Here is a 113,581-nt window from a genome sequence, read left to right as displayed (position 1 = left end):
TGGTTGGTCGCCACAACCAGACGATCAATGGGCAGCCCCATGCGTTTGGCCAGATAGCCCGCGAAGATATCGCCAAAATTGCCGGTGGGCACGGTAAAGCTGACCTTGCGATGCGGTGCCCCCACACTGACAGCCGCCGAGAAGTAATACACGATCTGCGCCAGCACCCGCGCAAAGTTGATCGAGTTCACCCCGGCCAGCTTCACCCCGTCGCGGAAATCGAAATCGTTGAACATATCTTTCAGCGCGGCCTGACAATCGTCAAAATCGCCATCCACGGCCAGCGCATGCACGTTGCTGTCGGCGGGCGTCGTCATCTGACGGCGCTGCACCTCAGAGACACGACCATGGGGGAACAGAATGAACACATCCACCGCGTCCAGCCCCCGGAACGCCTCAATCGCGGCCGAGCCTGTATCGCCACTGGTCGCCCCCACGATGGTCACACGATCATTGCGCCGCTTCAGCGCAACCTGGAACAGCTGGCCGATCAGCTGCATGGCAAAGTCCTTGAAGGCCAGCGTAGGGCCATGGAACAGTTCCAGCAGGAAGTGGTTCTCGTTCAGCTGCTTCAAGGGCGCGCGGGCGTCATGGCCGAAGCCTTCGTAAGCACGGGTGATGATGTCCTTGAACTCTTGCTCGGTGAACGAGCCGCTGACATAGGGCCACATCACACGGAACGCGATCTCTTCATAGGGCAGACCGGCCAGAGCGGCGATCTCATTATGGCTCATCACCGGAATCTCAGCGGGCAGGTACAAACCGCCATCGCGGGCAAGGCCGGTCAGCATCGCCTCTTCAAAGGTCAGTTCCGGCGCTTGGCCACGGGTCGAGATATATTTCATTGCTCTTCACTCTGTGCAGGGGCGCGGTTGCGCCACAGGAAATAACCGGTCATTGCGGCCCAGACCAGAGCCAGACCAAACCATGTGATTGCATATTGTAGGTGATCGTTTGGAATTCCCGCTGTATCGACCGGCAGAGGCGTGATGCCGGGGTCGGTTTCCGACCGCGCGATCAGCAGGATCGGTTCGGCTCCAAGCACGGCGGCCAGATTGGGCACATCGCGGGCAAACCAGATGTTGTCGTCAATATCGGGTTCGGGCGTGTAGCTGTCGATCTCATCCGGCCAATGCAGGTTGCCGGTTACGGTCATTGGCCCGGTCAGTCGCTCGACCAGTTTCGCCGTGGTGGGCACAAAGCCGCGATCCACCAAAATAGTCCGATCCTCGGTGCTGAACGACTGGATGATCCGATAGCCCGCCCCGACCTGCTTGACCGAGACCAGAACGTGGATCTCCCACGGCTCCATATCGCCCGAGATTGTCACCGGCAGGTATTTGTCGGTGTCTTCGGAAACGCTCGGCGGCAGGTCCACAGGATCTGCTGCTATGCGCGAGTCGATCTCGGCCAGAACGCCTTCTTTCCAGGCCAAACGCTGCACCTGCCAGACGCCCAGCGACAGCAGCACGCCCAGACCGGCAAGCCCGAAGATCAGCAGGAACAAAATGCGGCGCATAGTCAGGTGAAACCTTGTTACAGAAACCGGCGTCTTGTTAAGGGCAGCGTAATCCCGATTGCAACCACGCAATTGTATGGGGCGCAATCTTGCGCCCCCGATCGAGAAAAAGCCGCCCCTCGGGGCGGCTTTTGCAATTTACCTATCTGAGCGGATCAGAACAGCGGAGCCTGACCCCAGATATAAACGGCAAAGAAAAGGAACAGCCAGACGACGTCCACAAAGTGCCAGTACCAAGCGGCGGCCTCAAATCCCACGTGTTTTTCAGGTGTGAAATCGCCCTTCAGTGCTCGGATCAGGCAGACACTCAAGAAGATCGTCCCGATGATCACATGCGCGCCGTGGAAACCGGTTGCCATGAAGAAGTTCGAATAGAACTGGTCGCCACCGAATTCCCAGCCTTCATGCGCCAGCAGCTCATAATACTCGAACGCCTGCAAGCCGGTGAACGCAATACCCAGCACAATACCGATAGCCAGACCCTGCACCAACGCCTTGCGGTCGTTGTTGTGAACCAGAGCGTGGTGCGCCCATGTGATCGCACAACCCGACAGCAACAGGACCAAGGTGTTGATCAGCGGCAGGTGGAACGGGTCAACCGCATGGATATCGGGCTGGATGTACTCGGTTCCGGCATAGTCGTACATCGGATACATGCGATGTTTGAAGAACGACCAGAACCAGGCAAAAAAGAACATCACTTCGGACATCACGAACAGGATGAAGCCATAGCGCAGGCCGATGCGCACCACCGGCGTGTGGTCGCCCGCGCGGCTTTCGGCCACCACTTCGGACCACCAAGCGAACATGGTGTATAGAACGGCAACCAGACCCATCCAGAACATGAACGACGTGACGCCGTGCATCCACAGGACGGCTCCGAACAGCATCACAAAGCCGCCAACGGCGCCGATCAGCGGCCAGATCGACGGGGCCAGAATGTGATAATCGTGGTTTTTAGCGTGTGCCATCAGCGTCCCTCACCTAAAGGCATTAGTTCGTGTTTGTATCAGCCTGCGCATCAAGGGCGGCATAGCCCTCGGGCAGGTCAATTTCGTAGAATGTATACGACAGCGTGATCGTATGCACATATTTCGCTTCCAGATCCTCGACCATCTCAGGATCGACGAAAAAGCTTACCGGCATCTGAACCCGCTCGCCGGGCTGCAGGACCTGTTCTTCAAAGCAGAAACAGGCGATTTTCTGGAAATAGCCGCCGGCCGAATAGGGCGCGACATTGTAGGATGCCTGCCCCGCAATTGGTCGGTCCGTCGGGTTATAAGCCTCGTAAAAGGCCAACCCGTTCTCACCGATGCGTACTTCCATCTCACGTTCGACCGGTTTGAACTCCCACGCCATGTCCTTGGCCTTTGACGCGTCGAAGCGGACGGTGACGGTGCGGTCGAGAATATCCTCGGGCGCGGCTTCAGCCACACCTGTGGTGCCGCCAAACCCGGTGACGCGGCAGAACCAGTCATAAAACGGCACCGCAGCCCAGGCGAGGCTGCCCATCAGCACCACGACGCCCACAGTTTGAACAACCGTCTTTTGAGGACCAGACAGCGCCATCAGTTCTGTACCTCTTGCTTCGCCATGTTGAAATCGGTGCCCGAGACTTTGACGATCGTCAGACCGAAAATTATCACGATGAACGCCGCCAGCGTCAGGCCTACGCCCAGATTGCGACTAAAACGACGTTCGTGCAGTTCGTGGCTTTTGCGCAGGCTCATGACCAGCCTCCCAGCCCATAGGGTTTCAGCAACGCTTCGACCAGAATCGCGCCGAAGTGCAGGAAAAGGTACAGCAGGGACAGTTTGAAGAACGACCGCTCGACCTTGAAATTATCTGCTTCCGAGTCGTCCTCGGTCCGGCGCGCAATTGCCCATGCACCGCGCAGGAACAAGGCGTTCATCACTATAGCGACGGTCAGATAGACCGGACCACCAATGCCCGAGAATGCCGTTCCAACAGCCAGCAGCGCCAGAAGGCCCGTGTAAACCAGGATATGCCTGCGCGTCGCGCGGCGGCCATGAGTCACGGTCAGCATCGGCACGCCTGCGTCGTCATAGTCCGAGCGCATGAACAGCGCCAACGCCCAGAAATGCGGCGGGGTCCACATGAAGGTCAGGGTGAACATCAGCCAAGGCTCAATCGACATCGTGCCCGTGGCCGCGACCCACCCGATTACCGGCGGGAAGGCCCCTGCCGCGCCACCGATCACAATGTTCTGAGGCGTCGAGCGTTTCAGCCACATCGTGTAGACGACGACGTAGAAGAAGATGGTGAACGCCAGAAACGCACCAGCAAACCAGTTGGTCGCCAGCCCCAGCATGATCACCGACAGGCCCGACAGCGCCAATCCCAACGACAGCGCTTCGCCTTCCTGCACTTTACCCGCCGGAATCGGTCGACCCTTGGTGCGTTTCATCACCCGATCAATATCCGCATCCCACCACATGTTCAGCGCGCCAGACGCGCCGCCGCCGATGGCGATGAAAAGAATGGCACAGAACCCGACAAAAGGATGCACCGGCACCGGTGCTGCCAGCAGACCCACCAAGGCCGTGAACACGACTAGTGTCATCACGCGCGGCTTCAGCAGGGCGAAATAATCGCCAAAGCTGGCCTCATCCGCGTGCGCCGAGGCGGTCACTTGGCTGGCATTGATGCTTGCGTCGCTCATGTCCGGTCCTTTGGGGGCAAAAGCTGCGCGATCCCCGCGCAGCCCACTTGTTAAAACCTAGGCCGCAAAGGGCTTAGTTCGAGGCAACCTGATAGGAGTCAGGCTGACCTGCATACTCTTCCAGAGCACCCTGCAGCCATTCCTCATAAGCTTCTTCGCTGACCACTTTGACGGTGATCGGCATATAGGCATGGTCCTTGCCACACAGTTCCGAACACTGTCCGAAGTACACACCTTCCTTGTCGGCCTGGAACCACAGCTCGGCCAGACGACCGGGCACACCGTCCTGCTTCACGCCAAAGGACGGGATGGTCCACGAATGAATCACGTCGGACGCGGTGACCTGCATAACGATGACCTTGCCCACGGGCACGACAACAGCGGTGTCGGTGGCCAGCAGCCACTCATCATCGCTGTAACCGGCATCTGCCAGCTTGGCGCGCATTGCATCATCCAGAACAAACGGGGTCACATCGGCATCCGCCGGGCGTGCACCTTCGTCCAGCGTGGCCGGATGGCCCAGCAGGTAGCTGTCGAATGCAAAGTCGTGGTCGACGTATTCATAGGTCCAGTACCATTGGTTGCCGACAACCTTGATCACCACGTCGCCTTCGGGAATTTCCTGCTGTTTGAACAGAACCGGCAGCGAGAATGCACCGATAAAGACCAGAATCAGGATCGGGCCCAGCGTCCACGCGATCTCAACCGGGGTATAGTGCGAGAACCGCGCAGGTTCAGGGTTCGAGCGTTCATTGTAGCGCACGATGCAATAGATCAGCAGACCAGCCACGAACAGACAGATCGCGGTGATGATCACCAGAATCATCCCGTCCAGCCGCTGAATTCCGGTGGCCAGCTCGGTCACGGCGGGCTGGAAGCCCATACCACCATCAACCGGTTTGCCAATAATCTCAAGCTCCTGAGCCATGGCCGGAAGGCTGGAGAGGGCTGTCATAAAGCCCGAAAGCATCAAAGCATTCTTCATGTTCTGTCCTGATCGTTTGATCTTTGCGTCCCTGGCGAAAAGGTGTGAATCGGTCGCACCTCTCCCGTTGTCTTTAGCCGCGTTAAAAACCATATTCCTGCGGGTAGATAAAGCAAAATGCTTGCGTCAAACAGACGCTATTTTTGATCTGGATCAAACCCGAAAGGTCCCAAGTGATGCCCAACGACCCGTTTCGCCCGTTTGAAAGCGTTCTTCCACAGGACGAAGCCCTTGCGGTCCTTCAATCTGCCACCGCCGGGGCCGAGGACGGAGAGCTGTTTGTCGAGCGTCGCAAATCCGAAGCGTTGGTCTTTGATGACGGTCGGCTAAAGACTGCGTCTTATGACGCGTCCGAAGGGTTCGGCCTGCGGGCGGTGCAAGGCGAAGTGGCTGGGTACGCGCATTCCACCGATGTTTCGATCGGCGCTTTGAAACGAGCCGCCGAAACCGCGCGTTTGGCGGTTGGGGATGGCGGAGGAACGCTGGCGGACGCTCCGCGCGCTACGAACAAGCGGCTTTATACGGATGAGGACCCAATAGAATCCGCCAGTTTTCCGGTCAAAATCGAAACCCTGCGCGAGATCGATGCCTTTGCCCGCGATCTGGACCCTCGGGTCGTACAAGTCAGCGCAACCATCGCTGCCGCTGTGCAGGAGGTTGAGATTCTCCGCCCCGATGGCGTGCTGGTACGCGATGTGCGACCGATGACGCGGCTGAACATCTCGGTGATTGTCGAGCAGAACGGTCGCCGCGAAAGCGGCTCGGCCGGAGGGGGCGGTCGTGTTGGGTTGGACGGGCTGATCGACCCGGCAGACTGGCAGGACAAGGCGCGAGAGGCATTGAGGATCGCGCTGGTCAACCTCGACGCCATCGCCGCCCCGGCCGGTGTGATGGAGGTCGCGCTTGGCCCTGGCTGGCCCGGCATTCTGCTGCACGAGGCCATCGGTCATGGGTTGGAGGGTGACTTCAACCGCAAGGGCAGTTCCGCCTTTGCCGGGCTCATGGGGCAGCGAATCGCATCCAAAGGCGTGACCGTGGTAGATGATGGCACGATCCCGGATCGGCGCGGCTCGATCTCGGTCGATGATGAGGGCACGCCCAGTTCGCGCACGGTTTTGATCGAGGATGGCATCCTGACCGGCTACATGCAGGATCGCCAGAACGCGCGTCTAATGGGGGTTGCCCCAACCGGGAATGGCCGTCGTCAAAGCTATGCTCACAAGCCAATGCCCCGCATGACCAACACTGTCATGCTGGGCGGGGACGCCGATCCTGCGTCTTTGGTCGCCGACATCAAGGACGGTATCTGGGCGGTCGGGTTTGGCGGTGGTCAGGTGGACATCACCAATGGCAAATTCGTCTTCTCGTGCACCGAGGCTTACCGTGTCGAAAACGGCAAAATCGGCGCACCGGTGAAAGGGGCCACGTTGATTGGCGATGGCCCGTCCGCGCTGAACCGTATTCGTGGCGTTGGCAATGACATGGCGCTGGATCCCGGCATGGGCACCTGCGGCAAGGACGGTCAATGGGTGCCCGTTGGCGTTGGCCAACCTACCGTTCTGATGGACGGCCTGACCGTGGGCGGATCGGCGGCCTAAGTTAGAATCGTGGCTCATCTGTTGGGGCGCAGGGTTAACACTGCGCCTCAAATCCTACGCATAGATTTGGGCAATACCTGGTTGACCCTATTGTTGCGAAAAAATATTTTCGATATTTTTCAATACACTAGCCATTGTCACGAGATCAAATCGCAAAAATACCGGAAAAATTTGAGAGGATTCAGAAGCTGTTAACCCCTACAGTCGTAAACCAGTTCTGCAATCAGGCGGAGCAACGGATGACCGAAGAGCAGCTTTCTTCCTATCACCCCACACTCCCACCCACCACGGAAGAGGATCGGTTTTCCTGGCTTCGTCTGTTGCGCTCTCGCAAGGTTGGTCCGGCAACGTTTCGTCGGCTGCTGCGGGAACATGGCTCAGCGCAGAATGCGCTGGCCGCGCTGCCCGAAATGGCACGCGCAGCCGGTATTGAAGGGTATGAAACGTGCCCGCCCGGCGTGATTGAGGCGGAACTCAAGGCCGCAAAAGCTGCCAAAGCGCAGCTTTTGTGCCTTGGGTCCGCCGATTTTCCTGACGCTTTGAACGATCTTAACGATGCCCCGCCGATGCTGTGGGCCATCGGCGACGTGTCGATCATTCACCACCCTAGGGTGGCGATGGTTGGCGCGCGCAATTGCTCGTCACTCGGCGCGCGGATGGCGCGGGGGCTGGCGACGGATCTTGGCAAACAGGGACATGTCATCGTCTCGGGCCTGGCACGCGGGATCGACACCGCAGCGCATATGGCCGCGTTGGACACAGGTACTGTTGCTGTGATGGCCGGTGGCGTAGATGTGATCTATCCCGCCGAGAATACTGATCTCGCTCATAAAATCGCCGAATCCGGGTTGCGTGTATCGGAACAGCCCATGGGCGTGACACCGCAAGCCCGGCATTTTCCGCGCCGCAACCGGATCATATCGGGGCTGGCGCAGGCGGTTGTCGTGGTCGAGGCCGCCGCCAAATCCGGCAGCCTGATCACTGCGCGGGATGCACTGGATCAGGGACGTGAAGTTCTGGCCGTTCCCGGCCATCCCTTTGATGCCCGCGCCGCAGGATGCAACCTGTTGATCCGCGACGGGGCGACTTTGGTGCGTTCGGCAGAAGACGTGATCGAAGCCCTGCCCCAGCACGACCTGTTCACAGCTACTCGATCGCAGGAAACCTCAACAATCACAAAGCCCACCCCGCCTGCCACGTTGCACCAGGCGATTCTGACCCGCCTCGGTCCCTCACCAATTGCCGAGGATCAGTTGATCCGTGACATCGCCGCCTCCGCTGGCGAAATCGGCCCTGCACTTGTGGATCTTGAGCTGGAAGGGCGTATCCAACGTCAACCGGGCGGGTTGCTGTCTCTTTCGGCTTAAAGGCCTGATTTTCGCCTGTATCGCTTTGAAATCACCTCTAAATTCCAATGAGCAAAGGAACGCATTGACAATTCGCTCTTGCCCTACACATTTTGCACCATCATAGAAGGCGCCAAATTCGTCGAGCGAGGTTTTCCCCTAAATGCCTGTAGTTGTTGTAGAATCCCCTGCCAAGGCCAAAACGATCAACAAATACCTTGGCCCCGACTACACGGTTCTGGCGTCTTATGGCCATGTGCGCGACCTGCCACCCAAGGACGGATCGGTCGATCCCGAACATGAATTCGAGATGAAATGGGAAGTCGGCACCGACAGCCGCAAGCATGTCAAAGCCATCGCCGACGCCTTGAAAGAAGACAACGCCCTCATCCTCGCCACTGACCCCGACCGCGAGGGCGAGGCGATCAGCTGGCACCTGCAAGAGGCGCTGACCAAGCGCCGCTCGATCAAGAAGGACACGCCCGTCAGCCGCGTGACCTTCAACGCCATCACCAAGGACGCCGTGACCGAGGCGATGCAGAACCCACGTCAGGTCGATATGCCTCTCGTAGAAGCCTATCTGGCCCGCCGCGCGCTGGACTATCTGGTGGGGTTCAACTTGTCCCCAGTCCTGTGGCGCAAGCTGCCCGGGGCGAAGTCGGCAGGCCGCGTGCAATCGGTCTGTCTGCGCCTGATCGTCGAGCGCGAGATGGAGATAGAGGCATTCAAGCCGGTCGAATACTGGTCGGTCAAAGCGCTGTTCGAGACCCCGCGCGGCCAAACTTATGAGGCGCGTCTGGTCACTCTGGCTGGAAACAAGCTGGATAAGCACGACCTGAAAAACGCCACGCAGGCAGAACTGGCTGTGCAGGCGATCACCAGCCGCGCACTCAGCGTTACCTCCGTCGAGGCGAAGCCTGCGGCGCGCAACCCGTCGGCCCCGTTCATGACCTCGACCCTGCAGCAGGAGGCCAGCCGCAAGTTCGGCATGGGCGCGCGCCATGCAATGCAGGTGGCGCAGCGACTGTATGAGGCGGGCTACATCACCTATATGCGGACCGACGGTATCGACATGGCCCCCGAGGCCGTGGCCGCCACTCGCGATGCCATCTCTGACCGCTATGGCAAGGAATACGTGCCGGACAGCCCGCGCATCTACAAGAACAAGGCCAAAAACGCGCAGGAGGCCCACGAGTGTATCCGTCCCACGGATATGTCGCGCGATGCCAGCGACCTGAAGGTCACGGATGAGGATCAGCGCAAGCTGTATGACCTGATCTGGAAGCGCACGATTGCCTGTCAGATGGCCGCGGCACGGCTGGAACGCACCACGGTCGAGATCGGCAGCGATGACGGCCAAGTCGGTTTGCGTGCCACCGGTCAGGTGGTCATGTTCGACGGCTTCATGCGCGTCTATGAAGAAGGCCGCGACGACGTTGCCGATGACGACGATAAACGCCTGCCGCAGATCATGCAGGGCGATCCGGCGCGGTTCGCCAAGACCTCGCTTAAGGATCAGTTCTCGAAAGCCGAGGACAAGGCCGCAGTTCTGTCCGACAATGAGGCCGTTCTGGCCCTGCAACACCATACCCAACCACCCCCACGCTATACCGAGGCCACGCTGGTCAAACGCATGGAAGAGCTAGGGATCGGGCGTCCATCAACCTATGCCTCGATCGTGACCACGATTCAGGACCGCGAATATGTGCGCAAGGATAAGAACCGGCTGATCCCCGAAGAAAAAGGCCGGATTGTCACGATCTTTTTGCTGAATTTCTTCCGGCAGTACGTGGGCTATGAATTCACCGCCAATCTGGAAGGCGAGTTGGACGATGTCAGCGCGGGCGACCGCGACTACAAAGACCTGTTGGGTAAATTCTGGCGCGATTTCTCGGCCGCGATTGGGGAGACGTCCGAGCTGCGGATTTCCGAAGTACTGGACAAGTTGGATGAAGCGCTGGCACCCCAGCTGTATCCGCCGCGCGAAGACGGCTCCGACCCCCGCGTTTGCCCGAAATGCGGCTTGGGGCAACTGCACTTGAAAACCTCGCGCACCGGCGGGTTTGTCGGCTGCGGCAACTACCCCGAATGCACCTATACCCGCCCCATCGCGGGCGAAGGGGCTGAGGGCGATGAACGTCTGCTGGGCGAAGATGCGGGCGATGAGATTTGGCTGAAATCCGGCCGGTTCGGGCCTTACGTCCAGCGCGGCGAGCCAACGCCCGAGAACAAGAAACCCCCGCGTGCATCCCTCCCCCGTGGATGGAGCAAGGATGACATGGATCTGGACAGGGCGCTGACGCTGCTGTCCTTGCCCCGCCAGATCGGCGAACACCCCGAGGGCGGCATGATCAGCACGAATTTCGGACGGTTCGGGCCCTATATCATGCACCAGATGCCGGAAGAGGCGAAGCCCGTCTATGCCAACCTCAAAGACCCCAATGACGTCTTTGAAATCGGCATGAACCGCGCGGTCGAGATGTTGGCCGAAAAGCGCGCCAATCCGGGCCGTGGACGCCGGGCGGCGGCAAAACCGCTTAAGGAGTTGGGCGATCACCCCGATGGCGGCGCGATGCAGGTGTTGGACGGACGCTATGGGCCATATGTGAAGTGGGAAAAGGTCAACGCGACCATCCCCAAGGATATCAAGCCCGAGGACGTGACGCAGGAAATGGCCATCGAACTGGTCAACGAACGCGCTGCCAAGAAAGGCACCAAAAAGAAAGCTGCCCCCAAGAAGAAAGCCGCAGCGAAGAAGACGGCCAAAAAGGCGGCCTCATAGGTAGAAATACCACCACCCTGTTGGATTCGTTGACTTCCCCGTGACGTGGCGGCACAACCTGCCCATCACCATGTCATTGGGGGAGTTTTTTCATGAAAAAAGTCTATGCAAACGCGGCCGAGGCGCTGGACGGGCTGCTGCATGACGACATGTTCATCGCTGCAGGCGGATTTGGCCTCTGCGGTATTCCGGAACTGTTGCTTGAGGCCATCAAGGAGGCACGTACGCAGAACCTGACCTTTGCGTCGAACAACGCAGGCGTCGACGATTTCGGCATCGGCATTCTGTTGCAGACCAAGCAGGTCAAGAAGATGATCAGCTCGTATGTTGGCGAAAACGCCGAATTCATGCGTCAGTACCTGGCCGGCGAACTCGAGCTAGAGTTCAACCCGCAAGGTACTCTTGCCGAACGTATGCGCGCCGGTGGCGCAGGTATCCCCGGTTTCTATACCAAGACCGGAGTTGGCACCGTGATCGCCGAAGGTAAAGAGCACAAGGACTTCAACGGCGAGACTTACATAATGGAGGAAGGCATTTTTGCCGACCTCGCGATCGTCAAAGCGTGGAAGGCCGACGACACCGGCAATCTGGTGTTCCGTAAGACTGCCCGGAACTTCAACGTGCCCGCTGCGACCTGCGGCAAGGTCTGCGTGGCCGAGGTTGAGGAAATCGTGCCTCGTGGCTCGCTGGACCCCGACGCGATCCACCTGCCCGGCATCTATGTGCATCGCATTATTCAAGGCAGCCACGAAAAGCGCATCGAACAGCGCACCACCCGCAAGAAGGAGGACGCATAATGCCCTGGGACCGCAATCAAATGGCCGCCCGCGCAGCGCAAGAGTTGGAAGACGGCATGTATGTGAACCTCGGCATCGGTATTCCGACGCTGGTGGCGAATTATGTGGGCGACAAGGACATCACTCTGCAATCCGAGAACGGAATGCTGGGCATGGGCCCCTTCCCTTTCGAGGGCGAGGAAGACCCCGACCTGATCAACGCGGGCAAGCAAACGATTACCGAGCTATCTCGTACGTCCTATTTCGACAGTGCCACGTCCTTTGGCATGATCCGGGGCGGCAAGATCGCCGCCGCTGTTCTGGGCGCGATGGAAGTCGATGAAGAAGGCGATCTGGCCAACTGGATGATCCCCGGCGTGCTGGTCAAAGGCATGGGCGGTGCGATGGATCTGGTGGCCGGTGTGGGCCGCGTGATCGTAGTGATGGATCACACCAACAAGCACGGCAAATCAAAGTTGCTGAAGAAATGCACCCTGCCTTTAACAGGCAAAAAAGTGGTGAACCGCATCATCACCAATCTGGGTGTGTTGGACGTGGTCGACGGCGGCCTCAAGATCGTCGAGATCGCCGAGGGCGTGACCGAGGACGAGATTCGTGCCGCCACCGAGTCCAATATCGTCAACTGAGTATCCAATGAAAAGGCCCGCTGGTTCAAGCGGGCCTATTTCAATTCAGCGTCTGAAACACGCAGCCGTCGGAAATGAATTGGGGTGGCGTGGAACAAAGCGCGCGGGCCACCTGAAACGCCGCTAGCACCTTGGGCACATAGTCCCGAGTCTCGGAAAACGGTGGCACCCCGGCATGTTTGCGCACCGACCCCTCGCCTGCGTTGTAGCCCGCCAGCACCAGAATCGGGTCGTTGTCGAACTCGTTCATCAGCCAGTCCAGATATTTCACACCACCCGAGATGTTCTGGCCGGGGTGAAAACTGTCCTCGACGCCAAAGCGCCTGGCCGTGGCAGGCATAAGCTGCATCAACCCCTGTGCACCTGCTGAACTGACCGCGTCAGACCGGCCAGCCGATTCCACCGAGATCACAGCCAAAACCAATGCTGGGGACACATTAGTGCCCACGGTCTGCCGCAGGATCTCAATCCCTTGCTGCTGTGCAATGGTCTGAAGGGTCTGCAGCCGAGGGGAGGCCACGTTGATTGCGATCAGCGCATTCATCGCATCTTCCAACCGGCCAGCCCGGGCCTGCGCCAATTCAGGAGATATCTTGTCCCAGAAGGCTTTGTAGGACCCAACCGGTTTGTCCGACCCGCCCGGCAAGGCCGGAGGTGCGACGCGGGTACGAGCGATTACCTCCGGCACCTCAATCTCTGCCCCGGTACTGGGCGCGGACGGAGCCGCCGCATGTTCCTGAGGTGTTATCTGCACGGTCACGCGTGGGCGCGTCCCCGGCTTTGGCGCTTTGACACGTTTATAGACACCTCTTGGCTCTTGCGTCTGCGCAAGCGCTTGAACAGGAGCCAATATCGTCGCAACCGCCAAGCTGACGCTCAGCATTACATTCCGGAGATTCATTTTGCCCGCCTCACGGATTTCTTTTGGCTGATATGAACCCGGAATCGACGGCTAAGGCCATAAAAACAACGTGAATTGGGGCAGATTCGCCTCATTTGCCGCAATTTTGCATCGCAGATTTCACATCCTCGAGCAAAAGAGAATATTTTAATTGTTTATTCTCAGTGACTTACCGTGAAAGCTATCAAAAAGTTAAACTTAAGCGAAAAAATTTGGGGTTTGGCCCAATTCCTGCCACGCCTGCCCGTCAAACATAATGCCATACCGAGACGGTCGGGAGCGGACTGAGAGAGAAAGCTCTGGAAGACGCCGAGGTTTACTTAACTATTTTGATCCTTAGGAGGGACGTAACATGATCAAGTTCATCAAGAACTTCTGCAAAGACGAAGACGGCGCCGTAACAGTTGACTGGGTCGTTCTGACCGCAGCTATCGTTGGCCTGGCCGCAGTTGCTTACACTCAGATCGGCGACGGCACCGCGACTGTTTCGCGCAACGTCGGTACCGCACTTGGCACGGTTGATACTCCGTCCGACATCAACACTTCGTTTGGTACTACTCCGTAATACCACTCCTGTTGAAAACAAATTCGGTGGGGTCATGCTTAGTTAGGCTTGGCCCCATTTTTTTTAAGCGTCCTTGCCATGGTGCCACATGCTAAAAAGACTTAAACAGTTTTTGGATTGCGAAAATGGAGCAGTCACGGTCGACTGGGTTGTTTTGACCGCCGCGATTGTTGGATTCGCTTCTTTCATCGGCCTTTACATAGCGGAACCAGTAAAAGACTTGGACGCCAGAAACGGCGCCGCGGTCTCGTCTGTAGTTGTGCATGAAATAGACCTGGATTTTTCGGACAGCCCAGATTCTTAAGTTCAGTGTAGGCTTGAGTAAGCTCTGCACAAAAAAACGCAAAAACTATCGGGATTGTCCCTCTTTTCGACACAATTGACCGATACCCAAGGTCGAGCATGGCCGAAATCCAATCGGCGATTAAACGACAACAAAATGATACGAGGGGACACGAATGCGTGCAGTATTTGGACTAGTCCTGATTATAGGGGTGGCTTTGGCCGGTGGCGCTGTTTACTTGGCGCGGGACTATATCGCCCAGACTCAGGCAGAAGTGGAGCGACAGAAACGAGCGGCGGAAGAGGCTTTGGCGAATGTCAAATCCGTGCCGACTGTTGACGTTTTGGTATCAACACGCGCCCTGAAATATGGTGAGCGCATCGCCCAGGAAGATGTGCGCGTCGTGAAATGGCCCGAAGATGCGATTCCCGAAGGCACTTTTTCCGAAATGGCAGCATTTTTTCCAGAAGCAGCAAAGGGCGACCGTTTTGTCCTGAGGACAATGGAAAAAGATGAAGCTTTGATGGCCGTCAAAGTGACTGAGCCGGGCGAAGCAGCAGGTCTGACCTCGCGCCTTGCCAAAGGGATGCGTGCGTTCGCAATCCGTGTCGACGTGGCCTCGGGGGTTTCGGGCTTCCTACGCCCCAGCGACAAGGTCGACGTGTATTGGACCGGCTCTCTTAGCGGTGCGATTGCCGGCAACAACGGCGAAATCACTCGTCTGATCCAGACAAATATCGAGTTGATTGCAGTCGACCAAACCGCCGGATCAGATCTGGCTGGCGCAACGATCGCGCGTACTGTTACTGTTGCGGCTACACCTGAACAGATTGCCGCCCTAGCGCAAGCGCAGAACACAGGCCGTTTGTCATTGGCTCTGGTTGGCGTACAAGATGAGACGGTCGCAAGCGCCGTCGAGGTTGACCAACGCAAGTTGTTGGGAATCAAAGAGACCGCTCCTGCGGCACCTGCAGCCGTCGAAGAAGTCTGCACGATTAAGACCCGTCGCGGCGCCGAAATCTTTGATACCGGAATCGTGACACCCTGCACAAACTAGCGCCAAATCAGCGCTTTAGGATGACAGGCCGCGCCTCTGCGCGGCTTGTTTCATTTTGGATGTTGCGAATTGTCCACATAAGGAAAATTCCAGAAACCCTTGATTATTGCAATAAATTCGTAATTCGCGCAGGGTTAACAGGCATAAGGTGCTAAACCTAAAACGAGGCGTGATCGGAGAGGCAGGTCACATGAAAATATATTCTTGGATCAGCGCAACCCTGCTGGGGTTGACGCTTGTTATCAGTTCAATCGGTGAGACCGCCTGGGCTGAAAGTCTTCGCGTGGTAAAGAAGGGAACAGCGGAAACGCTGGATGTCCCGATGAACCGCGCCATTGTTGTTGAGAGTGAGCAGCCGTTCGCCGAGCTCAGCATTGCCAACGCTGGCATCGCTGATATTTCGTCGCTTTCGGATCGCACGATCTATGTATTGGGTAAAGCCCCCGGTCTGACCACTCTGACATTGTTCGACGGTGCAGGTAACTTGCTTGCGAATGTTCGGGTCCGGGTTTCGCCGGATGTATCGGAGTTCAAAGAGCGTCTGCGTCAGATTCTTCCCAATGAGCGGATTGAAGTACGAACTGCCAATGACGGGATCGTATTGTCCGGGACAGTATCCAGTTCTGGCAAACTGGCCCGCGCATTGGAGTTGGCCGAGCGCTACGCGCCCGAACGTGTGTCCAACCTGATGTCGGTCGGTGGTGTTCAACAGGTAATGCTGAAAGTTCGCTTTGCCGAGATGAACCGGTCGGTTGCCAAAAGCCTGACCGCTTCGCTGGGCTTTGCCGGGACTGACACATCAGGTGGTTTCAACACGTTGAACAACCTTCCGGCTCTGACGAATGCGTTGAACAATAACATTCCAGTCGTTCAGACCAATACCGGCGCAATCCTCTTTGGATTTGGCGCAGGGTCTACTCAGGTTCGCCTGCTGCTTGAAGCGTTGGAATCCAAAGGCCTGGCCCGCAGCCTGGCAGAACCGAATCTCTCGGCCCTGTCCGGTCAGGAAGCCACCTTCCTTGCCGGTGGTGAGGTCCCGATTCCTGTGCCACAGGACGATGGCGTCATCGCGATCGAATATCGCGCCTTCGGCGTAGAGATGGACTTTATCCCCCGCGTTCTGGATGACGGCATTATTAATCTTGAAATGGCGGCCTCTGTGTCGGCCATTGACGGAAACTCGGACTTCACAATCCAGGGTGACAATGTTCCCACCTTCATCGTTCGCCAAACCAGCACAACTGTTGAACTGCGCGATGGTGAGAGCTTCGCAATCGCTGGGCTGATTCAGGATGACTTTACCGACATCAACAGCCAGGTTCCCTGGATCGGCGATGTGCCGGTTTTGGGTGCCCTGTTCCGCAGCGCGGAATACCAGCGTGCGCAAAGTGAGTTGGTCATCATTGTGACGGCACACCTGGTGTCGCCCACACGTGGCGAAGCTTTGGCATTGCCGACAGATCGGGTCAAACCGCCCAGCGAATTTGATCTGTTTATCAATGGCCGTGTCGCACGAACCGAACCCGCCGGAGCCGGCGCGGCTTCTGAGGTCGCCAAGCAGGACTTCGGTAGCTCTTACGGCTACGTCCTGGATTGATAGGAGGATAGGACCAATGCAAAAGTGGATAATCGCACTGGGTCTTTCGGTCTCTGTCACCGCGTGTACGCGAGAGGCCGGATATGAAATCGACCAAGGCGCATTCGGAAATGCGACACTGCACAACACGCGTGTCCTGAACGGCGACCTGAGCTACGCTCAAATTCTGGGTCAGAGATTCGCCGCCGAGGTGCCGACGCAGATCAACTTTGCCTTCGACAGCGCACAGCTGGATGAATCGGCACGGCGGATTCTGTTGCGGCAAGCGGCTTGGATCAAACAATTCCCAGAAGCGCGCTTCCGGGTTTACGGTCACACCGACGCGGTCGGCTCTCAGGCTTACAACCAAGCCTTGGGTCAACGCCGGGCAAACGCAGCAGTGGCATTCCTGACTCAACAGGGCATTTCACGCTCCCGTCTTGAGGCTGTTGTATCCTTCGGCAAAACGCGTCCGTTAATCGACACGCCGAACAGGGACCGCCGCAACCGCCGGACCGTGACAGAGGTTTCCGGCTTTGTGGACGGTAACCCGCTGATTCTGGACGGTAAATACGCCGAAGTGATCTACCGCGAATATGTCGGAAGCGCGACGTATGAAAGCCAGTTGCGCGCTGAAACTAACCTCGGTGACACCTCCGACGGCGGCGAATAAAACAATAAACTTGAATTGGGCGACATCGTCGCCCAATTCCCTACAATTGGTTCTTTTGCGCCTAAATCTTGCCTAAGTTCCAAGCCACATTTTCAACAATTGGGTGAAGTCGGCCGTAAAAGGTCGCAGCAGGGCAACAGCCAGCCTGATCGAACGATTGCGTTCGCCGGGATGGCTGCCCTCATGATGAGGATTGGGTTAATGACAAGCGCAACGACGCAAGATGACAACACCGCCATTCTGGCCTGCACGATCAGCAGAGATGTCCAGAATTTCGACTTACTCATCGAAGATATGGAAGCCGCTCTGGGTGAGCGCTGGGGCGATCTGGGATTTGCGGAAGCACTTGCTTTCTTTGGACAGCCCGAGGCGGACAACCTGGAATTCGTCGCTCTTGCCATCGACGGCGAAGACGAGGACAACCTGACCCAGATGGGCGAGATCATCTCGCGCGCTAAAGAAAAGAAAATCAAAGTCGTCCTTATTGCCGAAGATGTGACTCCGGCATCGCTGCATCAGTTGCTGCGCAAGGGCGCGGACGAATTTGTTCCCTACCCTCTTCCCGAAGGCGAACTGCAAGAAGCAATCGCGCGCATGAATCAGCCTGACCCCGTCGTTGTCGCACAACAAGCTGCGGTTCAGCTGACGCAGGGCGAGTCGAAAGAAGGTGCTTTGTTCGTTGTGCATGGGCTGGCTGGCGGCGTCGGATCGACGACAATGGCCGTCAACCTTGCCTGGGAATTGGCAACCGCATCGGACAAGGAAACCCCGAAGGTCTGCCTGTTGGATCTGGATTTGCAGTTTGGCACCGTGTCGACCTATCTGGACCTGCCGCGTCGCGAAACGGTGTTCGAGATGCTGTCAGACACGGATTCGATGGATGACGATGTCTTCTCGCAAGCGCTGCAAAGCTACGAAGACAAGATGCAGGTTCTAACGGCCCCTTCGGACATGGTTCCGCTGGATCTGATCACTCCCGAAGACATCCAGCGCGTGATTGATACCGCGCGCAAGCACTTTGACTATGTGATCGTCGATATGCCGAGCACGCTGGTGCAGTGGTCGGAAACCGTTCTTCAGGCCGCGCATGTATATTTCGCCCTGATCGAGCTGGATATGCGCTCGGCCCAAAACGCTCTGCGCCTCAAGCGCGCGTTGCAGGCCGAGGAACTGCCCTTCAACAAGCTACGGTTTGCCCTGAACCGGGCCCCGAAATTCACTGATCTAAACGGTAAAAGCCGCGTGAAACGTATGGGCGAAAGCCTGGGTATTTCGATTGATCTGCAACTGCCCGACGGCGGCAAGCCGGTGATGCAAAGCGGCGATCACGGTCTACCGCTGGCCAATTCGGCAGCAAAGAACCCATTGCGCAAGGAAATCGCAAAACTGGCAAAGTCACTTCACACCCTTGGCAGCAGCAGCGCCGAGGCCGCGTAACATCATCCCAAAGGGGGATCCGACGTGTTTTCAAGATACAAGAAACAGCCCGCCGGACAGCCGGTCGAAGCAATCAAGGCGCAAGCCGCGACACCTGCCCCGGCGCCGGAAAAAGCAGCTTCAGCGACTGCGGTCGCGCGGCGTCCGCTCAAGAAAAAAACCGCCGAGCCGGTCGCAAGTGACAAGGAACGCAAGCGTAAGGAGCGGTTGGGCGAGATCAAGATCGAGTTGCATCGTGAACTGCTTGAGAACCTGAACCTGGCGGCCCTTGAGAATGCGGGCGAAGCCGAACTGCGGGCCGAGATCAGCTCGATCGCCAGCGAGGTTCTGGAAGACAAGAACATCGTGCTCAACCGCGATGACCGTTCGCAACTGAACAAAGAACTATATGACGAAGTCACCGGGCTTGGGCCACTGGAAACGTTGCTTCAGGACGATACCGTAAACGATATTCTGGTAAACGGCCCGCAACAGATTTTCGTGGAACGTCATGGTAAGCTGGAAATCAGCGACATCACGTTCAAAGATGAAAAGCACCTGATGCGGATCATCGACAAGATCGTGTCCGCCGTGGGTCGTCGTGTGGATGAATCCAACCCGTATGTTGACGCCCGTCTGGCCGATGGTTCGCGTTTCAACGCCATGGTGCCGCCAATTGCAGTGGATGGCTCGCTTGTGTCCATTCGTAAGTTCAAAAAGGATAAGCTGGGCATTGACGACCTGGTCAATTTCGGCGCGTTCACCGAAGAAATGGCGGCCTATTTGCAAGCCGCCGTGTCGACCCGGCTGAACGTGATCGTCTCGGGAGGTACCGGTTCGGGTAAAACGACCACGCTGAACGCCCTGTCCAGCTTTATCGATGACGCCGAGCGTATCCTGACTATCGAGGATACGGCGGAACTTCAGCTGCAACAGACCCATGTGGGCCGGATGGAAAGCCGCCCGCCCAACGTGGAAGGCAAAGGCGAAGTCAGCCCGCGCGACTGTTTGAAAAACGCCCTGCGTATGCGCCCTGACCGCATCATCGTGGGCGAGACGCGTGGCGCCGAGGTGATCGACATGTTGCAGGCCATGAACACAGGCCACGATGGGTCCATGACTACGATCCACGCCAACTCGGCCCGTGACGGGATTTCGCGTCTGGAAAACATGATTGCGATGGCCGGGATCGAAATGCCGATCAAGGCGGTCCGCAGCCAGATCTCAAGCGCTGTGAACCTGATCGTGCAAGCCAGCCGCTTGCAGGATGGCTCGCGCCGAATGACCTCGATCACCGAGATCACAGGCATGGAAGGTGACGTCATATCGATGCAAGAAATTTTTAGATTTCAACGTGTTGGATTGACGCCCGAGAACAAAATCATCGGCCATTTCACCGCCACCGGTGTACGTAGCCACTATTCCGAGCGGTTCCGTCTGTGGGGCTTTGACCTGCCCCCGGCGATCTATGAACCGACGACAATGTAAGGAGTTCCCATCATGCAACTGCCGGTCGAGGCCCTTATTTACGTCGTCATTTTCGTCGCCGTATTGGCACTGGTCGAAGGGATCTATCTGGTCGCCTTCGGCAAATCCATCAGCTTAAACAGCCGCGTCAATCGACGTCTGGACATGCTCGATAAAGGTGTCGGGCGCGAACAGGTTCTGGAACAGCTGCGCAAGGAAATGCAGCAGCACATGAAATCCCAGAGCATCCCGCTCTATTCGCTTCTGGCCGACAAGGCGCAGAAGGCGGCGATTGCGTTTTCGCCGCGGCAACTGATCATGATCATGGTCCTGGTGTCGGGCTTTGCCTTCATGGGGTTGAGCATCGGAACCGCGACAGATGTGGTCCTGCGTATTGCGCTCTCAATCGCTATCGGCGTTGGAGGCGTGTATGCGTGGGTGAATCACAAGGCCGGCAAGCGCATGGCCATGCTGGAAGAACAATTGCCAGATGCTGTGGAACTGATGGTGCGTTCGCTTCGGGTCGGTAACCCGTTCGTATCCACCATCCAGATTGTGGCGAACGAGGTTCAGGATCCACTTGCAACCGAGTTTGGCGTGATTGCGGACGAATGTGCCTATGGCCGCGACGTGGGCGAGGCCCTGAAGGATCTGGCCGAGCGGCTCGACATGCAGGATCTGCGCTTTCTGTCCGTTGCCGTCGGCATTCAGCAACAATCCGGGGGTAACCTGGCCGAGGTTCTTGCTGGTTTGGCGCTTGTCATTCGATCGCGGTTCCGTCTGTTCCGTCGTGTAAAAGCCATCACGGCCGAGGCGAAATGGTCCGGTAAGTTCCTGTCCGGCTTCCCCGTCTTTTGCCTGGTCTTCATTCTGGTGAAAGACCCTGGATACTATGACGAGGTTCTGGACCATCCTTGGTTTATCCCGGCATGCTTCTTTGTTGGCATCATGCTCACGGTGAACCTAATCGTCATGCGCATTCTCACAAACATTAAGGTCTGAGGAGGACCCCATGGAATTCCTGACCCATATCAATAACTTGATCACAGAACATCTCGGCGAATTCGGCCCGTTGATCATCGTGGGCGCGCTGGGGGTACTAATGATCCTTGTCGCCATTCCGTTGATGATGAATCAGCGTGAAGATCCGCTGAAAAAGTTGCAGCGTTCGCAAGCGGCACCGAAGAAGAGCAAGAAGGACAAGCGCGACAAACTGCGCACCGCAGGCCGCAACGAACAGCTTGAAAAGTTTTCGAGCTTTCTGGAGCCGAAAAATGAAGAAGAACTCTCTGCAATGCAGCTCAAACTGCGTCAGGCGGGGTATCAGTCCAAGGACGCCGTTCGCTTCTTCCACTTTGCGCAATTCGCTCTGGGCATCGTCGGCCTACTGATCGGTATGTCTTTGGTAACCGTTTTTGCCGGAGACCAGGAGTTCACCTCGCAACAGATGATCATTCGCGTTTTGATCCCTGCGGCCGCTCTCTACTTCCTGCCCCGCTATTGGATCACCAGACGCGTCGCCGAGCGGCAGGGTGCCATTGAAGCCGGCTTCCCTGACACGTTAGACTTGATGCTGGTTTGTGTTGAGGCCGGCCAATCATTGGACCAGGCCATCGTCCGGGTCGCGTCCGAAATGAAAGCCTCCTACCCTGACATCGCGCAGGAGTTCGAGGTCGTCGCCTACGAGCTGAAGGCTGGTAAGGACAAAGACACTGTTCTGCGTGACTTTGGGACGCGATGCGGGGTGCAGGACGTCAACTCGTTCGTGACAGTGATGATCCAGTCGGCCACTTTCGGGACGTCGATCGCAGACGCTCTGCGGGTTTATGCCAGCGAAATGCGTGACAAACGTGTTATGCGGGCCGAAGAGGCCGCTAACAAGTTGCCAACCAAAATGACACTTGCCACAATGATTTTGACGGTGCCGCCGTTGCTGGTCATTTTGGTCGGTCCTTCGGCAAAAGCTATCTCGGATTTCGCAAACACTGGCAGTGGTTAAAAAAACCGATGAAAAACATAAACAGGGGCGTCTCAAACAGGGTGCGCCGCATGCTGCAGGCCATCATGGTTTTTACCATGGTGGCCTCTTGCACGGAAACGACACAGAGTGACAACCTCACCCCGCCTAGTTTTGATCCAGATGGCGAGGCCGAGGATCCGTTGGTGGTCGCCAATCGCCTGCTGGTATCGGGTGAATATGATCTTGCCTTGGATTCCTTTGCCCGTGCCGCTCTGGATCAGGGTATGACCTCCGAAATCCTGACCGGTATGGGCACTGCAAATCTGGGTCTGAAGCAGTTGAAGCCGGCTGAAACCCTGTTGCGCCGCGCGGTCGAGGAGGACCCTGAATGGTCCGTTGCCTGGAACAATCTGGGCGTTTTGCTGATCGAAAAAGGCGAATATCCTGAGGCCGCTCAGGTCTTTCGGCGCGCCTTCGCGTTGGACAATGGCGAAAGTGACGCAATTCTAGACAATCTGCGCTTAGCTCTCGCAAAAATGGAAAATCCTGTTAATACTACTCCAGAAGAACAAGAATACACACTGGAGCAGCAAGGCGACGGGCAATTCACGCTTCGCAAGCTCCCGGAACCAGAGCCTGAGCAGTAAGGGACGCAAAAATGCGCCAACAATTCTTGATTCCGTCGATGGTTTTGTGTGGGTTGATCCTGTCGGCCTGCGAAAAAGAAACCGAAGAGGAAAAGGTCGAAAAGACGTTTCAGGAAGTAAACGTCATCGACGAGACCAATTTGAACGATGTCCTGCTGACCGCCGCAGACCCGAACGAGGCCGTGACCTATTTCCAGGGCGCAGCCGCAAAGAACCCCGGTCGGATTGATTTGCAGCGCGGTCTGGCCATTTCACTGTCTCGCGCGAAACGCACCACCGAGGCGACGGCCGCCTGGAAAAAGGTCACCACCATGAAAGGGTCCGGCAACGTGGACCGTGTGGAGTATGCGGACGCGTTGGTCCGGTCGGGTGATTGGAAGCAGGCCAAGACGGTGCTGGACGGTATTTCGCCAACCTATGAGACATTCAAACGGTATCGCCTCGAGGCGGTTGTCGCGGATTCTCAAAAAGATTGGAACCGCGCGGACCATTTTTATGAAACCGCTGTCGGTTTGACGACCCGTCCCGGAAGCGTGATGAACAATTGGGGCTATTCCAAACTGTCGCGCGGCGATTACGAAGACGCCGAGCGTCTGTTCGCTGAAGCAATTCGTCAGGACCGGACCCTCTTTACCGCCAAGAACAATCTGGTTCTGGCGCGTGCGGCTCAGGGAAACTATGCGATGCCGGTTGTCCCGATGACGCAGGTTGAACGCGCTATGTTGCTGAACACAATGGGGATTTCCGCAGTCAAACAAGGCGATGTTGCCACTGCGAAGAACCTGTTCCGGGAAGCGATTTCCACGCACCCGCAGCACTACGAGGAAGCGGTTCGTTCGCTCCGTGCGCTCGAGGAAGCCTGATTGATGCACATCCCAGCAGAGGCCGCGGCCTGGTTTTTGCCGTTCGTCCTGCCGATCTGTTTTTATGTTGCTTTCACCGACATGCGCGAGATGCTGATCAAGAACCACGCTGTGGTAGCGTTGTTTGGCGTCTTTGTGGTGATCGGTCTGTTTCTACTGCCTCCTTGGTCAATGGAGTGGACGCAGGGGCGGCTGGGGCCAATTGCGATTTCCCTTCCACCTTATATCTGGCAACTTCTGCACGCGCTCGTCTTTCTGGTTTTGGGCATCCTGTTTAATGTCGCCGGGGTCATGGGCGCGGGGGACGCCAAGTTCATCGCGGCGGCTTCTCCGTTTGTGTGGACCGCCGATTTTCGCGCGGTGATCCTGATTTTGATGGCAACTACATTGGCGGCATTTGCCACGCATCGGTTGGCCAAGGCGACCCCCTTAAGGGCCATCGCGCCCGAATGGGAAAGCTGGAACAGGGGCAAGCAATTTCCCATGGGATTTGCGCTTGGCGGTAGCCTCGCCCTTTATCTGATACTGGGAACTGTTTACGGCTCGTAAACTATCATTAACCCGCCTTGTCGATGCCTTGGTACTGCCACAAAGCAAGGCCAGTTTTTCTACCAAGCGGCCCCGTGGGGGCTTTTGGCGTGAATACTGGATAGACGGGCGACGCTCATGAATATGCAGACAACCTCGGTCATGGCCCCTCCTGCCCCCAAAGGGCTGGGTGAAATGCGGCTTCCGATCGTGATGATGCGGGACATTCTGTTGAAAACGATGTTCCGCAAGAACGTAGACACCGTTTCGGAAGTGGCCGAAGCGATTTGCCTGCCCGGTGCGGTAACACAGGAATTGATCGATATCTCACGCGAACAAAAATTACTTGAGGCGACAGGTACGCTGAACGCCAATAGCGGCAATGAGATGGGTTACCAGTTGACCGATGCCGGTAAGGCGCGGGCGCTGGATGCGCTTAGCCAGTCGGAATACTTTGGCGCGATGCCGGTTCCGCTGGACGTGTACCGCGAACAGGTCAAGCGCCAGTCGATCCGCAATATTCAGGTGACACGCGATCAGCTAACCGGTGCTATGGGCCATCTGGTTCTGCCCGACAGCCTGTTGGATCACCTTGGACCTGCGGTCAGCGCGGGTCGCTCGATCCTGATGTATGGACCGCCGGGCAATGGTAAATCCTCGATTTCGAACGGGATTCGCGATGCGTTGGGGGACAGTGTCTATGTTCCGCGCGCAATCGAATATGCCGGTCAGGTGATCACCGTTTATGACCCGATCGTACACACGGCGATCGAACAAGAGGCTGACGACCCCAACAGCCTTCGCCGCCGCAAACGGTTCGACACCCGCTACGTGCAGTGCGAGCGCCCGACCGTTGTGACCGGTGGTGAACTGTCGCTGAGCATGCTGGACTTGGTCTACAACCCCACCGCACGGACCTATCAGGCCCCGCTGCAGCTGAAATCGACCGGCGGCATCTTTATCGTGGACGACCTTGGCCGTCAGGCCGAGCCACCCCAGGCACTGATCAACCGCTGGATTGTTCCGCTGGAAGAAAGCAAGGATATCCTAGGTCTGCAATCGGGCGAGAAGTTTGAGGTGCCTTTTGACACGCTGGTGATCTTTTCGACCAACTTCCACCCGAATGAGATTTTCGACCAAGCGGCTCTGCGCCGGATCTTCTTTAAGATCAAGATCGACGGCCCGAACCAGGAAAACTTCCTGAAAATCTTCGCCATGGTCGCCCGCAAACGCGGCATGCCGCTGGATGAAGCTGCTTTGGTACATTTGTTGAAGGTCAAATACCCAACCATCAACAATATCTACGCCAATTATCAACCGATCTTCCTGATCGATCAGATGATCTCGATCTGCGAATTCGAAGGCATCCCCTATCAGATGAGCCCCGACCTGATCGACCGCGCCTGGGCCAACATGTTCGTCAAAGAAGAAAAGATCGTTCACTAACCCCTGCCATTCTGACGCCGGGCGGGCCATCATACGGCCATGACGCCGATTCCCGCCCGGATCACCGACTGGTTCACGACCAAAGGCTGGTCGATCCATCCCCACCAACAAGATATGTTCGACCGGGCCATGGACCCGGCAACGTTGCTGATCGCGCCCACGGGTGGCGGCAAGACGATGGCCGGGTTTCTGCCGACATTGGCCGAACTGTCCGAAAGTGCTCCAGAGGGTCTGCATACGATCTATGTCTCGCCGCTCAAGGCGCTGGCGGCGGATATCCGGCGCAACCTGCGGGGCCCAGCGGATGAGATCGGCCTGCCCATCCGCATCGAGGACCGCACAGGTGACACTTCGGCCACGCAGAAGAAACGCCAACGGGTGGACCCTCCGCATATCCTACTAACCACGCCGGAAAGCCTGGCTCTGTTGACCTCATACGAAGACGCGCAACGCATGTTTCACGGGGTACAGCGTGTGATCGTTGATGAGATTCACGCGCTGGCCGAAAGCAAGCGGGGAGATCAGTTGATGCTGGCGCTGGCGCGGCTGCAAACACTCGGCCCGACTATGCGGCGTGTGGGGCTATCTGCTACGGTCGAGGACCCGGACGCCATCGCCCGGTTTCTGGCCCGGCACCCCGACCCCTGCCAAATCGTACAGGCCGACCCCGGACCAGACCCCGACATTCAGATGCTTGAAACCCAGGAGCTGCCGCCGTGGTCCGGCGGCGGGGCCGCCTATGCCATTCCTGCGGTTCTGAAACAGATCAAAGAGCACAAAACAACGCTGATCTTTCACAATACCCGCGCGCAGGCCGAGGTTTTCTTTCATAACCTGTGGCTCGCCAATGAAGACGCCCTGCCCATTGGCATCCACCACGGCAGTCTGGATCGGCAACAGCGTGAACGGGTCGAGGCCGCGATGGTGCGAGGAGACTTGCGCGCGATTGTGTGTACCGGTTCTTTGGATCTGGGCATCGACTGGGGCGACGTGGACCTTGTGATCCAGATCGGTGCGCCCAAGAATGTCAAACGTCTGGTTCAGCGGATCGGGCGCGCCAATCACCGCTACAACGCGCCCTCGAAGGCTCTGCTGGTGCCCGCAAACCGGTTCGAGGTGGTGGAATGCGTCGCAGCACTCGAAGCTGCACGAGCCCATGATTTGGACGGGGAACCGCGCGGCGCAGGACCTCGCGATGTGCTGTGTCAGCATATCCTGATCGCGGCGGCGGCAGGCCCGTTTGATGCGGATGCGCTTTATTCGGAAATGGTGGCCGCCGGACCGTTCGCCGATCTGTCCCGCCCGCAATTCAATGATTGTCTGGAGTTCTGCGCCACCGGAGGATACGCCCTGCGCGCTTACGACCGTTGGCAGCGGCTGCAACGACGCCCCGATGGCATGTGGCAGTTGCGCGATCCACGCGCGGCGCAGCGCATCCGCATGAATCTGGGAACGATTCAGGACACCGACACGCTGAAGGTTCGGCTGAAACGCAATCGCGGCGGCAAACCGCTGGGCGAGGTTGAAGAGGCCTTTGCCGCCACGCTCACCCCCGGTGACACGTTTCTGATCGGCGGTCAGATCGTGCGTTACGAAGGCCTGCGCGACATGACGGTTGAGGTCAGCCGACGCGCGGATCGCAAGCCAAAAGTCGCTGTGTTCTCGGGCACGAAGTTTGCCACCTCGACGCAGCTTAGCGACCGTATTCTGCGTATGTTTGCCCAACCGGACTGGCCACAACTGCCCTCGCACACGGCGGACTGGCTAGCCCTGCAACGGCAGGTTTCACGCCTTCCCAGCCGTGAGCGGCTACTGATCGAAAGCTTCCCCTCGGACGGGCGCGAACATCTGTGTGTTTACGGGTTTGCCGGGCGCAATGCGCAGCAAACGCTGGGTTTGTTGCTGACCAAACGGATGGAGGAAACCGGCCTTGCGCCGCTGGGGTTTGTCGCCACCGACTATGCCACCCTGATCTGGGGGTTGGACGCCGTCACCGACCCGCGCCCCCTGTTTCAGGCCGAGACGCTGCGCGATGGAGTGGACACGTGGCTGGCGGGCAATGCCGTGATGAAACGCACCTTCCGCAGCTCGGCGACCATTGCGGGACTGATCGAGCGCAACACCGGCGGGCAGCGCAAAAGCGGGCGGCAGGCGACGTTTTCCTCAGACATTCTGTATGACACGTTGCTAAAATACGACCCCGACCACCTGCTGATGCAGATCACCCGCGAAGAGGCGATGCGCGGTCTGGTCGACTTTGGCCGGATCGAGGACATGATTGCACGGATTGGCAACCGCATCGACCTGTTGCGGTTGGATAGCGTCTCACCGCTGGCCGCGCCCCTGTTTCTCGAGGTCGGCAAAGTCCCCGTCAAGGGCGCTGCCGAGGAGCGGCTTTTAGCCGAAGAAAGCGCGCGGCTGTTGCAAGAAGCAGGGTTGGCACCATAGCGAATCCGCTTGCAGCGCCGCAGAAAACCCGCAAAGAACGTATCATGAACGATCTGACATTCACCTTTGCGGGGCATACGCTGCGCGCTTTGGGGAGCGGGGCGCTTTGGTGGCCCGAACAAAGCCTGCTTTGCGTGTCTGACCTGCATCTGGGCAAGTCAGAGCGTCTGGCGCGCCGATCTGGCCTGACCTTACCGCCCTATGAAAACCGGGACACCTTGGCGCGGCTTTCCTCGGACATCGCCCACACGCAGGCCGAGACGGTAATTTGCTTAGGAGACAGCTTTGACGACCTGGGCTCGACGCAGGGTCTGAACGAAGCCGAAAGGTTGCAGATCGCAGCCTTGCAAGCCGGTCGCCGCTGGATTTGGATCGAAGGCAATCACGACCCCGGACCGGTCGATCTGGGCGGCGCGCATCTGGCCGAGCATTCAGTTTCGGGCCTGACCTTCCGCCATATCGCGCACCCTGACGGAAAGACCGAAATCTCGGGCCACTACCATCCCAAGGTGCGGCTAAAACTACGAGGACGGTCAATCTCGCGCCCCGCATTTCTGCTGGACAAACGCCGCCTGATCCTGCCCGCCTATGGCACCTATACCGGCGGTCTTCGCAGCACACAGGCTGCTGTGTCCGAACTAATGGGGGTTGACGCAATGGCCATTTTGATCGGGACACACCCCCAAATGGTCCCTATGCCGAGATAGCGAATTCAGACAACCCCTTGCTCTTCCAGCATGGGCTTGTACTTGCGGCTGATCGGAACCAGGTCGCCATTTTCAAGGCGCAGAAACGTCTTGCCACCATGTTTTTCGACACCAGCAATGGCGCTGCCAACTACCCAATGCGACCGATGGGTACAATACCCAAGGACAGGCTCCATCTCGTCAATCGCATCTGAAAGCCGTGACCGGATGGTAAATGTACCCTCTGATGTCACGACATCCACGGAATGGTCCCGCACCGCCAATCGGTGGATCTGTCCAGAAAACCCCTTGGGCAAGCGTCGTGTCAGACGGGGTTGAACAGCAATCTTTTCCGGCGCTTCGGGCATGGGGCTGCGCGTCATCAAAAGCCCGGTCGCGAACAAAGCCCCATAAGAGGCAACCGGCAAAAATCCGGGCGACTGAGCTCCCTGCGCGGCGAAGAGCAGCCAGACCATCACCCAAAAGCAGGGAAGGAACAGCACCAATATTACCGGAATTACCGCCAGATCACGCCGCGACAATTCTAACTTTCTGAACCAGTTGCAGCTGATCCTCCGCGCAGCCCATGTTGCCGCGATGGCCAAAGCCGTGACACCGGACCAGAACACCAGACGCGACAGGAATGGCAGGCTTAGTTCAGGGAAAGGTTGGAGCGCAAAAGCCAACAAAGGCAGAAAAACGAAACCCGCGATCACTCGGCGCAAAGTAAACTCGGCCAGAATTGAGTTCAGTATGGTCTTCATATTGGCTCTGCAAATCCCCCCGGCCCCGGCCAATCCATCGACCTAGGTCGTAACCAGCTGGGATTACTGATTTATCACCGTTTCCTTCCACGAAAAAGCCTGACCGTGCAAATTTAATATTTCCACAATGAATCGCGAAAGAGGCCGAAGAGTCGATGAACTCCACGGCCTTTTCTATTCGCCCTAAGTAAAAATTCAGGTCAAGCCGTCAGCCCCTCGGGCTCGGGCAGGCCATTCGCGCGGCAGCACGCTGTCAGAGTGTTGGCCAGCAGGCAGGCGATGGTCATCGGACCTACGCCACCCGGAACCGGCGTGATCGCGCCTGCGCGCTCAGCGGCGCTGGCGTAGTCGACGTCTCCGACCAGCTTGTTCTTGCCGTCACGCTCAATGCGGTTGATGCCCACGTCGATGACAGTCGCACCTTCCTTGATCCAGTCGCCCGGCACCATTTCGGGGCGGCCCACAGCGGCGACAACGATGTCGGCGCGGCGCACGACGTCCGGCAGGTCTTTGGTGCGGCTATGCGCGATGGTCACGGTGCAGCTATCGCCCAGCAGCAGTTGCGCCATCGGCTTACCCACGATGTTCGAACGACCGATTACAACAGCGTCCATACCCGACAGAGAGCCGTGGTGGTCGCGCAGCATCATCAGACAGCCCAGCGGCGTGCAAGGCACCATCGACTTCTGGCCGGTGCCCAACAGACCCACGTTCGAGATGTGGAAGCCATCCACATCCTTGGCCGGGTCGATCGAGTTGATCACCAGATCTTCGTTCAGGTGCTTGGGCAGCGGCAGCTGCACCAGAATGCCGTGCACGGCCGGATCGTTGTTTAGCTTGTCGATCAGTGCCAGCAGGTCTTCTTCCGAGGTCTCGGCGTCCAGCTTGTGCTCGTACGAGTTCATGCCGACCTCGACGGTCTGCTTGCCCTTTGAGCGGACATAAACCTGGCTGGCCGGATCCTCGCCCACCAGAACCACGGCCAGACCGGGCGTGATACCGTTTTCCTCTTTCAACTTTGCAACCTGATCAGCCACTTGTGCACGCACATTCGCTGCAAAGGCCTTACCGTCGATAACCTGGGCTACCATCCTGTGATCCCTTCTTTCCAAAAACGGATCGGGCGCAAAGCGCCCGGTCATTCATTCCGGCCCAAGAACGCGCTCCTCACGCGCAATCGACCAGTCAATCAAAATGCGCCACAACTGCTCGGCCAGATCAGGATCCATACCCAACGCATCCGAGCTGTCGCGTACCCGCTGCACCACTTCTTCAACACGATCCGGGATACGGGCTGGCAGCCCTTCGGCCGGTTTAAGCTGCGTGGCGCGGTCGATGTAACCTGCGCGCGTCACCAACATCTCGATCAGTTGGCGGTCCAGCTTATCGATCTGAACCCGCAATTCCTGCATAGAATGACAGTCTTGCGGAGGTGTCAGAGTGGGCATAGCGATCTCCTCATGGACCGGGGATATCCCCGGACCATGAGATGGTTCAAAAACCGGCTTAGAACAAGCCTTCGATCTCACCTGCGTCGTTAAGGCAGATGGTTTCCGCAGCAGGTTTACGCGGCAGGCCAGGCATGGTCATGATCTCTCCACAGACAACCACGATGAAGCCGGCACCAGCGGACAGGCGGACTTCACGCACCGGGACCGAGTGGCCGGTGGGCGCACCGCGCAGGGTCGGATCGGTCGAGAACGAGTACTGGGTTTTCGCCATGCAGACCGGCAGGTTGCCATAGCCCGCGTCTTCCCACTCGCGCAGTTGGTTACGGATTTTGTTGTCGGCCAGAACCTCATCGGCGCGGTAGATGCGCTTGGCGATGGTTTCAACCTTCTCGAACAACGGCATGTCATCGGGGTAGATCGGCGCGAAGTTAGCAGTGCCACCTTCGACGATTTCCACGACTTTTTCGGCCAGCGGCGCCGAGCCTTCCGAGCCCAGTTCCCAGTGACGTGACAGAACCGCTTCGACTCCGTGATCGGCGCAATATTTCTTGACCGCATCAACTTCGGCATCGGTGTCGGTGACGAAGTGGTTGATAGCGACAACGACCGGAACACCGAAGGACTTCACGTTCTCGATGTGACGGCCCAGGTTGGCGCAGCCGGACTGAACCGCGTCGACGTTTTCGGCACCCAGATCGGCCTTGGCAACGCCGCCGTTCATCTTCATTGCGCGCACGGTGGCAACCAGCACCACTGCCGACGGAGCAATGCCCGCCTTGCGGCACTTGATGTTCATGAACTTCTCGGCACCCAGGTCGGCTCCAAAGCCTGCTTCGGTCACGACATAGTCAGCAACTTTCAGCGCGGTCTTGGTCGCGATGACCGAGTTACAGCCGTGCGCGATGTTTGCGAACGGGCCGCCATGGACGAAGGCCGGGTTGTTTTCCAGCGTCTGTACCAGGTTCGGCTGCATTGCGTCTTTCAGCAGAACGGTCATTGCGCCTTCGGCTTTGATGTCGCGGCAATAGACCGGGGTCTTGTCGCGGCGGTAAGCAACGATGATGTCGCCCAGGCGCTTTTCCAGGTCTTTCAGGTCGTTGGCCAGGCACAGGATCGCCATAACTTCCGACGCCACGGTGATGTCAAAGCCAGCTTCACGCGGGAAACCGTTCGACACGCCGCCCAGCGAGGCGGTGATCTGACGCAGAGCGCGGTCGTTCATGTCGACCACACGACGCCATGCAACGCGACGGATGTCGATGTCACACTCGTTGCCCCAATAGATGTGGTTGTCGATCATCGCCGACAGCAGCGAGTGGGCCGAGGTGATGGCATGGAAGTCACCGGTGAAGTGCAGGTTCATTTCCTCCATCGGAACAACCTGCGCGTAACCGCCACCTGCAGCGCCGCCCTTCATGCCGAAGTTCGGGCCAAGCGAGGCTTCGCGGATACAGATCATCGCGTTTTTGCCGATGCGGTTCAGGCCGTCGCCCAGACCCACGGTGGTGGTGGTCTTGCCTTCACCCGCAGGGGTCGGGTTGATCGCGGTGACAAGGATCAGCTTGCCGTCTTCACGGTCCTGAACCGAGTTGATGAAGTCCTGGCTGACCTTTGCCTTGTCGTGGCCATAAGGCAGCAGATCGGCGGATTCGATGCCGATCTTGGCACCGATTTCCTGAATCGGTTTCTTATTCGCTTCGCGGGCGATTTCGATGTCGGATTTGTAGCTCATTGGGCAAGATCCCTGATTGAATGCCTTGCAAACCGGCGCAAATAGCCCGGTGCTGATCAATCCATACAATTGTGTACCAAAGCGATGGATATGGATTCCGACATAATCACGCCGTGAAACGGCGTAGCGTCACTTAGGGGGTCGCGTAACGTAAGCTTGATCGTTTCCCATCGGAAATCCTGTGTCTTAAGGTGCCCAAGCGCGCTGATCGGGGACGAACAGCTTTAGCTGGTCACCCAGATGTAGCGCTCCGGGCCTTTCAACCCATGCAGTCACCCCACGCCGCCCCTTGGCTGCGGGCTTGAACGCGGCACCATGGCCGGGCAAATCGGCCTCGACCTCGCGGCCGGGAATCACGCAAGGGCGGTTTTCCATATCCACCGTGATCGTTACTCCATCCGGCCCCTGCAGACGCGACGAAGGCGGGATATGGGTAAAGTCAGGAATACCGCGCAAAAGGATGCTGACCCCCAGGTAGGACGCGTCCAGCGTTTCAAGCCCCATCTCGGTAGCGGTTGCCTGCATCTCCTCTTCAGACAGCACCGAGAGTTGCCGCACATTTCGGATTTCTGTGCCTTTGGGATAAAGGTTCGTCATCCGCACACATGAAGCGCGGTTTTCGCCCTCATGCCGCTCTCCGGCGACACCTGCAAAACCCAGCGACAAAGCGGGTACGGAGTCGGCACGGATGGACTGACCAGCCGGTACATGGCCCAACCAGACCACTTCGCCCATGAATTCCGTTTCGCGCATGACCGGCATAATCATCCCCTTTACAGCTTTTCACGGGCACTAGACGGCAGGCATGTCGGAAAGAAAAGAAAACCCGAGCCTTAGCTCGGGTTTTTGCTGTTACGCAGTCGGTTCTGGCTCCATCCCGCCATCGGGCGGAGTTTTCTTGACCTTGGTCTTCGGAATGGCCGTAACGCTGGGCGCGTTGCCCTCGTCAGGGCTATCGCCTTCGTCGTCACCTTCGGTCGGAGAGTCGCCGTTCATCACGCGCTTGATCTCGTCACCGGTCAGGGTCTCGTATTCCAGCAGGCCTTGCGCCAAGCGTTCCCATTCTTCGTTTTTGTCGGTCAGAATCTTGTGGGCACGCTCATATCCTTGCTGGATCAGGCGCTTCACCTCTTCCTCGATCAGCTCTTTGGTATGGGCAGAAACCGAGAAACCAGCAGTGTTGCCCTGATAGCCTTCATGCGCCTCGGCATAGTCGATATTGCCGACTTTGTCCGACATGCCCCAGCGCATCACCATCGCACGCGCCAATTGGCTGGCCTGCATGATATCGCCAGCGGGACCGTTCGACACATGATCCTCACCGTATTTGATGACTTCGGCGGCCTTACCGGCCATGGTCATGGCCAGCTTTTGTTCGCACTCATCTCGGTGATAGTTCAAGCGGTCCATTTCGGGCAGTGAGACCACCATACCCAATGCACCACCGCGCGGGATGATCGTGGCCTTGTAAACCGGATCGCACAGCGGCAATTCCAGACCGACCACAGCGTGACCAGCCTCGTGATACGCTGTCTTTTCCTTCTGGTCTTGCGTCAGCACCATACTGCGGCGCTCAGCCCCCATCATCACCTTGTCTTTGGCGTTCTCGAAATCTTCCATGGTGACGAAGCGGCGACCAACACGCGCGGCCATCAGTGCGGCCTCATTCACGAGGTTCGCCAGATCGGCACCCGAGAAGCCCGGCGTCCCCCGCGCAATGATGCGCAGGTCAACATCGGGGCCCAGAGGCGTCTTGCGCGCATGCACGCCCAAAATCTTCTCACGACCTTTGATGTCAGGGTTGCCGACGGTCACGTTGCGGTCAAACCGGCCCGGACGCAGCAGCGCGGGGTCCAGAACGTCCTTACGGTTAGTGGCCGCCAAAATGATCACGCCTTCATTGGCCTCGAACCCGTCCATCTCGACCAGCAACTGGTTGAGCGTTTGTTCGCGTTCATCGTTGCCACCGCCATAACCCGCACCACGATGGCGGCCCACGGCGTCGATTTCGTCGATGAACACGATACACGGCGCGTTTTTCTTTGCCTGTTCGAACATGTCGCGCACACGCGATGCACCGACACCCACGAACATCTCGACAAAGTCCGATCCTGAGATCGTGAAGAAGGGCACGCCTGCCTCACCTGCAATCGCACGGGCCAGAAGTGTCTTACCAGTACCCGGAGGGCCGACCAGCAAAGCGCCTTTCGGGATCTTGCCGCCCAGACGGCTGAATTTCTGCGGGTTGCGCAGGAATTCGACGATCTCCTCCAGCTCTTCCTTGGCCTCGTCGATACCGGCGACGTCGTCAAAGGTCACTCGGCCATGCTTTTCGGTCAGCATCTTGGCCTTGGACTTGCCAAAACCCATCGCGCCACCTTTACCGCCGCCTTGCATCCGGTTCATGAAATAGACCCAGACACCGATCAGCAGCAGGAAGGGCAGCAATGTGATCAGGAACGACTGAAAGCCCGACTGCTGCTGTTTTTCCGCCCGCACCGGGATGTTCTCGTCGATCAACAGCTTGGTGACTTCGGCATCCCCGGGTTTGATGGTGACATAGCTGGCACCACTTTGCGTGGTGTAGCGAATCTGTTCGCCATCCAGCGTCACATTCTTAACTTCACCGCTTTCAACGGCTGTGACGAAATCGGAATAAGTTCTTTCATTGCTCTGAAGCGTTCCACCCGGTCCGCTGAACAGATTGAACAGTGCTAGGATCAGTAAAAACAGAACGACCCAGAAGGCGATGTTACGAGCGTTGCCCAAGGAAAATCTCCCAAAAGATTTCGGCAGATGGGGGTCTGCCGGGTTGCCCTATAAAATAGAGATGATTCAAGCAGGTTCAATGCGATAAAAAAGAAGAGTGCAACTCGGGCACTTCTGACGCCAATTCCGCCCGCCAACCATTGGAAAAACCCGCCAAAGGCGCCGACAGCAGCGTGTCTTCTGCCCAAATCGCGGGCGATGCCACAAGCGCCGCGCGCGGTTTTCCCAAAGCACGCCAGTCGGGCAACTGCCGCAGCCCGGCCTCTGCCAATGGGCGGACTTGCGCGTCTGATCTTTGCGGACCGGTCAAGATCCAGCGGCTATCCCACAAATCGCCCGGCTTGGAAGGTTGTACGGAAATCGCCCCTAGTTCCCTGCAAATCCACGTGTTCTCGTCCTTGGCAACCACCATACATCCCCCGATTGTGGTTGTTTCTGCTTGGCGCAAAGCCGACAGAGCCTGTTCGACCGCCATCTGCCGCGGCGGATAGCCTGCACCCGCGATCCATTGGATACTGCCCACCAACAGACGCCGTTGGATTTCGTTGGGCAGCGCCACAAAGCCAGCGTGATCAACGCAAATGTCGCCCGTCTCAGCCCGCAGAACCTGACGCGCGGTTTCCTGCGTAAACACGTCCAAAGCCTCGCGCGCTTGTGCAAGGTTGTCAGCCACCCGGCTGAGGGAACGGGCGGTTATGCCGATCTCTTCCAACCCTGCCAGAGCCTCACGTGCCTTGATCCGATCAAATCGCAGGTCGTGATTCGAAGGGTCTTCTATCCAGTTCAACCCGTGTGCATTCAGGTAGTCGCGCAACTCCTGTCGGGTGACATCCAAAAGCGGTCTGAGCAGTTGAACCCCGTTCAGCTCGCGCGCAGCAGGCATCCCAGACAGGCCTGTGACGCCGGACGCGCGACCAAGCCGCAGCAGGACGGTTTCGGCCTGATCGTCGGCAGTGTGACCAAGTGCGATAGCGGGTACATCATTGCGCCGGGCCCAGTCGGTCAGCAACCTGTACCGGGCCTGCCGCGCTTGATCCTGCAAGTTGCCGCTGCCATCCCATCCGGTCCACCGCAACACTTCATGGGCCAATCCCATGTCTCGGGCCATTTCGGCAACCCGATCGGCTTCAGTGCGAGATTCAGGGCGCAATCCATGATCCACCGTTGCAACGTACAGCGAAACGCCCTGCGCGTTCTCCGCAAGAAGGTGCAGCAAAGCGACCGAGTCGCCGCCGCCTGAAACTGCAACCCCCAAGCGGGCAGGAAGTTGCGCGGGCAGTCGCCTGCGCAACGCATCCTTCAACTTGTCGGGGAATGTGGTCAAGAACAGCCCAGCGACGCCATTTCCTGTGTCGCGCTAGAGGCCGCTGGAGAAGCCGGGAACCGCACTCCGACCTCGCTGAGTGTTATACAAGCCTGATCGGTCTGTCCCAGTCGACCCAAGGCCGAGCCGAGCTCAAACAAAGCCTCGGGCGCAAAGGTCCCTTCGGAATCACCGGTGAAACTGGCCAGAAAGGCACGCGCCGCTTCGCGTGTGTCGCCCAACCCTTGCAGCGCTTGCCCGCGCTTCAGGTTAGCTTCGGGCGCAAGAGGGCTGCCGGGATATGAGGTATCAAAGCTTGCAAACTGGTCGGCTGCGGCCTGAAAATTGCCCTCGGTCAGCGCTTGCGCGGCAGCGTCGAAATCCGCGCGTTCACCTATCGCCAATTCACCCTGATCAATCGCAGTGGGCGCAGCGGGTGTTGTCGGAGCAGCCGCTGTAATCTGCGTCTCCCCCCCAAGGGTCGAGGTTTCGCCCAGCGTGCTCAGATCGCCACCTTCCAATTCAACCAGACGGAACTCCAGATCGCCGATGCGGTTGGTGCCGTCGGTGACGATATTCTGCACCCGCTGGTTCAACTGCTCGGTTTGACGGGTCAGGCGCTGCAATTCAGCTTCAATCGCGTCCACGCGTTCAAGCACCGAACTGCCGGACAGGTTGGGTGACGGAGACCCCGTCGTCGAAAACTCACGTTTCAGACGCTGGATTTCCACATGCAACACGGTCAACTCCTGCCGGATATCGGCTAGGGTCTGCTGATCCTGTGCTTGTGCCACCCCGGCGGTCGCCAAAACCGCGGCCAGAACCCATCCTGCAACTTTCATCATCTTACCCCAGTGTTGAGCCGGTCAGCACCGTAACCGCACGGCGGTTCTTGGAATAGCAATCCTCGGTACTGCAAATCTCGATCGGGCGTTCCTTGCCAAAGCTGACCGTGGTCAGACGGTTGCCCGCCACCCCGCGCGAGATCAGGTATTCGCGGGCCGCATTCGCCCGACGTGCGCCCAGTGCAAGGTTGTATTCGCGAGTGCCCTGTTCATCTGCGTGGCCCTCGATGGTTGCCACGAAATCGGGGTTCGCCAACAGCCAGTCCGCCTGACCCTGCAGAACGGTCTGCGCTTGCGGTGTAAGGGTCGACTGATCGATCGCAAACAGAACCCGGTCGCCGACGGTCTGCTGGAAATAAGCAGGTGAGCGCGGATCGCTGGGCGATCCTGCGGCCAGACCACCACCATTTGCGCCGCCGCCAAGGCCGCCTCCTAATGTCGAGGGATCGTTGCTGGTGCAGGCGGCCAGAATGCCTAGCACGCCCAAAGCTACCACTTTGCCCAATACGTTCATTTCAAGTGCCTCGTTGTGTTTTCTGTTTATTGCCGCCTGTGTATCACAGCGCGGGTTTCTTGTGAACTTTTCCGACCGCCCCCGCGATCAATTCTGCAAAGGCCCCCAGGACGGATCGCTGCCGCCATCTGGCGTTCGCACCGGGCGCAGGTTGCGCCCCGAGATATCCACCGAATAAAGCGTCGCCCGACCGCTTGCGCCTTGGGTTTCACGGGTGAACATAATCACCCGACCATTGGGCGACCATGTCGGCCCCTCGTCCAGAAAGGACGAAGTCAGCAACCGTTCCTCGCTGCCATCGGTGCGCATCACGCCGATATGGAACCGACCTTTGTTTTGCTTGGTGAAAGCGACCAGATCGCCCCGCGGGGACCAGACCGGCGTACCATAACGCCCCTGACCGAAACTGATCCGCGTCGCCTCACCCCCATTTGCAGGCATGATATACAGTTGCGGCGTGCCCGAGCGGTCGCTTTCGAACACGATTTGCGACCCATCTGGCGAATAGCTGGGCGCGGTCTCAATCGCCGGCGTGTTAGTCAAACGCACGCTCTGCCCCGAGGCTAGATCCATTTTCCAAAGATCCGTATTCCCCCCTTGAATCAGCGAATAGACAATCGAGCGTCCATCCGGCGAGAAACGAGGTGAAAAGCTCATCGTGCCGCCGGGCGTGTTCAGCTCGGTGCGGCGGACGCGGTCCACATCCAACACATAGATGCGTGGCTGGCCGGTTTCATAGCTGGTATAAAGCAGCCGGTCACCCGTCGGCGAAAAGCGCGGGGCTAGAACGATGGCGGCGCTGTCGGTCAAGTACTGCACGTTGGCACCATCGTAATCCATGATCGCCAGACGTTTCAGGCGCTGATCCTTGGGGCCACTTTCCGACACGAAGGCCACGCGACTATCGAAATAACCGCCCTCACCCGTCACGCGGCTATAGACCTGATCGGCCACCTTATGCGCCATGCGCCGCCAGCCATCCGTAGTACCTGCGAACTGCAGCCCGTTGCCAAGCTCTTGCCCGGAGAATACATCCCATACCCGGAAGCGGACCGTTAGCCGGTTGCCCGAGACATTTACCGCCCCAGTAACAAGCGCCTCGGCATTGATCGCCTTCCAGTCGGCAAATTGCAGTGGCGCCTCAAAGCTGCTGACCCGGCTGATAAATGCATCAGACGAGATTTCGCGGAACAGCCCTGTGCCGGTGAGGTCCGCTGCAACAACCCGTGTGATATCTTGCGCGTACTGAGCCGCAGCGGGACCGTCGGGCACGAAACTGGGCACCGCGAAGGGCAAGGGTTCGATGATCCCCTGATCCAGTTCCAAGCGCAGCGGTCCGTTCTGGGCATGAACCGGTGCTGTCAGAAGCGTCAGGCCGAGCAACAGGCTGGTCAGAAATCTCATCATTTGATCCGCATCCTCTCGGGATTGAATGTAATCTCAATATCCTGCCATTGCGCGTATTTGTCAGCAGGCAGGTCATATCCTTTTGCCCCGCAACGCAGAATTGCGCGTCTGGCGGCCTCATAGGCTTGTCTTGCTGCGCCGTCGGAACCGCCTGAACTTTCAATCAAACGCAAGCTGCCGCCCACCACATTGCCATCCGGCGTGAGCGAAAACCCTACAACGACCACAGTCTGCAAGGCGTCGGTCGACAACGACCCTACATTCCAGCACTTGGACACTGCCAAACGCATTGCATCTTTCTCACCACTGGTCAGCGGCGGGCCAGAGGGTTCTGTGCCCTGCCCCAGCGCCTCGGCCAACGCATCTTCGATGGCGCTTTCATCCGCAGGCTGCGGCGCAGGTGTCTCGGGCTCGACTTCGGGTGTTTCTGCCACCTCAGACTGCACCGGAGGGGGCGGTCGGTTTGGCCGAACCTGTGGCCGCGGAGAACTGCGGGGCGCGTATTCCCTGGCTTCCTCGGCCTCGGTCACGATCTCATCCGTGGCCTCTTCGGGAGCGGTCTGATCCTGTTGCTCTTGCTGGATCTCGGCGCCTTCTTCCAAGGACACAGCGGGCGTTTCAATGTCATCGGGTGCAGCCTCGGGCGGAGGCGGTGCAACGGGTTCTGGCGCAACCTTGTCTGCCGGGCGCGGCTGCGCCTCGGGGCCGGGGGGCACGGGCAAGGCGGCCACCTCTGGCGCGGGCGGCTCAAGCGCTGGGGGTTGTTCGATTACCACCGGCTCGGGCGGCGGTTCCACCGCCTCGGGCACCGGGTCAGGCTCGGGCTCGGATGGCTCCGACACCTCGGGCACCGTCTGTTCTTCTTCGACCGGCTCGGGCGGCGTCACCTCTTCAACCGGCGTGTCAGGCTGCTGCAAGGCCGCAGGCGTTGTCACCTCGGGCGCATCCCGCTGAGCGGTCATTGCCGCAAATTGCTCAGCCGAGATCACCGAGACATCCTGCACGGCCATCGGCAAAGGTTCGGACCGGAACGTGCCGCCGAACAAGGCCCATCCGATCAAACTGACATGGGCAATCGCCGAGATCTTGGTGCCGGTATCCACCGTGCCGCCTCACTCTCCACCTTCGTCAAGCGTCGGACCGCCCGTGTCGGTGACGAGACCGACATTGGAAAACCCACCCGCATTCAACGCACCCATTACCTGCATTACCTGCGCATAAGGGATCGAGCCATCCGCCCGCAGGAACACACGGTCACTGCTGCGCTCGGACGCGATGGCGCGCAATCTGCCAATCAATTCATCACGCTGAACATCTGTCGTCTGAATCTGAACCTGACCATCTGCGGTCAGCGTCACGGTCAAAGGTTCCTCATTATCACCGGGCAATGCACTGGCCGCCGTCTTGGGCAGGTCCACCGGCACCCCGACAGTCAACAATGGTGCGGCGACCATGAAGATGATCAGCAACACCAACATAACATCCACAAAGGGCGTGACGTTGATCTCAGCCATTGGCTGGGCACGACCGCGACGACGTCCGCGTCTGCGTCCATTGCTGCCCGAGCTTTGCTGAACCGCAGCGCCCATCCTAGCTGTCCAACTGACGCGACAGGATGGTGGCGAATTCGTCTGCAAAGGCCTCATAGCCGCCCACGATCCGGTCACTATCCGCGCTGAGTTTATTGTAGAAAATCACCGCCGGGATCGCGGCCAACAGGCCCAGACCGGTCGCCAGCAAAGCCTCGGCAATACCGGGGGCTACAACCGCCAGATTGGTGTTTTGTTGTTCGGCAATCTCGATAAAGGCGTTCATGATGCCCCAAACCGTGCCGAACAGCCCGATAAAGGGCGCGGTCGAGCCAACCGTCGCCAAGACCGGCAGACCCTTTTGCAGCGTCTCGGACTCTTTGGCGATGGCCACATCCATTGACCGGTCAATCCGCGCCGTGGCCCCCGCGATCAGCCCGCCATCGGTGCGGTGTGAACGACGCCATTCGATCATGCCCGCAGCGAAAATCTTTTCGGAACTGCCATCGGGCTGCGTGCCGATCTGCTCAAACAACTCATCCAAGGGGTTGCCGGACCAGAACGCCTCATCAAACACCTGCGCCTCGCGCCGCGCGGCCCGGTAGTTGATGATCTTCTGGATGATAATCCCCCAGGACCAAATCGACGCACCGATCAGCATCAGCATCACCAGTTTGACGATAAAGGTCGCGCGGGCATACAGCCCCCACATGGAGAAGTCGATCTCCTGCGCCAGCGCCAGCGTTTCAGCTTCCATGAACCTGCTCTTTAGTTTTTGCCTGATGGCCGTTCGTTTGGCCTTGTTTTGATAAACGCTAACGCAGTTGGATATGAAAAGCCAACAGAACCACCCTGGTCCCGCAAAATGTTACATCAATGCGCGAATCTCTGCCGGAAGACGCACCGGTTTGCCCTGCGCATTCATGCAGACCGCCGTGACCGAGGCGGTGAAAACTTCGGTCTCGCCCCGTGTCACCCGCTGCGCCATCGTCAGCCGCGCGCCAGACAGCGACGTGATCCAGGTTTCAATCGTCAACTCATCATCGAATTTCGCAGGGGCCAGATATTCGGCCTCGATCTTACGCACGACCCAGACAATACCCGCATCGCGCATCGCATTCTGGTCGTTACCGATATTGCGCACATAGTCCGAGCGCGCCCTCTCGATGAATTTCAGATAGTTCGCGTGATAGACCACACCCCCCATATCGGTGTCTTCATAGAAAACCCGGACGGCATAGGTATGGGTCATTGCGGTTGCTCCAATCTGGCAAACAGGCGCAACGCATGAGAGGCATCCTGCGCCGCACCCGGCAATACCGGATCGTAGGCCGCGCGGATCAGCCCTGCAATATCAGGTCTCAAAATCGTAGCCTCACCCGCCACCGCCAAAGGTGATTGCGTGCGAAATGCCGTGTCGGACCATAGCAAAACGGTTTGCACCACCTGGCTGAGCGCCAGGGTTTCGGCAGGCACCTTCGACAGCTCTTTGTCCATTCGCAAAAACACGAACGCGGCACGGATTGCGCCGTCTTCCTCGAACCGGAAGATACGATATTGGTTGGCATCTACCGCAACCAGTCGTTCGACCAAAGGTGCTAGGTCCGGGACAAGACGATCGAGGTCCGGCACTTCCAACAGCTCATTCCAGTCCCGGAAGAAGAACACCATGCAGTTGGCCCCCAGTTCAGGGTCCGTTTCCGCCATTTTGTGACCGGCCAGCGTGACGACCGCTTCGAACGCCCCTTTGACCGTGGCCAAGGTGTCATCTTCCACCCCGAAAACGATGGGCACAATCGGACGCCCCCAACGTGCGAACAAAAACTCGCCGCTTTCGCGGGTGAACAGCGCTTCGATTTGATCAGGTGTCACGCGGAGACCCTTCTTCTCGTTTCAAATATGGCCGCCGGAGGCTTAAAATCCCTAGCGCTATAATTCAACCAAACAGATCGCTTTGCCCCCGAGGCGCTGCCATACCCAAATGCGTCCACGCCTTTTGTGCCATCATCCGCCCGCGCGGTGTGCGCTGGATCAAACCCTGCTGCAACAAATAGGGCTCAATCACTTCCTCAAGCGAATCCCGGCTTTCCGACAACGCTGCTGAAAGGGTTTCGATCCCAACTGGTCCACCGGCGTAGTTCTCGGCGATCAGCTTAAGATACCGACGATCCGCGCCGTCCAATCCCAGATTGTCCACGCCCAAACGTGTCAAAGCACCATCGGCCAGATCCCGCGTGATCCGCCCGTCGCCTTCGACGATAGCGAAATCCACCACGCGACGCAGCAGCCGCCCCGCGATCCGAGGGGTCCCGCGCGACCTCCGCGCGACCTCGCGCGCGCCTGCGTCGTCAGCAGGAGCCCCCAGTTTACGGGCGTTTCGCGTGACGATCTCGTGCAGTTCATCGACCGTGTAGAATTGCAGCCGGGTCGGAATGCCAAAGCGATCCCGCAGAGGCGTGGTCAGCAGACCCATCCGGGTCGTCGCCCCGACCAGAGTAAAGGGCTGCAACTCGATCCGCACGGTCCGCGCGGCGGGGCCCTCGCCGATCACCAGATCAAGCTCAAAATCCTCCATCGCCGGGTACAGAACCTCTTCGACCACCGGGTTCAGACGGTGGATTTCGTCGATGAACAGCACATCGCGCGATTCCAGATTGGTCAGAATCGCCGCCAAATCCCCGGCCTTGGCCAGCACCGGGCCAGAGGTCATGCGGAAATTCACCCCCAACTCGCGCGCCATGATCTGCGCCAGCGTCGTCTTGCCAAGGCCCGGAGGGCCATGAAACAGCGTATGGTCCATCGCCTCGCCCCGCTGACGAGCCGACTGGATGAAAATGCGCAGGTTCGCGCGCGCCTCGGCCTGACCGATGAACTCGTCCAACCCCTGAGGGCGTAGGGCGCGGTCGTTATCCTCGGGCAAAGGGTCCGGGCGCAGAGTGGGATCGGCGTCAGTCATCCATTCAGCCTTTCGGAGCCAGCAGTTTCAACGCCGCCCGGATCAGATCAGCCTCACCGGCGTCCGGCAGGCTGGCGGCCGCTTCGGCCACGGCCGAGGCCGCCTCGGACGGGCCATAGCCGAGGTTCGACAGGGCCGACAACGCACCAGCCGAGGCCGCCGCATTGCCCGAGGCCGGTTTCGCAGCGCGTTTGGGCGCAGGCGCTGGCTCAATCAGTTCGACCGGCTCAGGCACAGGGCCGTCCATCGCCTCGGTCACGGTGCCGCCCATGGCCATCACGCCCGGCGCTTTGTCCTTCAGGTCCAATACGATGCGCTGCGCGGTTTTCGGCCCCACGCCTTTGGCCGCCTTGACCGCGCCCCAATCACCCAAGGCAATCGCACGGCTGACCCCATCCGGGCCCAGCGCAGACAGGATCGCCAAAGACACTTTGGCCCCCACCCCCTGCACCGAACACAGCAGGCGGTGCCATTCCTTCTCGACCAAAGACAGAAACCCATAAAGCTGCATCAGGTCTTCGCGCACCACCATGTCCGTGTAGATCGAGACCGCCTCCCCCACGCCCGGCAGAGCCGCCATGGTCCGGTCCGAGCAATAGACGATATAACCAACCCCGCGCACGTCGATCAGCACGTGGTCTGCTGCGCGGTAATCCAGGCATCCAGTGAGTTTTCCGATCATGCCCGCACCTCTTTCATCCGCGCCTGCGGCGCTGCGCCATAGTAGGAATGGCAGATCGCAATCGCCAGCGCATCTGCCGCATCTGCGCCCTTGGGCTGACACCCCGGCAGTTGCAGCTTGACCATGTGCAAGACTTGCTCTTTCTCGGCATGCCCCACGCCCACAACTGTTTTCTTGACCCGGTTGGGCGCATATTCCCCTACCGGCAACCCGGCTTGCGCGAGCGTCAGAAGCGCAACCCCGCGCGCCTGGCCCAGTTTCAACGTGCCCGCACCGTCCTTGTTCACGAAAGTCTGTTCGATCGCGGCCTGATCGGGCGTGTGTTCGGCGATCACCTCGACAATCTGGTTGTGCAGAGACAACAACCGCTCGCCCAAATCATCACCGTCGGATTTGCATAGCCCGTTGGCCACGTGGCTCAGGCGGCTGCCATGCGATTCGATGACGCCCCATCCCAGGGTTCTCAGCCCCGGATCAATGCCCAAAATCCGCATGTTGTGCCCCAGCCTGCTCGGGTTTTTGTGATCTTTCTTACGGGTTAGCACGAAGCGTGAACATTTTCCAAGCGAATTGACGGAAAGTCCAAAAACGACAGACCTGCTCGAGGGGCGACACAATGGCCTGTTTGCGACCGCGAAATGCCTGAATTCGACGTGTTTGATTAAGCAAAAATGACCAGTAAATTAAGGGGCTTTCACGTTTTCAGAGCATTGCAGAAAACGCATAGGACACATGCAATTTCGTCGCTTGTGGTGTCAGATCGACATCCCTAAATGCCGCTCAAACGAAGGATTGAAACTGAACTCTAACCAGAAGGAAACAGGATATGGCCGTACTGGATACCACCCGCGCCACCACTGGCTCGTTCGGCCTTGCTGGCCGTATCGGCGGATTTTTTGCAGCGGTTGTGAACGCCGTTGTGGAATGGAACGACGCCCGCGTGACCCGCAACGCGCTGAGCGGTCTGAGTGACCGTGAACTGGACGATATTGGCATGTGCCGCGGCGATATTGACGTCGTAGCGGATAGCCGCCGGTAAGATCTAGACCACCACTCACACGCCCCTATCTCCTCCCTCGGGGGCAAAGCAGAACGCCGCGCATTGATTTATGCGCGGCGTTTCTGATTCAGATTTGCAAAAATCAGGGCAGATAGCTTGAGACCTGCGCGGCCAGAAAGGCAGAAATCGGGTCAATCTGCATGATCCAGGCCCCAGCCTGTTCGACCGACGTCCCTTGGCTCAGACTGTCAACGCGGTATTCATAGGCGGACGGCCCAAGGCTCGCTAAAAGAAAGGTCTTGAATGCAAAAAAGCCCACAAGGCACATCAGCAACACTTTGGCAGGCACCGCAGACTGAACGCGCTGCGGCCTCATCACCACCAGGCCATCTTTGCGCATCGTCGCACGATAACCACGGCTGAGTTTCGCGTGTTTTTTGTTCAGACGATGAACGCGCTGATCAAATTCCAGTTGTTTTCCAGTCATGGCAGCCTCCAATAACCGCCCCCGATATGCATCTTTGAACGGTAGACAGAGATTGCGCCAAAAAAGTGGCAGGAATCCATAAAACTCCTGTAAATGGCCCGATTTTAGCCCTGTTTGCTTAAGATTAGCGTCGTCCATTCGCCAATCTCGTCCCGACGGGCCAGATTGAACCCGTTTTGTGAATAAACGGAAACCACATCATCGGCCTGTTCATTGAGGATTCCCGACAAGATCGCGTACCCCCCTACCCGCAGATTCGCCCCAATTTCCGGCGACAACGCGACCAGCGGCCCCTTGAGGATATTGGAAAAGATCAGGTCATAGGGCGCGTGGGCCTTCAGGTCGGGGTGATCGAACCCGGCAGCCTCGACGCACTGCACCTGACCGGCCATGCCATTGGCTTTCAGGTTCGCCTCGGCCACATCCACGGCCACCTGATCAATATCGCTGGCGATGATATCTCCATCCCAGACTCGCGCGGCGGCCATGGCAAGAACGGCAGTGCCACAGCCGATATCGGCCACTTTTGTCGCCTCGAACCCCTCATTCAGTAGATAATCCAGCGCCTTGAGGCAACCAAGTGTGGTGCCGTGATGCCCGGTGCCAAAGGCCATCGCGGCCTCGATCAGCAGGGGAATGCGGCCTTCGGGCAGTTGGTCGGCGTCGTGACTGCCGTAAACAAAGAAGCGCCCGGCCTCGACCGGAGCCAGTTCGCGACGCACATGGGCGACCCAATCGGTTTCGGGCAGCTCCGAGACGACAAAGGGCTTGGCTTGGAACGCGGCGGCCAGAACGGCCAGCGCGGTTTCATCTGGGGTTTCGGTGAAATAGCCGCCAACCTCCCATAGGCCCGAGCCGTCCTCGACCTCGAACACACCAACGCCGGTAGGTTCCGGCTCCAGACGCTCCATTGCTTCGCCCAAGCCTTCGGCGGCTTTCTTGCCCATCAGAGTGGTCAGCGCAGTGAATGTGGGCATGGGGGCCTCCTGTTTGGGTTTCCTCTGCGCCTAGGCCGCCGGGCAGGCAAGGTCAAGCGCTGGCTTATTCCGCAGGGGCCGGGGCGTATTTTGACAGGATGGTTTCATTGCCCGGCTCGGGGTGGCGCGGGATCAGCAACGACAAGGCCAGCGAGATCATCGCCATCGCTGCCGCCAGCGTAAACACCGCGCCGGGCGAGACCACCCACAGCAAACCCAGCAACGCCGGCAGGAACACGGCGGCGATGTGGTTGATCGTAAAGGCCACGGCTGCGGTTGGTGCGATATCGGCAGGGTCGGCGATTTTCTGGAAATAGGTTTTCAGCGCCAATGCCAGCGCGAACAGCACGTGGTCGATCACGTAAAGGATCGCGGCCAGCACCACGCCCCAGCCAAACCAATAGATGCCGCCATAGGCCGCGAACACGATGGCCAGACCGGCATATTCAAAGATCAGCGTGCGGCGCTCGCCGAACACGGACACGGCTTTGCCCAGCATCGGAGCGGCGGCCATGTTGATCACCAGATTGATCAGATAGAGGCTGGTTAGCTCATGCACCTCGAACCCAAATTTCTCGACCATCATGAAGCCTGCGAAGACGACAAAGATCTGCCGCCGGGCACCGGCCATGAATTGCAGGGCGTAATACAGCCAATAGCGTTTGCGCAGGATCAGTTTCTTGGTCTGCGGCGTCGGCGCATCGAATTGCGGGTAAGCCAGCAGGCAGAACAGCGCCAACAGGGCCGTCACGCCGCCCGCTGCCATGAAGACGAAGTTATAGGACAGATCGAACCGGTCCCATGTCAGCACGATCAAACCGTACACCACTGCTGTCGCCGCTGAGCCCATCGCGACCAGCCAGCCCAACACTTGCGGCGCACGATCCTTGGGCAACCATTGCAGTTGCAGCGACTGGTTTACCGTCTCGTAATAGTGAAACCCGATCGAGCTGAACAAGGTCACAAACAGCAGCCCGCCAAGGCTGGGGAACCACGCCGTGATCGCAGTCGCAACGCCCAGCATCATCAGCGAGATCATCGCCAGCACTTGCTCGCGGATAAAGATGATCACCGCGATCACGCCTACGGCCAGAAATCCGGGAATTTCACGCACCGTATGCAGCAGGCCTATGTCTGCGCCGTCGAAATTCGCGACCTCGATGACGAAATTGTTCAGCAGCGCGCTCCATGCGTTAAACGCAATGGGCATCATCAACGCCATCATGAACAAGAGCGTTATGGGACGGCGCCAGAACTGAAGGCTCTGCGCATCAGAGAGCGGCATGGGTTTCAGCATGACACCGCTCTACGCTCATTTTTTCGGTTTGGCGAGGGGGCAGACGCACAGGCGGTCTGCACCGGTGCAGAGGTCAGTAAAAACTCTGCGGGTCGATATCGACGGTCAGGCGGATATCGCCCTTCAGACGCAGGGGCGCAATCCAGCGGGCGATAGCATCCTGAATCGGCGCGCCTTTGGGGGCTTTGACCAGCAGGCGTACACGGTGCCGCCCGCGTATTCGTGCTATTGGCGCGGGCGCAGGTCCGAAGACTTGGGCATCTATAGCACGTAGCGGCGCATCGTTGCGTGCCATCGCGTTGCCGATGTCGAAAACCGGACCGACCTCGGGCCCGGACAGCACGATCCCGGCCATGCGCCCATAGGGCGGGACGCCTGCGGCCTGACGCCCGGCGGCCTCGGCCTTCCAGAACCCTTCTTCATCGCCTGACAGAATGGCGCGGATCACCGGGTGTTCAGGCTGAAACGTCTGCAACAGTGCCTGCCCCGGCTTATCCGCCCGCCCGGCCCGGCCCGCAACTTGCCGCATAAGCTGGAACGTGCGTTCCGCCGCTCGCAGGTCCGCCCCGTGCAGAGAAAGGTCGGCATCAATCACCCCCACCAGTGTCAGCTTGGGAAAGTTGTGCCCCTTGGCCACCAGCTGCGTACCGATGACGATATCCGCATCGCCCTCGGCAATCTCTTCGATCTTGGCCTTTAACGCGCGGGCCGAGCCGAACAGATCAGAACTCAGCATCGCGATCTTGGCCTCAGGGAACGTCGCCTCGGCTTCTTCTGCCAGCCGTTCGATCCCCGGCCCGACCGGGGCCAGCTTGCCCTCAACCTGACAGGATGGGCAGGTGTCGGGCATCGGCTTCGTCTCACCGCATTGATGGCACATCAGTCGTTTGAGAAACCGGTGTTCAACCATCCGCGCATCGCAATGATCACAGGCGATCTGCTCCCCGCACGCCCGGCACAGCGTCACCGGCGCATAGCCACGGCGGTTGATGAACAGCAGCGACTGTTCCCCGCGTTCGATCCGCTGCCGTACCGCCTGCCGCAGCGACGGGGAAATCCATGTCCCCGGCTGCATCTGCTCGGCCCGCATATCGATGGGTTTCATCTCTGGCAGCACCGCCGCCCCAAAGCGCGAGGTCAGGTCCAGCCGCTCATACTTGCCGGCCTCGGCATTCGCCCAGCTTTCCAGCGACGGCGTCGCACTGGCCAGAATCACGCGCGCCCCGCAGACCGAGGACCGCAGCACCGCCATATCCCGCGCGCTGTAATGCACGCCGTCTTCCTGTTTGTAAGAGGTGTCGTGTTCTTCATCGACCACCACCAGCCCCAGATCGCGGAACGGAAGAAACAGCGCCGAACGCGCGCCGACGACCAGTTGCGCTTCCCCCTGCCCAACCATGCGCCAGACCCGCCGGCGTTCGGTCATGGTCGCACCCGAGTGCCATTCGGCAGGCCGCGCGCCGAACCGAGCCTCGACCCGCGTCAGGAATTCGGCGGTCAGGGCGATCTCGGGCAGCAGAACCAGCGCTTGCCGCCCCATGCGCAGGGCTTCGGCGACGGCCTCTAGGTAAACCTCGGTCTTGCCCGAGCCAGTGACACCCTTCAGCAACGTTGTCCCATAATCCCCGGAACGTTGCCCAGCCTGCAGGCGCGCGACCGCGGAGGCCTGATCGTCAGTCAACGCCTTGCCCGGCAAGTCCGGGTCCAGCCGGGGATAGGGCAAATCACGTGGGCTGTCTTCCTCGCGCACTGCGCCTTGCTTGACCAACCCCTTGACGACCGAGGACGTCACCCCCGCCTGCTCGGCCAACTCCTTTAACGTGAACGCCAAGCCGCCGTAGTCGCGCAGCACCTCAAGCACGCGGGTCCGCGCATCGGTCATGCGGTCTGGCTCGGCACCGCCCAAACGATAGATTTTCCGCATCGACGGCGGATCGCCCAGCCCAGGCGCACGGGTCGCCAAGCGCAGCATCGCAGGCATCGGTGTCAGCGTGTAATCGGCCACCTTGCCCAGAAACAACCGCATCTCTTCGCGCATCGGCGCGACCTCTAGCACACGGATCACGGATCGCGCCTTGGCCAGATCAAAACCGCCCTGCCCCGGCCCCCAAACCACACCCAGAACCTTGCGCGGGCCCAGGGGCACCTCGACAAACGCGCCCAGAAAACACCCGCCCTCGGGCGCTTTGTAATCCAGCGTCCGGTCCAAGGGCTGTGTGGTCAGCACAGCCACCAGCTCACCCTGATCGAAATACTCCTGCGCGCTCACCGCATCTCCTCGGGTCGGGGGTTTCAGCATCGGTGTTATTGGGGTAAAGCCATCCGCAACCAAGGCCAACCCATCAAAGGACTGCCCGCATGAAATTCTTCGTAGATACCGCCGAGATCGACGCCATCGCCGAACTGAACGATCTGGGAATGGTAGACGGTGTGACCACCAACCCCTCGCTGATCCTGAAATCGGGCCGCGACATTCTAGAAGTCACCAAAGAGATCTGTGATCTGGTCGACGGCCCCGTATCCGCCGAAGTCGTCGCGACCGAGGCCGACGACATGATCGCCGAAGGCCGTAAGCTGGCCCAGATCGCGCCGAACATCGCCGTGAAGGTTCCGCTGACATGGGCGGGGCTGAAAACCTGTAAAACCCTGTCCGACGAAGGCCAGATGGTCAACGTCACGCTCTGCTTCTCGGCCAATCAGGCACTGCTCGCCGCCAAGGCGGGCGCGACCTTTATCTCGCCCTTCATCGGCCGTCTGGACGATATCAACCTCGACGGCATGGATCTGATCGCTGATATCCGCCAGATCTATGACAATTACGGATTCGAGACCGAAATTCTGGCCGCATCCATCCGCACCGTGAACCACGTAACAGACAGCGCCCGCATCGGCGCCGACGTGATCACCGCTCCGCCTGCCGTAATCAAGAAACTGGCCGATCACCCGCTGACCGACAAGGGGCTTGAAACCTTCCTGGCCGACTGGGCCAAGACCGGTCAGAAAATCCTCTGATCCCTGACACTGCCGCGCGGTGCTGCCAGGCACCGCGCCCGGCCCAACTGCCAGCCCTGATCGCAGATCAGGGTCTTGCAGGCGGGAGAGGCCCCGTCGCGCAAATGACGGGAAATCCAACCAAAGGCTCACTTTTCCCAAGGCAAATCGGTCCAGCCGTGTTATAAGGCCGCAAAACATAAAAAAGACCGGACGGGACATGAGCAGCAATACCAAACTCAAGGACACTCTCCGCGAGGCGATTCTGGCCGAGCCTGACGCCGTGCTGGACGACAAGGACCTGATGCAGGCCCTCGTCGCCGCCAATGAACAAGCGCGCGGAGATAACATCGTCGACCTGCGCGGCATCGCCATGCAGCGGCTCGAAGCGCGGCTGGATCGGCTTGAAGACACCCACCGCTCGGTCATCGCGGCCGCTTATGAAAACCTTGCGGGTACCAATCAGGTGCACCGCGCAATCCTGCGCCTGCTGGAGCCCACAGGGTTCGAGGACTTCCTGACCACCCTTGGCTCAGACGTCGCCGAAATTCTGCACGTGGATCGGATCACGCTGGTCCTGGAAACCACCGTCCTGCAGGAAGACCCCGCGATCGAAAAACTGGGCGGAGCGCTGGCCGTAGTCGAGCCCGGCTTTGTCGACAACTACCTGACTTTCGATCGCAGCGGCCCTGCCCGCGAAGTCGTGCTGCGCGAGGTCATCCACCCCACACACCGCATCTTCGGCGATCAGGCCAATCACCTGCGGTCCGAAGCCTGCATGCGGCTGGACTTGGGCGAAGGCCGCCTGCCCGGCATGATCATCATGAGCGCGAAAGACCCCAACCACTTTTCACCGCAACTTGGCACCGACCTGCTGACCTTCTTTGCCGGTGTTTTTGAACGGTCCATGCGCAACTGGCTGTCATGAGCCTGATCTCTCCAGCCTGCCGCGACGCGTTGCAGCACTGGCTGGAGGGTCTCGTCGCGCTTTCGGGCCGATCAACCAATACTCAGGCCGCCTACCGCAGCGACGTGAATGATTTCCTATCCTTTATGACCCTGCACCATAGCGAGCGTCAGGGTTTGGCAGCACTGGCTCGGATCACCGTATCCGATATGCGGGCTTGGATGGCGGATCAGCGCGGCTCGGGCGTCGGCGCGCGTTCGCTGGCGCGCAAGTTGTCGGCTGTCAAAAGCTTCTACCGCTGGCTGGCAGAACGTGAAGGGTTCGAGCCGACCGCGGTCTTGTCGACCCGCGCGCCCAAATTCACCAAGAAACTGCCCCGCCCCGTCGACGAAGATGCTGCCCGCGCCCTGATCGAAACGGTCGAACTGCAATCGACCAATGATTGGGTCTCTGCGCGCGACGTGGCCGTGGTCACATTGCTCTATGGTTGCGGGTTGCGGATTTCCGAGGCGCTGTCGCTGACCGGCGCTGACGCCCCCCTGCCACAATCGCTGCGAATTGTTGGCAAAGGCAACAAGGAGCGCATCGTCCCGGTCCTGCCCGCCGCACAAGCAGCTCTGGACCGGTATCTGGCGCTCTGCCCTCATCCGCTGGACAAGACCAAGCCACTGTTTCGTGGTGTCCGCGGCGGGGCGCTGAACCCACGTGCCATTCAGGGCGTCATGGCCAAGGCGCGTCAGCAGTTGGGCCTGCCCGCGACGGCCACCCCACATGCGTTGCGCCACAGCTTTGCCACGCACCTGCTGTCTGCGGGCGGCGATCTTCGCGCCATACAGGAATTGCTGGGGCATGCCTCTCTGTCGACCACGCAAACCTACACCGCCGTGGACACCGCCCGGTTGATGGAAGTCTACGACCGCACTCACCCGAAAGCCTGACACAATTGCAATTTCACCAAACAGGGCATTTTGCTTTGCATCTTGGACACGCATCGTACATGACACGCGCATGACACTCAGATTCAAAGCTCTCTCCGTCCATCTCTTTACTGCAACCGGCGCCGTTTTCGCGATGCTGGCCATGCTGGCCGCTGTCGAAGAAAAATGGAGCCTGATGTATCTGTGGCTGGTCGTGTCCTTTATTGTCGATGGCATCGACGGCCCACTGGCGCGGCACTATCACGTCAAGAAAAACGCCCCCGAGTTTGACGGCGTATTGCTGGATCTGATTATCGATTACCTGACTTATGTATTCATTCCCGCCTTCGCCCTGTTTAAATCCGGGCTGATGGATGGCTGGACCGGCTGGTTTGCGATCATCGTCATCACCTTCGCCAGCGCGATGTATTTCGCGGACACTCGGATGAAGACCAAGGACAACTCGTTCTCGGGCTTTCCCGGCTGCTGGAACATGTTTGTCATTGTGATCTTCGCGCTCGAACCCAATTTCTGGGTCATCCTGCTCATGGTCTCCCTACTGGCTCTGGCCATGTTCCTGCCGTTAAAATTCGTGCATCCCGTCCGGACCGAGCGTTGGCGCAGCGTCACCCTCCCCATGGCCCTCGCCTGGACCTTTTTCGCCGGATGGGCGGCCTGGGTGGATTTTCATCCCGAAAGCTGGGCGCATTGGGGGCTGGTGATCACCAGCCTGTACCTAGTCTTTGCAGGGATCGCCCAACAGGTGATCCCACAGCAAAAAGCCTAAAGGATTTCCTCGACCTCAAACTCGGTCCCGTTATGGGTGAACACGTCGCCCTCCTGCAGGCCGGTCATCGCCAGATAGATCGGGCTTTGGGTCGAAATCCCCATATAGGTCGTCCCGTCCACATCGAACCGCGTTGTCGACACGCAGACCACAAAACTCCGGTTGTTAAACTTTACCACGGCACCGGGTTGGACTGTATCGGTCAGCCCAAAATCGGTGTTCTCGATCACGTCGATCTTGGCATGATGCGCTTGCAAGGGCGCGTCGAAAGCCGCCGCCAGATCCGCATTCTCACGCGAAGCCGCGATATCATCCTTGTCGTGCCCTTCCCGGTCGTCCAACTGAGAATCCTTCAAAAACGCATCGTAATGCGCCTGCGCGGTCGCCAGCTCCTGTTCTTCCAGTGACATCAAACGGTCAATAATGGCTTTCTTGCGCGCGGCGGGGTCGGCTTGAACGGTCATGCCAAAAACATCCTTCGAATTCTCTATGTGATACAAGTTGGGACGCAAGCGGATGGATTGCAATAGCTTTCCACTCTCAGATCAGCAACCCTGCCGCGCCCTCGTGCCGCAACAAGGCCACCTTGGTCTCCACGCCGCCGTCACCGGAAAACCCACCCAATCCACTTGCCCCCAACACCCGATGGCACGGAATAATGACCGGGATCGGGTTCGCCCCACAGGCCTGCCCCACAGGTTGCGCCGGGCGACCAAGCTGTTTGGCAATATCCCCATAGGTCACAGTCTCGCCCAGTGGAATCGCATACATCAGATCACATACCTGCCGCTGAAAGTCAGAACCGGCCACACGATAAGGCAGATCAAACCGCTCCAACCGCGCCTGATCATAGGCCGCCATCTGCGCTGCCGCCTCACGCAACAAGGCTGACGCCTCACCTTCATTGCGTCCATCCCAGACCAAACGGGTAATCGCACCACCCGTCTCTTCAATCCCCAGACGTCCAAATCGCGTATCGACAGCAATCATCGGCATAGCCAGAACCTGACCGCGAATTGAGAAAAGGCGCAACCCCCAACAGGCTGCGCCCCAATCTTCTTCTGTTCAAAAATACCTCGGAGCGCGAGGCAGAGCCTCGCAGAACTCCAAATCCAGAGACGTTACGCCAACGCCTCGTCACAGCGCCCGCAGACACCCGTATGAGCATGACGCCCGACATCCGGCAGGATTTTCCAGCACCGCTGACACTTCTCGCCCTCGGCCTTTTCGAACACCACCGCAACGCCCTCAATCTCGGGCACGCGGAAAGCCTCGGCCGGGGCCGGATCACCCGTAACAGTCAACCCCGAGGTGATGCACATATCGTCCACATCGAAAGTAGCCAGCAGATCACGGGTTTCCTGGTCCTCAACATAGACGATCGGCGCGGCCTCAAGGCTGGACCCGATGACTTTGTCCTGACGTTGAACCTCCAGCGCAGCCGTCACCGAACGACGCACGCGGCGCACCTTGGCCATGCTTGCTTCCAGTTCCGCATCGCGCCAATTGGCCGGCGTGTCCGGGAAATCCACCAGATGGACCGAGCTGTCATCACCGCCAAACCGCTCCAGCCAGACCTCTTCCATGGTGAAGACCAGAACCGGGGCCAGCCATGTGGTCAGGCGGTGGAAGAGGATATCCAGCACAGTTCGGGCCGAACGGCGACGCAGGTTGTCGCCATCGCAATAGAGCGCATCCTTGCGGACGTCGAAATAGAACGAGGACAGATCTACCGTGGCAAAAGTGAACACAGCGCTGAACACACCCTGGAAATCGAACGCGGCATAGCCCTTGCGCACCTGTTCATCCAGATCGGCCAGACGGCTCAGAACCCAGCGTTCCAGACGCGGCATATCTTCGGGCGCGACGCGATCAGCCTCGGTGAAATCAGCCAATGATCCCAGCATAAACCGCATGGTATTCCGCAGACGACGATAACTGTCAGCGGTGCCCTTCAAGATCTCCGGCCCGATCCGCTGGTCGGCGGTGTAATCGGTCTGGGCCACCCAAAGACGCAGGATATCGGCACCGTATTGCTTGATGACCTCTTCCGGCACGATGGTATTGCCCAGCGATTTGGACATCTTGTTGCCCTTGGCGTCCAGCGTAAAGCCGTGCGTCACCACGTTGCGATAGGGCGCACGGCCCTTGGTGCCGCAGGCCTGCAGCATGGACGAATGGAACCAACCGCGGTGCTGGTCGGTGCCCTCCATATAGACATCGGCGATGCCGTCCTCGGTCCCGTCCTCACGGTCGCGCAGAACGAAGGCGTGGGTCGAACCCGAGTCAAACCATACGTCCAGCACATCGAACACCTGATCATAGTCGTCCGGGTTGGCGATGCCGTCCAGCACCTGTTCCTTGAACCCGTCCGTGTACCAGATATCCGCGCCGTTTTCCTCGAACGCGGCTTTGATACGTGCGTTCAGATCGGCGTTGCGCAGCAGGTAATCGGCATCGGTGGGCAGAGCGCCCTTCTTGGTGAAACAGGTCAGCGGCACACCCCACGCACGCTGGCGGGACAGCACCCAATCCGGGCGGGCCTCAATCATCGAATACAGGCGGTTACGACCCGTCTGCGGGGTCCATTTCACCAGTTCATCAATCGAGCGCAGGGCGCGTTCGCGGATGGTGTCGCCCATCTCGCCCATGCCGTCGTCCAGCTTGCGGTCGACGGAGGCAAACCACTGCGGCGTGTTGCGATAGATGATCGGAGCCTTTGAGCGCCACGAATGCGGATAGCTGTGCTTGATCTTGCCACGCGCCAGCAGCCCGCCAACCTCGGCCAGTTTGTCGATGATAGTCTTGTTCGCATCACCCTCACCGCCCTTGCGGGACAGGATGTATTTGCCACCAAAGAACGGCAGATCGGCACGGAACGAGCCGTCATCCATCACGTTATAGGTGATGACCTGTTCCAACATACCCAGATCGCGATAAAGCTCGAATTCCTCCATCCCGTGCGACGGCGCACAGTGAACGAAACCGGTGCCTTCGGTATCGGTCACAAATTCAGCGGCGCGGAAATCGCGGATGCCATCCCATTCGCCATTGCCGCCCTCGGCCCCGGCCAGCGGGTGGGTCAGTTGCACGCCTGCCAGCTCATCCGTGGTTACGTCGCGGACGCGGGTCCACTGATCGTCGTTCAAACGGGCACGGCCCAGAACATCCGCCGCCAGATTGTCGGCCAGCAGGAATTTGTCACCTACTTTGGCCCAGCATTCATCCGGCGCGCCGGTGACTTCGTAAAGGCCATACGCGATGTCCTTGCCGTAAACGACCGCCTTGTTCGACGGCATCGTCCAAGGGGTCGTCGTCCAGATCACCACAAACGCATCATCCAGATCGCCTGCATTCACGACCTTGAACTTCACCCAGATGGTGAAGCTTTCCTTGTCGTGATACTCGACCTCAGCCTCGGCCAGAGCGGTCTTTTCGACCGGCGACCACATCACGGGTTTGGACCCCTGATAGAGCGTGCCGTTCATCAGGAACTTCATGAACTCATCGGCGATCACGGCCTCGGCGTGATAATCCATGGTGATATAAGGGTCAGGCCAATTGCCGGTGATCCCCAGACGCTTGAATTCTTCGCGCTGGATGTCGATCCAGCCTTCGGCGAACTTGCGGCATTCCTGACGGAAATCGACGATGTTCACCTCGTCCTTGTTCTTGCCTTTTTTGCGATACTGCTCTTCGATCTTCCATTCGATGGGCAGGCCGTGGCAGTCCCAGCCGGGCACGTAACGCGCGTCGTGGCCCATCATCTGATGGCTCCGCACGATCATGTCCTTGATGGTCTTGTTCAGCGCGTGGCCGATATGCAGGTGGCCGTTGGCATAGGGGGGACCATCGTGCAGGGTAAAGGGCGTGCGGCCTTCCTTCTCGCGCAGGCGGTCATAGACGCCGATTTTCTCCCAACGCTCCAGCCATGCAGGTTCGCGCTTGGGCAGGCCAGCGCGCATGGGGAAATCGGTTTTGGGCAGGTTCAGCGTGTCTCTGTAATCAGGTGTATCGGCGCACATTGGGGGCGTCCTTTGGATGATCTGGTCGTATGGATCGAAGCGGTCGGTGCGAGGTCTCAAACACCTTTGCCCGGCGTCTCAGGATGTCAGAGCGCCGGGGATATAATTCGAATAATGATGGCCATCCGGTCATACATGGCCGCGCTTATAAGACGCCCTTGGCAGATGGTCCAGAGCTTCCGCCCCCTGCGGCGAATGGCGCGGTTCAAAACAGCTCGATCGCGGGGCGCGCAATCATCAGCCACAGGATGCTCAGCACCGAAAGAAAGGCCGGGATGCCGCATAAGAACCAGATGCGGAACAATCGGTGATAGCTGTCAGGCAACGGTGCACCCTGTGCAGCAGCCGTCTGTGCCAGATCCCGCAGGCGGACCTGTATCCACACCACAGGCAGCCAGAACACGCCCGTCACGCCGTAAAGCATCAGCGACAGCACGATCCACCCTTCGGCAAGGGACCAACCCAGTCGCCAGGCCAACAAAGCTCCGGTCACGGGTTGGACGACTACGGCGGTCGTCGTGAACAGAAGGTCAGCCAGAATGACCACACGGGCAGTTTGCGCAATAAACCGCGCGTCGCCGGACCGATGCGCCAACAGCATGAAAAACGCGATCCCGGCTCCCGTGCCCAGCAGAACGCTTGCACCGATGACGTGCAGCCATCGCAGGATCAGGTCTGGATCCATCATCGGCTTTGCACCATAGGCCAGGCAACCAGCGACAGCAGCAGTGCAGGCAGCACTTTGACGAGTGGGCCCAACGTGTCCAGCCACAGGCCTGGTGTCACGACCGTTGCCGCCAGCACATAGAACGCTGCCACCCCAACTTGCGCCAGGCACACGCGTGGGGTCCAAGGACGATATAGAACGGCCAGTCCCAAAGCGATATCGACGAAAGACCAGAACACGACAGAACTGACGGCAGCGGCATCGGCCCATCCGGCCTCGGTCAGAACACCGGCGGCCTCGGGCAATCCGACCAATCCGAAAATGCCGGACAGGACCCAGAAGAGACTCAGTACGGCTATGACAAGCGGGGCCAGCAGGGACATGCGCGCGGTCAGCCTGTGTTCACGCGCGCTGGTCATTGACCCATAAATTTCGGGCAGCGGCCTGAGCGACCGACCCGTTGCTGCGCGATAGGGCGCGGGATCACCCATAACACCCGAAGCCATGACCGTCATCGCCGTGCTGCGCAGGGGCGAGCGCCACCCAAGATAGCCCAGCGCGTCAGCACACCGTGCAACTGCCTTGGTCAAGACCGGAGGCATGACAAGCCGAAAGCGGGCCGCCGGGAAACCCAGCCAACGGCGCGTGGTGGCCAGGACATCCCCCAACGATTGGGCTTGATCCTCAACAAGATCGTAGGCGCCTTGCGGTATTTCGTCGGCGCAGCAGGTAACCACGGCATGGCACAAATCCTCCATCCCGACGCACTGGACCGGTGTCGCTGGATAGGCAATCGGCTGTACCAGCGGAACCGCTGCCAGCATCCGCAGTAGGGCCGTTCCACCGTAATCTGATTGCCCGATAACCAGCCCGGGGCGCAAAATCCACAGGTCCGCACCGCTGCTTTCAAGGGCCGCATCACCAGCGGCCTTCGTGCGCATGAACTCGGTGTCCGCATTGGGCGTCGCCCCGATGGCTGATATTTGTACGACCGAAACACCTCGTTTTGCACAGGCCTGACCCAGCGCTGCAATGGCGTGATGATGCACCGCCGCAAGATCATCCGAGGGGCCGTCCTGCAACGCGCCTGCGCAGTTCACAACGCAGTCGATACCAGTGAGTGCGGCCTCCCAATCCTGCGGGTGCGTAAAACGGCGCAAATCGCCCTGAACCAACTTAATTCCGTCCAGTAGCAACGCGCCTTGCACAGGCTCACGAACAAGCCCCGTGACCTGCGCGCCCCGGCCTCGCAAGGCGCGGACCACCGCCGCGCCGATGAAGCCGTAAGCGCCTAGAACAAGGATATTTTTCCCAGTGAGTGTCAGAGCACACCTCGCCACCACGTTGATGCCTTCACCCTAGCCATCTGAGGTATATCCGCCATGGGGACTGTGCCGCCTGCGACAATTCTAGCCGTCAGGGATGAAACAGCGATCCAACCAGATAGGCGATTGATGCCGCAGCGCCCCCAATCAACAAGGTCTCACCACCCGACCGCCACCACGGGGCCAGCGACCAGCGGCTTTTGAGCGCGCCGATGGCAAAAAAGACTCCCATCGTCATCCAAGCTGAGAGCGCAAAGGCGCGCTCGACCCCGGCCAGAAACGGCAAGAGCGGGATCATGCCCGCAACCAGAAAGGCCAGAAACGTCGCCATCGCGGCCTTCATCGGGTGCGGGTCCACACTGCCCAGACCATATTCACCCTCGATCATCAGGTTGATCCAGTTGTCGTGATTGGCGGTGATGGCATCGGTTGCCTCATCCAGAACGCGCCCCGACAGGCCCTTCTGCGACAGGATTTCCCGGACTTCATCGCGCTCACCATCCGGGTAAAGGTGGATGTGGCGCTCTTCGATGGCACGGATGCGGCGGATATTGTCCAACTCAGCTTTGGTGCCCGAGTAATTGCCTGCCGCCATGGAAAACCCATCAGCCAGCACATTGGCCAGCCCCAAGGCTACGATGATGAACGGCGACAACCCGGCCCCCGCGACGCCAGCTACGATCGCAAAAGTCGTCACCGATCCGTCGATGCCGCCGTAAACTACATCGCGCAACACGCCCCGACCGGGGGGCGCGTTGATCCGGGCTGCAATTTCCTGCTGGCTGTGTCCGTGCTCGGTCATGGCTGGCTCCACCTTTGGTATGGCAACCAGCAGGGCAGAGGTCTTTGCGTCAGGTCAAGTCTTGGAAAACAATCCCGCCAACGCCCCTTTGATGATCCGCCGGGTCGAGGGCTTGTGACGGTCCGAGAAAGGCAGCGGGCGGCAGACCTCCATCGCGGCCACCCCGACGCGCGCGCTGAGCGCGCCGTTGACCAGACCTTCGCCGAACCGGCGGGACAGTTTGCTTAGGACCGAGCCGCCCAGAACCGGTTCCAGCAGGTCATCGCCCACAGCCACCGCGCCCGTGGCCACCAGATGCACGAACACAGCGCGAGTCAAACGCCAGCTGCCCAGAAACCCGGCGCGGCCACCGTAGATTTCAGCAATTCGCCGGATCATCCTCAGGGAAGCCGCCAGTGCCGTCACCACATCTGCCAGCGCCAGCGGAACCAGCGCCGTCACCGTGGCCACCTGACGGGCGGCGGCCTCAACCTCGCGGCTGGCGGCTTCGTCCAGCGGGGCCAGAAGTTCGTCTTCTGTCAGGGTAAGCAGGCCGGAGGCATCAAACTGCTCGCCCATGCGTTCGGATAGGCGATCGCGGCCCCATTTGGTGTCGTCGCGCCCCTTGTAGAAGGCCATCAGCCGGTTCGTGACTGCCCGTGCCTGCCCCAGATCACCCTCGGCCAGCGCGGCATCGGCGGCGCGGCGCATCCCGTCCACCCGCGACAGACGCCCAATCGCAGCCAGCTCGCGCAGGGCGATGATCAGCCCGACCACCAGCAACGCGCCGATCAGGCCCGTTACGACCCAGCCCAGAACCGGCGCGCGCAGCAACAGAGACGCCACGAAATCCCAAGCCGCGACCGAGACCACAGCCCCTATCACGGCCGCCGCCAGCCCCCAGAACCAACGCGACAAGGCCGAAGGTTTTCGCGCTGCCAACCGCGCAGCGGTCTGCATCGCCTGCCCCTGCGGAGCGGCGACATCCGGAACCGGCGGTGCCTGCGCCACGTCCGCACCGGGGGCCTCGGCCTCCAGATCAATCAGGACCGGACCTTTAGCCATCTGCGTGTTCCTCTTGATGCCAGACATATTTGATGTCGGGCAGGTTTTCGTCGTTGTCAGAACCATCGCTGCGGGCAACCTCGGCAAACCCGTTGCGCTCGTAGAACCGGCGCGCGCCGCGATTGGCCTGAAAGGCAAACAGCGACAGGTGTGAGCGTTCGGATTTGGCGTGATCCAGCAATCGCTGTCCGATCCCCTGCCCGCGTGCCGGGGCACTTAGATACAACGAGTGTACCTCGACCCCGTTCAGGGCCAGAAATCCAACAACGCCATCATCGGATTCCGCAACAGTGACCCAATCCTGATCAATCATGCGGCCGCAAAAGGCGATGGTTTGCGCACAGGAATGCAGCTCGGGCATCCAGTCATGTTCGCGGGCGAATCCGTGCAGGATTTCTCCGGTGGCTCCGGCATCGGTGCTTCGGGCAGGTCGCAGGATTACCGTCATAGCCGATCTCCGATCAGGAACTGGGCCGCGCGGTCCAGCCGGATATGCGGAGGGCCGTCACTGGGGCGCAGGGTCAACTGCGCGGGCGCAAAGGCCATGAACCCATAGTCTTCGCCCAGCCAGCTTTCAGCGCCGTTGCGCGCAGGCCCCAACAGATGCGTGGGGTCTTCGGGCAACTCGCCGGGATAGAAAGCGGCTTGCTTCCCGTCCAGTAAAGTGCCGCGCACGCAGGGCAAGCCCACCCCATCATGTGTGCGAATTTCTTCGGTCGTGGCGCGGAGCGCGGCCAGCGACAATGCCGCCGTTTCCGCCCCGGCAAAGCTGGCGCGATCGCGGGCGTCGCGGGTCAGCGCCTCCATGATGTGGGTTAGACGGGCGTGTTGGTGGTGGTGCAGATGATCCGCCTTGGTGGCGGCAAACAGGATGCGTTCAACACGCTTTCCCAGCAGCAACCGGCTGAGCCACGCGTTCCGCCCCGGCCGGAACGCCGACAGGATATCGCCCATCGCGCGGCGCATATCCTCAACTGCCTGCGGCCCTTTGTGAATCGCGCCCAGCGCATCAACCAGTACCACTTGCCGGTCAATGCGCGAAAAGTGATCACGGAAGAAGGGTTTGACCACTTGCGATTTATACGCCTCGAACCGACGGGCCATTTCGCGGTGCAGGCTGCGTCTTGCACCACTACCTTCGACAGGCAGCGGCGCGAAGGTCAAAACCGGAGAGCCCGCCAAATCCCCCGGCAGCAAAAACCGCCCAGGCGTGCAATCATAGTAGCCGGCATCGCGCGCGGTGTTGAGGTAATCGGAAAACGCCTTCGCCAGGGCCTGCGCCTGCGGCTCATCATGCTCGGCCTCTGGGTCGGAGGCTTTGGCCTGCGCAAGGTAGCCTGCTGCCTCGGCGCGGTTGGTGATACGATCCAACGTCTCAGACGACCACGACCCATAGGACTTGTCCAGCAAAGCCAGATCCAAAAGCCATTCGCCGGGGTAATCCACGATGTCCAGATGAACCTTACGCGGACCCTGCAGGCCGGACAGCAATCCGGCAGGCCGGGCCTTGAAGGACAGGCGCAGTTCAGAAACCGCCCGCGTGCTGTCCGGCCAATGCGGCTTTGGGCCGGTCAGGGCTGCCAAATGGTTTTCATAATCGAACCGCGGCACCGTGTCGTCGGGCTGGGGTTGCAGATAGGCTGCGTTGATCCGCCCCTCTTGCTGCGCCACTAAGCCGGGCATCCGGCCCCTGTCCAGCAGGTTGGCGACCAGCGACGTGATGAACACCGTCTTGCCCGACCGTGCCAAGCCGGTCACACCCAGACGGATCACCGGTTCGAACAATGCCTCGGACACGCTGTCGCCCACGGTTTCAAATCCGCGCACAAGACTGTCTGCCAGCGATGAAATGACCAAATTGTCGTCCCGCTTTTATCGTTTTTCCCAAGATAGGTAGCCGGTGCGCGACATACCAGCGCTTTCCTGCCCTTGCCCGTCTCGTCACCGCGCGCTACCAGCAGCACATGCCCAGATACGCGCTGAAAGTCGAATACCTTGGAGAACCGTTTGCCGGATGGCAGCGGCAAAAGGATCAACCCTCGGTTCAGGGGGCGATCGAGCAGGCCTTGTCGCGCATTCAACCCGGCGCGCATACCATTGCCGCCGCTGGTCGTACTGATGCGGGCGTTCACGCGCTGGGACAGGTCGCCCATTGCGATCTGGTCAAGGATTGGGACCCGTTTCGCCTGTCCGAGGCGCTGAACTATCACCTCAAGCCCGACCCTGTTGCGATTGTGCAAGCCGCGCGGGTCGAGGACGATTGGCATGCCCGGTTCTCAGCGGTCGAGCGGCAGTATCTGTTCCGTATCCTGATGCGCCGCGCGCCCGCGACCCATGACGCGGGGCAAGTTTGGCAGATCAATCACCAACTGGACGTGGCGGCGATGCAGGCCGGGGCAGATATGCTGATCGGGCGGCATGATTTCACCACCTTCCGGTCGTCCATTTGTCAGGCCGCCAGCCCGGTGAAAACGCTGGATGAGCTGCGGGTTGAACAGGTGCAGGGTTTCTCTGGTCCCGAGATTCACTTTCACGTCCGCGCGCGGTCTTTCCTGCACAATCAGGTCCGCAGTTTCGTCGGCACGCTGGAACGGGTGGGCGCCGGTGCTTGGTCACCCGAAGATGTGCGGGACGCGTTAGAGGCACAAGACCGCGCCGCCTGCGGGCCCGTATGCCCGCCGCAGGGGCTGTATCTGGCGCGGGTCGGCTATCCCGAACCCATCTTAAACTAGATCGCACGCAGCAGCAGCCCGCTAGCAATAACGGCAATCAACAACCCTGCCACCAGTTCAATCGTGGGGGCCAGCACCTGCGCGAAACGGGTGGCAGAGGCTGAGGCCAACAACCCGCCACGCAAGCCAAACGAAGTCCAACCGACCAGAGTTGTCACTGTCGCCGTGCCCAGTGCCATGGCGAACGCACCGGCAATACCCACCATGGCGATACCCATCTGCCACGTCAGGATCAGCACGAACAAAGCGCCGGTACAGGGGCGCGCCGCGATGCCTGCGATTAGCAATGCCGCCTCTTTCCAATTGCCGATCTGCGCCACTTCTTCAGCGGTGGGGCCGTGGCGGTGGCCGCAATCGGAACAGACCTCATGATCATGGTGATGATGATCGTGGTGATGATGCGCGTGAGATTTCTCGGCCCGGTTTCGGCGGGCGAAACTACGCAGGCCCCGGAACACCAGCCACAGACCGATTGCAGCGATGGCGCCGTAGCTGACCGGGGCCATGACCTGCTCGGTCGTGCCAACCAGACTGTCCCGCGACATCTGGAACACCAGAACACCCGCATAAACCAGCACAACAGCCGTGACGGCCTGGCCCAGACTGGACAGCACGCTGATCGCAGACAAACGCCAAAAGGCGACGTTGCGGCCCAGTCCATAGCCTCCGATCAGTACCTTGCCGTGACCGGGACCGATGGCGTGAAAAAACCCATAGGCGAAACATACGGTCAACAGAGTGGCTACGGCCTGAGGCTGTTCTGCCCGCGCAGCACGCAGGGATCGGGCGATCTGGTTCTGAAATTCCCGCTGTTCCCCGGCGGCCCAAGCGGCGAGGTTGTCAAACCCTCCGCTGCCCCAGAACCACAACAGCAGGCCCAAAGCCAAGGCGACAGGGACAATCAGGTACTTGGACATGAAACGCGGATCTCAGTCGCAAAGTCTTCGCCCACCAGCGGGATATCGTTTTCCTCAAGATCATAATCGGCATCCAATGTCAGAAGGAACGCCCGCATCTGCGCAAGCTGGCCGTCAATATCCGGCACGATCTTTTCGATATTGCACGATATATTTCCCGTGACCGTCACAGGGCGTGTCACTTCGTAGGCGGTGTAGTAGGTCTCGTCGAACGCTTTGGCTGAAAGCGCCGATGCCGCCACTGGTGCGCCCTCAACCGCCCTCAGGTGGGTCGAGACGATGCGGCCATTTTCGGTGGAGGCCGTGGGCTCTGCCGGACCCGACAAAGGTACGATGCGCCCCTCGGACCAAAGAACCAGATCACCGTTGTAGCCTTCCAGCCATTGGGCGTCGAACCCGGCCAAAAACGCCTGCTCGCTTTCGCTCAGCTGACCATCACCATCTTGATCCAGCTTTCTGTCTTCAAGCTCGAACAGGGAATACAGCTCATCATAGGCCCAAGTGACGCGCACATGGGTCAGGTTGCCCGCGTCATCCACGATAAACTCCAGCCCCGTGTCGATGAAAACATGAGGGTGGGCCAATGCCGGGATCGGCAGGCAACAGGTCAACAAGGAGATCAACAAACGCATGATCGGAAGATAGGGCCTTGTACCCGCCGCGACAATGCACATTCAAGCCAACGCGCAGAAACCGGCCCACCTTCAGGCCCGAGGAAACAGAACCAGTGTTTGCAGGGCCGTGCCCACGGGGCCTTGGGTGTCGAACAAAACCGACTGCGACATGCCGATACCCGATGGCTGCCAATGGCAGACCGACTCTGACGCCAGCCAGTCCGAGACCGGTTCGCGGTGGATTTGAACCGTCAGGTCAGTGTTCATGAAGCCCATCTCGGTTGTCGGCGCGTTCCACGAAATACCGTTGCCGCAATCGGCCAGCGGACAGAGCGCCTGGATAGGAGATTGCACTTCGTCCGCCAACAGCGGCGGCGTCCGCATCCAGATGGTTTTGGGCCCCGGGCCCTGATTGCCGCCTTTGGGGTAGAGGATATCGGAGTGATTGGCGAAACCGGGCAGGTTGTGGCGGGTCTCTCCAATCGGAAACGGCCCGGTCACTGCGTCATCCAACTGCGGCGGGGGCATGGTCACATTCGCAACGGGGCCAAGATCACGGCGCACCAAATGCATGGTAGTGGCCGTCGCGCAGAGCGTGTCGTCAAGATCATGCACCGTGACCCGCGTGGTCGCCAGTGTCTTGGTGTGGCGGGTCGTCTCGGCGGCGACACGCAGTCCGGCCAGCGGTAGCGGGCGCAACAAGTCTACTGACAGCCGGGTCAGCATCTTCTCGGGCCCGACCTCGGTTTCGGCTGCACGCACGATCAGTCCACTGACGGGACCTGCATGGCAATGATCGGCGGACCAAGGTCCCCGAGCCGCGTCATTGCCCACAAATGCGCCATCCGGGCTGATGTGGAAATAGGCGGGTTGGCTCCCGTCGAGCTCTGCCTGCATACCGATGCTCACACCTTTTCCTGCGTGTGTTTCTTCAACTCGGCCCGCGCGACCTGACGGCGGTGCACTGCATCCGGCCCATCGGCCAGACGCAGCGTGCGCACGTGGGTCCAGGCCGTGGCCAACGGCGTATCCTGACTGATCCCTTGCGCACCAAACATCTGGACCGCCTCGTCAATCACCTTCAACGCGACCCGAGGGGCCACGACCTTGATCTGGCTAATCCAAGGCGCCGCCGCCCGCGCATCGCCCTGATCCATGTACCACGCGGCCTTAAGGCACAGCAGGCGGGCCATCTCGATCTCCATCCGGCATTCGGCGATGATGTCGAAATTGGCCCCAAGCTGCGCCAGTTTCTTGCCAAACGCCTCGCGCTGAAGCGACCTTTTGCACATCTGTTCCAGCGCGCTTTCTGCCTGACCGATGGCGCGCATGCAGTGGTGGATACGTCCCGGCCCCAGACGGCCCTGCGCGATTTCGAATCCCCGCCCTTCGCCCAGCAGGATGTTTTCTGCAGGAACGCGCACATTGGTGAACCGGATATGCATATGCCCATGGGGCGCATCGTCATGGCCATAAACTTCCATCGGGCGCAGAACCTCGATCCCCGGCGTGTCGGCAGGCACGACGATCATCGATTGACGCTGGTGCTTTGGCTGTTCCTCGCCTGCGGTCTTAACCATCACGATATAGACCTTGCAGCGCGGATCGCCCGCCCCTGACGACCACCACTTTTCGCCGTTCAGAACATAGTCGTCCCCGTCCCGCACACAGGACATCGACACATTCGTGGCATCCGACGAGGCCACATCTGGTTCCGTCATCAGATAAGCCGAGCGAATCTGGCCGTCCAGCAGAGGCTTCAGCCACTGCTCTTTCATCTTTTCCGAGCCGTAGCGTTCGAACACCTCCATGTTGCCGGTATCAGGCGCAGAGCAGTTGAACACCTCGGCCCCCAACGGGGTCTTGCCCATCTCTTCAGCGAAAAAGGCATATTCGACCGTGGTCAGCCCAATCCCCTTCTCGCTATCCGTCAGCCAGAAGTTCCACAACCCCGCCGCCTTGGCCTTGGCTTTCAGACCTTCCAAAATCTCGGCCTGTCTTTCGGTATATTGCCAGCGGTCGCCCTTGGCGATTTCGCCCTGATATTCTGCCTCCAGCGGCATCACCTCGTCACGGATCATCTCGACCACCCGTTGCAGCAGAGCGCGGTTTTCCTCGCGCAGGGTGAATGACATGTTCATGGGCTTCCTCCTTGCACCCGGCAGACGGGCTTTACCTTCGGCCTGAGAATGACTTAGCTGCCGACATGATGTCCAGTTGGGTGACGAAACGTCAACTCAATCAAATTAGTAGGTGGAGACAAATATGGCGCTGTTGATCGAAACCGGGTTAACCGGCTGGATGAGTGATGCGGATATCGCCCGTGACATTCGAGCTGTGGACCCTGATCTGGATGTGCGGACGCCCGATACGATCGGCGATGCGGATCAGATTACCATGGTGGCTGTGGCTGGACTGCGAGACGCGCGCTTAAAAGAATTGCCCAACCTTAAACTGGTGCAAAAGCTTGGTGCAGGGGTTGAAACGATTGTGGGCAACCCAAATCTGCCAGACCACGTCCGCGTCGCAAGGTTGAAACCGGATGCGCCCGCGCAAGGCATTGCCGAGTGGTTCGTGGCCTATGTTCTGCGACACCAGCGCCACATGCCCTTTTACGAAGCCGCCCAGACCCGCGCTGAATGGCTGCCAAAAGAGCCCGGCTATTCGCCCGATACCACGGTCGGCGTACTGGGGCTGGGGCATATCGGGTCACGCAGCGCCCTGATGCTGCGCGCAATCGGCTTTCAAGTTTTGGGGTGGAGCCGCTCGCCCAAAGAAATTGGCGGCGTAACCTGCCTTCACGGCGATGATGCTCTTCCCGAACTGCTGGGGCAATGTGATCATGTCTGCGCGATCTTGCCCTCGACCCCTGAAACCAAGGGCCTGTTTGATGCCGACATGCTGGGGACTATGAAACCGGGTAGCCAGCTGTTGAATGCTGGACGCGGGGACTTGATCGACGAGGCGGCCCTGATTGACGCGCTGGATGTGGGCCGCCCGGCTCACGCGGTTCTGGACGTGACAAGCACCGAGCCGCTTCCGTCGAACAGCCCGCTCTGGTCCCATTCCGGTGTCACGATCACCCCGCATGTTTCGGGTTGGCATTTGGGCGACGCATTGGCTGATGTGGCCGAGAATTACCGGCGGCTGAACGCAGGATCGCCCCTGCTTCATGAGGTAGACCGCACACGCGGCTATTGATGGCGTTTCAAGGGGTCAAAATCCACTTGCCGTCCGCGCTGCGGCAACGCTGTGTGCCCACCTCACGCGTTTGATCGGTGCCGTCGGGCTGGATAAAGTGTTGCAGTTGCACGCAATTGTCGCGCACGCCTTGCACCCGAATTGTGCCTTTGGACCCACTTTCGGGATTGCTCCAGCTTTGTTCTGCCCCTACTTGCGGCCTGCCGGATTCAAGCATCGCGTCTGCCGTCGCATTGACGACTTTGAAATCGTCAGGGCTCAGCCCCATTTCTGCGATGATCCGCGACAATGGTTTCGCATAGCTCAACGTGCCGGCGGTCAACGCCACCGCCAAAACCGTAGCTGAAATAATCCGGGCCATCATAGCTGCCTCTTCTTTTTCGAAATGAATTTGCAATCAACACTATACAGGCTCTGACCATGCGTCCAAGCCCCCGCCGCGCCCATCAGTCAAACACAGCCGTCCCCGCCCCAAGGCATCGGAACCCTTCGCAATAGGTACGACCCAAATTCCAAAGCCGCTGCTTGGCTCTGGTCCAGATTTGCGCGCTCATCACCCTCACATTCCCTGCCCGCAAGCCGCACATTCCAGCTTTTCAGGACGTTTTTGATACCCGACCTTCTGGGACAAGTAGCGTCGCATGCCCATAACCCTGTAAAAACAGTGTGTTTCCGAGCGGTTTCTTTGGCGCAGGGCTTCACAGGATGAGTTGAATCTGATGAAATACGCGTAGTTTTTTAGCACTGGAGATTGTTCAATGGTACTGCGTGGATCCCTGTTGGCGCTGGCCGCTGTCATCGGCTTGACGGCTTTTAACGCAACCCCTGTTGTCGCCAAGGAAGAGACCAAGTCCGTCTCGGTCTTCAGCCGTACCTGGGCGATCACGCAAGTCTCGGATGGTCCGATCGTATATCGTGCGACGCGGGACAACAATAACCTCAATCCATTTGGCCCGCCGCCGCGACTGCGCACGCTACAGGCCATTGCGGCGATCCAGCAGGCCACCGGGTGCAAACCCATCGTATCCAGCATGTATCAGAACATCTCGGGCCAGTTCTTTTCCCAAGTTAGCTGTAACTGAACCCGGCACAAAACGGGCATTGAGGTCAACGCAACGCGCTGCCATAGCTTGCGCATGAAACTTGCGATCAACGGATTCGGCCGCATTGGCCGCACGATCCTGCGGCAGCTGCTGGCCATGCCGCAGGACAATGGTATCGACCTGGTGCTGATCAACGATATCGCACCGCTGGAGACCTGTGCCTATCTGTTCAAATATGACAGCACCTTTGGCCCCTATGCGGGACAGGTAGATCAGGACGACGCCCATTTGGTCGTGGACGGGCGCAGGATTCCCGTGACGCACAGCCCCGACCTGTCACGCGTTGATCTGACAGGCGTGGATGTGCTGATGGATTGCACAGGCGTTGCCCGAACTTCGGATGTGGCTGGTCAAGGGTTGGTGGCAGGTGCAGGCAAGGTCTTGATCTCGGGCCCATCACCTGCGACCGAAGTTACGATTGTTCTTGGAGCAAACGAAGATCAGCTTGGGTCTGCGCGCATCGTTTCGAATGCCTCGTGCACGACCAACGGTTTGGCGCCTCTGGTCAAGGTGCTGGACGGGATCGGCGGCGTCGTTTCCGGGCACATGACCACCATTCACTGTTATACCAACAGCCAGCCCATGGTGGACGCGCCCCGCGGTGATCTGACCCGGTCGCGGGCGGGGGCGCTGTCGATGGTTCCGACAACCACCAGCGCCATGCATCTGATCGACGAGGTTTTGCCCCATCTTGCGGGCCGTATCTCGGGCGCGGCGGTACGGGTTCCCACGGCCAGCGTGTCAGCAGTCGATCTGATCGTGACGCTGGAACGCGGTATGCCGGCCGAAATTTTCGAAACAGCGCTGCGAGAGGTCGTGACACAATCGCCGGTTCTGGGCTGGACGGATGAACCTCTGGTCTCATCGGATTTGCGCACGCGCCCCGAGTCTCTGGTGATCGCTGGCCCCGAAACGCGTCAAATCGGAGAACACCAGATCCGCGTATTCGGCTGGTACGACAATGAATGGGGCTTTTCCGCCCGGATGCTGGATGTCGCGCAGCTAATGGCTGCAAGCTAAAAATCGCGGACCAGCTACAGCACCCTCCGGGTCGCAGACCAACGTGACGCTGACGAGCACCCGCGCATTGAATTCATATGGCGCTTTTGCGCGACCTGCCGCGATGCGGCCCAATATCACCAATTTAACGCGCCACTACCATTCAATACGATCCTCCTGCACCAATGCGTAGGGTCTTGGCCACCACACCTGGCTGCAATTCCCAGTACATATTCGATAATTTCTTTCCCAACGCAGCGACTGATGATCTAACTGTTCAGAAAGAGCTGTCACCCTTCATAAGGCAGCAATATTGCGTTCGATTTTGGGCAGTTGGAGCCAACAGATGCAGGGAAGCAGGCTGCGCTTTTCTAAAAACTTGGTACTGGGCATCGTGGCTGCCGCATTGCCGACCGGACTGTCCGCTCTGGAAACCTCGCTGGTCGCGCCAGGCGCTCCGCAAGAGTTGGTGGACCGGATCGAGGAGACATCTTCGGTTACCACCGCAGAATCCCGCGGGTTGGATACTCCGCTGGAAATCCTGTCCGCCGCACTGTCGGATTATCGGACTATCGTCCAGATCATGTATGATGAGGGATATTTCAGCCCGGAAGTCAGCATCAAGCTAGATGGTCAGGAAGCAGCAGAGCTCAGCTCGCTCAGCGTCCCGGCCAAGATCGACCGCGCGGTGATTACCGTGGCAACGGGCCCTTCCTACCGTTTTGGCGAGGCGACCTTGCGACCGATTGCGCCGGAAACCGTCTTGCCCGAGGATTTTGCGATTGGCAAACCCGCCTCAACTGGGGCCATCCAGCGCGCGGCCTCGGCCGGTGTTCAGGGCTGGCGCAACGTAGGTCATGCCAAGGCCGGTGTCGCCGGACAAAAGGTGATCGCTCGCCACCCACAGGCCCGGCTGGACGCAGAGATCGACGTCGATCCCGGTCCGCGCCTGAGATTTGGCGAAATGTTCATTCTGGGTGATTCTGACGTCAAACACTCTTCGATCGAAAAGATCGCGGGTTTCCCCTCGGGTCAGGTCTATTCACCCGAAGAAATCCAGAAGGTCGGCACCCGATTGCGCAGGACCGGAACTTTCAATGTGGTCGCCATCGAAGAGCGTGAAACCCCGAACGCCGACGGCACGTTGGATTTCGACGTCTATTTCGAAGACCTGCCCAAGCGCCGCCTGACGCTGGGTTTCGAAATAGCCTCGCGCGATGGGATCGACCTGACCGCCACCTGGACACACCGCAACGTGTTCAAACGCGCCGAGCGTCTGCGTTTTGAAGCTGCATTGCGCAACATCGGCGGGTCCGAGGACTTGGATGGCCGGATCGGCTTGCGACTGGACCAGCCAGACCGGCTTGGCCCCGATGACAGCACCTTCTGGAATGCCCTGATCGACCGCCGCAATACGGACAACTACAGTGTGTCAATCACCTCGCTGGCATATGGTGCGCGCCGGACCTTCTCGGACCGGCTTTATGCCGAGGCTTCGGCAGGGTTTCAGTTGTCAAACGCGGACGATGCCTTCGGCGACGGACGCAAATTCAGGTATTTCATCCTTCCGTTCCGCGCCGAGTGGGATGAACGCGACAGCAAGGTCAGCGCCTCGCGCGGGTTCTATCTGGATGCGCAGGCTATGCCATTTGTTGGACTGTCAGGCACGGAAACAGGTGCCCGCTTCTTCGCGGATGCGCGCAGCTATACCAGCCTTGGAACCGACGGGCGCATCGTTCTGGCGGGTCGGGTGCAAATCGGCTCAGTCATCGGCCCCTCGCTGGACGGTGTGACCCCGGACTTCCTGTTCTATTCTGGCGGTGCAGGCACTGTTCGCGGGCAGCCCTTTGAAAGCCTTGGTATCCCCGTCGGAGATGAGGTCGCAGGCGGCAAGTCGTTTTTGGGGCTTTCGGGCGAAGTTCGTGGTAAAATCACTGATACTATCTCGTTGGTTGGGTTTTATGACTACGGGGCGGTCGATACGACGGCTTTTGTGACCAGCACGGCGAATTCCCATTCGGGGGCTGGTCTGGGGGTCAGGTACGATTTGGGCGGCTTTGGCCCGTTGCGGCTTGATCTGGCTGTGCCGGTTCAGGGTGACACGGGCAATGGTCTGCAATTTTATATCGGGATCGGACAGGCATTTTGATACGACACACTTCATATACGATTGTCAGTGCCACTCTGATCGCAATCGCACCGCCGGTATTCGCGCAGGAAGACGGCGGCGGCAGTATGCTCGAGACCTTCTTGCAGGACACATTGTCGGGCGACAATCAGAACGTAACGGTCAAGGGCCTGCAAGGCGCGCTCAGCGCCCGTGCCACGATCGAGGAAATCACTGTCGCCGATGATGAAGGTGTCTGGCTGACCATCAAGGACGCCCAGCTTGATTGGAACCGACTGGCCCTGATCCGGGGACGGTTCTCGGTCAATGCGCTGACGGCGCAGGAAATCGACATCGCCCGCGCGCCGGGGGCGACGACAACGGAAGAGCCCGCCGCTTCGGCTGAGACACAGCCCTTTCAACTTCCTGAATTGCCGGTTTCCATTGAGATCGGCGAGATTCGGGTGGATGAGCTGGCCTTGGGCGAGCCTCTAATCGGTGTGGCGGCCGATCTGTCTGTCACTGGAAATCTGTCTCTGGCCGACGGAACGATGGACACCAATCTGGACATCACCCGGCTGGATCGCGCTGGGGATGAGATCAAGCTGACCGCTGGATTCCAGAACGACTCGAGCCAGATCACACTGGATTTGCAGGTGATCGAGGCGTCGGGCGGGCTCATATCGACCGCGCTGAAAATCCCTGACAGCCCGCCGATTGGGTTGACGGCCAAGGGATCAGGCCCGCTGACGGATTTTACTGCCGATATCGGGCTGAGCAGCGATAACAAGCAGCGCGTTTCGGGCCAAGTGCGCCTGCGCGCGGCTGAGGCCGATCAGGGTATCGCCTTCACCACCAACCTCAGCGGCGACCTGACCTCGTTTCTGACCGCCGAGATTGACCCGTTCTTTGGCCCCGAGACCCGCCTGTTCGTCGACGGGCAGACCAAACCCGACGGCGCTCTGGAGGTCTCGGACCTTGAACTGACGACGCAGGCTCTGAGCCTGAAAGGGGAATTGCAACTGGGCGAAGGCAGCGCTTTGCAACTGGCGGCCCTGCAAGGGCGGATCACCCCGCCCGACGGGCAATCCGTGACCCTACCCGTCGCAGGTGGGGATACGTCGATCAAAGCGGCACAGATTTCGGCGCTGTTTGACCGGAAAAACGGCAATCTGTGGGATCTCAGCCTGACGGCCAACGGGCTGAACGCACCGCAAGCCAATCTGCAAAACGCGCGCATTACCGCTCAGGGCGTTCTGGATCAGGACGAGGGCTTTGCGGTCAGCGGCGATCTTCAGGCCAGTGTTTCCGGCATTGACCTGAACGATCCCGCCCTGAACGCCGCTTTGGGGCAGCGGATCATATTGGACGGACAGTTCGACTATGGCAGCGATCAGTCCTTGAACCTGTCCGGGTTCGAGCTGATCGGCTCGGACTATGATCTGGCGCTGGATGCGCTGGTCAACGGCCTGAACAGCGGACTCAGCATCGATGGCTCGGCCGAGTTGAACGCAACCGACCTGTCGCGCTTTTCCGATCTGGCGCAGATGGAACTGGGCGGTCAGATCACGGCGCGGGTCGAGGGCAAAGGATCCCCGCTTGATGGCAGCTTTGACGGCAAACTGACCGTTGAGGGGGCCGACCTGTCGACTGGGCGCGAGGATATCGACCCGATTATCACCGGCAACACCACCGTCACGCTGGACGGTCAGCGGGGGGCGGACGGCATCACAGTGCGTACCTTCGCTCTGGACAGTTCCGCCGCGCAGGTCGAGGCCAGTGGCAACGTCACGACACCAGATGGAAACCTGACAATTGACGGGCAGGCAAAAGTCAACGCCCCGGATCTGTCGGTCTTTTCCAGGTTGGCCCAACATGATCTGGGCGGCTCTGTCCGGGCCGAGTTCGCGGGCCAGGGCACCGCGCAAACACAAGAATTCGACGGTACGCTCAACATCGTCGCGCGCGATCTACAGACCGGCTTGGCCGATTACGATCCATTGCTGACCGGGCAAACCACGATTCTGTGGGATGGCGCGCGTTCGCTCGACAAGATTGAAATTCGCAAAGCAACCGTGAACGGCACAGCGCTGCGTGCGCAGGTACAGGCGACGGTCAACAACCCAACGGACGCGCCTTCGGGTGAAGGGACGGTGCAGTTGGTCGTGCCCGACCTGTCGCTTTTCTCGGGCATTGCGGATCGGGAACTGACCGGTGTGGTCAACGCCAATTTGACGGGCAGCGGCGACCTATCGAGCCGCGCTTTTGATGTGCAAGGTGATGTGGATGCCGACAATATACAGATTGGAATGGACCTTGTGGACCGCCTAATTCAGGGCCGCACGACCCTGTCTGTGGACGCCCAAAACAGCGACGAAGGCTTGGATGTCAGAAACTTTCGCCTGAAGGGCACCGCAATCTCGGCCGATGCGTCGGGCAAGGTGGCGCGTCAGTCGGGCGGGCTGAATTATTCGGTTCAGCTGGATGACCTAGCGCGGATCACGGACATCCTGTCAGGGCCGCTAACATTGACCGGCAATGTCGCACCCACCGCGGATGGCGTCGAGGGCACGACAACCCTGAGTGGTCCCGACAGCTCCTACGCGTCATTGATCGGGTCGGTAGACGCGGACGGTTCGGCGGATTTTGACTTTGACGCCAAGTTCAACCGGATCGAGCGGTTCCTGCCAGAGTTCCCTGGCTCAGTCGCCACAAGCGGCACGGCAAAGCGGCAGAACGGGGTCTGGACCATCGATTCCAACACCGAAGGTCCGGCACAAATTAACAGCACTTTGTCGGGTACGTTCGATGAAACCTCGGGCGAAGCCGATTTGAAGGCCGTGGGCGGTGTCAATATCGGCATCGCGAACCTGTTCATCTCGCCCAACAAGATCGACGGCACGGCCCAGTTTGACGTGGCGCTCAAGGGCAAGCCCGCGCTGGATGCGCTGAGCGGGACAATCACCACCAACGGCACCTCGCTGGCGCTGCCAACCGCAGGACAGACCTTCACCGGGATCGACGGAACGGTAACATTAGCGCAAAGCCGGGCAACCATTGCGATAACCGGCGGCCCGCGCTCGGGTGGCAGTTTCAACGTGTCCGGACCGATTGACCTGACCCCGCCCTTCAACGCCAATGTGACGACGACGCTGAACAATCTGGTGCTGACAGATCAGCTCTTATTCGAAACATCGCTGAACGGTCAGATCGCGCTGACCGGCGCTCTGGCTGCCAACAGTGCCGTTTCAGGCCAGATCAATTTCGGCGAAACCAATATCAATCTTGCTGCGGCGTCCGGCGCCGTAGGTGCCGCGCCGATCCCGAATATCGAACATGTCGGGGAAAGCCCGGCCAGCTACCTGACGCGGGAACGCGCTGGTTTGATCGTGGACGAGGAGGCCACCCAAAGCGACTCGCGCATCGCGCTTGATGTTTCACTGCTGGCTCCGAAGGCGGTGTTCGTGCGCGGTCGCGGCGTAAATGCAGAGCTGGGTGGGCGTTTGTTCATTGGCGGGACAACCAGTTCCGTGGTCCCATCCGGTCAGATCGAGCTGATCCGAGGTAACTTGGACATCCTTGGCCGCCGTCTGGCCCTGACCAAGGGGGTCGTAACCCTGCAAGGCGACCTGACGCCCTATATCGAGTTCGCATCCTCGACCAGCACATCAGAGGGCACCGCGACAATCGAGATCGCAGGCCCGCTGGATGCGCCCGAGGTCAATGTATTCTCAGACCCCGAGCGCCCTGCAGAAGAGGCGTTGGCGATCCTGCTGTTCGGCAACCGGTTCTCGGAATTGTCGCCCTTTGTCATCGCCCAGATGGCCGCGTCATTGGCGCAGCTCAGCGGGGCGGGCGGGGACGCGACCAAAGGCCTGCGCGACAGCACCGGAGTTGATACAGTTGATATCGGCGCCACCGAGGGCGGCGCTGGACGCCTGGGCGCAGGCGCGTATCTGAGCGACAACCTCTATACCGATTTCACCGTGAACACCGAAGGTGACACCGAGGTGAACCTGAACCTGGACGTGACGGATAACTTCACCGTGCGCGGCACTGTCGACGGACAGGGTGAGACAGGGATCGGCATGTTCTTTCAACGCGACTACTGACGGCGGATACCAATCGGCTGACCGACCTGCGGCGCAGGCGTAAGCCCCGCGTGGTCGCGCACCATTTGGGCCAACCGGGCGGCGGCCCACTCTGGATACGCCTCAGACCGACCGGTGGTGTGGCTGACATTCATGAACAACGCCTCTTGCGTGGCGCAAACCTCTCCCGCGTCTGACAGCATTTCGGCAAAATAATGCCCGCGTTTGTGATCGGCATCCAACATGCGGATACGAAATGTCAAAGGCTGCCCCTCGAGCACCTCTTGCAGGAAGGACATCTGCGATTGCAGCACATAGGGTCCCTGCCCCAGCGCGTCGACCTGCACCTCACCCAAGCCCAGATGATCCACCATCAACCGCTCGAGCGCCATGTCGAACGCAACGCCGTAGTAGCCCACATTCATATGGCCGTTATAGTCGATCCATTCGGGCAGCACTTCAAAGCCCCGAATCTCCACCGGCGCATCATAGGGGCCGTCATGCCCGCTTAACGGTTCTGTCATCTGCATCATCCTCGCAACAGGGCGGCATGTTTGGACGCACGAACCCTGCTGTCAAGAAAAGTTAAAGGCGGCCATAAGGGCCGCCTTTGTTCGGTTATTCCGCCGCGATAGCGTCTTCGATCTTTTCTACCCTGATGGCCGAGAACTTGAACTCGGGGATTTTGCCATATGGGTCGATAGCCGAGTTGGTCAGGATGTTGGCCGCCGCCTCGACGTAGGCGAAGGGGATGAACACCATATCCTCGGCAATCGCACGGTCGGCGCGCACCATGATGTCGATGCTGCCGCGACGGGTCGTCAGTCGGATTGTCTCGCCCGGCTCGATCCCCATCAACTTAAGCGTTCGGGGGTTCATCGAACAGTTCGCCTCGGGCTCAACCGCGTCCAGAACGTTCGAGCGGCGCGTCATCGACCCGGTGTGCCAGTGTTCCAGCTGACGGCCCGTAGTGGCAATCATCGGGTATTCGTCATCCGGGGCTTCATCCGGCGGGATAACGCTTGCCGGGGTGAACTTGGCCTTACCGTCCGTTCGCGGGAAGCCATCACCAAACACGATGGACTGACCAGGATCGGTTTCGGACAGAGACGGATAGGTGATCGTCTCGGACTTCAGTCGATCCCAAGTGATGTTATCGAGCGATGCCATTGTCAGCTTCATCTCATCAAACACCTGAGACACGTCCGTGTAGTCCCAGTTCAACCCGATGCGCTGCGCCAGCTCAACCGTGATCGCCCAGTCCTCGCGCGCCTTACCCGGAGGCGGCACGGCGGGGCGCACCCGCTGCACCTGACGGTTGGTGTTCGACACGGTGCCGTTCTTTTCATACAGCGCCGAGGCAGGCAGGATGATGTCGGCATAGTTCGCCGTCTCGGTCAGGAAAATATCCTGCACGATCATCAGGTCCAGCTTGGCCAACGCCGCACGGGCGTGGTTCACATCCGGGTCGGACATGGCCGGGTTTTCACCCAGAATATACATGCCCTTGATGTTGCCCGCATAGATCTGGTCGATGATCTCGGTCACGGTCAGGCCCTTCTCGTTCGAGAAGTCATCCGAATTCCAGACCTCGTTGAACTTGGCGCGAATGCCATCGTCGGTCACGGTCTGATAGTCGGGCAGGAACATCGGGATCAGCCCCGCGTCGGACGCCCCTTGCACGTTGTTCTGACCGCGCAGCGGGTGCAGACCCGCGCCCGGTTTACCAACGTTGCCGGTCATCAGGGCCAGCGAGATCAGGCAGCGCGAATTATCCGTGCCGTGGATGTGCTGACTGACGCCCATCCCCCAGAAAATCAGACCGGCCTTGGCCTGCGCAAAAGTGCGCGCGACGCGGCGCAGCTGATCGGCTTCGATACCGCAGATCGGGGCCATTGCTTCGGGCGTAAACTGGCGCAGATGCTCTTTCTCGGCTTCCCAGTTCTCGGTCCAGCGGTGGATATACTGGCTGTCGTAAAGCTCTTCCTCGACGATCACGTTCATGATCGCGTTGAGCATCGAGACATCTGCCCCGGGGCGGAATTGCAGCATTTCATCCGCAAACTTGCGCATGCCGACGCCGCGCGGATCCATTACGATCAGCTTGCCGCCGCGTTTGGCGAATTGTTTGAAATACGTTGCCGCGACGGGATGGTTTTCAATCGGGTTCGACCCGATAATGATCGCCACGTCCGCGTCCTTGATGTCGTTGAACGCAGCCGTCACAGCGCCTGATCCGACGTTTTCGATCAACGCCGCAACGGACGACGCGTGGCACAGACGGGTGCAGTGGTCGACATTGTTATGCTTGAACCCCTGACGGATGAACTTCTGGAATAGATAGGCTTCTTCGTTGGTGCATTTGGCCGAGCCGAAACCGGCCACGCTGCGCGGGTCTTGGTCGCGCAGGGCCACCAGTTTGGAGGCGGCCAGATCCATCGCCTCTTCCCATGTCGCTTCGCGGAAATGGGTCGACAGGTTCGCGGGATCGACATTCAGCCCCTTGGCAGGCGCGTCCTCGCGCCGGATCAGCGGCTTGGTCAAACGGTGCGGGTGGTGGATGTAATCAAAGCCAAAACGGCCTTTGACACACAGACGGCCTTCGTTGGCGGGGCCATTGATGCCCTCGACGTATTTGACCTTGCCGTCCTTAACCTTCAGCGAGACCTTACAGCCCACACCACAGAACGGGCAGACGCTTTCGGTTTCGCTGTCATAATCCTTGCTGTCGCCCTTCTGCTGATCGTCCAGAACGGTGGCAGGCATCAGCGCGCCGGTGGGGCAAGCCTGAACGCATTCACCACAGGCTACACAGGTCGAATCGCCCATCGGGTCGTTCTGGTCGAACACCACCTGCGCAGTATGGCCACGACCGGCCATGCCGATCACGTCATTCACCTGAACCTCGCGGCAGGCACGGACGCAGAGATTGCAGTTGATGCAGGCGTCCAGATTGACGCGCATCGCAACGTGGCTGTCATCCAGCAGCGGGATTTTCTCGGCCTCTTTCGCAGGGAAACGGCTGCCCGATACATCGTTCAGCTTGGCCATATCCCAGAAGTGGCTGGAGGTGTCATGCGCCTCTTCCGGCTGATCTGCGACCAGCAGTTCCATGACCATCGCGCGTGATTTCTCGGCGCGGTCACTGTCGGTCTTGACGACCATACCGTCCGCCGCAGGACGGATACACGAGGCGACCAGAGTGCGCTCGCCTTCCACCTCGACCATACAGGCGCGGCAGTTGCCGTCCGGGCGATAGCCGGGCTGCGGCTTGTGGCACAGGTGCGGAATGGTGAACCCTTGGCCCTTGGCGGCTTCCCAGATGGTCCAGCCTTCGGGCACGGTGACATCTTCGCCGTTCAGGTTGAAGGTGACGGTCTTGTTTGGGCTTGCGTCTAGCATGGCACTGTCTCCCTTCAGATTTCGTCAGCGAAATGTTTGATGACAAGGCGGATCGGGTTCGGAGCCGCCTGCCCCAGACCGCAGATCGAGGCGTCGCCCATCACCTGACACAGATCCTCGAGCAGATCGGTGTCCCATTTGTCGGCCTGCATCAGCTTGACCGCCTTTTCACAGCCTGCGCGGCAGGGCGTACACTGACCACAGCTTTCATCCTCGAAAAACCGCAGCATGTTCAGCGCAGCATCGCGGGCCGTGTCCTGATCGGACAGAACCACCACGGCAGCCGACCCGATGAACGTGCCCAGCGGCTGCAATGTGTCAAAGTCGAGCGGGACGTCGTCAATATGGGAGGGGAGAAGACCTGACGACGGCCCGCCCGGTTGATACGCCTTGAATACATGGCCGTCCGCCATGCCACCGGCGGCATCAATCACGTCAAGAATGGTCGAGCCTGCGGGCAACAAGTAAACACCCGGCTTCGCGACACGGCCCGAGACCGAGTAGCTACGCAGGCCCTTACGGCCATTCTTTTCAACTGAATTCAAAATCTGCGGGCCCTCGCGGCAGATTTTCGACACCCAATACAGCGTCTCGACATTGTGGACCAAGGTCGGGCGGTTGAACACGCCGACCTGGGCCACGAACGGAGGACGGTGGCGCGGCAGGCCCTTTTTGCCCTCGATGGATTCGATCATCGCGGATTCTTCACCGCAGATGTACGCACCAGCACCCCGACGCAGGTCAATATAGCCGGGCGCAACGATACCGGCCTGCTCAAGCGCGGCAATCTCACGGTGCAGGATTTCCAGCACCGCCGGGTATTCGTCGCGCATGTAGATAAAGCAGGTCTCGGCCTCGACCGCCCATGCGGCGATCAGCATGCCCTCAAGGAAAACGTGCGGCGTGCGCTCAAGATAGTAGCGGTCCTTGAACGTGCCGGGCTCGCCTTCGTCGCCGTTCACGGCCAGATAGCGGGTGCCTTCGTTCATGCGAACAAAGCCCCATTTCTTGCCCGACGGGAAACCCGCACCGCCCAGACCACGCAGGCCTGAGGACAGGACGTCTTCCTGCACCTGCTCCCAATCACCGATGTCGCGCAGCTCTTTCAGCTTGGCGTAACCGCCGTTCGTCTCATAGGCCGCGAAGGTCTCGTAGTCGGGCAGATGCGCATGCGTATCATCGGCAGCAATCGCGGCCTGAACCTTTTCGGGGGTCGCGTGGTCGATATGGTTGTGACCGATCTCTAGTACAGGCGCGGTGTCACAACGACCCATGCAAGGCGCACGCACGACGCGAACCTCCGACGCATCCAGACCATCCTCCAGCGCCTTCTGCAACTGCTGGGCACCGGCCATTTCGCAGGACAGGGAATCACAGACACGGATCGTCAGCGCGGGCGGAGGCGTCTCATCCTCTTTCACCACATCGAAATGGGCATAAAAGGTGGCGGTTTCATAGATCTCGGCCTGACCGATGCGCATCTCGACCGCCAAGGCGGCGATGTGGTCGGCGCTGATATGGCCGTGTTCGTCCTGAATCAAATGCAGGAATTCGATCAGCAGATCGCGACGGCGCGGGCGGTCGCCCAGCAGGCGCGCAACTTCGGCCTGCGCCTCATCCGTGAACTGACGGCCTTTGGGCGTGTGCCGCCCCTTGCCTTTACCTGACTTCCAGACGCCCTTGGGTGCGCCTGATGGCTTGGTGTCTAATGGTGCCATGATGCCCTCCGATTAAGGCCCCGTGTCTCATCAGACCAGCATATCGTCAAATCTCTTATCGCTATCGCACGATAACGACAGCTTATCACCGCAATGAGGCGACGACGGCGCGCAAAGCCTCGACCGTGGGCAATTCGGGCTCGCGGGTCAGGGTGGCCAGACAAATCGGTTTGCTGACAACAGGATCGACCAGCGGCAGCACCTTGGTGCCCCGCAAATCGCCCAAAGCACGCACCAGAACGCGCGGAACAACAGTGGCTGCCAGCCCCTCGCGCGCCATGACCATCGAGGCGGTAAAGCCGCTGGTTTCCGCCACCACATGCGGATGCAGGCCCTGTTCGGCGAATATTCGATCCAGAATGCGGCGGTTCTGCATTTGCGGCTCAAGCAGGCTGATCGGAAATTCGGCCACCTGTGCCCAGGGGATCGGACCCGTCTGTTCGGTCATATGCGAGGGCACAAGCAGCACATAGGTTTCCTCGTACAGAGGCTGAACCTGCCGCAGATCGGTGCCGATACTGTCGCCATAGGTGATGCCCGCGTCTAGACTTCCCTCATCCAGCCGGTGCTGAATGGCGCTGGCCGACATGGTCTCAATCCGCGACAGGATGCGCGGATGCGCCTGCTGCAAACGCTTGATCAGCCGCCCGGTGAAAGCGATCGCCGTCGGAATCACCCCTAGGATCAACGTGCCCGTAATCTCTCCCCGCGCGGCCAGCACTTGTTGCTCCAGCGCCTTGGAATCATCCAATATCCGCCGTGCCCGACGAACCATCATCTCGCCCTCTTCGGTGAGGCCCTGAAACCGGTTGGCACGACGGACGATCGAGACACCCAACCGGTCCTCAAGATTGCGGATGCGCATCGAGAACGCGGGCTGCGATATCCCGCATTCCTCAGCTGCCTTGGCGAAATGTTGGTGTCGCGCAAGGGCGCTAAGGAGTTGGAGGTCGCGGATTTCGATCATATTCGAGTTTTCCAATAACGGGCCGACGACCACTTTAGCCGTATTAACCTGCGGGAAAAGCACCGTCTGCAGGCGAGCATACCTTTGAACGCATTCTTGTCTTACTCAAGAAACTCGCCTGTAATACACGGCAAGGGCAACACGGAGAGGCTTCGGATGACCGCAGTAGAAGTTTTTCAGAAATTGTATGACAAGTATGTTGATTGCTATCGGTTAAAAGATGCAACTGGTTGTGCGTCATTCTTTATGGATGACGCACAACTATTTTCGCCCTACGGCTCTGCAGCCAAAGGCCGAAAGGCTATAGAAGCTACCCATTCTGAATGGGTTGAGGAAGGTGGCGAGGACAAAATCGTTGCGGTTGTTCAGGCCGGCATCGACGGTCAAATCGGCTGGTGCCTTGTCCACTTTAGTGAAGGGACGACCGGTCACGGGACATCCCTTAACGTTTTGTACCAGCAACCTGACGGCGGGTGGCTGATCAGCCATTGCAGCCTGAACGAAACGCTCTTATACGGACGTTTGCCAGACGGGCTCAGTTGTTAAACAAAAAGTGCATCACATCGCCGTCCTTGACGATGTAGCCCTTGCCCTCGGCGCGCATCTTGCCTGCCTCCTTGGCTCCTTGCTCGCCATTAGCGGCGATGTAGTCGTCATAGGCGATGGTCTCGGCCCGAATGAAGCCCTTTTCGAAATCACCATGGATCACGCCAGCCGCCTGCGGTGCCGCGGTGCCGGTGCGGATGGTCCAGGCTCGGGCCTCTTTCGGGCCGACGGTGAAATAGGTTTCCAGCTTGAGCAGGTCGTAACCGGCGCGGATCAGACGGTCGAGGCCGGGTTCTTCCAAACCCATCTCGGTCAGAAACATCTCGGCTTCGTCTGCTTCCAGCAGGCTAATCTCTTCTTCGATCTTGGCGCTGATGATGACGTGAGAATTGCCCTGCGCGGCAGCCATTTCAGCGACCTTGGCGGAATATTCATTGCCCTCGGAAGCTTCTTCTTCGGACACGTTGCAGACATACAGAACCGGTTTGGTGGTCAGCAGTTGCAGCATCTTCCACGCCTTGGCGTCCTCGGCCGTAACCTCAACCAGCCGCGCGGGTTTACCGCTTTCCAGCATAGCCTGCGCTTCGGCCAGCAGGCGGTCTTGTTGCTGCGCCTCTTTATCGTTGCCCTTCAGCTTGCGCACCAGATTGGCGCGGCGCTTTTCGATGCTTTCCAGATCGGCCAGCATCAGTTCGGTCTCGATCGTGTCAGCATCAGCCACCGGGTCGACACGGCCATCCACATGGGTCACATCGCCATCTTCGAAACAGCGCAACACATGGGCGATCGCGTCGGTTTCACGGATATTGGCCAGAAACTGATTGCCCAGCCCCTCGCCCTTGGACGCCCCCTTCACCAGACCGGCGATATCCACGAAAGTCATCCGCGTCGGGATGATCTGCTTCGAAGACGCAATCGCCGCCAGCTTGTCCAAACGCTCATCAGGAACGGCAACGTCGCCCACATTCGGCTCGATGGTGCAGAACGGGAAATTCGCCGCCTGCGCCGCGGCAGTCTTGGTCAGCGCGTTGAACAAGGTCGACTTGCCCACATTCGGCAGACCCACGATTCCCATTTTAAAGCCCATTGCGGCCTCCTGAAGCGATGTGACGGCGTCTTCTAGGCGGGTTGTGGAAAATGCGCAACCCAAGCGGTGCAACCGGCAGATGGCCACCGCAGCTTCACTAAACCGTTACGGTATTTGTACTTGCGTGAGTTGAACCGCGCGGGTCATGGTCCCCAATTAGGAGTTCACACACAATTAAATGACGAAGAACCCAATGAAAGCAGCACTTACTTCTGTCGCCTTGCTCGTGGCTGCAACCTCGGTACAGGCCCAATCTGTCATCTTTGGCGCGGGTTTTGCGGATTTTTCTAACGGCAACGGCGACGATCAGGGCGTCTTTTCGCTAGAATACCAGCATCGCCCGTTTCACGAAGCAACGCGTTTCAGCGCTGGTTTGGGTGCAGCCCTGACTGTCGACACCGACGGTGACACGCATATCGGCGCAGGTTTGGTGGGCATCTATTCCTTCTCGGATCGCTGGTTCGCTGAGTTAAGTGTGATGCCAGGCTACTTTAACGCCTCTAACGGCGACAATGACTTGGGTGGTGGCTTTCAGATTCGCAGCCTTCTGGGTGTTGGCTATACTTTGGACAGCGGCAACGCCATTTCGCTGGCCGTCACTCACAAGTCGAACGCCAGCACAGAAAGCTTCAACCCCGGCGTCAACGCACTGTTCCTGCGGTATCACTACGGGTTCTAGGCCAATCTGAGCGGTCGGGATTGATTTCCGACGAAAGTTTCTGCACATCAGGTTCAAACCTGAATGCAAGGACCGCAGATGACCCGTATCGACGCCAAGTTCGCCGCTCTCAAGGCCGAGAGTAAAAAGGCTTTCGTTGCCTATATCATGGCTGGTGATCCCGACTTTGACACCTCGCTTGAGATCGTCAAAGGATTGCCGGGGGCCGGTGTGGACGTGATCGAGCTTGGCCTGCCTTTCACCGATCCTATGGCGGATGGTCCGACCATCCAGGCCGCAGGTCAGCGTGCCCTGGACGGTGGGATGACCTTGCAGCGCACGTTGGACCTGGCCCGTGCATTCCGCGAAACGGATGACACGACGCCGATTGTTCTGATGGGATATTACAACCCGATCTACAGCCGTGGGGTAGATACCTTTCTGGCCGATGCCAAAGCAGCTGGCATCGACGGGCTGATCGTGGTGGACCTGCCGCCCGAAGAAGACGATGAACTCTGCCTGCCTGCGCAGGCTGCAGGCCTGAACTTCATCCGCCTTGCGACCCCTACGACCGACGACAAGCGCCTGCCGCGCGTTTTGCAAAACACGTCCGGCTTTGTGTACTATGTCTCAATCACCGGTATCACCGGCGCAGCCGAGGCCCAGGCCACCAATGTCGGCCCCGAAGTGGCCCGCATCAAATCCGCCACAGACCTGCCCGTCATCGTCGGCTTTGGCATCAACACGCCCGAGAAATCGCAGGCCATTGCAAGCGTTGCTGACGGGGCCGTAGTGGGATCCGCCATTGTCAGCCAGATCGCGGCTGGCAAACCGGTGGCCGAGGTTCTGGATTTCGTAAAATCCCTATCTGACGGCGCACACTCCGCCTGACCCTGCCCTGCTCGACATCAAGACCATGAACCGCGCCTGGAGGCCCCAGTCGCGGTTTTGTGTTAGCGCACTAAAATCCTGCTCAAACCTTACATTGCGACGCGGCATAAAGATTGGTAAACAAAGTGAACCAATCCTACGAAAGCCTGCTTCATGCCCGTCATCACCAACATAGAAGACCTCAAACGCATCTATGAGCGGCGTGTCCCGCGTATGTTCTATGACTATGCGGAAAGCGGCAGCTGGACCGAGCAGACCTTCCGCGACAACAGCTCGGATTTCGATGACATCCGCCTACGGCAAAGGGTTGCCGTCGATATGTCAGGGCGTTCAACCGCATCGCAGATGATTGGTCAGGACGTGTCAATGCCGGTCGCCTTGGCCCCGGTCGGTCTAACAGGCATGCAACACGCGGACGGAGAGATCAAGGCCGCCAAAGCCGCCGAGGAGTTCGGCGTGCCCTTCACCCTGTCCACCATGTCGATCAACTCGATCGAAGACGTGGCAGAGCACACGACCAAACCGTTCTGGTTTCAGCTCTATACGATGAAAGATCAGGACTATGTCAGCCGCCTCATTCAACGAGCCAAGGACGCCAAGTGTTCCGCGTTGGTCATTACACTGGATCTACAAATCCTGGGCCAACGGCACAAAGACCTCAAGAACGGCCTGTCTGCACCACCAAAGCTGACGCCCAAAACCATCGCAAACCTCATGACCAAATGGTCCTGGGGGATTGAGATGCTGGGCGCCAAGCGCCGCGAATTCGGCAACATCGTCGGCCATGTCGAAGGGATATCGGATGCTTCGTCCCTTGGCGCGTGGACGGCCGAGCAGTTCGACCCCAGCCTCGACTGGAACAAGGTCGAAAAGCTGATGGAGCAATGGGGCGGCAAGGTGATCCTCAAGGGCATTTTGGACGCCGAAGACGCAAAGATAGCCGCCAAACTGGGCGCGGATGCGATTGTTGTCTCAAACCACGGCGGTCGCCAACTGGACGGCGCGCTCAGTTCAATCCGGGTACTGCCCGAAATCATGGACGCCGTAGGCAATGATGTTGAAGTCCATCTGGACAGCGGCATACGCTCGGGCCAGGACGTCTTGAAAGCCGTCGCCCTGGGTGCGCAAGGCACCTATATTGGCCGCGCCTTTGTCTATGGTCTGGGAGCGATGGGACAAAAAGGTGTCACCACCGCGCTGGAGGTGATCCACAAGGAACTCGATACAACAATGGCGCTGTGCGGTGAACGCAATCTCGGGGACGTCGGGCCGCACAACCTGTTGGTGCCCGAAGGTTTCGGGGGCCGTTGGCAAAAGTGATCACTGGGTCAGGGGGCTCTGCCCCCACCGCCCGTTCCGGGCGCCTCCCCCGGGATATTTTCAGCCAGATGAAGTCTGGATCCGCTCTTTATCTGGCCCCAAATATCCCGGAGCGCGAGGCAGAGCCTCGCAAAAAAACGATGGCTCGAAAAAGCCCTTTCCAAATCCAATGAATCAAGCTAAGGACGCGGCTTCACGCGGGCATACAGCCTTGGAGGATGCCCGCCCTAACATTTGGAGATATATCATGGCTGGTGAGATTCCTGATCTCGTAGCTCTGGAACGGACGGGGACAGGCAAGGGCGCCGCTCGTCAAGCACGCCGCGACGGCATGGTTCCGGGCATTGTTTTTGGTGGCGACAAAGAGCCGCTGCCGATCAACATCCCGTTTAACGTTCTGTTCAAGCGCCTGAAAGCAGGCCGCTTCAAGTCGACCCTATGGAACCTGAAGGTTGAAGGCCACGAAGACGTTCGCGTCATCTGCCGCGACGTTCAGCGTGACGTTGTCAAAGACCTGCCGACCCACCTGGACCTGATGCGTCTGCGTCGGACCACCAAGATCGCGCTGTTCATCCCCGTTGAATTCGTCAACGAAGACGAAGCGCCCGGCATCAAGAAGGGCGGCGTTCTGACGGTTGTCCGTCCCGAGGTTGAGCTGGTCTGCACCGCTGGTGACATTCCTGAGAAGATCACCATTGATCTGACCGGTCTGAACATCAACGACGTTGTCACCATCTCGTCAGTTGACCTGCCCGCAGGCACCAAGCCGACCATTGACCGTGACTTCGTGATCGCCAACATCTCGGCCCCGACCGGCCTGTCGTCCAGCGATGATGAGGAAGGCGAAGAAGTGGCCGCGGATGAGGTTGAAGTCGTCGGCCAGGACGCAGCCGAAGAATAAACCCAGACCCGGTGTTTGGAGTTTGAAGCGGGGCCTGATCCAGGCCCCGTTTTCTTTTGCCCTGTGGGCTGGAAAGCAGGGGGCAAACCGTGGCATCAACCTGTAGCATCAGACAAGGGCGCGCTTATGAAACTGTTTGTCGGATTGGGGAACCCCGGATCGAAATATGCTCGCAACCGGCACAATATCGGCTTTATGGCCGTGGACCGGATTGCCGAAGATCACAATTTCGGTCCCTGGAAATCCAAGTTTCAGGCCGAGATTGCCGAAGGTCGTCTTGGCCGAGAAAAGGTTTTGCTGATCAAGCCGCAAACCTTCATGAACCGCTCGGGCCAGTCCGTGGGCGAGGCGATGCGGTTCTACAAGCTGGACTCAACCGACGTGACCGTTTTCCATGACGAGTTGGACCTTGCCCCTGGCAAAGTGCGCGTCAAGGCAGGCGGCGGGCATGCGGGGCACAATGGACTGCGGTCAATCCACGAACATATCAGCCCGGCCTATGACCGTGTGCGCCTTGGGATCGGGCATCCGGGGCGGAAAGAGATGGTCTCGCCCTATGTTCTGGGCGACTTCGCCAAGGCTGATACCGACTGGTTGGATGATGTGCTACGCGGTGTCTCGGTTGGTGCAGGGCATCTGGCCGATGGTGACGGTGGCAAGTTCATGAACGCGGTTGCCATGCGCACCGCGCCGCCGCGATCGTCGAAAACTGCAGACAAAGCGCAAAAACCTGCGCCCCAACCAAAGCCGGAACCACAGGTTGATGACCGCTCGGCGATGCAGAAACTGCTGGATAAGTTCAAATAGCCCCTTAGCTCTTGCCGTAACGTCCTGATTGCAGATGGCTGCCGCACGCGGTCCAATGCGGCACGTCTATGGGAGGAGACATATGAGATCACTGCTGAAGTGGATGTTGCGCGTCGCCTTGATGCTGGCGCTAGCCGCAATCGTTGTCGGGGTCTGGAAGCGCGAAGAAATTCAGCGGCTCATGGCCGTGAACTCTTTGTTTGCAGAACAAAAGATCGTCCACAATTTCTCTCATATGGATGAGGCGTTTCTAACGGTCGCCCTGCCCCGTGGTAACGGCCCAACCAGCGAATTGCCCTATGGCGCTGGATTCGACCTGCCCGAGGGCACCGATCAATGGATCGAGGACCGGGCGGTGACGTCCCTGCTGGTGATGCAGGATGGCGAAATCCGGTTTGAGGAATATTACCTGGGCACCGGTCCCGACGATCACCGGATTTCGTGGTCGGTTGCGAAAAGCTATCTATCGGCCCTGTTCGGCATCCTGCTGGCCGAAGGCGCGATCGGGTCGCTGGACGATCCGGTGGTGCAATATGCGCCCAAGCTGGCGGGAACGGCCTATGATGGCGCAACGGTCCGCAACGTGCTGAACATGGCAAGCGGCGTCACCTTTAACGAAGACTATTTCGACCCGAACTCCGATATCAATCGGATGGGTCGCGTGGTGGCCTTGGGTGGTGAGTTGGACGATTTCGCGGCCTCGTTGCAGGACACTTTCGTAGAACCCGGCGCGCAATGGCAATACGTGTCCATCGACACACATGTCATTGGCATGGTGATCCGAGGGGCGACCGGGCGCAGCGTCTCGGATCTGTTGACCGAAAAGATCGTTCAGCCGCTAGGTCTGGAACAGGATGGTTACTATGTGGCGGACGGTGCCGGAGTGGCCTTTGTGTTGGGCGGGCTGAACTTTACCACCCGTGATTTCGCCCGCTTTGGGCAGATGATCCTACAAAATGGCACCTATGGGGGGCAGCAACTGGTCCCTGCCGACTGGATCGCCGAATCCGTTCTGCCCAGCGCCCCAACACAGGCGGGCAAGATCGGGTATGGCTATCAGTGGTGGATTCCCATCGGCGCGCATGAGGGTGAGTTTCTGGCGCGCGGCGTCTATGGCCAATATATCTATTTCGATCAGCCTCGGGGCGTTCTGATCGTAACAACCGGCGCGGACCGTAAATTCCGCGATGACGGGGTGAATGAGGCCAATGTAGAAATGTTCCGCAGCATCGCGCAAAGCCTGTAAAGTCGGATTATGCAGAAACAGGACAGCATAAATGTACTGGGCGGCGTGCTTGCGCCCTGTTCCCGCGATCCGCTGACCGGGTTCTTTCGCGACGGCGCTTGCAACACCTGCCCCGAGGATCAGGGCAGCCACACCGTCTGCGCTGTGATGACGGCCGAGTTTCTGGCTTTTTCCAAATATGTCGGCAACGACCTGAGCACACCTCGACCAGAGTTCGACTTTCCCGGCCTCAAACCCGGGGATCGTTGGTGCCTGTGCGCCGGGCGGTTCCTGCAAGCGCATGACGAAGGCTGCGCGCCCATGGTACACCTTGAGGCCACACACCAACGCGCCTTAGAAGTGGTGCCGCTGGATATACTACGCGACCACGCGGCTGCAGGTGATTGAGACCTGGCTGAACCTCTGGTTTGCGACATCAATAGACCGCCGCGCGGGCCCTCTTGTGGGCGCGGTCGAAAAAACCGGCCCTGTTTTGGGGCCGGCTCCAAACGTTTAACGCTATGGCGCTTAGCCCGCCGTACGCCCTTCGGTATCTGACATATCGAAGTTCAGATACTTGGCCACGGTCTGCACATCCTTATCGCCCCGCCCGCACATGTTCATGCAGATCAGGTGATCCTTGGGCAGGTCGGGCGCAATTTTCATCACGTGGGCCAGCGCGTGACTGGGTTCCAGCGCCGGGATAATACCTTCGGTAGCGCAGCAGAGCTGGAACGCCTCGAGTGCTTCTTTGTCGGTGATCGAGACATAGTTTGCGCGGCCAATATCGTTCAGCCACGAATGTTCCGGCCCGATACCGGGATAGTCCAGACCGGCCGAAATCGAATAGCCTTCCAGAATCTGACCGTCATCATCTTGCAGCAGATAGGTGCGGTTGCCATGCAGCACGCCCGGACGACCGCCGGTCAGCGAGGCGCAATGCTCCATCTTCTCGTTTACACCTTTGCCACCGGCCTCGACCCCGATGATATTGACCGATTTGTCGTCAAGGAAAGGGTAGAACAGGCCCATCGCGTTCGATCCGCCACCGATGGCGGCAATGATTGTGTCGGGCAGACGGCCCTCGGCCTTCATCATCTGCTCTTTCGCTTCCTTGCCGATGATCGACTGGAAATCGCGCACCATTGCTGGGTACGGGTGCGGCCCGGCTACGGTGCCAATACAATAAAACGTGTCGCGCACATTCGTCACCCAATCGCGCAGCGCGTCATTCATCGCGTCTTTCAGCGTGCCACGACCGGACGTGACCGGAATCACCTCGGCCCCCAGCAGGCGCATACGGAACACGTTGGGGGCCTGACGCTGCACGTCATGGGCACCCATATAGACGATGCACTTCAAGCCGAACTTGGCGCAGACCGTGGCGGTGGCCACGCCGTGCTGCCCTGCGCCGGTTTCGGCGATGATCCGGGTCTTGCCCATACGGCGCGCCAGAATGATTTGGCCCAGCACGTTGTTGATCTTGTGCGCGCCGGTGTGGTTCAGCTCGTCGCGCTTGAGGTAGATCTTCGCGCCGCCCAAGTGTTCGGTCAGGCGTTCCGCGAAATACAGCGGCGAGGGACGACCCACATAGTTCGCCCACAGATCATCCATCTCGGCCCAGAAGGTCGAATCGTCTTTGGCCTTCTCGTATTCCTCTTCCAGCGACAGGATCAACGGCATCAGGGTCTCGCTGACAAACCGTCCGCCGAAGATGCCAAAACGGCCCTGCTCATCCGGGCCGGACATGAAGGAATTGAAAAGATCGTTGGCCATGGGTGTCTCCCTCGTCATTCCCGTTGTTCATAGGAGGTAGCGGCGGGATTTGCCATGGCAAAACGTATCAGCTTGCTGCGTCAACAAATGCGCGGATCAGACCAGCATCCTTGACCCCCGGCGCGCTTTCGATCCCCGAGGATACATCGACCTGTTGTGCCCCGGTCATGCGGACAGCCTCGGCCACGTTGTCAGGTGTCAGGCCACCCGCCAACATCCACGGACGCCGCCAGTATTTGCGCCCAGCCAGCAGGCGCCAGTCAAAGGCCAGACCGTTCCCGCCGGGCAATTCGGCGTTGCGAGGCGGCTTAGCGTCGATAAGCAATTGGTCGGCCACCTCAGAATACAGATCAATCGCCATTAGATCTTCGGGCTCGGCCACACCTATGGCCTTCATCACAGGCAGGCCGTAACGCTGCCGGATATCAGCCACGCGGTCGGGGCTTTCCTTGCCATGCAGTTGCAACATGTCCAGCGGTACATCCGCGACAAGCCTGTCCAGTTCCGCGTCCGAGGCATTGACAGTCAGCGCAACTTTGGCCACGCCGGCAGGCACCAGATGGGCCATAACGGCCGCGGCCTCAATTTCTAGGTGCCGGGGCGATTTTGGAAAGAAGACAAAGCCCACATACCGCGCGCCGGCCTCAGCTGCTGCGCGCACGTGCTCAGGGGCGGTCAGGCCGCATATTTTGACCGAAATACCGGACATGGTGCCTTAGCTGGCCTCATCCAGAATGGCGAGGACCTCGTCCTTGCCTTCGTTCTGTTTCTTCTTGAGCTTCTTGACCTCACGCTCAAGCTTGCGGACTTCGCCGGTCTTGGCCGACGCATCTGCGCGGTGCTTGTGCTCGCGCAGCCATTCCCACAGGAAACCGATGACCAGACCGGCCACGATGCTACCCAGAACCACAATAAACAACGGCAGCGAAATGCTGAAATTGACCCCGACCAGATCGGCAATCGCCTGAGGCATCAATGTCAGTTCAACGGCTTCGCGGTTGGCCAGCGAGACCGAGATCAGGACGATCCCGAGGGTCGCCAGAAAAGCATATCGAATGTAGCGCATCATGCCTTAGGCTTTACCGTTCAAACGGTCCCTTAGCAACTTGCCTGTCTTGAAAAATGGAACACATTTTTCTTCCACCTGAACAGTCTCACCTGTCCGAGGGTTACGGCCAACCCGCGCGTCGCGCTTTTTGACGGAAAACGCGCCAAATCCGCGCAGTTCCACCCGGTCCCCGCGGGCCATGGCATCCGTCACTTCTTCGAACACAGTATTCACGATCCGCTCGACGTCGCGTTGGTAGAGATGCGGGTTCTCGTCGGCGATTTTCTGAATCAGTTCTGAACGGATCATGTGCGTTACCCTCCCAGGCGACCGGATTACCATGTCTATTATTCTGATCACTATAGAAAAAAACTTGGTTCGGGGGAACGTTGACTCTGTGTGTGCGACCTTGATTCTACGTCAAACTCACGCGAATTTTTGCACTTGTCGGGGAATTGGCCTGCAAATCGTGAACCACAGATGAATAAAGCCTGCAAATCGGAACGTGTTGATTCGCAACAAAAACGGCCCCGCACTCTCATGCGGGGCCGCAAATTCTGCTTGGACTGAGGTCCGGGCTTAGTCGCCCGACTTCAGCGCTGCACCCAGGATGTCGCCCAGCGACGCGCCCGAGTCCGACGAACCGTACTGTTCTACGGCCTCTTTCTCTTCGGCGATTTCGCGCGCCTTGATCGACAGACCCAGACGGCGGGTTTTGCTGTCAACGTTGGTGACGCGGACGTCGACCTTGTCACCGGTCGAGAAACGCTCGGGGCGCTGCTCGGCGCGGTCACGCGACAGGTCCGAACGGCGGATGAAGGATTTCATGCCTTCGTATTCCACCTCGATACCACCATCTTCGATCGCAGTGACTTCGACAGTGATGACCGAGCCACGCTTCACGCCGCCCACGGCTTCGGCGAACTTGTCACCGCCCAGGGCTTTGATCGACAGCGAAATACGCTCTTTCTCAACGTCCACTTCCGAAACGACGGCCGAAACCATGTCGCCTTTGCGGTAGTTCTGGATCGCATCCTCGCCACGCTCGTCCCAGGACAGGTCCGACAGGTGTACCATGCCGTCGATGTCGCCTTCGAGGCCAATGAACAGACCGAATTCGGTGATGTTCTTGACTTCGCCTTCGACCTCGGTGCCCTCGGGGTGGGTTTCTGCAAACACTTCCCACGGGTTGCGCTGAGTCTGCTTCAGGCCCAGAGACACGCGACGCTTGGCGCCGTCGATTTCCAGAACCATGACGTCGACTTCCTGGCTGGTCGAAACGATCTTGCCAGGGTGGACGTTTTTCTTGGTCCAGGACATCTCGGACACGTGCACCAGACCTTCGACACCGGCTTCCAGCTCGACGAACGCGCCGTAGTCGGTGATGTTGGTGACGCGACCCTGATGGACCGAGCCCAGCGGGTATTTCGCAGCAACCAGATCCCACGGATCTTCCTGCAGCTGCTTCATGCCCAGGCTGATGCGGTGGGTCTCTTTGTTGATCTTGATGACCTGAACCTTGATGGTTTCGCCGATCGTCAGGATCTCGGACGGGTGGTTCACACGGCGCCATGCCATGTCGGTGACGTGCAGCAGGCCGTCAACGCCGCCCAGGTCAACGAATGCACCGTATTCGGTGATGTTCTTGACAACACCCTCGACGGTCTGACCCTCGGACAGGTTGCCGATAACTTCGGCACGCTGTTCGGCACGCGATTCTTCCAGGATTGCGCGGCGCGACACAACGATATTGCCACGGCGGCGGTCCATTTTCAGGATCTGGAACGGCTGCTTCAAACCCATCAGCGGGCCAGCGTCGCGCACGGGGCGAACGTCAACCTGCGAGCCGGGCAGGAACGCAACTGCGCCACCCAGATCGACGGTGAAGCCACCTTTGACGCGGCCAAAGATTGCACCTTCGACGCGCTGGTCGTCGGCATATGCTTTTTCCAGACGGTCCCATGCCTCTTCACGGCGGGCCATCTCGCGCGAGATGACGGCTTCGCCACGGGCGTTTTCTGCGGCACGCAGGTAAACTTCTACCTCGTCGCCTACAGCGATTTCAGGGGCTTCGCCGGGATTTGCGAATTCTTTCAGATCAACGCGGCCTTCCATTTTGTAGCCGACGTCGATGATGGCTTGGCCGGCTTCGATCGCCAGAACCTTGCCTTTGACAACAGAACCCTCTTCGGGCGTGTCCATTTCGAAGCTTTCGTTCAGGAGGGCTTCGAATTCCTCCATGGATGCGTTAGCCATGTGGCGTTGTTTTCCTTTACAGTACGATTTTGCTGGCCGAGCGGTTGTCTCCGCCGGTCTAGTTTCATGGTGTCCTCTGGCGTGACCCGGTGCGCATCCGATTACACAAACACAAAGGGCCGAGGTAACCCGGCCCTGCTCAGATACGTCATCCGGACGTTGACCGCCCTTGTTCAGACAGCGCGCGTATAGGCCGAATTCAGGTAATGTGCAAGAGCAAAGCCCTTAGTTACCGGCTGCTCGGCTATCTTTCACGTGCCAGATGCCTGCGTCCTTCTGCAACATCGACCGTTCGATGGCATCCAGTCGGGACAGCGCCCCGGCAATATCCGTCGATCCGCCCGACCGGTTCCAGATCTTCAGCGCCGAGGCCGGGCTCCACGGCAGGCATGCCGCTGCCAACCAGCAGCGCAATTCAGGCGGCAGGGAATCATAGGTTCGCATCGGAGACACCCTGCGCCGCCGCTTTAGACCGGTGCAAAGATTACGACCGCCTCGCCCGGTCTTGTTTCGTCGCATGGCAAACCTCGTCACAAAATTTTTTGTAATGTTATTACATTCCAAGGTTGGTTAGACAAGCACTCCAAATGCAAAAAGGGCGGGATCAATTCACCGCCCTTTCCATGCTAAAGACGCGGCGCCGCAAAGCGCCCAGACTTCTCAAAACAGTTGCAGATCCTTTGCACCACTTTGAATCTCGGCAAAGTTCGGCATATTCTGCACCGCCACTGGGGCCGGTTTCGTGCCAGGCATCGCCACTGTCGGTTTGGCTGGCTTGCCGAAGGCCGGTTTCTCAAGCTCGCCACGAATATCGCGCAGCAGCGTTTTATGGTCCGGCATGGATTTGAGTATCTGCGCAAGGTCTACCTTCGCACCCTTCCACCACTGGAACCAAATCGGTTTCTTCAGCGGTCGGATACGGTCACGGATACCTGTACCATAGCCCGTGTCGTAGACCTGCTTGCCCAACAGTACCGTCTGGAAAACGCGATGGTCGAACAGGGTGGCGAACTCCACATCATGCTCCATCGGCAGGCGGTGCTGCCAAAGCTCAAGATTCTCAGCCAGACGATCGGGGATTTTCATCTCGGTCCGCGCGTCGATCCAGTATTGGTCATCCGTACGGTTGCCCAACCGGTAATGCAGACAGATGAATTCCAGCACCTCATTGTAGAGCTTGTCCATCTGCCGGTTATAGCGCGCGCGCAACGACGGCTCGATGTCACGCGTCGGCAGATGTTCCGCGAACCAACGGATGGCGTGGTCGATCATATGGATCGCGGTGCTTTCCAGCGGCTCAATAAAGCCGCCCGATAGGCCGATGGCCACACAGTTCTTGACCCAGGCATTGCGCACTCGCCCAACCCGCATCGGGATCACACGTGGCGTAAGACCCTTGCCGCTGTCACCCAGCCACTCAAGATATTCATCGGCTGCCTGATCATCCGTCCGATGCGCCGAAGAATACACATAGCCCGTGCCTACGCGATTGAACAATGGCACTCGCCACGTCCAACCCGCCCCCAACGCGGTCGAGCGCGTGGCGCTTTCGATCTTCTCCGGATTGGGATGTTCGACCTGCAACGCCATGGCCCGGTCATTGGGCAGATAGTCCGAATAGTCCATGAACGGCTCACCCAGAGCCTGATTGATGATCAACCCCCGGAATCCGGTGCAATCCACGACCATCTCGATGTCATGACGGCCTTTGCGTTCAAGCATCAGGTGGCTGACATTGCCCTGTTCGTCCAGTTCAACCGCCTGAACCTCATCCTGAATATGCTCGACGCCACGTTTGGTGCAAACCTTCGTCAGCATCCCGGCGAATTTCACCGCGTCCAGATGGTAGGCATAGCCGAACCGTTGTTCGAACTCCGGCGCGCCCAAAGGACGCGCACCTTTGCACAGCCGCGCAAGATCATCATGCGGGGCAATGGATTGAGTGAAATCCCGATCCCCGTTGCCGAAGCGCAGGAAATATTCCGAGGCCTCCAACCCTTCCAGCAACTGGCCATGCGCGAATGGGTTCATATAGTCGATACGATTGCCCTTGGCGTCCTTGTTCCAGTTGCAGAACTTCACACCCAATTTGAACGACGCGTTGGTTTCGCGGAAGAAATCGCGCTCGGATATGCCTGCCTGACGCAGTGTGACCGGCATACGCGGCACGGTTGCTTCGCCCACACCCACGGTCGAGATATTTGGGCTTTCGATCAGGCAGATGCGGGGGCGGTCCTTGGGGGCGGATGTGCGGGAAAACACCATCTCGAGGATCAACGCGGTCATCCACCCCGCTGTGCCACCACCCACGATGGAAATCTTGCTCAAACGCTTGCTCATTAGGCTCTGCTCCCCCTTGTTTTGGGGGACTATAACAGCTTTCCCTAACCTAGCCAGAGCCTATGACAGGTGCTTTGGAAATGTTGCCAGATAGCAGAAGTCTGCACCGCGACATCGGCGTTCAGATTTCCTCGCCCTTCTTCAAAAGCTCTTCGATGAGGGCGCGCTGCAAACCCTGACTGTCACCGCCCCCAAACTCGGCCGCACCACCGGAATAGAGCGTGCCATATGTCTTGGCTATATTCACTGTCTGCGCCAGACCCGAGATCAGCTGATCCTTCTCAAGCGCCGACAACGGATGGATATAGGCCGCCCACAATGTACCATTGGCTATGGCATAGCGTGCATCCAAAGTACTGTCGAAATTCGCTTGCATCACGCGCTGCAGATCCGCTGGCGACAGATCGTCCGCACTGACAATCGCCACCATGGCCCGCATCCGGTCGGCGTTGATATCAGTAACAACAAAAACCGGGACGTCGCCCAATGTTAGTTGAAAACCCGGACCTTGCGGCAGTGCCTCGGGATCCAATGCAAACAGAATTTTACCCAGCCGTTCATAGGTCATGGGAGGTTCCAGTACCGGGGTCTCTTGCGCCTCTTGAGCAGCCAGACCTGTGGCCAGAAATATCATGAAAAAGGCTAGTCGGATCATGGCGAGGCTCCCGCTGGTTTCAGTGTCAGCATAAAAGGCAGCAGGTCACGTGACCAAACAAAGCTTAGTGAAGGCATCACTGAGAAGCGCCGCAATTTTGAACGATCTGCAAAACTGTAAGCCCTTTCTGTCATAGTTCGTTCGGTTGAGCGTTGTTAGATTTGTTTCAGCGACGGATACCCCGACCGCTCTGAGCCCAAAGCACGTAAGGAAACGCAATGAAATCTCTGATCCTGACCACCCTGATCGCCGCCCTGCCCTTGGTTGCTGCACCGGCCTTTGCAGCAGACGAAATCAACGTCTCGAACGGCATTTCAGCAGCGGGCGCTCCACTGGCCGCGCATGGTGTCGACCTGGTGGCGCTGGTGACAAATGGCAATCCGGTGGAAGGCTTTGCCAACCACTCGGCGACTTATGATGGCGCATCGTACTATTTCACCTCGGCGGATAACCTCGCCGCGTTCGAGGCCAACCCGGCGGCGTATCTGCCCCAACATGGCGGTTTCTGCTCGTTCGGTGTGTCGGTCGGGAAGAAATTTGATGGCGACCCGGATCAGTACCTTATTGCAGATGGCAAGCTGTACCTGTTCCTGAATGCAGAAACCCGCGCCGCCTTCCTGAAAGACGTCCCCGGCACGGCAAAAACAGCCGATGGTCAGTGGTCGAAAATCAAAAGCATCGCAGTCGGCGAGTTGTAATCCCGACACCTCGCAGCGATCACCCGCGGCGCTACGGCGTCGCGGGCTTGCGTTCTGCGATCAGCGTAATGGCCTGTGCCAGGGCCTCTTCGACGCTGAGGTCCGAAGTATCCAGCAAAACGGCATCCTCAGCCGGTTTCATCGGGGCTGTACTCCGCTCGGCATCGCGGGCATCGCGCTCGCGCACATCAGCAAGGACCTGTTCACGGGTCACATCGTCGCCCTTGGCGCTCAGTTCCAGATACCGCCGTTCAGCACGCACCTCGGCGCTGGCGGTGACGAACAGCTTGGCCTCGGCCTCGGGGCAGATCACGGTTCCGATGTCACGCCCGTCCAGCACTGCGCCGCTATCCCGTCGGGCAAAGGCGCGCTGGAAATCGACCAAAGCCGCGCGAACCTCGGGGATCACCGCCACTTTCGACGCGGCCTGAGCGATCTCGGCCGTGCGCAGATCGCCCTGCTGCAACTCCTCGGCGGTCAGGGCCTCGGCCGCCGCGATGGGCTCCATCCCTTCCAGCGTCCGCCGCCCCACCGCGCGGTACAAAAGCCCGGTGTCCAGATGCGCAAAGCCGAAATGTGCCGCAACCCCTTTCGAGATCGTGCCCTTCCCAGCAGCTGCAGGGCCGTCTATGGCGACCGTAAAGCTCATGTGCGTACGACCTTGGCGCCCAGCGCAGCCATCAGCGGTTCAAAAATCGGGAACGAAGTCGCAATCGGGCCGCCATCATCAACCGAGACCGGCGATTTCGCTCCCATTCCCATCACCATGAACGACATGGCGATGCGGTGATCCAGAAAGCTCTCGCAGGTGCCGCTGCCGGGGACATTGCCGATGCCCAGACCGTCAATCGACCACCAATCCTCGCCCTCATCCACGGTCACGCCATTGGCACGCAACCCGCGGGCCATGGCGTCGATCCGGTCGCTTTCCTTGACGCGCAGCTCTTTCACCCCGCCCATCATCGTGGTGCCCGTGGCATTGGCCGCAACCACAGACAGCACCGGGTATTCGTCAATCATCGAGGCTGCGCGTTCCGGCGGCACGTTGATGCCCTTCATGTTGGGCGAGTATTTCGCGCGCAGGTCAGCGACCGGCTCGCCACCCTCTTCGCGCTCATTCTCATAAGTCAGGTCCGCACCCATCTCGCGCAGCGTGGTAAACAGCCCCGCGCGGGTCGGGTTCAGGCCAATGCCCGGCACCAGCACATCCGAACCCGGCGTGATCAGCGCCGCGCAAACCGGAAAGGCCGCGCTGGACGGGTCACGCGGCACGGCAATAACCTGCGGTTTCAACTCGGGGCGACCGGTCAGAGTGATAACCCGGCCCTCATCGGTATCCTCAACGGTGATCTCTGCGCCGAACCCGGCCAGCATCCGTTCGGAATGGTCGCGGGTGGCCTCTTTTTCGATCACCACGGTTTTGCCCGGTGCGTTCAGACCGGCCAACAGCACAGCGGATTTCACCTGCGCCGACGGAACGGGAACCTCATAGCGCACCGGCACGGGTTCTGCCGCGCCCACGATGGTCATCGGTAAACGCCCGCCCGAGCGGCCAACCGATTGCGCCCCAAATAGCGCCAGCGGGTCCGTCACCCGCGCCATGGGGCGTTTGTTCAGGCTGGCATCGCCGGTAAACGTGGCTGAGATCGGGCAGGTCGCCATCGCGCCCATGATCAGCCGCACACCCGTGCCCGAATTGCCGCAATCAATCACCTGATCCGGCTCGGCAAAGCCGCCAACGCCCACGCCATGCACGGTCCATTCACCGCCACCATGATCCGTAACCTCAGCCCCAAAGGCGCGCATGGCCTTGGCGGTATCCAGAACATCCTCACCTTCCAGCAGGCCGGAAATCTTCGTCTCACCCACCGCCATCGCGCCCAAAATCAGCGACCGGTGCGAGATCGACTTGTCGCCGGGCACCTCTGCCGTTCCGGTCAGCGGACCGCAGGGATGCGAGGTCATCGGGATGGGCGTGCCGTGTCCGGACATGGGGGCTCCTGTTTTCGCTATCAGTGCCTTAGCCGATTAGCGAATTGGGGCCAGATGGTCCAGCGGCAATCAGCCCTTGCGGCGGAAGGTCAGGTAGTGCGGCGTGCGCCCTTCGCGCAGAGCTTTCTGTTCATAGCGGGTGGAAATCCAGTCGTCCCACGGTTCGCGCCAATCAGAGGGGCGCTCCGCCAGCCATTCGAACCCCGCGCGCGGCGCTTCCTCGAGCGTTTGGCGGACATAGTCGGGAATGTCCGTCGCCACGCGAAAGATCGAACCCGGTTTCAGCGTCCGCGCCAGCGGCTCCAGGTGCTCCGGGGTCACAAAGCGGCGGCGATGGTGCCGCGTCTTGGGCCACGGATCGGGATAGAGCAGGAACGCGCGGGAAATGCTGGCCTCGGGCAGCACATCGAACAGATCACGCGCATCGCCGGGATGGACGGCGAGGTTCTCAACCCCCGCCTGCCGGATTTTACCCAACAACATGGCGACGCCGTTAATGTAAGGTTCGGCCCCTATGATGCCGATGTCAGGATTGCGCGCAGCCTGATGCACCAGGTGCTCACCACCACCAAAGCCGACCTCAAGCCAGACGTCGCGACCGTCAAACAGCTCCTGCAAGTCCAGCGGCTTGCGTTCAGGGTTGCTCTCCCAATCGACCGCACCCGGGGACAGCGCATCAAGGTCTTCGCTTAGATAGGTCTTCTGGCTTTGCTTCAGGGTTTTGCCTTTGAAGCGGCCATAAAAGTTCCGGCGGGGGCGTTGGGGGATCTCGGTGCTCATGGGCCGAGCCCATACTGTGCCGAAACCACGGACGCAAGAGGGCGACCGGTCCACTCAACAGACCTGCCGCCCCCAAAAAGCACCAGAATAGAGCGCGCCCGAATGGGCGCACCTTTGGTCTAAGATCAGACCGCCGCTTTCAGCGCGTCCGCCAGATCAGTGCTTTCCCAGCTGAAGCCGCCATCGGCATCGGGTTCGCGGCCGAAGTGGCCGTAGGCTGCAGTGCGCTGGTAGATCGGCTTGTTCAGTTGCAGATGCTCGCGGATGCCGCGCGGGGTCAGGTCCATTACCTGGCCCACGGCTTTTTCGATCGCTGCATCTGCGATCTGGCCCGTGCCATGCGTATCCGCGTAGATCGATAGAGGCTTGGACACGCCAATCGCATAGCTGAGCTGGATCGTGCAACGCTCAGCCATACCGGCAGCCACTACATTCTTTGCCAGATAGCGTGCGGCATAGGCGGCCGAACGATCCACTTTGGTCGGGTCTTTACCCGAGAACGCGCCTCCACCGTGAGGTGCTGCACCCCCATAGGTGTCCACGATGATCTTGCGACCAGTCAGGCCAGCATCGCCATCGGGGCCGCCGATCACAAATTTGCCGGTCGGGTTTACGTGCCATTCGGTCTCGGCCGACAGCCAACCTTCGGGAAGAGTCTCGCGGATATAAGGCTCGACTATGGCGCGGATGTCATCCGAGCTCAGCGCCGCGTCCAGATGCTGGGTCGACAGCACGATCGAGCTGACACCGACAGGTTTTCCGTCACGGTAGACAACCGAAAGCTGCGACTTGGCATCGGGGCCCAGCGCAGGCTCGGAGCCGTTTTTGCGCACTTCAGCCAGCCGACGCAGGATCGCGTGGGAATACTGGATCGGAGCCGGCATCAACGCAGGCGTTTCGGTCGTGGCATAGCCGAACATGATCCCCTGATCGCCTGCCCCTTCGTCCTTGTCATCGGCGGCATCGACACCCTGCGCGATATGGGCGGATTGTTCGTGCAGCAGGTTCGTCACTTCGACGGTTTCGTGGTGGAACTTGTCCTGCTCGTAGCCGATATCCTTGATACAGGCGCGCGCGATGTCGTCGATATGCGCCATGTAGTCGTGCAACTTGTCCTGATCCGACAGGCCAACTTCGCCACCGATGACAACCCGGTTGGTGGTGGCAAACGTCTCGCACGCTACGCGTGCTTCGGGTTCTTCGTTCAAAAAGGCATCAAGTACAGCATCGGAAATACGGTCGCAGACCTTATCCGGGTGCCCTTCGGACACGGATTCCGAAGTAAAAGTATAGTTCTGTCGGGACATGAATGTGCTCCATTAAGATTTCCCCATCACGCCAGGAAGCCGTTGTGACGGGCATGCGAGGGGATACGCCCGCACAAAGCCGGGGTCAATCGGTATTTATGCGTCTACCCGCCGGGCGTTGCGCCAAAGCAGCGCGGTCAGGCCGAATAGCACAAAAAAGACCGGATAGTCGCCGATCCGCGCATACAGTGTCCGAGCCAGCGGGGCAGGCAAAAGCGCGTCGATAAACCCCGCCTTTCCAAGTGGCAGTGCCTTGGTGATCCGCCCCAAAGGGTCGATCATCGCCGAGACACCAGTATTGGCGGCGCGCATCATTGGCAGGCCCTGTTCAACCGCGCGCATTTGGGCTTGGGCGAGGTGCTGATACGGCCCGGACCGAGTGCCAAACCAAGCATCATTGGTGATCTGCATCAGAAAATCCGCGCGCCCCGGTGCCGACAAGACATCTTGCGTGAACACCGCCTCATAGCAGATCAACGGCAGGGCCAGCCCCAGCTTTCCCGCCTCGATCAGCTCAGCGCCCGGACCGGCGCTGAAGCCGTTGCCCGTGGTCGTGGCCATGCCGTGAATGCCGAACCGGGCCATCACGTCCCCAAACGGAACGTATTCGCCAAACGGGGCCAGATGGTGCTTGTCATACAGGCCCTGCTGCTGCCCATCTTCATTCAGGTAGATCATCGAGTTGTAGATCCGGGGCCCATCCCCCCGTTGAATGCCCAGAAAAACCGGCGTTCCCTGCGCGGCTTCGGCAATCGCGTCCAGATGAGGCTGCGCGCTACCCAGCCAAGCGGGAACCGAGGTTTCCGGCCACACGATCAGGTCCGGGCGTGGCTGCTGCGCCGAAAATTCAATCTGGCGGGCAAAGAAAAGCGGAGCATAGTCTGGGTCCCATTTCTGGTGCTGCGGCGCGTTCGGCTGGATCAGACGGACGATGTGTTCGGTATTGGTAACGTCCGGGCGCATCGCGGCGTATCCTAAACCCAGACCTACAAAACCAACCGACAGACACAAAGGCAGGAAAATCCCCTTGCGCCGCGACAGCGCCGCGCCCAGCGGCAGAGTAGCCAGCAAGGTCAACGCCCCCAACCCATAGGGCCCGGTCAGAGCAAGAACCTGCGCAACGGGTGTGTCCACCCAGACCTGCGCCAACCCGGCCCACGGAAACCCGGTCAGCACATAGCCACGCCCCGCTTCTGCCAGCGCGATGATCAGAGCGAGCAAAACAGTTTGCCCCACCCCCGATGCGCCGGGTTTTCGTGCCACCCAAAATGCCAGAGCCCAGAACAGGGCAAGCCCTCCGGCCATAAATACCAGCGCAAAAGGCGCCATCCATCCGTAGCGCGGCGCGTCGACCAGAAATGGCTCAACGATCCAGCTTAGGGCATGGGCGAAATAGCCCGTCGCGAAGGCCCAACCGATCCAGGCCGCCTGCCCCCGGCTTTTGCTGGACAGGTAAACCGGGGCCAGCAGCGTCAGCGCGATAACTGTCGCCCACCAATACCCGAACGGAGCAAGGCCAAAGGCGGCCACGCCACCAAGCACTGTGGCAGACAGGAAGATCAGCCAGAATGGCCAGCCCCCCACAGGGGTCATGCAACAAGATCCGGCAACATTACGCGCAGGCGCTTGATACGACGCGGGTCAGCGTCGATCACCTCAAACTCAGGGCCTTCGGGATGCAAAACAACCTCGCCGCGCGCAGGCACGCGGCCGGACAGCATAAAGACCAACCCGCCCAACGTGTCGATTTCTTCCTCGTCCACATCCTCGTGGCTGGTCAGAGACCTTCCAATCTCGGCCTCGAACTCCTCGACTGGGACACGGGCCTGGACGACATAACAGCCTGGCTTTTCCTGCACCCATAGCTGACTTTCGTCAGCGTCATGCTCATCTGCAATCTCACCCACAACCTGCTCAATCAGGTCTTCGATGGTCAGCAACCCGTCAACACCACCATATTCATCAATAACCAAGGCCATATGCCTACGTTCTGTCTGCATCTTGGTCAGCAGAACCCCAATTGGCATCGAGGGCGGAACAAACAGCAAAGTCCGTAACATCGAGACCAGATCGAATTCGGATGATGTTCCGTTGAACCCATGGGTCAGCGCGAAATCCTTAAGGTGCACGAAGCCCAAAGGCGTATCCAGTGTCCCTTCATAAACAGGTATCCGCGACAGACCGCTTTCGCGAAACACCTGCGCAAGCTCGTCTTTGGAGATGGTCGAAGGAACTGACACGATTTCTGCCGTGGGAATGGCCACATCTTCAACCCGCATCCGGCGCAGGTTGATCATGCCGCGTGGCTGTGTCGCCTCGGTATCATGACCATTCATCGCAGTGGCCTCCCCCTCGGTCGGGGTTGAGAACGCATCTACTATTCGCGAGAAAAACCCTGTCTTCTCTTTGCTATTTTCGCCGCTGTTCCGCGGTTGCGCGCTTTGCGCCGCCATAGAACTGCCGTCTGTTTCGCCCATTATCCTAGTCCAAATGATCGGCCTGACTGGCCCGTATTAAACTATATATGGGTTATCAATACCCATTTTGCCAAGTATCTCGACCTCAAGCCCCTCCATCAAAGTGGCGTCGGGGTCACGAATGTGATCATAGCCCAGCAGATGTAACAATCCGTGAATGATCAGATGCGTCACGTGATCGTCCATGGGTTTGCCTGCCTCGGCAGCCTCGCGGGTGCAGGTATCGAAGGAAATGGCGATATCCCCAAGAGCGATTTCACCGGTAAAATCGGGCTGCGGATGGTCAGGGATATCGCCTGCGGCCTCGGGCGACAGATCCTCGGCGGGCCAACTCAGCACGTTGGTCGGGCTGGGTTTTTCCCGAAACTCGGCGTTCAGCGCGGCAATGTGGGCATCATCGCAGGCCAGAACACTGACTTCACACAGATCTGCATCCAGATCAAAACGATGGAACACCGCCTGAGCGGCACGGTCTACCAATGCTTCCAGACCTCTCCAACGGGGGTCTTCGACCGTCAGTTCAATAGCCATGTCAATTCGCCCAATACCCGGTATCCGCGGCGCGGGCCTTATCCGGTTTCACGCCCCGCGTCGGCCTCATACGCCTCGATAATGGCGGCGACAAGCGGGTGGCGGACCACATCTTTGGAAGTGAAGTAGTTGAAGCTGATATTCGGGATCGTTTTCAACAAACGTTCCGCATCTGCCAGCCCCGATTGCACCCCGCGCGGCAGATCGACCTGCGAGCGGTCACCGGTGATCACCATCCGGCTACCTTCACCCAGACGGGTCAGGAACATCTTCATCTGCATGGTCGTGGCGTTTTGCGCCTCATCAAGCACCACGAAGGCATTCGCAAGGGTACGCCCCCGCATGAAGGCCAGCGGCGCGATTTCGATACGCTTTTCTTCGATCAGTTTGGCCAGTTGCTTGCCGGGCAAAAAGTCGTTCAACGCGTCATAGAGCGGCTGCATGTAGGGATCGACCTTGTCCTTCATATCGCCGGGCAGGTATCCAAGCTTCTCGCCCGCCTCGACCGCCGGACGGCTGAGGATGATGCGATCCACATGCCCGCCGATGAACATCGACACACCAACAGCAACGGCAAGATAAGTTTTACCCGTGCCTGCCGGCCCGATTCCAAAGGCCAGTTCATTGTTGAACAGCGACTGCACATAGGCTTTCTGCGCGTCTGTGCGGGGCTCGACCAGTTTCTTGCGAGTCTTGATCTCGACCGTGCCGCCCTTGAACATCTCAAGCTGATCGCCGTCGCGGCTGCCGGTTCCGGTCTCGGACCCGCCCATGCGCAACTCACGATCCACATCTGCGGCTTCAACCTCGCGCCCGCCTTCCAGACGTGTGTAAAGCGCCTGGAGCACCTCAATCGCCTGTTTCTGGGCATCATCGTCACCCATGACGACAAGCTGATTGCCACGGCGCACGATCTGAACCGATAGCTTGTTTTCGATGTCGGTCAGATTGCGGTCATATTCGCCGCAAAGGTCAATCAACAACCGGTTGTCTGGAAATTCAACAAACGCCTCACGCTGGGGCATTTCATCTTGCGGTGGGGTCAGGGCACCGATGGCCAATCCGTTCTCCTGTCTTGGCGTTTCACCCTGAGCGTGACAACAATTGCCGGTAGGTGCAAGCCACAGATTCAAATTTTCCGGATCAGATGACAATTCCGCCGATTGACTGTAATTTCAGCCAATCATCCCGGCATTCGACAGAGCACTCTCTGCAAATCAGAACGTATAAGTCAGACCAAACCGAAGACTGCGATACTCCGGCGTGGAACGGGTCGAGAATCCGTTGCCAAATTCGATATCCTCACCCTGAAACTGAACATATTCATATTCGCCTGTGATTGACCAATCGTCGTTCAGGTAATGCTCGGCCCCAATACTCAGCGAGAATCCATCCCGGCTGTCACTCTCCTGAAATGACTGTGTCGTTGCGCCGGTGGTGATGCTGTTTGTCGTTTCGATGTCGCCGCGCACATAGCCAGCGGACACAAAATAAAGGATGGAGCCGCTTTTGTTTGTCAGGCCATTGCGGAATCGGATGGACAACACGTCCGACACTTCGGACCCGCCGGTGACTGTCGTTCCACTGATCAGCGCGGTTGTTTCATCGTCAATCGAGCCGAACTCATAACCGATTTCAAGGCCGTAAACATAGTCGCGCCCGCCTTTGGCCGGAAGAACACCGCGCCATCCAGCCCGAACGCCACCGAATGACCCGTTCAAGTCCAATTCGCCAATGGGAAACGTGCCGCCTGGTGTGGCCAAACCGAACTGATCCGTTCCGCCACTTGCGTATCCCGCCGTCAATCCCAGATAGAAAGCGCTAACGTCGCGATCAACCCGCTGCGGATCCAATACCGGAGGGTCTGACAAGGCGGCATCGGTATTGCCCGCAATCGCTGCCCCTGAGAGCCCCAAAAGCGAAACCATCACCGCCAAAACAAACTGCAAACAAAGCTTTGTTTTTTTTCTTTCGACTACCACTCGCACCCTCCAAGGCCCAGACACTTTGCCCGCGTCAGTACACAACCCGAAAATTCAGAGGCTACAAATGTCGTAGGTCCCTAAAAAATCTGGCTTTTCTCGGAGCATAGAACGAAGCGATAAATCAAGCGTTAATTTTCAGTTCAAATTGACCCTTGGCGTTTTCATCACAGATAGCGCGCGTGTCAGACAAGCTCACCCGCCAGCGAATTCGCGCCCGACGAGGTGATGCGTACGTCTCGCAACTCTCCGATGGCCAAATCCGCGTCGGCCACGTGAACCGAATGAAGATACTCGGATTTTCCGACCATCTGCCCCGGTAGACGACCCGGCTTTTCAAACAAAACACGCACGTTTCGGCCCACCATCGCATCCTGAATTTCGCGTTGATGCCGGGTGATCACGGCCTGCAGGCGCTGTAGGCGGTCATCCGCCACCTCAGGATCAACCTGAGACCGCTCGGCCGCCGGCGTTCCCGGACGGGTCGAATATTTGAACGAGTACGCGTATCCGTATCTGACTTGCTCAACCAAATCCAATGTCGCCTGAAAATCCGCATCGGTTTCCTCGGGGAAGCCCACGATGAAGTCGCCTGACATCATGATATCCGGCCGTGCCTCGCGAATACGTTCGATCAGACGCAAATAGCTGTCTGCCGTATGGCTGCGGTTCATCCGCTTCAGAATTCGATCCGAGCCCGACTGAACCGGCAGATGCAAATAGGGCATCAGCTTGTCGCAGGTTCCGTGCGCCTCGATCAGGTCATCGGCCATGTCGTTGGGGTGCGACGTGGTGAACCGGATACGCTCCAGCCCGTCAACCTTGTTCAACTCCCAGATCAGCCCGGCCAGCGTCATGTCACCGTTGGGTCCGGCCCCGTGATAGGCGTTGACGTTCTGACCCAGCAAAGTGATCTCACGCACGCCGCGTTCGACCAGATCCTGCGCCTCACGGATGATGCGATCCGCCGGGCGGCTAACCTCGGCCCCGCGGGTATAGGGCACAACGCAGAAGGCACAGAACTTGTCGCAGCCTTCCTGAACGGTCAAAAACGCCGTCGGGCCACGCTTGGCTTTGGGCCGGTTCTTGAGCTTTTCGAACTTGTCTTCCTCGGGGAAGTCGGTGTCCAGCGCCTTGGCGCCCTCGCGGGTCTTGGCCTCCATCTCGGGCAGACGGTGGTAGCTTTGCGGCCCCACCACCAGATCGACCAGAGGCTGACGACGCATGATCTCTTCACCCTCGGCCTGTGCAACACAACCGGCCACACCGATCTTCAAATCGGGCTTTTCCGCTTTCAGCCCTTTGAAGCGACCCAACTCGGAATAGACCTTCTCAGCCGCCTTTTCGCGGATATGGCAGGTATTCAGCAGAATCATATCCGCGTCATCGGGGCTTTGGGTTTCCACATATCCCTGACCGCCCAGCGTTTCGGCCATACGCTCGCTGTCATAGACGTTCATCTGGCAACCATAGGTCTTGATGTACAGCTTTTTGGGTTCCGACATGGGTAAGGCCTTTGCGTTCGCGGGATCGGCGTCGTCTATACCTTACGAACGCCGCTTGCAATGCCCGCGCGATTACCCGATTTTGGCCCGAAACGCCAGCAAGACGAGCGCGAACAGGCCATGCAATACGACTCGGTGAATTCCTTTCTGCGATCTGGTATACCCACGCTGTCAAAAGGCCCAATTGCTCTGATCTTTGCCGAGGATGAGGTCGAGGTCGAAAGCACGATCCGTCACCACCTGAACCTCGGCTTCGCTGCGCTGGTAGCCTTCATGCCCACCGAATTCACTTTGTCCGACGATCTGGCCGAGCGCATACACCGTGTCACTTTGACCTGCGCCCCGCGCACAGTCGTCTTCGACACGATCAATACTATGATCGCATCGGCCCCGACGCGTTGGATGTATTATTGCTACAACGCCGAATACCTGTTCTTCCCCTTCTGCGAGACCCGCACCATCGGCGAGATGCTGGCCTTTCACACCGAAGAACGCCGTGATGCAATGTTGACCCACGTGGTCGACCTCTATGCTGACGATCTGGCGGCTTTCCCCAACGGGGTTGCTCCGGATCGCGCGATGCTGGACCGAAGCGGGTACTACGCACACACCCGCCACACGCCCGACGGCCACCCGGTTGAACGGCAGTTGGACATGTCAGGGGGGCTGCGCTGGCGGTTTGAAGATCACATTCCTTATGAACGCCGCCGCATCGACCGGATTGGTCTGTTCAAATCCCGCAAGGGCCTGACGCTCCGGTCAGATCACACGTTCAACACACAGGAATACAACACCTATTCCTGCCCCTGGCATCATAACCTGACGGCTGCGATCTGTTCCTTCCGTGCGGCAAAGGCTCTGAAATCAAACGCAGGATCGACCTTTGAAATCCCAAGTTTTCAATGGCGCAACTCGGTCGCGTTCGAATGGACCTCAAACCAGTTGCTGGACCTGGGCCTGATCGAACCGGGACAATGGTTCTGATCCGCCCTTCATCTGGCCAAAAATATCCCGGGGGAGGTGCGGCCCCGCCGCGCCGGGCGCAGAGCCCCCTATCGCGGCCACACCATCGGAAACCAATCCTCGCGCAGGCGCTGCCCCGGCACCATGTCATGGCCCGGAAACGGGGGTGAGGTGCGGCCGGGTCGCTCCACATAGCGCGCATCATCCCCCACCAACCGCAACGAAAACGCGCGGCGGCGACTGTCTGAGTGATTCCCGCGTGCGCCGTGCAATGTGCGATAGTTGAAAGCTACCGCGTCGCCCGGCTGCATTTCGAATTCGACCACATTCATCCCTTCGGTGTCCGGGTCAGGTACAGGGAAGTACTGGCCCTCATCCGCAAAGAACCCCTCCTCAGACACCCAGCGGGTCGGCAAAACCTCTTTCTCCCACCGATGCGATCCGGCCACGCAGCGCAAGGTGGCCTGTGACACCGAGTCCAGCGGGGACCAAAAGCTGATCGTCTGCCGACCCTCGACAAAGTAATACGGCCCATCCTGATGCCAGGGCGTCGCCATCGAGGTCCCCGGCTCTTTCACCAGCACATGATCGTGAAACATTTGCACTGTCTGCGATTGCATAAGATCCGCCGCGACCTCGGCCGCCGGAGAGTTGTGGACTACGTCCTGAAACTGCTCGATTCGCGACCAGTTGCAGTAGTCGTCAAAGAACAGTCCCGTTTCGCCCTGTTTCTTGTTGTCCGAGGCATATGGACCGGGATCCGCCATATTCGCTGCTACTCCGTCGCGCAGGCGATCAACGTAGTCGGCAAACAGCCCCCTGATCAGCACGACGCCGTCACGCTGATAAGTGTCGATCATGTCTTGCGTCACAAGGGAGTGGGTCATGTTCGTCTCCGAGCCGGTTGTGCGATGATCTGCGCATGGCATTGCACTCTGTTCAAGTCATATCTTTTGAAGGTAGATATAAAATCATGTTATATCTTTCTCTACGACAGTACGAATATGTCTGCGCCATCGGTCGACATGGGGGCCTGTCGGCGGCAGCGCAGTACCTGAATGTGTCGCAACCCGCCCTGTCCAACGCCCTGACACGGGTCGAAGAACAAGTGGGCCACCCACTATTCACCCGCAAACGCGGCGCAGCCATGAGCCTGACGCCGCAAGGGCGCAGGTTCATCGAACAGGCCGAGGCCCTGCTGGCCCGCGCAGCTCAACTGGAAAACGCATCCGCCGAGGGACCTGCGGCGGCGCGCCTGCGCTTGGGATGTTTCGAAGATCTTGCGCCGTTCCTGCTGGCGCGTTCTTTACGCCTGTTGCGCAGGGAACTCCCAGATGTCGCTGTGACCTACCGCGTGGCGGATTTTCAGGGCCTAGTTTCGGGCCTGGTTCAGGGGGAAATCGACTTGGCATTCACCTACGGCCTGACTTTGGATGCTGGCTTCTCGACGACGCAGTTGTTTGCAAATTCCCCGAACGCGGTGATGTCTCCGGATCACCCGCTTGCGGGGCGGGAACACGTCTTGTTAAGTGACGTGGCCGCCTATCCCTTGATCCTGTCGGATGAAGGGCTTTCGGCACAACATTTTCTCAATCTCTTCCGCTCAGCCGGACAGACCCCAAAGGTTGCCCACCGGGCAGCATCGCTGGAAATTCAACGCAGCTTTGCGGCGCATGAAGAAGGGGTTGCGATGACTTATGCCAACATCCCAGCCCCGCTCAGCTACGACGGAACGCCTCTGGTCAGCCTGCCCGTCACTGACCAGATCGCGCGCGAGCCGGTTGTGCTGGCGCGGCACGGTACGGGACCGCTGGATGCGCTTACCGAACGGGCGCAACAGGTCCTGGCTGAATTATCGACGTAAGGTTATTTCTTACGCAGACGGATCACCACATCAACCGACGCGATTTCGACCCCCTCAGGCGCGTCAGGCAGGCGTTGAATCACCAACTGGT

110 protein-coding genes and 1 riboswitch (2 of these 111 only partly in view) are annotated in these 113,581 nt (G+C 59.2%); of the genes, 41 read left to right on the top strand and 69 right to left on the bottom strand.

Features of this window, described 5'->3' with window-relative positions; all coding sequences use genetic code 11:
• From thrC to coxB, 7 genes are all read right to left on the bottom strand, one after another.
• On the bottom strand, nt 1-845 hold the 5' portion of the coding sequence (gene thrC, locus ACR0L1_RS15830) for a threonine synthase (protein ID WP_170790400.1). It extends 544 nt beyond the left edge of the window; the window shows 845 of its 1,389 coding nt (coding positions 1-845); the start codon lies at nt 843-845; its stop codon lies off the left edge, out of view.
• Entirely contained in the window at nt 842-1,519 is a 678-nt protein-coding gene (locus ACR0L1_RS15825; RefSeq protein WP_480859779.1) for an SURF1 family protein, read from the bottom strand. Before ACR0L1_RS15825 ends, thrC begins: the two co-directional genes overlap by 4 nt.
• Nucleotides 1,520-1,674: 155 nt before the next feature.
• Nucleotides 1,675-2,490 carry a cytochrome c oxidase subunit 3 gene (locus tag ACR0L1_RS15820; protein ID WP_170769997.1) on the bottom strand — a complete coding sequence of 272 codons (816 nt, stop codon included), beginning with the start codon at nt 2,488-2,490 and terminating at the stop codon, nt 1,675-1,677.
• A gap of 22 nt (nt 2,491-2,512) precedes the next feature.
• Nucleotides 2,513-3,088: a cytochrome c oxidase assembly protein gene (locus ACR0L1_RS15815; RefSeq protein WP_170782862.1), complete on the bottom strand. Its 576-nt coding sequence runs from the start codon at nt 3,086-3,088 to the stop codon at nt 2,513-2,515.
• On the bottom strand, nt 3,088-3,249 hold the full coding sequence (locus tag ACR0L1_RS15810; RefSeq protein ID WP_170769995.1) for a hypothetical protein: 162 nt from the start codon (nt 3,247-3,249) through the stop codon (nt 3,088-3,090). Before ACR0L1_RS15810 ends, ACR0L1_RS15815 begins: the two co-directional genes overlap by 1 nt.
• The gene (cyoE, locus tag ACR0L1_RS15805) at nt 3,246-4,202 is read right to left on the bottom strand and encodes a heme o synthase (protein WP_170769994.1); all 957 of its coding nucleotides are present in this window, start codon (nt 4,200-4,202) and stop codon (nt 3,246-3,248) included. Before cyoE ends, ACR0L1_RS15810 begins: the two co-directional genes overlap by 4 nt.
• Before the next feature lie 73 nt (nt 4,203-4,275).
• Entirely contained in the window at nt 4,276-5,187 is a 912-nt protein-coding gene (gene coxB / locus ACR0L1_RS15800; protein ID WP_480859776.1) for a cytochrome c oxidase subunit II, read from the bottom strand.
• A 176-nt stretch (nt 5,188-5,363) separates the two neighbouring features.
• Here coxB and tldD point away from each other — a divergent pair, with 176 nt between their 5' ends.
• The 5 genes from tldD (at nt 5,364) to ACR0L1_RS15775 (ending at nt 12,336) form a co-directional block, all read left to right on the top strand.
• Nucleotides 5,364-6,785 (top strand): metalloprotease TldD, encoded by a 1,422-nt coding sequence (gene tldD, locus ACR0L1_RS15795; RefSeq protein ID WP_480859774.1) that lies wholly within the window; start codon nt 5,364-5,366, stop codon nt 6,783-6,785.
• Between the two features lie 239 nt (nt 6,786-7,024).
• The gene (gene dprA, locus ACR0L1_RS15790) at nt 7,025-8,152 is read left to right on the top strand and encodes a DNA-processing protein DprA (protein WP_480859772.1); all 1,128 of its coding nucleotides are present in this window, start codon (nt 7,025-7,027) and stop codon (nt 8,150-8,152) included.
• Nucleotides 8,153-8,294: 142 nt separating this feature from the next.
• A complete protein-coding gene (gene topA / locus ACR0L1_RS15785; protein WP_480859770.1) occupies nt 8,295-10,913 on the top strand; it encodes a type I DNA topoisomerase in 2,619 nt (872 codons plus the stop codon).
• A 92-nt stretch (nt 10,914-11,005) separates the two neighbouring features.
• On the top strand, nt 11,006-11,710 hold the full coding sequence (locus ACR0L1_RS15780) for a CoA transferase subunit A (RefSeq protein WP_480859768.1): 705 nt from the start codon (nt 11,006-11,008) through the stop codon (nt 11,708-11,710).
• On the top strand, nt 11,710-12,336 hold the full coding sequence (locus ACR0L1_RS15775) for a CoA transferase subunit B (RefSeq protein ID WP_480502782.1): 627 nt from the start codon (nt 11,710-11,712) through the stop codon (nt 12,334-12,336). Before ACR0L1_RS15780 ends, ACR0L1_RS15775 begins: the two co-directional genes overlap by 1 nt.
• A 40-nt stretch (nt 12,337-12,376) precedes the next feature.
• Here ACR0L1_RS15775 and ACR0L1_RS15770 read toward each other — a convergent pair whose 3' ends face one another.
• The gene (locus ACR0L1_RS15770) at nt 12,377-13,237 is read right to left on the bottom strand and encodes a lytic transglycosylase domain-containing protein (protein WP_170782871.1); all 861 of its coding nucleotides are present in this window, start codon (nt 13,235-13,237) and stop codon (nt 12,377-12,379) included.
• 352 nt (nt 13,238-13,589) lie between these two features.
• Here ACR0L1_RS15770 and ACR0L1_RS15765 point away from each other — a divergent pair, with 352 nt between their 5' ends.
• From ACR0L1_RS15765 to pdeM, 14 genes are all read left to right on the top strand, one after another.
• On the top strand, nt 13,590-13,802 hold the full coding sequence (locus ACR0L1_RS15765; protein ID WP_170769986.1) for a Flp family type IVb pilin: 213 nt from the start codon (nt 13,590-13,592) through the stop codon (nt 13,800-13,802).
• 458 nt (nt 13,803-14,260) lie between these two features.
• A complete protein-coding gene (gene cpaB / locus ACR0L1_RS15760) occupies nt 14,261-15,142 on the top strand; it encodes a Flp pilus assembly protein CpaB (protein WP_170782872.1) in 882 nt (293 codons plus the stop codon).
• Between the two features lie 190 nt (nt 15,143-15,332).
• Nucleotides 15,333-16,739 carry a type II and III secretion system protein family protein gene (locus tag ACR0L1_RS15755; RefSeq protein ID WP_170782873.1) on the top strand — a complete coding sequence of 469 codons (1,407 nt, stop codon included), beginning with the start codon at nt 15,333-15,335 and terminating at the stop codon, nt 16,737-16,739.
• Nucleotides 16,740-16,755: 16 nt separating this feature from the next.
• A complete protein-coding gene (locus ACR0L1_RS15750) occupies nt 16,756-17,391 on the top strand; it encodes an OmpA family protein (protein ID WP_170782874.1) in 636 nt (211 codons plus the stop codon).
• A 201-nt stretch (nt 17,392-17,592) separates the two neighbouring features.
• A complete protein-coding gene (locus ACR0L1_RS15745) occupies nt 17,593-18,828 on the top strand; it encodes a CpaE/TadZ family protein (RefSeq protein ID WP_170769982.1) in 1,236 nt (411 codons plus the stop codon).
• A 24-nt stretch (nt 18,829-18,852) separates the two neighbouring features.
• Nucleotides 18,853-20,295: a TadA family conjugal transfer-associated ATPase gene (locus ACR0L1_RS15740; RefSeq protein ID WP_170769981.1), complete on the top strand. Its 1,443-nt coding sequence runs from the start codon at nt 18,853-18,855 to the stop codon at nt 20,293-20,295.
• 12 nt (nt 20,296-20,307) lie between these two features.
• The gene (locus tag ACR0L1_RS15735) at nt 20,308-21,276 is read left to right on the top strand and encodes a type II secretion system F family protein (protein WP_170769980.1); all 969 of its coding nucleotides are present in this window, start codon (nt 20,308-20,310) and stop codon (nt 21,274-21,276) included.
• A 10-nt stretch (nt 21,277-21,286) separates the two neighbouring features.
• Nucleotides 21,287-22,273 (top strand): type II secretion system F family protein, encoded by a 987-nt coding sequence (locus ACR0L1_RS15730; protein ID WP_170769979.1) that lies wholly within the window; start codon nt 21,287-21,289, stop codon nt 22,271-22,273.
• Nucleotides 22,274-22,323: 50 nt separating this feature from the next.
• Complete coding sequence (locus ACR0L1_RS15725) at nt 22,324-22,881, top strand: tetratricopeptide repeat protein (RefSeq protein WP_237218035.1); 558 nt, start codon at nt 22,324-22,326, stop codon at nt 22,879-22,881.
• An 11-nt stretch (nt 22,882-22,892) separates the two neighbouring features.
• Nucleotides 22,893-23,744, top strand: coding sequence for a tetratricopeptide repeat protein (locus ACR0L1_RS15720; RefSeq protein ID WP_480502784.1), 852 nt, complete (start codon nt 22,893-22,895; stop codon nt 23,742-23,744).
• Nucleotides 23,745-23,747: 3 nt separating this feature from the next.
• The gene (locus ACR0L1_RS15715) at nt 23,748-24,293 is read left to right on the top strand and encodes a prepilin peptidase (protein WP_170769977.1); all 546 of its coding nucleotides are present in this window, start codon (nt 23,748-23,750) and stop codon (nt 24,291-24,293) included.
• A gap of 117 nt (nt 24,294-24,410) precedes the next feature.
• Nucleotides 24,411-25,718, top strand: a complete 1,308-nt coding sequence (locus ACR0L1_RS15710; protein WP_170769976.1) for an ATPase — start codon at nt 24,411-24,413, stop codon at nt 25,716-25,718.
• A 39-nt stretch (nt 25,719-25,757) separates the two neighbouring features.
• The gene (locus tag ACR0L1_RS15705) at nt 25,758-28,166 is read left to right on the top strand and encodes a ligase-associated DNA damage response DEXH box helicase (protein ID WP_480859765.1); all 2,409 of its coding nucleotides are present in this window, start codon (nt 25,758-25,760) and stop codon (nt 28,164-28,166) included.
• Nucleotides 28,167-28,210: 44 nt separating this feature from the next.
• Complete coding sequence (pdeM, locus tag ACR0L1_RS15700) at nt 28,211-28,873, top strand: ligase-associated DNA damage response endonuclease PdeM (protein ID WP_480859763.1); 663 nt, start codon at nt 28,211-28,213, stop codon at nt 28,871-28,873.
• Nucleotides 28,874-28,878: 5 nt separating this feature from the next.
• Here the strand turns inward: pdeM and ACR0L1_RS15695 are convergent, their stop codons facing one another.
• The 18 genes from ACR0L1_RS15695 to ruvC all read right to left on the bottom strand — a co-directional run bounded on the left by ACR0L1_RS15695 (nt 28,879) and on the right by ruvC (nt 45,298).
• A complete protein-coding gene (locus tag ACR0L1_RS15695; protein ID WP_480859761.1) occupies nt 28,879-29,616 on the bottom strand; it encodes a LytTR family DNA-binding domain-containing protein in 738 nt (245 codons plus the stop codon).
• A gap of 200 nt (nt 29,617-29,816) precedes the next feature.
• Nucleotides 29,817-30,707, bottom strand: coding sequence for a bifunctional methylenetetrahydrofolate dehydrogenase/methenyltetrahydrofolate cyclohydrolase FolD (gene folD, locus ACR0L1_RS15690; protein ID WP_170790388.1), 891 nt, complete (start codon nt 30,705-30,707; stop codon nt 29,817-29,819).
• 51 nt (nt 30,708-30,758) lie between these two features.
• A complete protein-coding gene (locus tag ACR0L1_RS15685) occupies nt 30,759-31,064 on the bottom strand; it encodes a chorismate mutase (RefSeq protein WP_170769971.1) in 306 nt (101 codons plus the stop codon).
• Between the two features lie 58 nt (nt 31,065-31,122).
• The gene (locus ACR0L1_RS15680; protein ID WP_170769970.1) at nt 31,123-32,799 is read right to left on the bottom strand and encodes a formate--tetrahydrofolate ligase; all 1,677 of its coding nucleotides are present in this window, start codon (nt 32,797-32,799) and stop codon (nt 31,123-31,125) included.
• A gap of 186 nt (nt 32,800-32,985) precedes the next feature.
• A complete protein-coding gene (locus ACR0L1_RS15675; RefSeq protein ID WP_170790386.1) occupies nt 32,986-33,561 on the bottom strand; it encodes an MOSC domain-containing protein in 576 nt (191 codons plus the stop codon).
• Nucleotides 33,562-33,651: 90 nt separating this feature from the next.
• A complete protein-coding gene (ftsH, locus tag ACR0L1_RS15670; protein WP_170782882.1) occupies nt 33,652-35,568 on the bottom strand; it encodes an ATP-dependent zinc metalloprotease FtsH in 1,917 nt (638 codons plus the stop codon).
• Nucleotides 35,569-35,644: 76 nt separating this feature from the next.
• On the bottom strand, nt 35,645-36,892 hold the full coding sequence (gene tilS, locus ACR0L1_RS15665) for a tRNA lysidine(34) synthetase TilS (RefSeq protein ID WP_480859759.1): 1,248 nt from the start codon (nt 36,890-36,892) through the stop codon (nt 35,645-35,647).
• Complete coding sequence (gene ybgF, locus ACR0L1_RS15660; protein WP_480859757.1) at nt 36,889-37,713, bottom strand: tol-pal system protein YbgF; 825 nt, start codon at nt 37,711-37,713, stop codon at nt 36,889-36,891. Before ybgF ends, tilS begins: the two co-directional genes overlap by 4 nt.
• A gap of 4 nt (nt 37,714-37,717) precedes the next feature.
• The gene (gene pal, locus ACR0L1_RS15655; protein ID WP_170769966.1) at nt 37,718-38,230 is read right to left on the bottom strand and encodes a peptidoglycan-associated lipoprotein Pal; all 513 of its coding nucleotides are present in this window, start codon (nt 38,228-38,230) and stop codon (nt 37,718-37,720) included.
• An 87-nt stretch (nt 38,231-38,317) separates the two neighbouring features.
• Nucleotides 38,318-39,637: a Tol-Pal system beta propeller repeat protein TolB gene (tolB, locus tag ACR0L1_RS15650; RefSeq protein ID WP_480548902.1), complete on the bottom strand. Its 1,320-nt coding sequence runs from the start codon at nt 39,635-39,637 to the stop codon at nt 38,318-38,320.
• On the bottom strand, nt 39,634-40,740 hold the full coding sequence (locus ACR0L1_RS15645) for an energy transducer TonB (protein WP_480859754.1): 1,107 nt from the start codon (nt 40,738-40,740) through the stop codon (nt 39,634-39,636). Before ACR0L1_RS15645 ends, tolB begins: the two co-directional genes overlap by 4 nt.
• A gap of 9 nt (nt 40,741-40,749) precedes the next feature.
• Nucleotides 40,750-41,226, bottom strand: coding sequence for a protein TolR (tolR, locus tag ACR0L1_RS15640; RefSeq protein ID WP_170790381.1), 477 nt, complete (start codon nt 41,224-41,226; stop codon nt 40,750-40,752).
• 1 nt (nt 41,227) lies between these two features.
• Nucleotides 41,228-41,923: a protein TolQ gene (gene tolQ / locus ACR0L1_RS15635; RefSeq protein ID WP_170769962.1), complete on the bottom strand. Its 696-nt coding sequence runs from the start codon at nt 41,921-41,923 to the stop codon at nt 41,228-41,230.
• Nucleotides 41,924-42,034: 111 nt separating this feature from the next.
• Entirely contained in the window at nt 42,035-42,418 is a 384-nt protein-coding gene (ybgC, locus tag ACR0L1_RS15630; RefSeq protein WP_170782889.1) for a tol-pal system-associated acyl-CoA thioesterase, read from the bottom strand.
• Nucleotides 42,415-43,038, bottom strand: a complete 624-nt coding sequence (locus ACR0L1_RS15625) for a hypothetical protein (protein WP_170782890.1) — start codon at nt 43,036-43,038, stop codon at nt 42,415-42,417. Before ACR0L1_RS15625 ends, ybgC begins: the two co-directional genes overlap by 4 nt.
• 64 nt (nt 43,039-43,102) lie before the next feature.
• The gene (gene ruvB / locus ACR0L1_RS15620; protein WP_480859752.1) at nt 43,103-44,122 is read right to left on the bottom strand and encodes a Holliday junction branch migration DNA helicase RuvB; all 1,020 of its coding nucleotides are present in this window, start codon (nt 44,120-44,122) and stop codon (nt 43,103-43,105) included.
• A 4-nt stretch (nt 44,123-44,126) separates the two neighbouring features.
• Entirely contained in the window at nt 44,127-44,804 is a 678-nt protein-coding gene (ruvA, locus tag ACR0L1_RS15615; RefSeq protein WP_480859750.1) for a Holliday junction branch migration protein RuvA, read from the bottom strand.
• The gene (gene ruvC, locus ACR0L1_RS15610; RefSeq protein WP_170769957.1) at nt 44,801-45,298 is read right to left on the bottom strand and encodes a crossover junction endodeoxyribonuclease RuvC; all 498 of its coding nucleotides are present in this window, start codon (nt 45,296-45,298) and stop codon (nt 44,801-44,803) included. The genes ruvA and ruvC overlap by 4 nt, the downstream gene beginning before the upstream one ends.
• Before the next feature lie 332 nt (nt 45,299-45,630).
• Here ruvC and ACR0L1_RS15605 point away from each other — a divergent pair, with 332 nt between their 5' ends.
• A complete protein-coding gene (locus tag ACR0L1_RS15605) occupies nt 45,631-45,843 on the top strand; it encodes a DUF1127 domain-containing protein (RefSeq protein ID WP_170769956.1) in 213 nt (70 codons plus the stop codon).
• Between the two features lie 103 nt (nt 45,844-45,946).
• Here ACR0L1_RS15605 and ACR0L1_RS15600 read toward each other — a convergent pair whose 3' ends face one another.
• The 4 genes from ACR0L1_RS15600 to ACR0L1_RS15585 all read right to left on the bottom strand — a co-directional run bounded on the left by ACR0L1_RS15600 (nt 45,947) and on the right by ACR0L1_RS15585 (nt 50,864).
• Nucleotides 45,947-46,429 carry a hypothetical protein gene (locus ACR0L1_RS15600; RefSeq protein WP_237215610.1) on the bottom strand — a complete coding sequence of 161 codons (483 nt, stop codon included), beginning with the start codon at nt 46,427-46,429 and terminating at the stop codon, nt 45,947-45,949.
• Nucleotides 46,396-47,268: a 50S ribosomal protein L11 methyltransferase gene (locus tag ACR0L1_RS15595; protein WP_480859748.1), complete on the bottom strand. Its 873-nt coding sequence runs from the start codon at nt 47,266-47,268 to the stop codon at nt 46,396-46,398. The genes ACR0L1_RS15600 and ACR0L1_RS15595 overlap by 34 nt, the downstream gene beginning before the upstream one ends.
• A gap of 64 nt (nt 47,269-47,332) precedes the next feature.
• Nucleotides 47,333-48,565 (bottom strand): MFS transporter, encoded by a 1,233-nt coding sequence (locus ACR0L1_RS15590; RefSeq protein ID WP_480859746.1) that lies wholly within the window; start codon nt 48,563-48,565, stop codon nt 47,333-47,335.
• Nucleotides 48,566-48,638: 73 nt separating this feature from the next.
• Nucleotides 48,639-50,864 (bottom strand): primosomal protein N', encoded by a 2,226-nt coding sequence (locus ACR0L1_RS15585; protein ID WP_480502797.1) that lies wholly within the window; start codon nt 50,862-50,864, stop codon nt 48,639-48,641.
• 59 nt (nt 50,865-50,923) lie between these two features.
• Between ACR0L1_RS15585 and fsa the strand changes: the two genes are divergently transcribed.
• From fsa to ACR0L1_RS15565, 4 genes are all read left to right on the top strand, one after another.
• Nucleotides 50,924-51,577 (top strand): fructose-6-phosphate aldolase, encoded by a 654-nt coding sequence (gene fsa / locus ACR0L1_RS15580; protein WP_170354905.1) that lies wholly within the window; start codon nt 50,924-50,926, stop codon nt 51,575-51,577.
• 199 nt (nt 51,578-51,776) lie between these two features.
• Nucleotides 51,777-52,484, top strand: a complete 708-nt coding sequence (locus ACR0L1_RS15575) for a DUF484 family protein (RefSeq protein ID WP_480859743.1) — start codon at nt 51,777-51,779, stop codon at nt 52,482-52,484.
• Nucleotides 52,481-53,401: a tyrosine recombinase XerC gene (locus ACR0L1_RS15570; protein WP_170790376.1), complete on the top strand. Its 921-nt coding sequence runs from the start codon at nt 52,481-52,483 to the stop codon at nt 53,399-53,401. Before ACR0L1_RS15575 ends, ACR0L1_RS15570 begins: the two co-directional genes overlap by 4 nt.
• Nucleotides 53,402-53,471: 70 nt before the next feature.
• A complete protein-coding gene (locus ACR0L1_RS15565) occupies nt 53,472-54,167 on the top strand; it encodes a CDP-alcohol phosphatidyltransferase family protein (RefSeq protein ID WP_170769949.1) in 696 nt (231 codons plus the stop codon).
• On the opposite strand, the gene ACR0L1_RS15560 is transcribed toward ACR0L1_RS15565, so the two are convergent.
• The 9 genes from ACR0L1_RS15560 to ACR0L1_RS15520 all read right to left on the bottom strand — a co-directional run bounded on the left by ACR0L1_RS15560 (nt 54,164) and on the right by ACR0L1_RS15520 (nt 63,887).
• Nucleotides 54,164-54,631, bottom strand: a complete 468-nt coding sequence (locus ACR0L1_RS15560) for a hypothetical protein (RefSeq protein ID WP_170769948.1) — start codon at nt 54,629-54,631, stop codon at nt 54,164-54,166. The two genes, ACR0L1_RS15565 and ACR0L1_RS15560, sit on opposite strands and share 4 nt — an antisense overlap.
• A 76-nt stretch (nt 54,632-54,707) precedes the next feature.
• Complete coding sequence (locus ACR0L1_RS15555) at nt 54,708-55,163, bottom strand: methylated-DNA--[protein]-cysteine S-methyltransferase (RefSeq protein ID WP_170769947.1); 456 nt, start codon at nt 55,161-55,163, stop codon at nt 54,708-54,710.
• A gap of 125 nt (nt 55,164-55,288) precedes the next feature.
• A complete protein-coding gene (ileS, locus tag ACR0L1_RS15550) occupies nt 55,289-58,192 on the bottom strand; it encodes an isoleucine--tRNA ligase (protein WP_480859740.1) in 2,904 nt (967 codons plus the stop codon).
• A 205-nt stretch (nt 58,193-58,397) separates the two neighbouring features.
• Nucleotides 58,398-58,877: a DUF2269 family protein gene (locus tag ACR0L1_RS15545; RefSeq protein WP_480502896.1), complete on the bottom strand. Its 480-nt coding sequence runs from the start codon at nt 58,875-58,877 to the stop codon at nt 58,398-58,400.
• The gene (locus tag ACR0L1_RS15540; RefSeq protein WP_480859739.1) at nt 58,877-60,199 is read right to left on the bottom strand and encodes an SDR family oxidoreductase; all 1,323 of its coding nucleotides are present in this window, start codon (nt 60,197-60,199) and stop codon (nt 58,877-58,879) included. Before ACR0L1_RS15540 ends, ACR0L1_RS15545 begins: the two co-directional genes overlap by 1 nt.
• A 76-nt stretch (nt 60,200-60,275) precedes the next feature.
• Nucleotides 60,276-60,986, bottom strand: coding sequence for a VIT1/CCC1 transporter family protein (locus ACR0L1_RS15535; RefSeq protein WP_170790373.1), 711 nt, complete (start codon nt 60,984-60,986; stop codon nt 60,276-60,278).
• A gap of 54 nt (nt 60,987-61,040) precedes the next feature.
• Entirely contained in the window at nt 61,041-62,030 is a 990-nt protein-coding gene (locus ACR0L1_RS15530; protein WP_480859737.1) for a YcjF family protein, read from the bottom strand.
• Nucleotides 62,023-62,478: an N-acetyltransferase family protein gene (locus ACR0L1_RS15525; RefSeq protein ID WP_480859735.1), complete on the bottom strand. Its 456-nt coding sequence runs from the start codon at nt 62,476-62,478 to the stop codon at nt 62,023-62,025. Before ACR0L1_RS15525 ends, ACR0L1_RS15530 begins: the two co-directional genes overlap by 8 nt.
• The gene (locus ACR0L1_RS15520) at nt 62,475-63,887 is read right to left on the bottom strand and encodes a YcjX family GTP-binding protein (RefSeq protein WP_480859733.1); all 1,413 of its coding nucleotides are present in this window, start codon (nt 63,885-63,887) and stop codon (nt 62,475-62,477) included. Before ACR0L1_RS15520 ends, ACR0L1_RS15525 begins: the two co-directional genes overlap by 4 nt.
• Before the next feature lie 107 nt (nt 63,888-63,994).
• On the opposite strand from ACR0L1_RS15520, the gene truA reads away from it, so the two are divergent.
• On the top strand, nt 63,995-64,762 hold the full coding sequence (gene truA / locus ACR0L1_RS15515; RefSeq protein WP_480859731.1) for a tRNA pseudouridine(38-40) synthase TruA: 768 nt from the start codon (nt 63,995-63,997) through the stop codon (nt 64,760-64,762).
• Here truA and ACR0L1_RS15510 read toward each other — a convergent pair.
• From ACR0L1_RS15510 to ACR0L1_RS15495, 4 genes are all read right to left on the bottom strand, one after another.
• Nucleotides 64,759-65,679: a nickel/cobalt transporter gene (locus ACR0L1_RS15510; protein WP_170790369.1), complete on the bottom strand. Its 921-nt coding sequence runs from the start codon at nt 65,677-65,679 to the stop codon at nt 64,759-64,761. The two genes, truA and ACR0L1_RS15510, sit on opposite strands and share 4 nt — an antisense overlap.
• A complete protein-coding gene (locus ACR0L1_RS15505; RefSeq protein WP_480859729.1) occupies nt 65,664-66,311 on the bottom strand; it encodes a DUF1007 family protein in 648 nt (215 codons plus the stop codon). Before ACR0L1_RS15505 ends, ACR0L1_RS15510 begins: the two co-directional genes overlap by 16 nt.
• Nucleotides 66,312-66,383: 72 nt before the next feature.
• Complete coding sequence (locus ACR0L1_RS15500) at nt 66,384-67,202, bottom strand: thioesterase family protein (protein WP_480859727.1); 819 nt, start codon at nt 67,200-67,202, stop codon at nt 66,384-66,386.
• Nucleotides 67,199-68,434 carry an acyl-CoA dehydrogenase family protein gene (locus tag ACR0L1_RS15495; protein ID WP_480859725.1) on the bottom strand — a complete coding sequence of 412 codons (1,236 nt, stop codon included), beginning with the start codon at nt 68,432-68,434 and terminating at the stop codon, nt 67,199-67,201. Before ACR0L1_RS15495 ends, ACR0L1_RS15500 begins: the two co-directional genes overlap by 4 nt.
• A 124-nt stretch (nt 68,435-68,558) precedes the next feature.
• Here ACR0L1_RS15495 and ACR0L1_RS15490 point away from each other — a divergent pair, with 124 nt between their 5' ends.
• Entirely contained in the window at nt 68,559-69,494 is a 936-nt protein-coding gene (locus ACR0L1_RS15490; RefSeq protein WP_480859723.1) for a 2-hydroxyacid dehydrogenase, read from the top strand.
• Between the two features lie 7 nt (nt 69,495-69,501).
• Here ACR0L1_RS15490 and ACR0L1_RS15485 read toward each other — a convergent pair whose 3' ends face one another.
• Nucleotides 69,502-69,858, bottom strand: a complete 357-nt coding sequence (locus ACR0L1_RS15485) for a hypothetical protein (protein ID WP_237217229.1) — start codon at nt 69,856-69,858, stop codon at nt 69,502-69,504.
• A 394-nt stretch (nt 69,859-70,252) separates the two neighbouring features.
• Between ACR0L1_RS15485 and ACR0L1_RS15480 the strand changes: the two genes are divergently transcribed.
• The 4 genes from ACR0L1_RS15480 to ACR0L1_RS15465 all read left to right on the top strand — a co-directional run bounded on the left by ACR0L1_RS15480 (nt 70,253) and on the right by ACR0L1_RS15465 (nt 77,815).
• Complete coding sequence (locus tag ACR0L1_RS15480) at nt 70,253-70,576, top strand: hypothetical protein (protein WP_170769937.1); 324 nt, start codon at nt 70,253-70,255, stop codon at nt 70,574-70,576.
• Nucleotides 70,577-70,630: 54 nt separating this feature from the next.
• Entirely contained in the window at nt 70,631-71,617 is a 987-nt protein-coding gene (locus tag ACR0L1_RS15475) for a type I glyceraldehyde-3-phosphate dehydrogenase (RefSeq protein ID WP_170769936.1), read from the top strand.
• Nucleotides 71,618-71,942: 325 nt separating this feature from the next.
• Complete coding sequence (locus ACR0L1_RS15470) at nt 71,943-73,745, top strand: autotransporter assembly complex protein TamA (protein ID WP_480859720.1); 1,803 nt, start codon at nt 71,943-71,945, stop codon at nt 73,743-73,745.
• Complete coding sequence (locus ACR0L1_RS15465; protein WP_480859718.1) at nt 73,742-77,815, top strand: translocation/assembly module TamB domain-containing protein; 4,074 nt, start codon at nt 73,742-73,744, stop codon at nt 77,813-77,815. The genes ACR0L1_RS15470 and ACR0L1_RS15465 overlap by 4 nt, the downstream gene beginning before the upstream one ends.
• Here the strand turns inward: ACR0L1_RS15465 and ACR0L1_RS15460 are convergent.
• The 4 genes from ACR0L1_RS15460 to ACR0L1_RS15445 all read right to left on the bottom strand — a co-directional run bounded on the left by ACR0L1_RS15460 (nt 77,809) and on the right by ACR0L1_RS15445 (nt 83,881).
• The gene (locus ACR0L1_RS15460; protein WP_480859717.1) at nt 77,809-78,318 is read right to left on the bottom strand and encodes a thioesterase family protein; all 510 of its coding nucleotides are present in this window, start codon (nt 78,316-78,318) and stop codon (nt 77,809-77,811) included. The two genes, ACR0L1_RS15465 and ACR0L1_RS15460, sit on opposite strands and share 7 nt — an antisense overlap.
• Nucleotides 78,319-78,412: 94 nt before the next feature.
• On the bottom strand, nt 78,413-81,196 hold the full coding sequence (fdhF, locus tag ACR0L1_RS15455) for a formate dehydrogenase subunit alpha (protein WP_480859715.1): 2,784 nt from the start codon (nt 81,194-81,196) through the stop codon (nt 78,413-78,415).
• Between the two features lie 14 nt (nt 81,197-81,210).
• The gene (locus tag ACR0L1_RS15450) at nt 81,211-82,914 is read right to left on the bottom strand and encodes an NAD(P)H-dependent oxidoreductase subunit E (RefSeq protein WP_480502819.1); all 1,704 of its coding nucleotides are present in this window, start codon (nt 82,912-82,914) and stop codon (nt 81,211-81,213) included.
• Between the two features lie 85 nt (nt 82,915-82,999).
• On the bottom strand, nt 83,000-83,881 hold the full coding sequence (locus ACR0L1_RS15445) for a LysR family transcriptional regulator (RefSeq protein ID WP_170769931.1): 882 nt from the start codon (nt 83,879-83,881) through the stop codon (nt 83,000-83,002).
• A gap of 156 nt (nt 83,882-84,037) precedes the next feature.
• On the opposite strand from ACR0L1_RS15445, the gene ACR0L1_RS15440 reads away from it, so the two are divergent.
• A complete protein-coding gene (locus ACR0L1_RS15440) occupies nt 84,038-84,427 on the top strand; it encodes a YybH family protein (protein ID WP_480859713.1) in 390 nt (129 codons plus the stop codon).
• On the opposite strand, the gene ychF is transcribed toward ACR0L1_RS15440, so the two are convergent.
• Entirely contained in the window at nt 84,417-85,514 is a 1,098-nt protein-coding gene (gene ychF / locus ACR0L1_RS15435) for a redox-regulated ATPase YchF (protein ID WP_480859711.1), read from the bottom strand. The two genes, ACR0L1_RS15440 and ychF, sit on opposite strands and share 11 nt — an antisense overlap.
• Before the next feature lie 178 nt (nt 85,515-85,692).
• On the opposite strand from ychF, the gene ACR0L1_RS15430 reads away from it, so the two are divergent.
• From ACR0L1_RS15430 to ACR0L1_RS15400, 7 genes are all read left to right on the top strand, one after another.
• A complete protein-coding gene (locus ACR0L1_RS15430) occupies nt 85,693-86,193 on the top strand; it encodes an acyloxyacyl hydrolase (RefSeq protein ID WP_480859709.1) in 501 nt (166 codons plus the stop codon).
• 78 nt (nt 86,194-86,271) lie between these two features.
• Nucleotides 86,272-87,063, top strand: a complete 792-nt coding sequence (gene trpA, locus ACR0L1_RS15425) for a tryptophan synthase subunit alpha (protein WP_480502824.1) — start codon at nt 86,272-86,274, stop codon at nt 87,061-87,063.
• A 153-nt stretch (nt 87,064-87,216) separates the two neighbouring features.
• Entirely contained in the window at nt 87,217-88,383 is a 1,167-nt protein-coding gene (locus tag ACR0L1_RS15420) for an alpha-hydroxy acid oxidase (protein WP_480502826.1), read from the top strand.
• Between the two features lie 247 nt (nt 88,384-88,630).
• Nucleotides 88,631-89,284 carry a 50S ribosomal protein L25/general stress protein Ctc gene (locus ACR0L1_RS15415; protein WP_170769925.1) on the top strand — a complete coding sequence of 218 codons (654 nt, stop codon included), beginning with the start codon at nt 88,631-88,633 and terminating at the stop codon, nt 89,282-89,284.
• Between the two features lie 126 nt (nt 89,285-89,410).
• Nucleotides 89,411-90,091 carry an aminoacyl-tRNA hydrolase gene (gene pth, locus ACR0L1_RS15410; protein WP_480859707.1) on the top strand — a complete coding sequence of 227 codons (681 nt, stop codon included), beginning with the start codon at nt 89,411-89,413 and terminating at the stop codon, nt 90,089-90,091.
• A gap of 82 nt (nt 90,092-90,173) precedes the next feature.
• Nucleotides 90,174-91,337, top strand: coding sequence for a serine hydrolase domain-containing protein (locus ACR0L1_RS15405; RefSeq protein WP_480859705.1), 1,164 nt, complete (start codon nt 90,174-90,176; stop codon nt 91,335-91,337).
• Between the two features lie 9 nt (nt 91,338-91,346).
• Nucleotides 91,347-91,724, top strand: a complete 378-nt coding sequence (locus ACR0L1_RS15400) for a DUF2237 family protein (RefSeq protein ID WP_170769922.1) — start codon at nt 91,347-91,349, stop codon at nt 91,722-91,724.
• 120 nt (nt 91,725-91,844) lie between these two features.
• On the opposite strand, the gene trpB is transcribed toward ACR0L1_RS15400, so the two are convergent.
• The 8 genes from trpB to ACR0L1_RS15360 form a co-directional block, all read right to left on the bottom strand.
• The gene (trpB, locus tag ACR0L1_RS15395) at nt 91,845-93,092 is read right to left on the bottom strand and encodes a tryptophan synthase subunit beta (RefSeq protein ID WP_480859703.1); all 1,248 of its coding nucleotides are present in this window, start codon (nt 93,090-93,092) and stop codon (nt 91,845-91,847) included.
• A 67-nt stretch (nt 93,093-93,159) separates the two neighbouring features.
• Nucleotides 93,160-93,801 (bottom strand): phosphoribosylanthranilate isomerase, encoded by a 642-nt coding sequence (locus tag ACR0L1_RS15390; RefSeq protein WP_480859701.1) that lies wholly within the window; start codon nt 93,799-93,801, stop codon nt 93,160-93,162.
• A gap of 6 nt (nt 93,802-93,807) precedes the next feature.
• Nucleotides 93,808-94,158: a lipopolysaccharide assembly protein LapA domain-containing protein gene (locus ACR0L1_RS15385; RefSeq protein WP_170783005.1), complete on the bottom strand. Its 351-nt coding sequence runs from the start codon at nt 94,156-94,158 to the stop codon at nt 93,808-93,810.
• Nucleotides 94,159-94,164: 6 nt separating this feature from the next.
• Complete coding sequence (gene ihfB, locus ACR0L1_RS15380) at nt 94,165-94,449, bottom strand: integration host factor subunit beta (protein WP_050603110.1); 285 nt, start codon at nt 94,447-94,449, stop codon at nt 94,165-94,167.
• 270 nt (nt 94,450-94,719) lie between these two features.
• Nucleotides 94,720-96,396 (bottom strand): 30S ribosomal protein S1, encoded by a 1,677-nt coding sequence (gene rpsA, locus ACR0L1_RS15375; protein WP_170769919.1) that lies wholly within the window; start codon nt 96,394-96,396, stop codon nt 94,720-94,722.
• 225 nt (nt 96,397-96,621) lie between these two features.
• Nucleotides 96,622-96,915, bottom strand: a complete 294-nt coding sequence (locus tag ACR0L1_RS15370; protein WP_480502832.1) for a DUF6525 family protein — start codon at nt 96,913-96,915, stop codon at nt 96,622-96,624.
• Nucleotides 96,916-97,056: 141 nt separating this feature from the next.
• Complete coding sequence (locus tag ACR0L1_RS15365) at nt 97,057-98,736, bottom strand: tryptophan halogenase family protein (protein ID WP_480502833.1); 1,680 nt, start codon at nt 98,734-98,736, stop codon at nt 97,057-97,059.
• A 121-nt stretch (nt 98,737-98,857) separates the two neighbouring features.
• A complete protein-coding gene (locus tag ACR0L1_RS15360) occupies nt 98,858-99,391 on the bottom strand; it encodes a hypothetical protein (protein ID WP_170790351.1) in 534 nt (177 codons plus the stop codon).
• A 218-nt stretch (nt 99,392-99,609) separates the two neighbouring features.
• Between ACR0L1_RS15360 and ACR0L1_RS15355 the strand changes: the two genes are divergently transcribed.
• On the top strand, nt 99,610-100,089 hold the full coding sequence (locus tag ACR0L1_RS15355; protein WP_170769915.1) for a YHS domain-containing (seleno)protein: 480 nt from the start codon (nt 99,610-99,612) through the stop codon (nt 100,087-100,089).
• A gap of 31 nt (nt 100,090-100,120) precedes the next feature.
• Here the strand turns inward: ACR0L1_RS15355 and ACR0L1_RS15350 are convergent, their stop codons facing one another.
• From ACR0L1_RS15350 to miaB, 10 genes are all read right to left on the bottom strand, one after another.
• Nucleotides 100,121-100,738, bottom strand: coding sequence for a (d)CMP kinase (locus tag ACR0L1_RS15350; RefSeq protein ID WP_170769914.1), 618 nt, complete (start codon nt 100,736-100,738; stop codon nt 100,121-100,123).
• The gene (gene aroA / locus ACR0L1_RS15345; protein ID WP_170769913.1) at nt 100,735-102,081 is read right to left on the bottom strand and encodes a 3-phosphoshikimate 1-carboxyvinyltransferase; all 1,347 of its coding nucleotides are present in this window, start codon (nt 102,079-102,081) and stop codon (nt 100,735-100,737) included. The genes ACR0L1_RS15350 and aroA overlap by 4 nt, the downstream gene beginning before the upstream one ends.
• Before the next feature lie 69 nt (nt 102,082-102,150).
• On the bottom strand, nt 102,151-102,861 hold the full coding sequence (gene trmB, locus ACR0L1_RS15340; RefSeq protein ID WP_480502835.1) for a tRNA (guanine(46)-N(7))-methyltransferase TrmB: 711 nt from the start codon (nt 102,859-102,861) through the stop codon (nt 102,151-102,153).
• A 125-nt stretch (nt 102,862-102,986) separates the two neighbouring features.
• Nucleotides 102,987-104,168: a methionine adenosyltransferase gene (gene metK, locus ACR0L1_RS15335; protein ID WP_170782922.1), complete on the bottom strand. Its 1,182-nt coding sequence runs from the start codon at nt 104,166-104,168 to the stop codon at nt 102,987-102,989.
• Nucleotides 104,169-104,173: 5 nt separating this feature from the next.
• A riboswitch (SAM-SAH riboswitch) is annotated at nt 104,174-104,222 on the bottom strand.
• Between the two features lie 42 nt (nt 104,223-104,264).
• Nucleotides 104,265-105,761 carry an apolipoprotein N-acyltransferase gene (gene lnt / locus ACR0L1_RS15330; RefSeq protein WP_480859697.1) on the bottom strand — a complete coding sequence of 499 codons (1,497 nt, stop codon included), beginning with the start codon at nt 105,759-105,761 and terminating at the stop codon, nt 104,265-104,267.
• Entirely contained in the window at nt 105,758-106,645 is an 888-nt protein-coding gene (locus tag ACR0L1_RS15325; RefSeq protein ID WP_480859695.1) for a hemolysin family protein, read from the bottom strand. Before ACR0L1_RS15325 ends, lnt begins: the two co-directional genes overlap by 4 nt.
• A gap of 36 nt (nt 106,646-106,681) precedes the next feature.
• Complete coding sequence (gene ybeY / locus ACR0L1_RS15320; RefSeq protein ID WP_170782924.1) at nt 106,682-107,176, bottom strand: rRNA maturation RNase YbeY; 495 nt, start codon at nt 107,174-107,176, stop codon at nt 106,682-106,684.
• 38 nt (nt 107,177-107,214) lie between these two features.
• A complete protein-coding gene (locus ACR0L1_RS15315) occupies nt 107,215-108,237 on the bottom strand; it encodes a PhoH family protein (RefSeq protein WP_170782925.1) in 1,023 nt (340 codons plus the stop codon).
• 156 nt (nt 108,238-108,393) lie between these two features.
• Nucleotides 108,394-109,104 carry an outer membrane protein gene (locus ACR0L1_RS15310; RefSeq protein WP_170770592.1) on the bottom strand — a complete coding sequence of 237 codons (711 nt, stop codon included), beginning with the start codon at nt 109,102-109,104 and terminating at the stop codon, nt 108,394-108,396.
• Nucleotides 109,105-109,343: 239 nt separating this feature from the next.
• Nucleotides 109,344-110,663, bottom strand: coding sequence for a tRNA (N6-isopentenyl adenosine(37)-C2)-methylthiotransferase MiaB (gene miaB, locus ACR0L1_RS15305; protein WP_170769906.1), 1,320 nt, complete (start codon nt 110,661-110,663; stop codon nt 109,344-109,346).
• Nucleotides 110,664-110,783: 120 nt separating this feature from the next.
• Between miaB and ACR0L1_RS15300 the strand changes: the two genes are divergently transcribed.
• On the top strand, nt 110,784-111,647 hold the full coding sequence (locus ACR0L1_RS15300; RefSeq protein WP_170783006.1) for a glycosyltransferase family protein: 864 nt from the start codon (nt 110,784-110,786) through the stop codon (nt 111,645-111,647).
• A gap of 68 nt (nt 111,648-111,715) precedes the next feature.
• Here ACR0L1_RS15300 and ACR0L1_RS15295 read toward each other — a convergent pair whose 3' ends face one another.
• Nucleotides 111,716-112,513, bottom strand: a complete 798-nt coding sequence (locus ACR0L1_RS15295; protein ID WP_480859692.1) for a phytanoyl-CoA dioxygenase family protein — start codon at nt 112,511-112,513, stop codon at nt 111,716-111,718.
• An 86-nt stretch (nt 112,514-112,599) separates the two neighbouring features.
• Between ACR0L1_RS15295 and ACR0L1_RS15290 the strand changes: the two genes are divergently transcribed.
• Nucleotides 112,600-113,490 (top strand): LysR family transcriptional regulator, encoded by an 891-nt coding sequence (locus ACR0L1_RS15290; protein ID WP_480502840.1) that lies wholly within the window; start codon nt 112,600-112,602, stop codon nt 113,488-113,490.
• A 2-nt stretch (nt 113,491-113,492) separates the two neighbouring features.
• Here the strand turns inward: ACR0L1_RS15290 and irrA are convergent, their stop codons facing one another.
• On the bottom strand, nt 113,493-113,581 hold the 3' end of the coding sequence (gene irrA, locus ACR0L1_RS15285; RefSeq protein ID WP_170769903.1) for an iron response transcriptional regulator IrrA. 328 nt of this gene lie beyond the right edge of the window; 89 of the gene's 417 nt are visible here — the last part of the coding sequence; its start codon lies off the right edge, out of view; the stop codon is at nt 113,493-113,495.

The sequence above is a fragment of the Ruegeria sp. J8 genome (genome assembly GCF_056531925.1).
This window is presented reverse-complemented; position numbering and strand designations above follow the sequence as displayed.

Excerpts from the sequence above, each read along its gene's own strand:
- ACR0L1_RS15710 (WP_170769976.1), top strand. The coding sequence starts at position 24,411 with ATGAATATGCAGACAACCTCGGTCATGGCCCCTCCTGCCCCCAAAGGG.
- tolR (WP_170790381.1), bottom strand. The coding sequence starts at position 41,226 with ATGGGCGCTGCGGTTCAGCAAAGCTCGGGCAGCAATGGACGCAGACGC.
- ACR0L1_RS15585 (WP_480502797.1), bottom strand. The coding sequence starts at position 50,864 with ATGCTGAAACCCCCGACCCGAGGAGATGCGGTGAGCGCGCAGGAGTAT.
- ACR0L1_RS15495 (WP_480859725.1), bottom strand. The coding sequence starts at position 68,434 with ATGAACATGTCATTCACCCTGCGCGAGGAAAACCGCGCTCTGCTGCAA.
- ACR0L1_RS15680 (WP_170769970.1), bottom strand. The coding sequence starts at position 32,799 with ATGAGCTACAAATCCGACATCGAAATCGCCCGCGAAGCGAATAAGAAA.
- metK (WP_170782922.1), bottom strand. The coding sequence starts at position 104,168 with ATGTCCCGACAGAACTATACTTTTACTTCGGAATCCGTGTCCGAAGGG.
- ACR0L1_RS15475 (WP_170769936.1), top strand. The coding sequence starts at position 70,631 with ATGAAACTTGCGATCAACGGATTCGGCCGCATTGGCCGCACGATCCTG.
- ACR0L1_RS15715 (WP_170769977.1), top strand. The coding sequence starts at position 23,748 with ATGCACATCCCAGCAGAGGCCGCGGCCTGGTTTTTGCCGTTCGTCCTG.
- ruvB (WP_480859752.1), bottom strand. The coding sequence starts at position 44,122 with ATGACTGACGCCGATCCCACTCTGCGCCCGGACCCTTTGCCCGAGGAT.
- topA (WP_480859770.1), top strand. The coding sequence starts at position 8,295 with ATGCCTGTAGTTGTTGTAGAATCCCCTGCCAAGGCCAAAACGATCAAC.
- ACR0L1_RS15325 (WP_480859695.1), bottom strand. The coding sequence starts at position 106,645 with ATGGGCGAAACAGACGGCAGTTCTATGGCGGCGCAAAGCGCGCAACCG.
- ACR0L1_RS15730 (WP_170769979.1), top strand. The coding sequence starts at position 21,287 with ATGGAATTCCTGACCCATATCAATAACTTGATCACAGAACATCTCGGC.
- ybgF (WP_480859757.1), bottom strand. The coding sequence starts at position 37,713 with ATGAAAGTTGCAGGATGGGTTCTGGCCGCGGTTTTGGCGACCGCCGGG.
- ACR0L1_RS15815 (WP_170782862.1), bottom strand. The coding sequence starts at position 3,088 with ATGGCGCTGTCTGGTCCTCAAAAGACGGTTGTTCAAACTGTGGGCGTC.
- ACR0L1_RS15725 (WP_237218035.1), top strand. The coding sequence starts at position 22,324 with ATGCTGCAGGCCATCATGGTTTTTACCATGGTGGCCTCTTGCACGGAA.
- ACR0L1_RS15525 (WP_480859735.1), bottom strand. The coding sequence starts at position 62,478 with ATGACGGTAATCCTGCGACCTGCCCGAAGCACCGATGCCGGAGCCACC.
- ACR0L1_RS15570 (WP_170790376.1), top strand. The coding sequence starts at position 52,481 with ATGAGCCTGATCTCTCCAGCCTGCCGCGACGCGTTGCAGCACTGGCTG.
- ACR0L1_RS15695 (WP_480859761.1), bottom strand. The coding sequence starts at position 29,616 with ATGAAGACCATACTGAACTCAATTCTGGCCGAGTTTACTTTGCGCCGA.
- ACR0L1_RS15810 (WP_170769995.1), bottom strand. The coding sequence starts at position 3,249 with ATGAGCCTGCGCAAAAGCCACGAACTGCACGAACGTCGTTTTAGTCGC.
- ruvC (WP_170769957.1), bottom strand. The coding sequence starts at position 45,298 with ATGCGGATTTTGGGCATTGATCCGGGGCTGAGAACCCTGGGATGGGGC.
- ACR0L1_RS15825 (WP_480859779.1), bottom strand. The coding sequence starts at position 1,519 with ATGCGCCGCATTTTGTTCCTGCTGATCTTCGGGCTTGCCGGTCTGGGC.
- ACR0L1_RS15505 (WP_480859729.1), bottom strand. The coding sequence starts at position 66,311 with ATGCGTTTGTTGATCTCCTTGTTGACCTGTTGCCTGCCGATCCCGGCA.
- ACR0L1_RS15510 (WP_170790369.1), bottom strand. The coding sequence starts at position 65,679 with ATGTCCAAGTACCTGATTGTCCCTGTCGCCTTGGCTTTGGGCCTGCTG.
- ACR0L1_RS15705 (WP_480859765.1), top strand. The coding sequence starts at position 25,758 with ATGACGCCGATTCCCGCCCGGATCACCGACTGGTTCACGACCAAAGGC.
- ACR0L1_RS15360 (WP_170790351.1), bottom strand. The coding sequence starts at position 99,391 with ATGATCCGACTAGCCTTTTTCATGATATTTCTGGCCACAGGTCTGGCT.
- ACR0L1_RS15685 (WP_170769971.1), bottom strand. The coding sequence starts at position 31,064 with ATGCCCACTCTGACACCTCCGCAAGACTGTCATTCTATGCAGGAATTG.
- ileS (WP_480859740.1), bottom strand. The coding sequence starts at position 58,192 with ATGTGCGCCGATACACCTGATTACAGAGACACGCTGAACCTGCCCAAA.
- tolQ (WP_170769962.1), bottom strand. The coding sequence starts at position 41,923 with ATGGAAGCTGAAACGCTGGCGCTGGCGCAGGAGATCGACTTCTCCATG.
- miaB (WP_170769906.1), bottom strand. The coding sequence starts at position 110,663 with ATGTCGGAACCCAAAAAGCTGTACATCAAGACCTATGGTTGCCAGATG.
- ACR0L1_RS15420 (WP_480502826.1), top strand. The coding sequence starts at position 87,217 with ATGCCCGTCATCACCAACATAGAAGACCTCAAACGCATCTATGAGCGG.
- ACR0L1_RS15820 (WP_170769997.1), bottom strand. The coding sequence starts at position 2,490 with ATGGCACACGCTAAAAACCACGATTATCACATTCTGGCCCCGTCGATC.
- ACR0L1_RS15560 (WP_170769948.1), bottom strand. The coding sequence starts at position 54,631 with ATGACCGTTCAAGCCGACCCCGCCGCGCGCAAGAAAGCCATTATTGAC.
- fsa (WP_170354905.1), top strand. The coding sequence starts at position 50,924 with ATGAAATTCTTCGTAGATACCGCCGAGATCGACGCCATCGCCGAACTG.
- rpsA (WP_170769919.1), bottom strand. The coding sequence starts at position 96,396 with ATGGCTAACGCATCCATGGAGGAATTCGAAGCCCTCCTGAACGAAAGC.
- cpaB (WP_170782872.1), top strand. The coding sequence starts at position 14,261 with ATGCGTGCAGTATTTGGACTAGTCCTGATTATAGGGGTGGCTTTGGCC.
- ACR0L1_RS15400 (WP_170769922.1), top strand. The coding sequence starts at position 91,347 with ATGCAGAAACAGGACAGCATAAATGTACTGGGCGGCGTGCTTGCGCCC.
- trpA (WP_480502824.1), top strand. The coding sequence starts at position 86,272 with ATGACCCGTATCGACGCCAAGTTCGCCGCTCTCAAGGCCGAGAGTAAA.
- ACR0L1_RS15765 (WP_170769986.1), top strand. The coding sequence starts at position 13,590 with ATGATCAAGTTCATCAAGAACTTCTGCAAAGACGAAGACGGCGCCGTA.
- ACR0L1_RS15770 (WP_170782871.1), bottom strand. The coding sequence starts at position 13,237 with ATGAATCTCCGGAATGTAATGCTGAGCGTCAGCTTGGCGGTTGCGACG.
- tldD (WP_480859774.1), top strand. The coding sequence starts at position 5,364 with ATGCCCAACGACCCGTTTCGCCCGTTTGAAAGCGTTCTTCCACAGGAC.
- ACR0L1_RS15450 (WP_480502819.1), bottom strand. The coding sequence starts at position 82,914 with ATGGCACCATTAGACACCAAGCCATCAGGCGCACCCAAGGGCGTCTGG.
- ACR0L1_RS15430 (WP_480859709.1), top strand. The coding sequence starts at position 85,693 with ATGACGAAGAACCCAATGAAAGCAGCACTTACTTCTGTCGCCTTGCTC.
- ACR0L1_RS15575 (WP_480859743.1), top strand. The coding sequence starts at position 51,777 with ATGAGCAGCAATACCAAACTCAAGGACACTCTCCGCGAGGCGATTCTG.
- ruvA (WP_480859750.1), bottom strand. The coding sequence starts at position 44,804 with ATGATCGGAAAACTCACTGGATGCCTGGATTACCGCGCAGCAGACCAC.
- truA (WP_480859731.1), top strand. The coding sequence starts at position 63,995 with ATGCCCAGATACGCGCTGAAAGTCGAATACCTTGGAGAACCGTTTGCC.
- dprA (WP_480859772.1), top strand. The coding sequence starts at position 7,025 with ATGACCGAAGAGCAGCTTTCTTCCTATCACCCCACACTCCCACCCACC.
- pal (WP_170769966.1), bottom strand. The coding sequence starts at position 38,230 with ATGAACGTATTGGGCAAAGTGGTAGCTTTGGGCGTGCTAGGCATTCTG.
- ACR0L1_RS15555 (WP_170769947.1), bottom strand. The coding sequence starts at position 55,163 with ATGCCGATGATTGCTGTCGATACGCGATTTGGACGTCTGGGGATTGAA.
- ACR0L1_RS15675 (WP_170790386.1), bottom strand. The coding sequence starts at position 33,561 with ATGCCGGTCATGCGCGAAACGGAATTCATGGGCGAAGTGGTCTGGTTG.
- ACR0L1_RS15535 (WP_170790373.1), bottom strand. The coding sequence starts at position 60,986 with ATGACCGAGCACGGACACAGCCAGCAGGAAATTGCAGCCCGGATCAAC.
- ACR0L1_RS15460 (WP_480859717.1), bottom strand. The coding sequence starts at position 78,318 with ATGACAGAACCGTTAAGCGGGCATGACGGCCCCTATGATGCGCCGGTG.
- ACR0L1_RS15480 (WP_170769937.1), top strand. The coding sequence starts at position 70,253 with ATGGTACTGCGTGGATCCCTGTTGGCGCTGGCCGCTGTCATCGGCTTG.
- ACR0L1_RS15605 (WP_170769956.1), top strand. The coding sequence starts at position 45,631 with ATGGCCGTACTGGATACCACCCGCGCCACCACTGGCTCGTTCGGCCTT.
- fdhF (WP_480859715.1), bottom strand. The coding sequence starts at position 81,196 with ATGCTAGACGCAAGCCCAAACAAGACCGTCACCTTCAACCTGAACGGC.
- ACR0L1_RS15780 (WP_480859768.1), top strand. The coding sequence starts at position 11,006 with ATGAAAAAAGTCTATGCAAACGCGGCCGAGGCGCTGGACGGGCTGCTG.
- ACR0L1_RS15385 (WP_170783005.1), bottom strand. The coding sequence starts at position 94,158 with ATGCGCTACATTCGATATGCTTTTCTGGCGACCCTCGGGATCGTCCTG.
- ACR0L1_RS15295 (WP_480859692.1), bottom strand. The coding sequence starts at position 112,513 with ATGACCCACTCCCTTGTGACGCAAGACATGATCGACACTTATCAGCGT.
- cyoE (WP_170769994.1), bottom strand. The coding sequence starts at position 4,202 with ATGAGCGACGCAAGCATCAATGCCAGCCAAGTGACCGCCTCGGCGCAC.
- ybgC (WP_170782889.1), bottom strand. The coding sequence starts at position 42,418 with ATGACCCATACCTATGCCGTCCGGGTTTTCTATGAAGACACCGATATG.
- ihfB (WP_050603110.1), bottom strand. The coding sequence starts at position 94,449 with ATGATCCGTTCAGAACTGATTCAGAAAATCGCCGACGAGAACCCGCAT.
- ybeY (WP_170782924.1), bottom strand. The coding sequence starts at position 107,176 with ATGGCTATTGAACTGACGGTCGAAGACCCCCGTTGGAGAGGTCTGGAA.
- ACR0L1_RS15595 (WP_480859748.1), bottom strand. The coding sequence starts at position 47,268 with ATGCCCACATTCACTGCGCTGACCACTCTGATGGGCAAGAAAGCCGCC.
- ACR0L1_RS15440 (WP_480859713.1), top strand. The coding sequence starts at position 84,038 with ATGACCGCAGTAGAAGTTTTTCAGAAATTGTATGACAAGTATGTTGAT.
- ychF (WP_480859711.1), bottom strand. The coding sequence starts at position 85,514 with ATGGGCTTTAAAATGGGAATCGTGGGTCTGCCGAATGTGGGCAAGTCG.
- ACR0L1_RS15530 (WP_480859737.1), bottom strand. The coding sequence starts at position 62,030 with ATGGCTAAAGGTCCGGTCCTGATTGATCTGGAGGCCGAGGCCCCCGGT.
- ACR0L1_RS15485 (WP_237217229.1), bottom strand. The coding sequence starts at position 69,858 with ATGATGGCCCGGATTATTTCAGCTACGGTTTTGGCGGTGGCGTTGACC.
- ACR0L1_RS15415 (WP_170769925.1), top strand. The coding sequence starts at position 88,631 with ATGGCTGGTGAGATTCCTGATCTCGTAGCTCTGGAACGGACGGGGACA.
- ACR0L1_RS15390 (WP_480859701.1), bottom strand. The coding sequence starts at position 93,801 with ATGTCCGGTATTTCGGTCAAAATATGCGGCCTGACCGCCCCTGAGCAC.
- ACR0L1_RS15545 (WP_480502896.1), bottom strand. The coding sequence starts at position 58,877 with ATGGATCCAGACCTGATCCTGCGATGGCTGCACGTCATCGGTGCAAGC.
- ACR0L1_RS15365 (WP_480502833.1), bottom strand. The coding sequence starts at position 98,736 with ATGAGCAAGCGTTTGAGCAAGATTTCCATCGTGGGTGGTGGCACAGCG.
- ACR0L1_RS15600 (WP_237215610.1), bottom strand. The coding sequence starts at position 46,429 with ATGGACGACGCTAATCTTAAGCAAACAGGGCTAAAATCGGGCCATTTA.
- ACR0L1_RS15490 (WP_480859723.1), top strand. The coding sequence starts at position 68,559 with ATGGCGCTGTTGATCGAAACCGGGTTAACCGGCTGGATGAGTGATGCG.
- tolB (WP_480548902.1), bottom strand. The coding sequence starts at position 39,637 with ATGATGAGATTTCTGACCAGCCTGTTGCTCGGCCTGACGCTTCTGACA.
- trmB (WP_480502835.1), bottom strand. The coding sequence starts at position 102,861 with ATGAGCACCGAGATCCCCCAACGCCCCCGCCGGAACTTTTATGGCCGC.
- ACR0L1_RS15355 (WP_170769915.1), top strand. The coding sequence starts at position 99,610 with ATGAAATCTCTGATCCTGACCACCCTGATCGCCGCCCTGCCCTTGGTT.
- trpB (WP_480859703.1), bottom strand. The coding sequence starts at position 93,092 with ATGGCCAACGATCTTTTCAATTCCTTCATGTCCGGCCCGGATGAGCAG.
- ACR0L1_RS15720 (WP_480502784.1), top strand. The coding sequence starts at position 22,893 with ATGCGCCAACAATTCTTGATTCCGTCGATGGTTTTGTGTGGGTTGATC.
- ACR0L1_RS15590 (WP_480859746.1), bottom strand. The coding sequence starts at position 48,565 with ATGCTGAAACCCATGCCGCTCTCTGATGCGCAGAGCCTTCAGTTCTGG.
- ACR0L1_RS15370 (WP_480502832.1), bottom strand. The coding sequence starts at position 96,915 with ATGCGACGAAACAAGACCGGGCGAGGCGGTCGTAATCTTTGCACCGGT.
- ACR0L1_RS15350 (WP_170769914.1), bottom strand. The coding sequence starts at position 100,738 with ATGAGCTTTACGGTCGCCATAGACGGCCCTGCAGCTGCTGGGAAGGGC.
- ACR0L1_RS15755 (WP_170782873.1), top strand. The coding sequence starts at position 15,333 with ATGAAAATATATTCTTGGATCAGCGCAACCCTGCTGGGGTTGACGCTT.
- ACR0L1_RS15735 (WP_170769980.1), top strand. The coding sequence starts at position 20,308 with ATGCAACTGCCGGTCGAGGCCCTTATTTACGTCGTCATTTTCGTCGCC.
- pdeM (WP_480859763.1), top strand. The coding sequence starts at position 28,211 with ATGAACGATCTGACATTCACCTTTGCGGGGCATACGCTGCGCGCTTTG.
- pth (WP_480859707.1), top strand. The coding sequence starts at position 89,411 with ATGAAACTGTTTGTCGGATTGGGGAACCCCGGATCGAAATATGCTCGC.
- aroA (WP_170769913.1), bottom strand. The coding sequence starts at position 102,081 with ATGTCCGGACACGGCACGCCCATCCCGATGACCTCGCATCCCTGCGGT.
- ACR0L1_RS15300 (WP_170783006.1), top strand. The coding sequence starts at position 110,784 with ATGCAATACGACTCGGTGAATTCCTTTCTGCGATCTGGTATACCCACG.
- ACR0L1_RS15405 (WP_480859705.1), top strand. The coding sequence starts at position 90,174 with ATGAGATCACTGCTGAAGTGGATGTTGCGCGTCGCCTTGATGCTGGCG.
- coxB (WP_480859776.1), bottom strand. The coding sequence starts at position 5,187 with ATGAAGAATGCTTTGATGCTTTCGGGCTTTATGACAGCCCTCTCCAGC.
- ACR0L1_RS15745 (WP_170769982.1), top strand. The coding sequence starts at position 17,593 with ATGACAAGCGCAACGACGCAAGATGACAACACCGCCATTCTGGCCTGC.
- ACR0L1_RS15310 (WP_170770592.1), bottom strand. The coding sequence starts at position 109,104 with ATGGTTTCGCTTTTGGGGCTCTCAGGGGCAGCGATTGCGGGCAATACC.
- ACR0L1_RS15445 (WP_170769931.1), bottom strand. The coding sequence starts at position 83,881 with ATGATCGAAATCCGCGACCTCCAACTCCTTAGCGCCCTTGCGCGACAC.
- ACR0L1_RS15750 (WP_170782874.1), top strand. The coding sequence starts at position 16,756 with ATGCAAAAGTGGATAATCGCACTGGGTCTTTCGGTCTCTGTCACCGCG.
- ACR0L1_RS15470 (WP_480859720.1), top strand. The coding sequence starts at position 71,943 with ATGCAGGGAAGCAGGCTGCGCTTTTCTAAAAACTTGGTACTGGGCATC.
- ACR0L1_RS15775 (WP_480502782.1), top strand. The coding sequence starts at position 11,710 with ATGCCCTGGGACCGCAATCAAATGGCCGCCCGCGCAGCGCAAGAGTTG.
- ACR0L1_RS15290 (WP_480502840.1), top strand. The coding sequence starts at position 112,600 with ATGTTATATCTTTCTCTACGACAGTACGAATATGTCTGCGCCATCGGT.
- folD (WP_170790388.1), bottom strand. The coding sequence starts at position 30,707 with ATGGTAGCCCAGGTTATCGACGGTAAGGCCTTTGCAGCGAATGTGCGT.
- ACR0L1_RS15565 (WP_170769949.1), top strand. The coding sequence starts at position 53,472 with ATGACACTCAGATTCAAAGCTCTCTCCGTCCATCTCTTTACTGCAACC.
- lnt (WP_480859697.1), bottom strand. The coding sequence starts at position 105,761 with ATGACCCCTGTGGGGGGCTGGCCATTCTGGCTGATCTTCCTGTCTGCC.